At 47.5% G+C, this 115,343-nt stretch carries 85 protein-coding genes (2 of these 85 running past the window's edge); 18 read left to right on the top strand and 67 right to left on the bottom strand.

Annotation, left to right across the window (positions count from 1 at the left end):
• From GC101_RS34525 to GC101_RS34515, 3 genes are all read right to left on the bottom strand, one after another.
• A protein-coding gene (locus GC101_RS34525) for a UvrD-helicase domain-containing protein (RefSeq protein WP_171720985.1) crosses the window boundary here: on the bottom strand, positions 1–3,414 show its 5' portion. The gene continues 777 nt to the left of window position 1, outside the view; the window shows 3,414 of its 4,191 coding nt (coding positions 1–3,414); its start codon is at positions 3,412–3,414; the stop codon falls past the left edge of the window.
• Positions 3,411–6,995: a helicase-exonuclease AddAB subunit AddB gene (gene addB / locus GC101_RS34520; protein WP_171720984.1), complete on the bottom strand. Its 3,585-nt coding sequence runs from the start codon at positions 6,993–6,995 to the stop codon at positions 3,411–3,413. The genes GC101_RS34525 and addB overlap by 4 nt, the downstream gene beginning before the upstream one ends.
• Positions 6,996–7,768: 773 nt before the next feature.
• Entirely contained in the window at positions 7,769–9,169 is a 1,401-nt protein-coding gene (locus tag GC101_RS34515; RefSeq protein WP_171720983.1) for a class I SAM-dependent rRNA methyltransferase, read from the bottom strand.
• Between the two features lie 102 nt (positions 9,170–9,271).
• Here GC101_RS34515 and GC101_RS34510 point away from each other — a divergent pair, with 102 nt between their 5' ends.
• Entirely contained in the window at positions 9,272–10,261 is a 990-nt protein-coding gene (locus GC101_RS34510; RefSeq protein ID WP_171721048.1) for a Na/Pi cotransporter family protein, read from the top strand.
• 88 nt (positions 10,262–10,349) lie between these two features.
• Here GC101_RS34510 and GC101_RS34505 read toward each other — a convergent pair whose 3' ends face one another.
• From GC101_RS34505 to GC101_RS34490, 4 genes are all read right to left on the bottom strand, one after another.
• Positions 10,350–11,177 (bottom strand): energy-coupling factor transporter transmembrane component T family protein, encoded by an 828-nt coding sequence (locus tag GC101_RS34505; RefSeq protein WP_171720982.1) that lies wholly within the window; start codon positions 11,175–11,177, stop codon positions 10,350–10,352.
• Entirely contained in the window at positions 11,167–12,879 is a 1,713-nt protein-coding gene (locus tag GC101_RS34500) for an ABC transporter ATP-binding protein (protein WP_171720981.1), read from the bottom strand. The genes GC101_RS34505 and GC101_RS34500 overlap by 11 nt, the downstream gene beginning before the upstream one ends.
• A gap of 97 nt (positions 12,880–12,976) precedes the next feature.
• A complete protein-coding gene (locus tag GC101_RS34495) occupies positions 12,977–13,546 on the bottom strand; it encodes an ECF-type riboflavin transporter substrate-binding protein (protein WP_171720980.1) in 570 nt (189 codons plus the stop codon).
• Between the two features lie 176 nt (positions 13,547–13,722).
• Positions 13,723–15,975 carry an Ig-like domain-containing protein gene (locus GC101_RS34490; protein WP_171720979.1) on the bottom strand — a complete coding sequence of 751 codons (2,253 nt, stop codon included), beginning with the start codon at positions 15,973–15,975 and terminating at the stop codon, positions 13,723–13,725.
• Positions 15,976–16,187: 212 nt separating this feature from the next.
• Here GC101_RS34490 and GC101_RS34485 point away from each other — a divergent pair, with 212 nt between their 5' ends.
• Positions 16,188–16,385 carry a hypothetical protein gene (locus GC101_RS34485; protein WP_171720978.1) on the top strand — a complete coding sequence of 66 codons (198 nt, stop codon included), beginning with the start codon at positions 16,188–16,190 and terminating at the stop codon, positions 16,383–16,385.
• Positions 16,386–16,533: 148 nt separating this feature from the next.
• Here GC101_RS34485 and mtaB read toward each other — a convergent pair whose 3' ends face one another.
• The 12 genes from mtaB to GC101_RS34425 all read right to left on the bottom strand — a co-directional run bounded on the left by mtaB (position 16,534) and on the right by GC101_RS34425 (position 31,084).
• Positions 16,534–17,877, bottom strand: a complete 1,344-nt coding sequence (gene mtaB, locus GC101_RS34480; RefSeq protein ID WP_171720977.1) for a tRNA (N(6)-L-threonylcarbamoyladenosine(37)-C(2))-methylthiotransferase MtaB — start codon at positions 17,875–17,877, stop codon at positions 16,534–16,536.
• Positions 17,878–17,880: 3 nt separating this feature from the next.
• Entirely contained in the window at positions 17,881–18,645 is a 765-nt protein-coding gene (locus GC101_RS34475) for an RsmE family RNA methyltransferase (RefSeq protein WP_171720976.1), read from the bottom strand.
• A gap of 157 nt (positions 18,646–18,802) precedes the next feature.
• Positions 18,803–19,486: a site-2 protease family protein gene (locus tag GC101_RS34470; RefSeq protein ID WP_171720975.1), complete on the bottom strand. Its 684-nt coding sequence runs from the start codon at positions 19,484–19,486 to the stop codon at positions 18,803–18,805.
• 2 nt (positions 19,487–19,488) lie between these two features.
• Complete coding sequence (gene prmA, locus GC101_RS34465; RefSeq protein ID WP_171720974.1) at positions 19,489–20,556, bottom strand: 50S ribosomal protein L11 methyltransferase; 1,068 nt, start codon at positions 20,554–20,556, stop codon at positions 19,489–19,491.
• Between the two features lie 215 nt (positions 20,557–20,771).
• Positions 20,772–21,335 (bottom strand): DNA-3-methyladenine glycosylase I, encoded by a 564-nt coding sequence (locus GC101_RS34460; RefSeq protein ID WP_425497174.1) that lies wholly within the window; start codon positions 21,333–21,335, stop codon positions 20,772–20,774.
• Positions 21,336–21,741: 406 nt separating this feature from the next.
• Positions 21,742–26,280 carry an S-layer homology domain-containing protein gene (locus GC101_RS36840; RefSeq protein WP_171720972.1) on the bottom strand — a complete coding sequence of 1,513 codons (4,539 nt, stop codon included), beginning with the start codon at positions 26,278–26,280 and terminating at the stop codon, positions 21,742–21,744.
• Between the two features lie 181 nt (positions 26,281–26,461).
• Complete coding sequence (locus GC101_RS34450) at positions 26,462–28,120, bottom strand: DUF4179 domain-containing protein (RefSeq protein WP_171720971.1); 1,659 nt, start codon at positions 28,118–28,120, stop codon at positions 26,462–26,464.
• Positions 28,080–28,577: an RNA polymerase sigma factor gene (locus GC101_RS34445; protein WP_246354647.1), complete on the bottom strand. Its 498-nt coding sequence runs from the start codon at positions 28,575–28,577 to the stop codon at positions 28,080–28,082. Before GC101_RS34445 ends, GC101_RS34450 begins: the two co-directional genes overlap by 41 nt.
• 234 nt (positions 28,578–28,811) lie before the next feature.
• Positions 28,812–29,723 (bottom strand): methyl-accepting chemotaxis protein, encoded by a 912-nt coding sequence (locus GC101_RS34440; RefSeq protein ID WP_171720969.1) that lies wholly within the window; start codon positions 29,721–29,723, stop codon positions 28,812–28,814.
• 294 nt (positions 29,724–30,017) lie between these two features.
• Complete coding sequence (locus tag GC101_RS34435; RefSeq protein ID WP_171720968.1) at positions 30,018–30,392, bottom strand: hypothetical protein; 375 nt, start codon at positions 30,390–30,392, stop codon at positions 30,018–30,020.
• A 120-nt stretch (positions 30,393–30,512) separates the two neighbouring features.
• Positions 30,513–30,692: a YfhD family protein gene (locus GC101_RS34430; RefSeq protein ID WP_039300782.1), complete on the bottom strand. Its 180-nt coding sequence runs from the start codon at positions 30,690–30,692 to the stop codon at positions 30,513–30,515.
• A gap of 35 nt (positions 30,693–30,727) precedes the next feature.
• Entirely contained in the window at positions 30,728–31,084 is a 357-nt protein-coding gene (locus GC101_RS34425) for a hypothetical protein (RefSeq protein ID WP_171720967.1), read from the bottom strand.
• 303 nt (positions 31,085–31,387) lie between these two features.
• Here GC101_RS34425 and GC101_RS34420 point away from each other — a divergent pair, with 303 nt between their 5' ends.
• Positions 31,388–35,926, top strand: a complete 4,539-nt coding sequence (locus tag GC101_RS34420) for a S8 family serine peptidase (RefSeq protein WP_171720966.1) — start codon at positions 31,388–31,390, stop codon at positions 35,924–35,926.
• 498 nt (positions 35,927–36,424) lie between these two features.
• Here the strand turns inward: GC101_RS34420 and dnaJ are convergent, their stop codons facing one another.
• The 4 genes from dnaJ to hrcA form a co-directional block, all read right to left on the bottom strand.
• A complete protein-coding gene (gene dnaJ / locus GC101_RS34415; protein WP_042139464.1) occupies positions 36,425–37,549 on the bottom strand; it encodes a molecular chaperone DnaJ in 1,125 nt (374 codons plus the stop codon).
• Positions 37,550–37,767: 218 nt separating this feature from the next.
• Positions 37,768–39,615, bottom strand: a complete 1,848-nt coding sequence (gene dnaK, locus GC101_RS34410; RefSeq protein ID WP_171720965.1) for a molecular chaperone DnaK — start codon at positions 39,613–39,615, stop codon at positions 37,768–37,770.
• Positions 39,616–39,725: 110 nt separating this feature from the next.
• Entirely contained in the window at positions 39,726–40,292 is a 567-nt protein-coding gene (gene grpE / locus GC101_RS34405; RefSeq protein ID WP_144026116.1) for a nucleotide exchange factor GrpE, read from the bottom strand.
• A 73-nt stretch (positions 40,293–40,365) separates the two neighbouring features.
• Complete coding sequence (hrcA, locus tag GC101_RS34400) at positions 40,366–41,397, bottom strand: heat-inducible transcriptional repressor HrcA (RefSeq protein ID WP_039309603.1); 1,032 nt, start codon at positions 41,395–41,397, stop codon at positions 40,366–40,368.
• A 230-nt stretch (positions 41,398–41,627) separates the two neighbouring features.
• On the opposite strand from hrcA, the gene GC101_RS34395 reads away from it, so the two are divergent.
• Complete coding sequence (locus tag GC101_RS34395; protein WP_171720964.1) at positions 41,628–42,335, top strand: hypothetical protein; 708 nt, start codon at positions 41,628–41,630, stop codon at positions 42,333–42,335.
• A 218-nt stretch (positions 42,336–42,553) separates the two neighbouring features.
• Here GC101_RS34395 and GC101_RS34390 read toward each other — a convergent pair whose 3' ends face one another.
• From GC101_RS34390 to gpr, 6 genes are all read right to left on the bottom strand, one after another.
• Positions 42,554–43,045: an N-acetyltransferase gene (locus tag GC101_RS34390; RefSeq protein WP_171721047.1), complete on the bottom strand. Its 492-nt coding sequence runs from the start codon at positions 43,043–43,045 to the stop codon at positions 42,554–42,556.
• A gap of 92 nt (positions 43,046–43,137) precedes the next feature.
• A complete protein-coding gene (gene hemW / locus GC101_RS34385; protein ID WP_171720963.1) occupies positions 43,138–44,310 on the bottom strand; it encodes a radical SAM family heme chaperone HemW in 1,173 nt (390 codons plus the stop codon).
• A gap of 239 nt (positions 44,311–44,549) precedes the next feature.
• A complete protein-coding gene (gene lepA / locus GC101_RS34380) occupies positions 44,550–46,361 on the bottom strand; it encodes a translation elongation factor 4 (RefSeq protein WP_042216867.1) in 1,812 nt (603 codons plus the stop codon).
• Positions 46,362–46,586: 225 nt separating this feature from the next.
• Entirely contained in the window at positions 46,587–47,105 is a 519-nt protein-coding gene (locus tag GC101_RS34375) for a hypothetical protein (RefSeq protein WP_171720843.1), read from the bottom strand.
• A gap of 30 nt (positions 47,106–47,135) precedes the next feature.
• Positions 47,136–48,548, bottom strand: a complete 1,413-nt coding sequence (locus tag GC101_RS34370) for a stage II sporulation protein P (protein WP_171720962.1) — start codon at positions 48,546–48,548, stop codon at positions 47,136–47,138.
• Positions 48,549–48,708: 160 nt separating this feature from the next.
• A complete protein-coding gene (gene gpr / locus GC101_RS34365; RefSeq protein WP_042139471.1) occupies positions 48,709–49,719 on the bottom strand; it encodes a GPR endopeptidase in 1,011 nt (336 codons plus the stop codon).
• Positions 49,720–49,899: 180 nt separating this feature from the next.
• Between gpr and rpsT the strand changes: the two genes are divergently transcribed.
• Positions 49,900–50,172, top strand: coding sequence for a 30S ribosomal protein S20 (rpsT, locus tag GC101_RS34360; RefSeq protein ID WP_039309591.1), 273 nt, complete (start codon positions 49,900–49,902; stop codon positions 50,170–50,172).
• A 164-nt stretch (positions 50,173–50,336) separates the two neighbouring features.
• Here the strand turns inward: rpsT and holA are convergent, their stop codons facing one another.
• The 4 genes from holA to GC101_RS34340 all read right to left on the bottom strand — a co-directional run bounded on the left by holA (position 50,337) and on the right by GC101_RS34340 (position 54,819).
• A complete protein-coding gene (gene holA / locus GC101_RS34355) occupies positions 50,337–51,356 on the bottom strand; it encodes a DNA polymerase III subunit delta (protein ID WP_171720961.1) in 1,020 nt (339 codons plus the stop codon).
• 287 nt (positions 51,357–51,643) lie between these two features.
• Positions 51,644–52,909 (bottom strand): anti-sigma factor family protein, encoded by a 1,266-nt coding sequence (locus GC101_RS34350; protein ID WP_171720960.1) that lies wholly within the window; start codon positions 52,907–52,909, stop codon positions 51,644–51,646.
• Entirely contained in the window at positions 52,906–53,457 is a 552-nt protein-coding gene (locus GC101_RS34345; protein WP_039309588.1) for an RNA polymerase sigma factor, read from the bottom strand. The genes GC101_RS34350 and GC101_RS34345 overlap by 4 nt, the downstream gene beginning before the upstream one ends.
• A 720-nt stretch (positions 53,458–54,177) precedes the next feature.
• A complete protein-coding gene (locus GC101_RS34340; protein ID WP_042238620.1) occupies positions 54,178–54,819 on the bottom strand; it encodes a bifunctional 2-keto-4-hydroxyglutarate aldolase/2-keto-3-deoxy-6-phosphogluconate aldolase in 642 nt (213 codons plus the stop codon).
• Between the two features lie 558 nt (positions 54,820–55,377).
• Between GC101_RS34340 and GC101_RS34335 the strand changes: the two genes are divergently transcribed.
• Complete coding sequence (locus tag GC101_RS34335) at positions 55,378–56,331, top strand: sugar kinase (RefSeq protein ID WP_171720959.1); 954 nt, start codon at positions 55,378–55,380, stop codon at positions 56,329–56,331.
• A gap of 154 nt (positions 56,332–56,485) precedes the next feature.
• On the opposite strand, the gene GC101_RS34330 is transcribed toward GC101_RS34335, so the two are convergent.
• From GC101_RS34330 to GC101_RS34320, 3 genes are all read right to left on the bottom strand, one after another.
• Positions 56,486–57,511 (bottom strand): LacI family DNA-binding transcriptional regulator, encoded by a 1,026-nt coding sequence (locus GC101_RS34330; protein ID WP_171720958.1) that lies wholly within the window; start codon positions 57,509–57,511, stop codon positions 56,486–56,488.
• A gap of 761 nt (positions 57,512–58,272) precedes the next feature.
• Positions 58,273–59,382, bottom strand: coding sequence for a hypothetical protein (locus GC101_RS34325; protein WP_171720957.1), 1,110 nt, complete (start codon positions 59,380–59,382; stop codon positions 58,273–58,275).
• Positions 59,379–59,918, bottom strand: a complete 540-nt coding sequence (locus tag GC101_RS34320) for an RNA polymerase sigma factor (RefSeq protein ID WP_171720956.1) — start codon at positions 59,916–59,918, stop codon at positions 59,379–59,381. Before GC101_RS34320 ends, GC101_RS34325 begins: the two co-directional genes overlap by 4 nt.
• 248 nt (positions 59,919–60,166) lie before the next feature.
• On the opposite strand from GC101_RS34320, the gene GC101_RS34315 reads away from it, so the two are divergent.
• The 7 genes from GC101_RS34315 (at position 60,167) to GC101_RS34285 (ending at position 70,022) form a co-directional block, all read left to right on the top strand.
• Entirely contained in the window at positions 60,167–61,156 is a 990-nt protein-coding gene (locus GC101_RS34315) for a LacI family DNA-binding transcriptional regulator (RefSeq protein ID WP_171720955.1), read from the top strand.
• A 72-nt stretch (positions 61,157–61,228) separates the two neighbouring features.
• Complete coding sequence (locus GC101_RS34310; protein ID WP_171720954.1) at positions 61,229–62,965, top strand: ABC transporter ATP-binding protein; 1,737 nt, start codon at positions 61,229–61,231, stop codon at positions 62,963–62,965.
• Positions 62,922–64,724 (top strand): ABC transporter ATP-binding protein, encoded by a 1,803-nt coding sequence (locus GC101_RS34305; protein WP_171720953.1) that lies wholly within the window; start codon positions 62,922–62,924, stop codon positions 64,722–64,724. The genes GC101_RS34310 and GC101_RS34305 overlap by 44 nt, the downstream gene beginning before the upstream one ends.
• A gap of 753 nt (positions 64,725–65,477) precedes the next feature.
• Positions 65,478–65,837, top strand: coding sequence for a class Ib ribonucleoside-diphosphate reductase assembly flavoprotein NrdI (gene nrdI, locus GC101_RS34300; RefSeq protein WP_042139483.1), 360 nt, complete (start codon positions 65,478–65,480; stop codon positions 65,835–65,837).
• Complete coding sequence (gene nrdE, locus GC101_RS34295; RefSeq protein ID WP_171720952.1) at positions 65,824–67,908, top strand: class 1b ribonucleoside-diphosphate reductase subunit alpha; 2,085 nt, start codon at positions 65,824–65,826, stop codon at positions 67,906–67,908. The genes nrdI and nrdE overlap by 14 nt, the downstream gene beginning before the upstream one ends.
• A 37-nt stretch (positions 67,909–67,945) precedes the next feature.
• The gene (gene nrdF, locus GC101_RS34290; RefSeq protein ID WP_171720951.1) at positions 67,946–68,905 is read left to right on the top strand and encodes a class 1b ribonucleoside-diphosphate reductase subunit beta; all 960 of its coding nucleotides are present in this window, start codon (positions 67,946–67,948) and stop codon (positions 68,903–68,905) included.
• Between the two features lie 337 nt (positions 68,906–69,242).
• The gene (locus GC101_RS34285; RefSeq protein WP_171720950.1) at positions 69,243–70,022 is read left to right on the top strand and encodes an alpha/beta fold hydrolase; all 780 of its coding nucleotides are present in this window, start codon (positions 69,243–69,245) and stop codon (positions 70,020–70,022) included.
• 27 nt (positions 70,023–70,049) lie between these two features.
• On the opposite strand, the gene GC101_RS34280 is transcribed toward GC101_RS34285, so the two are convergent.
• Positions 70,050–71,840: a ComEC/Rec2 family competence protein gene (locus tag GC101_RS34280; RefSeq protein WP_171720949.1), complete on the bottom strand. Its 1,791-nt coding sequence runs from the start codon at positions 71,838–71,840 to the stop codon at positions 70,050–70,052.
• Positions 71,841–72,019: 179 nt separating this feature from the next.
• Positions 72,020–72,811, bottom strand: coding sequence for a DUF429 domain-containing protein (locus GC101_RS34275; RefSeq protein WP_171720948.1), 792 nt, complete (start codon positions 72,809–72,811; stop codon positions 72,020–72,022).
• A 199-nt stretch (positions 72,812–73,010) separates the two neighbouring features.
• On the opposite strand from GC101_RS34275, the gene GC101_RS34270 reads away from it, so the two are divergent.
• Positions 73,011–73,244 carry a hypothetical protein gene (locus tag GC101_RS34270; protein ID WP_171720947.1) on the top strand — a complete coding sequence of 78 codons (234 nt, stop codon included), beginning with the start codon at positions 73,011–73,013 and terminating at the stop codon, positions 73,242–73,244.
• Between the two features lie 220 nt (positions 73,245–73,464).
• Here the strand turns inward: GC101_RS34270 and GC101_RS34265 are convergent, their stop codons facing one another.
• The 3 genes from GC101_RS34265 to GC101_RS34255 form a co-directional block, all read right to left on the bottom strand.
• A complete protein-coding gene (locus tag GC101_RS34265; RefSeq protein ID WP_171720946.1) occupies positions 73,465–76,071 on the bottom strand; it encodes a sacsin N-terminal ATP-binding-like domain-containing protein in 2,607 nt (868 codons plus the stop codon).
• A 310-nt stretch (positions 76,072–76,381) separates the two neighbouring features.
• Positions 76,382–77,287 carry an HNH endonuclease gene (locus GC101_RS34260; protein ID WP_171720945.1) on the bottom strand — a complete coding sequence of 302 codons (906 nt, stop codon included), beginning with the start codon at positions 77,285–77,287 and terminating at the stop codon, positions 76,382–76,384.
• Between the two features lie 142 nt (positions 77,288–77,429).
• On the bottom strand, positions 77,430–77,639 hold the full coding sequence (locus GC101_RS34255) for a hypothetical protein (RefSeq protein WP_171720944.1): 210 nt from the start codon (positions 77,637–77,639) through the stop codon (positions 77,430–77,432).
• Positions 77,640–77,676: 37 nt separating this feature from the next.
• Between GC101_RS34255 and GC101_RS34250 the strand changes: the two genes are divergently transcribed.
• Positions 77,677–78,312, top strand: a complete 636-nt coding sequence (locus GC101_RS34250; protein WP_171720943.1) for a hypothetical protein — start codon at positions 77,677–77,679, stop codon at positions 78,310–78,312.
• Positions 78,313–78,322: 10 nt separating this feature from the next.
• On the opposite strand, the gene GC101_RS34245 is transcribed toward GC101_RS34250, so the two are convergent.
• From GC101_RS34245 to GC101_RS34180, 14 genes are all read right to left on the bottom strand, one after another.
• On the bottom strand, positions 78,323–80,134 hold the full coding sequence (locus GC101_RS34245) for an ATP-dependent helicase (RefSeq protein ID WP_171720942.1): 1,812 nt from the start codon (positions 80,132–80,134) through the stop codon (positions 78,323–78,325).
• Positions 80,131–82,131: an ATP-dependent nuclease gene (locus GC101_RS34240; RefSeq protein ID WP_171720941.1), complete on the bottom strand. Its 2,001-nt coding sequence runs from the start codon at positions 82,129–82,131 to the stop codon at positions 80,131–80,133. Before GC101_RS34240 ends, GC101_RS34245 begins: the two co-directional genes overlap by 4 nt.
• A gap of 477 nt (positions 82,132–82,608) precedes the next feature.
• The gene (locus GC101_RS34235; protein WP_171720940.1) at positions 82,609–83,691 is read right to left on the bottom strand and encodes a PIN domain-containing protein; all 1,083 of its coding nucleotides are present in this window, start codon (positions 83,689–83,691) and stop codon (positions 82,609–82,611) included.
• A 23-nt stretch (positions 83,692–83,714) separates the two neighbouring features.
• On the bottom strand, positions 83,715–86,726 hold the full coding sequence (locus tag GC101_RS34230; RefSeq protein ID WP_171720939.1) for a UvrD-helicase domain-containing protein: 3,012 nt from the start codon (positions 86,724–86,726) through the stop codon (positions 83,715–83,717).
• A gap of 142 nt (positions 86,727–86,868) precedes the next feature.
• On the bottom strand, positions 86,869–87,777 hold the full coding sequence (locus GC101_RS34225) for an HNH endonuclease (RefSeq protein ID WP_171720938.1): 909 nt from the start codon (positions 87,775–87,777) through the stop codon (positions 86,869–86,871).
• A gap of 88 nt (positions 87,778–87,865) precedes the next feature.
• Positions 87,866–89,485, bottom strand: coding sequence for an ADP-ribosylglycohydrolase family protein (locus GC101_RS34220; protein WP_171720937.1), 1,620 nt, complete (start codon positions 89,483–89,485; stop codon positions 87,866–87,868).
• 5 nt (positions 89,486–89,490) lie between these two features.
• Entirely contained in the window at positions 89,491–90,171 is a 681-nt protein-coding gene (locus GC101_RS34215; RefSeq protein ID WP_171720936.1) for a DarT ssDNA thymidine ADP-ribosyltransferase family protein, read from the bottom strand.
• 11 nt (positions 90,172–90,182) lie between these two features.
• Complete coding sequence (locus GC101_RS34210; protein WP_171720935.1) at positions 90,183–91,580, bottom strand: 3'-5' exonuclease; 1,398 nt, start codon at positions 91,578–91,580, stop codon at positions 90,183–90,185.
• A 105-nt stretch (positions 91,581–91,685) separates the two neighbouring features.
• Entirely contained in the window at positions 91,686–92,198 is a 513-nt protein-coding gene (locus GC101_RS34205; protein WP_171720934.1) for a hypothetical protein, read from the bottom strand.
• 14 nt (positions 92,199–92,212) lie between these two features.
• Positions 92,213–94,153: a DUF3732 domain-containing protein gene (locus GC101_RS34200; RefSeq protein WP_171720933.1), complete on the bottom strand. Its 1,941-nt coding sequence runs from the start codon at positions 94,151–94,153 to the stop codon at positions 92,213–92,215.
• Positions 94,150–94,644, bottom strand: coding sequence for a three component ABC system middle component (locus GC101_RS34195; RefSeq protein WP_171720932.1), 495 nt, complete (start codon positions 94,642–94,644; stop codon positions 94,150–94,152). Before GC101_RS34195 ends, GC101_RS34200 begins: the two co-directional genes overlap by 4 nt.
• On the bottom strand, positions 94,626–95,744 hold the full coding sequence (locus GC101_RS34190) for a hypothetical protein (RefSeq protein WP_171720931.1): 1,119 nt from the start codon (positions 95,742–95,744) through the stop codon (positions 94,626–94,628). The genes GC101_RS34195 and GC101_RS34190 overlap by 19 nt, the downstream gene beginning before the upstream one ends.
• A 249-nt stretch (positions 95,745–95,993) precedes the next feature.
• On the bottom strand, positions 95,994–97,433 hold the full coding sequence (locus GC101_RS34185) for a hypothetical protein (protein ID WP_171720930.1): 1,440 nt from the start codon (positions 97,431–97,433) through the stop codon (positions 95,994–95,996).
• Positions 97,434–97,571: 138 nt separating this feature from the next.
• A complete protein-coding gene (locus tag GC101_RS34180; protein WP_343049851.1) occupies positions 97,572–97,919 on the bottom strand; it encodes a helix-turn-helix domain-containing protein in 348 nt (115 codons plus the stop codon).
• Positions 97,920–98,360: 441 nt separating this feature from the next.
• On the opposite strand from GC101_RS34180, the gene GC101_RS34175 reads away from it, so the two are divergent.
• Entirely contained in the window at positions 98,361–99,689 is a 1,329-nt protein-coding gene (locus tag GC101_RS34175) for a hypothetical protein (protein ID WP_171720929.1), read from the top strand.
• A 648-nt stretch (positions 99,690–100,337) separates the two neighbouring features.
• Positions 100,338–101,015 (top strand): GNAT family N-acetyltransferase, encoded by a 678-nt coding sequence (locus GC101_RS34170; RefSeq protein ID WP_171720928.1) that lies wholly within the window; start codon positions 100,338–100,340, stop codon positions 101,013–101,015.
• A gap of 143 nt (positions 101,016–101,158) precedes the next feature.
• Here the strand turns inward: GC101_RS34170 and GC101_RS34165 are convergent, their stop codons facing one another.
• The 12 genes from GC101_RS34165 to GC101_RS34110 form a co-directional block, all read right to left on the bottom strand.
• On the bottom strand, positions 101,159–101,755 hold the full coding sequence (locus GC101_RS34165) for a hypothetical protein (RefSeq protein WP_171720927.1): 597 nt from the start codon (positions 101,753–101,755) through the stop codon (positions 101,159–101,161).
• A gap of 373 nt (positions 101,756–102,128) precedes the next feature.
• Positions 102,129–103,052, bottom strand: a complete 924-nt coding sequence (locus GC101_RS34160; RefSeq protein ID WP_171720926.1) for a TniB family NTP-binding protein — start codon at positions 103,050–103,052, stop codon at positions 102,129–102,131.
• Positions 103,042–105,003 carry a DDE-type integrase/transposase/recombinase gene (locus GC101_RS34155; RefSeq protein ID WP_171720925.1) on the bottom strand — a complete coding sequence of 654 codons (1,962 nt, stop codon included), beginning with the start codon at positions 105,001–105,003 and terminating at the stop codon, positions 103,042–103,044. The genes GC101_RS34160 and GC101_RS34155 overlap by 11 nt, the downstream gene beginning before the upstream one ends.
• Positions 105,003–106,187 (bottom strand): hypothetical protein, encoded by a 1,185-nt coding sequence (locus tag GC101_RS34150; RefSeq protein ID WP_246354639.1) that lies wholly within the window; start codon positions 106,185–106,187, stop codon positions 105,003–105,005. Before GC101_RS34150 ends, GC101_RS34155 begins: the two co-directional genes overlap by 1 nt.
• A gap of 74 nt (positions 106,188–106,261) precedes the next feature.
• A complete protein-coding gene (locus tag GC101_RS34145) occupies positions 106,262–106,597 on the bottom strand; it encodes a hypothetical protein (protein WP_171720924.1) in 336 nt (111 codons plus the stop codon).
• 190 nt (positions 106,598–106,787) lie between these two features.
• The gene (locus GC101_RS34140; RefSeq protein ID WP_171720923.1) at positions 106,788–107,666 is read right to left on the bottom strand and encodes a helix-turn-helix domain-containing protein; all 879 of its coding nucleotides are present in this window, start codon (positions 107,664–107,666) and stop codon (positions 106,788–106,790) included.
• A gap of 79 nt (positions 107,667–107,745) precedes the next feature.
• Positions 107,746–109,500, bottom strand: coding sequence for a TniQ family protein (locus GC101_RS34135; protein ID WP_171720922.1), 1,755 nt, complete (start codon positions 109,498–109,500; stop codon positions 107,746–107,748).
• A 183-nt stretch (positions 109,501–109,683) separates the two neighbouring features.
• Entirely contained in the window at positions 109,684–110,169 is a 486-nt protein-coding gene (locus GC101_RS34130; protein ID WP_171720921.1) for a hypothetical protein, read from the bottom strand.
• A complete protein-coding gene (locus GC101_RS34125; RefSeq protein ID WP_171720920.1) occupies positions 110,156–110,770 on the bottom strand; it encodes a deaminase domain-containing protein in 615 nt (204 codons plus the stop codon). The genes GC101_RS34130 and GC101_RS34125 overlap by 14 nt, the downstream gene beginning before the upstream one ends.
• Before the next feature lie 435 nt (positions 110,771–111,205).
• A complete protein-coding gene (locus GC101_RS34120; RefSeq protein ID WP_171720919.1) occupies positions 111,206–112,465 on the bottom strand; it encodes a ComEC/Rec2 family competence protein in 1,260 nt (419 codons plus the stop codon).
• Positions 112,466–112,655: 190 nt separating this feature from the next.
• The gene (locus GC101_RS34115) at positions 112,656–113,174 is read right to left on the bottom strand and encodes a deoxycytidylate deaminase (protein WP_039300969.1); all 519 of its coding nucleotides are present in this window, start codon (positions 113,172–113,174) and stop codon (positions 112,656–112,658) included.
• Between the two features lie 564 nt (positions 113,175–113,738).
• Complete coding sequence (locus tag GC101_RS34110) at positions 113,739–114,524, bottom strand: ComEA family DNA-binding protein (protein ID WP_246354638.1); 786 nt, start codon at positions 114,522–114,524, stop codon at positions 113,739–113,741.
• Between the two features lie 147 nt (positions 114,525–114,671).
• Between GC101_RS34110 and comER the strand changes: the two genes are divergently transcribed.
• On the top strand, positions 114,672–115,343 hold the 5' portion of the coding sequence (gene comER / locus GC101_RS34105) for a late competence protein ComER (RefSeq protein ID WP_042139487.1). Its footprint extends 180 nt past the window's final position; 672 of the gene's 852 nt are visible here — the first part of the coding sequence; the start codon lies at positions 114,672–114,674; its stop codon lies beyond the right edge, outside the window.

Here is a 115,343-nt window from a genome sequence, read left to right as displayed (position 1 = left end):
CTGTAGCCTGTCCGCAACCTGCCCTGCTGAGGCAGTTCCCAGCGAAGGCACAGTCCTGCCCTGACGGAGCGCCTCAAGCGCTATACGGCGTTCTTCGTTCTTGTCACTGTCACCGTCTGCTGCCAGAAAAGATCCGGAGCCAAGCTCCGCAGCGCCGAGCACCGATATGCTCCAGTTGGACTCATCGCCGTGAAGCACCGTAGACACCGTGCCTTCACTACCCGCAAGCTTGCGCAGAATAGCGGCTGCGGGATGGCGGATCAGCGCCGGTCCCACCCAGTCCAGATAGCTGCGGCCCCGGGCCAGCAGATGGTCTGCCAGGAGCAGCTCCTCCCGGCCCTGCATAGCAGTCCAGCCGGATACTGTGCGCGGCAAATCGCGGACCGTGCCTACCAGGATCATTTTGTCGCGCGGACGGGTCAGTCCGACATAGAGCACGCGCATCTCCTCAGCCAGCAGCTCCAGCCGTGAACGGCGGTTGATGGCCAGGTAAGGCAGCGTCGGATAGCTGACCCGTGTCTCCCTCTCCACGAAGCGGGGGCCGAAGCCGAGTTCCTTATGCATCAGGAACGGGGAATGCAGATCCTGGCGATTGAACATTTTGGCCATGCCTGCCAGGAATACAACCGGGAACTCCAGACCCTTGGACTTGTGGATCGTCATAATCCGGACGCCGCCAGCCTCCTCACTGCTGCCTCCGGCCACCCCCAGATCCCCGCCGTTCTCTCTCAGCCGTGAGATAAACACGAGGAAGCGGAACAAGCCTCTGGCTGAGGTCTCATTCTCGAACTGAACAGCCCGGTCATACAATGCCTTCAAATTGTTCTGGCGCTGAAATCCGCCGGGAAGTCCGCCAACCCATTCCAGATATCCGCTTTCCCGGTAAATACGCCAGATTAGTTCGCTTAAGCTTCCCTGCCGGGCGGCGTTTCTCCAGTCCTCCAGCATGTCCCGGAAGGTCTTCAGCTTCATCCGCAGCTGCGGATGAATAGCCGTCAGCGCCGCAGAGGCTTCTGTCTCGGCAGCCTTGTCTTCAAGCAGAGTCTCTTGCTCTGATGTTGTAAAAAGATCATACGCGGCAGCAGTCTCTGCCGTTAAATCACCGCCTGCATAGCCGCCTTGCCCCACCCGCAGGGCAGCACCCGCTGAACCCATCGCCGGAGGATTGTCCCCCGGGATATTCCCAGCTTCGGATGCCGCAACCAGCGCGTCATAGAACGTTCCGGTGCTGCATAGGCGCACCTTGGCCAGTTCCTCCTCGCGCAGATTCACCACCGGCGAGCGCAGTACACCGGCCAGCGGAATATCCTGGCGGGGATTATCGACAATCTGCAGCAGCGAGAGGGCGATCTCCACCTCGGTAGCCTGGAAGTACCCCTTGTTCTGGTCGCCGTATGCCGGAATGCCTTCATTCCGCAGCTCTTCAATCATCAGCGGCGTCCACACACGGGCGGAACGCAGCAGGATGACGATATCACCGTATACTACCGGACGCATGATCCGCAGTGCCTTATCATAGATCAGCAGCGGTTCCCCGCCGGTCATTCCTGTCATCTGCGAGATGCGCCGGGCAATGGCCCGTGCTTCCAGCTGTGCAGTCTCACTCTCTACTGCCTCATTCTCCTGCTGGGGCAGCTCATCGTCCTCCCCGGGTTCCTCCGGCTGACCGGATGCAGAGGTCCCCTTATCAATCAGCAGCAGCTCCGGCGCAAAATAAGTATCCGGCCCTTTCTCCGCCGCTCCCGGGAAGTTGGCTCCATAGACCAGCTCTGCGCGCTCGTCATAGCTTATCTCCGCGACATTGCTGTCCATGATCTGCCGGAAAACCATATTTACGGCATTCACAACCTCCAGCCGGCTGCGGAAATTGCGGGCCAGATCGATGACCGAACCGCCGCCATTATCGTTCTGCCCGGGACTGGCTTCAGTCCGGGGATCCGTTTCACCGGCAAGCAGGCTACTGCCGTTACCGCCAGCAGACGGCTCAGCGCTGAACCTGCGGTATTTGTCCAGGAATAACCCCGGCTCAGCCAGGCGGAAGCGGTAGATACTCTGCTTCATATCCCCGACCATAAAGCGGTTGCCGGGGAACTCACGGGAGATCAGCCGGACGATCTCCTCCTGTACGCTGTTGGTATCCTGATATTCATCCAGCAGCACCTCATCGAACTGGCTGCGGTATTCCATCGCCGCATCCGAAGGCAGGGAATGCCCCGGAAGCGAGTCCGGATGCCTCAGGATCTGCAGGCAGTAATGCTCCAGATCACTGAAATCCACCAGCCCCCGGCCCGCCTTCTCCAGCCGGTAACGTTCACCGAATCCGATCACCGTCTCTGCCAGCTCGCGCATCAGCGGTGCCGCTTCATGGAGTTCACCCAGGAATGCTTCCGCCGGGCGCCCGAACAAGGATTTCTGCAGCTCCAGCAAGCTCTTCTTCACTTGATCCCGGATTGCCTTAACACTCTCCTGCAGGCCGGGATCGGTTGCATCCTTCTTGCAGGGCTTCAGCTTGCCGAAAGAGATTTCCATGAAAATATCATAGAGTTCAGCCCATGGCTGCGATTCTACCGCATCCCGTAATCCCTGCGCCATATCCAGATCGGCCGTCAGGTTATCCGCATAAGGAGCAGGTCCGCCGGGTTGAAGCGCGATCTCGCGGGCCTGCAGCAGCTGGCTGATGGCACCATCCAGCGTCAGCCTGGCTTCGGCGAGAATGCTCTGTACCCAAGGGGTATGGCTCAAAGACTCTGCATCCGGCAGTGAGAAATCAGCAGCCGTATCCCGCAGCCACTGTGCCGGCCAGGGATGACTTCGCGCGAAATCATGCAGCCGCTGAATCAGCGAATGCACGGCGTCATCACTGCGCTCCCCACTGAACCAGTCCACAAGCCGGACAAATACGCTATCTTCCCCGTCTTCAGTGACCTCACCGTATTTCTCCTCCATCAGCTCTTCCAGCAGCTCCTGGCGCATCATTTCCGCTTCATGCTCATTGAGTATACGGAAGCCCGGATCAATCGGAATCAGCTGATAATACCGGCGGATCACTTCAAGACAGAAGGAATGCAGCGTAGTAATAGAGGCTCTGCCCAGCAGAGCAAGCTGGCGGCGCAGATATTCGTTCTCACCGCTTGTGTCCTCTTCCAGCTTGCGCTCCAGCGCCTCCCGGATCCGCTGCCGCATCTCGGAGGCTGCAGCCTTGGTGAATGTCGCTACCAGCAGCCGGTCCACGCTGAAGCCTGCTTCCTCATTGCTGATTTTGCGGATAATGCGCTCTACGAGTACCGCAGTTTTACCGGAACCCGCTGCTGCCGCGACGAGAATATCGCTGCCGCTCTCGGCAATGGCGCGCCACTGGTCGTCACTCCACAGACTCCCTTCCGGCTTCGCTTCCGTTACAGGATGTATGCTCACAATTTTTCTCCTCCTTTGCGGGACAGCAGATCCCAGATTACGTCTTTGCCAGGCTTACTCAGATTATTGTAGCCATTGCCCTCCACAGCCTCGTCGAACTGGCAGACCGGGCGGAAGGAGCAGAAGGTACAGGCAGTCTCCTGCTGGATGCGGTAAGGCTGAATAGCCACATCGCCTTCCGTAATACGCGTACCGATATCCGAAATCGTGCTCCGCACTGAAGACAGCAGCTGACCCCATTGCTCCGGGGTAGCTACAGACGCGCTGCTGTAGAAGCTGCCGTCGCTCTTCAGCGCTACCGGAACAATAGAGGAATAGCCTTTGTCGAGTGTGGTATCCATCAGTGAGACCACTTCACGGTCAGCCGTCAGCAGACCCTTCATTTTGAAGCGCTTCATCAGCTCCTGCTCCGCCTGCTCCCGGTTCATTCCGTTGGCTGAGGTCAGCAGCGGATCATGAACATGGAAATAGAGCGCGCCTGCCGGGAGTGCAGCCTGGCCAAGCCATTGCTCGGAATAGGTGAGCAGCACATCAAGATAGGTCAGCATTTGCAGCGACAATCCATAGTAGACCTCGTGCAGCTTGAGATCCTTCTGGCTTGATTTGTAGTCAATGACCCGCAGCAGAATACCCTGCTCGCCTTCAGCCATATCCACACGGTCAATCCGGCCGACCACCTCCATTACGCAGCCGTTCGGCAGTGTAATTCTCAGCGGAGGCAGATCCTTCCCGGGACCGAAATCCAGCTCCAGCCCGACCGGCTCGAAGCTCCCTCTGCGCGAATGCTCGCCGAGGATCACTGAAGCGCGGCCGACAATATTCTTCAGCTTGCGTGAGATATAGCTGTAACGTTTGCTGCTCATCAGAATTTCGCCCTGCAGCAGCGGGGACAGACGGTCTACCGTCTCACCCGCCTCACGGCGGCATTCCTCGGCCGTCATACTGCCCCAGCTGCGGCCCTCCTTCTGCAGCCGCTGCGCCATTTGGCTTAGAGCCGCATGGAACAGCTGCCCGATATCCGGGGCCTGGAGCTTATAGAGCTGGCGTTCCTTCAGCCTTAGCCCGTAAGAAGCGAAATGAGAGAAGGAGCAGGCGACAAATTTCTCCATGCGCGACACGCTGCCGCGCAGTGTGGAGCCGCCGTACAGCCGCAGGCTGGTCTCCCGCTTCAGCCTGATCCCTTCGTTGCGGTAGAACAGCGAGCCCAGCAGCCGTTCAAGCTGCAGCTTCATTGAGACTTCCGCCTGCCCATCTGCCGCTGCCTGTGTGTTCACCGGTTTGTCCGCATGTCCATCGGCCGCAAACCAGTTATAGACATCCCACCACAAGCGGGGAATCTCTACCCCCTGGCGCCACTGCCGGAGCTGAAGCATCAGCATGCGGAGGGTTTGCTCAGGATGGCCGATAAAATTCATGTGGACCGCTTCCGTTTGTGCAGACATGCTGTCTTCAGCTGCTTCCCCTCCCTGGGGGAATCCTGACAGATACTTCTCATCCAGCCCTTCAGGGAACATGCCCTGCAGCTGGCGGATAATCTCTGAGGGCAGCAGCGCTTTGCCTTCATCATCAGCCGTTGCGTAACTAATCCACAGCTTCCTGCTGGCAGTTGTAAGCGCATTGTAGATTAGGAAGCGCTCATCCAGCAGCTTGCGGGATGAACCGGGGGCGAGCTCCATACCGGCATTCTCCAGCAGCAGACGCTCTCCCTCGGACAAGATCCCGTCTTCCTTGAACTGTGCCGGAACCACACCTTCATTGAAGCCCAGCAGGAAGGCATACTTCACGCCCGACACCCGCGTACGGTCCATCGTTCCGACCAGCACCTGATCAAGGGCAGGCGGGACAAGCCCCATCTTGAGCTCAGCCAGCCCTGTTTCCAGCACGCCGGTGAACAGCTCAAATTCCATTCTTTCCTTGCCCATCATCTCGGCAATCTGATCGAGCAGATCCAGCACAGCACCCCACAGCTGGTTATGCTCACGGGCAGCTTCCGGGCGTCCCTGCTCCAGAGACTCCGCCCCCATCCGTTCCAGCTTGCGCGCCGCCTCTGTGTCCTCAAGCAGCAGATATACCGCTCTGCACAGCTCCAGGGCGCTGCGGCTGGCTTTGACCCTCTGCTCAAAAGCCTGCAGCGGTCCTGTGATCGCGCTCCGGCAGGCTTCCATTCTGGCCAGCATGGCTTCATCTACGGCCTCACTCCCCTCCAGCGAGAGGCGGGGAATGCCTTTCCAGGAACGGCCGTCAGTCCACCGGTACCCGTGAATACCGCAGGCCAGCACGTAATTCTCCAGTTCATCCATATTGGCGCGCGTAATGCTTCCGTCCAGCGGAAGCAGCAGCTCGGTCTTCACGCAGCGGAACACATCCTCATAGCGCCAGCGGCGGCGGACTACATCCAGAGCCGAACGGATGAATTCCACCAGCGGATGATGCAGCTCATTCAGCTTCTGGTCCAGGAAGAACGGAACGCCGAAGTCCTGGAACAGCGGAGCAATCAGCGGCTCATAATCACTCATATTCCGCATGAATACAGCCATCTCACCATACTTGGCCCCTGAATCTCTGGCCAGGCTCAGCATCTCGCGCAGCACGCCTTCGACCTCGGTCCGGCGGGAGGCCGCAGCCCGGATACTGACTGCCTCCTCCGCTTGCCCGGCTGCTCCGTTCCAGCGCAGCCGGCGCTGGAATCCGCGCTCCAGATGGGCGAGAGCCGGACTGTCCTTGAACCTTGGAAGTACTGGCGGCGCCAGAAGCTGATCCCAGACTGTAAGGCCCATCTCCTCGGCCATTCCCCGCAGCTTGATATACGTAACCGCAGCCGGGTGAAACAGCTCCAGCTCATGCGGTGCCTGGCCCTCCGGATAGATCCGGTCCAGCGTCAGGGCAATGGTGACCCCCGAGGCATATTGCATAAGCTCACGCAGTACGATGAATTCCTGATTGGTAAACCCGTGGAACCCGTCTACCCAAATCTCGGCTCCCCGGATATAGCCGGAATCCTGAATATGCTCAGCCAGCTCAGCCAGCCTGTCCTCCTGATCCATGTAGAGCTGTGACATTTCCTGCTCCAGCTCAGTGAAGACCAGGTGCAGATCTTCCAGCTTGCCGGCCAGAATCGGACTTCCTCCCAGGGCATCCCGCATTCTGCCGAGCTGTTCTTCGAGGTCACCCGCTCCAAGGCAGCAGCGCTTGAGCTCCGTATGCAGGTCGCTGAGCCGTTCCACGAGTCCTGGCCGGTCCGAGGAGGCGCCGAACAGCTTCAGTTCCTCCTTGCGCCGGTTGACGATCTTATAGATCAGCATCTTCTTGCCTTCCTCGCTGATTGGCAGACTCGCGCTGCCGCCGGTCTCCTGCTTCACCCGGTAGGCCAGCCGCGAGAAGCTGAGTGTCTGGGCGCGGATGCTGCCCTTCACGTTGCCCGCAGCCAACAGCCCGCGCTCCGCACCGAATGATCCCTGTTCAGGGACAAGTATAATTATCGGCGCTCCAAGCGGCTCTGTCTTCAGCCGTGAGGATACCGTCTCCCATATTGTAGTTGTCTTGCCGCTGCCCGAGCGTCCGATCAAAAAGTTAACCGTCATATCAGCAGACTCCTTCCGTGGCGGAGAATTAGAATGCAGGCCGCCCTGCTGCTGCACACACAGAAGCGGATTGCCTGATGAATATCAGAATCTATGAATAATCTCGTCCCAATAGTATAGCATACCTCCACCGCGCGCTCCAGAACGTACGTTTGCCATTGTTTGCAAATACCTGCCGCTTTTTTCAGGCCACGGCAACCAAGGGCAACAGCAAAGAAGACTCTCCCGGAGCCATGGATCAGCTGGTCGGGAGGGCCTGGATGGAGTGTATTAATTAGCCGGATCGGATATATAACCGGGATAGCCGCAGAATTAAGTGTCATAAATCCATCTAGCATCAATCCGGAAGTAGAAACCGGTTCATTAGATGGAGAAAATCCAATTAAATCAGCAGAGTCACTCCTCTGCTGATTCCGGCTCAAGCGCAGGGCAGCACCCAGCGCGATTCCGCTGCGTAATTCATGATCCCCAGCCGGGAAGCGGACTGAAATTCCGTTATATAAGCAGATCAGGCGGATTCGCCGGGCAAACGGACTCAGATTCCGCTAAGGGACCAGTCAGAGCTCCTAATGGAATCCAGCCGGCAACATAACGGAATCTCAGTCCGCTTAGGCCCCATTCTGAGGTTTTTTGGAGAAATAGGAGCTGCTCAGTCCGCTTCGCTCTGCTGACGGTTCCCCGCTACAGTGCACAGCAACTTCCCTGTAAGAAAAAAAGAGAGCCTCAGTAGCTGAGACTCTCCCGGACAAGCCTTCCGGCTTGAACTAACATCATTATTTGCTGCGCACTTCAAAGATGGCAAACTTCAGATAATGCCCTTCGTCCACGCCGAGGATCTGCGGGTGATCCTTGCCTGCGGCCCGCCACTCGATCAGCCGGAGCACTTTGCCGGCATCCTTGGCCGCTTCCTGAATGGTCTCCAGGAACAGCTGCGGCTGCATATGGTACGAGCAGCTGGCCGTAACCAGATATCCGCCTTCGTTAACGAGCTTCATCCCGTGCAGATTAATGTCCTTGTATCCGCGGACAGCGCCTGCTACAGCACTTTTGGTCTTGGCAAAAGCGGGCGGATCAAGAATAACGACATCCCAGGTACGTCCGCCGCCTGCCGTCATCGGCTTCGCGGTATCCGCCTTGGCAGCCGGCTTAGCGCCGGGTTTGCTCTCTGCCGCCGGACCTGTCGCCCGCTCAGAGCGTTCTTCCAGCCCCTTAACCTGATTGCGCAGGAAGGCAAACGCATCATCCACTACAAATTCCACCCGGTCGGTGAATCCGTTGATCTCCACATTGGCTTTTGCACTCTCAATCGCATGCGCAGACACATCAAGGCAGGTTACCTTCTTGGCGCCGTATTTGCAGGCATGCAGGGTGAAGCTGCCGGTGTGCGCGAAGCATTCCAGCACGGTTGCGCCGTCCCAGAACGGGAAGGTGACCGGCTTGCCGCTTTTGTTGACCGGCAGCATCTGGAGCGATCCGTCCTCTGCCGCTACCTCCTGCAGCGTAATTCCGCTGCGCCCGCCCCAGCCCTTCATGAGCGGAGCGATGGAGGCTCTGTTCTCGCGCTGATCGAAGAAGTAGCCTGTCTTCTGGCCTTCTTCAATATCGACGATGACCTTCAATCCATTCTCGCTTACCGTAATGTGGCGCGGGCATTCCCCGTAGAGTACGCCTGTGGTCTGCTCAAGGCCTTCCAGCTCGCGGACGCTGACATCACTGCGCTCATAAATACCGCGCGGCGACATGACCTGCACCAGCGCTTCCACAATCTCGGAGCGGTGCTGATCCATCGCCAGCGTCAGCAGCTGCACGACAAGAACCTCACCGAAGCGGTCGATGATCAGCCCCGGCAGGAAATCCGCTTCCCCATACACCAGGCGGTAAGCATCCGCACCCGGCAGGAAACGCTCCCTGTGCTGCAGAGCGCTTGTGAACCGGCCGGCAAAAAATGCCGTGTCCATCGCCGCAAGCTTACTCTGCGACAGAATTCTTACCCGGATCTGCGAGGCCGGATTGTAATACCCCGTGGCCAGATAACGTCCCTGGTGATTCAGCACATCCACAAGTCCCCCTGCCTGCGGCTCCCCGTCTACCGAGGCCACTTCGCTGGCGTAGACCCACGGATGTCCCTGTTCCAGTCTTTTCTTACGGTTTCGTTCCAGAATTACCGATGCCAATGACTTCAACTCCCTGTTCTTGTTGCTGGATTTGTATACATGTCCCATGCAATGCCTTCATATATTGGTGTACAACCCCCGTCCAAAAAGGAGCCTGTCCTTATGATCCGTGACCTGCTGTTCCCTGTCATTTATGGCCTTGTCATCTTTCTCGCCGGCATGAAGGTGATGGAAGCCTCATTGTCGAGGCTCGCCGGCCCGCTGCTAACCCGGAGTCTGCATAAGGCAACCTCTACGCCGGCCAAAGGCCTGATTGCCAGCAGCCTGCTGTCCGCACTGCTGCAGAGCAGCACGGCCGTAACCGTGCTGACCATCGGCATGGTCAATGCCGGGCTGCTGACCTATGCCCGGACGCTGGGCATTATCCTCGGCAGCAACATCGGCACCTGCCTGACTACAGAGCTGATCAGCCTGCAGATCAGCACAATGGCGGCGCCGCTGCTAGCCGCCGCGCTATGCCTCTGGGCGGCCGCGGTGATGGCCGGCGAGCTATCCCCGCAGGCATGGCGGCTGGTTGAAGCCTGCCGCCGGATCTCGGGGCCGCTGCAGTTCATCTGCCTCGCGGTGGCCGGCTTCGCCCTGGTCCTGTGGGGCATCGCGGTCATGCAGTCGGTCGGCCCCGCCCTTGAAGGCAGCGAATTGTTCCGCTGGTTCCTCGGGCATGCCGCCACAAGCGCACTGTGGGGACTGGCAGCTGGTGCCGTGCTGACCGCGATGGTGCACAGCAGCGCGGCGGTAATTGGCATGGCGATGGGCCTCGCGACCAGCGGCGTCATGCCGCCGGAGCTGGGGATCGCCATCGTGCTGGGCGCGAATATCGGCACCTGCGTCACGGCCGTAATCGCCGCCATCGGCAGCACGCCGTCCGGCGTGTTCGTTGCCTGGTCGCATGTGGCGCTCAATGTCGGCGGCGCCCTGCTCTTCCTGCCCTTCATCGGACCGCTGCAGTCACTCTCTGCCTGGATCGGCGGCGGACCTGCCGCACAGCTCGCCCATGCCCAGACCATCTTTAATGTTGTGTGCTCGCTCGGGGTACTGCCGCTGTGCTACCTGCCCGTATGGACCAGGCTGGAGCAGCGGCTTCAGCGCTAATCCACACCGTCCGGCCAGGATTACAACTGTCTTATTATACTTCAATCCGCCCCGCAGTTCTACGGAAGCTCCACTTCCAGCATCCCCCTCAAAAAATACTATAAAACCGCGAGCCGTCATAAAAAGTAATAATCGTCGCGGCTGCGGATATCCCCACCATCAGACACAGCGCAGCATAGTCGCTGCGGGTAAACGGCCGGGCCCGGTACCAGGTCCGGGTGCGGCCAGTTCCGAAGCCGCGCAGCTCCATCGCGGTGCTGATCTTCTCGATCCGCTCGATACTGGTCAGAATCAGCGGCAGCAGAATGGATACGATGTTCTTCAGCCGCTTAGGCAGCTTCTCCTTGCGGGAGATATCAATGCCCCGCGCCTGTGCCGAGAATGAGATGTTCTCGTAATCCTGCTGGATGTCAGGAATATAGCGCAAGGCCAGCGAAACGGAATAAGCGATCTTGTAATTGACCCCGACCCGGTTCAGCGAGGCGGCGAATTCACTCGGATCTGTCGTCAGCAGGAACAGCAGGGCCATCGGAATGACCACGGCATACTTCAGAGCGATATTAAATTGGTAGAAAAGCTGCTCCGCCGTCAGCGTATAACGTCCGGCGAGATGCAGCAGATCATGCCGGGTGCCGTAGATGCGTGTACCTTCCAGCGGTGAGAAGGCAAAGATCGCGATGTGATTCAGCAGGAAGAAGAGCAGAATGAAGTAGAGCACAAAGGCATAGTCCTGAAACCGGACCCGTGAAATGCGGAATACGGCCAGGCTGAAGAGCAGCATCAGCAGCAGGCAGCGGGTATCGTAGGTAATCATGGCAGAGACCGACCACACGGCGAATATAATCAGCTTCGTCGCCCCCGTCAGCCGGTGCACGGGTGAATCCTGCCTGGTATAGGTTAGCATCTTAGCTTTCATCCGCGCGGTTCCCCCTGTCATATTCGATAAACCGCCGGACAAATTCCACAGGCTGGTTAAGTCCCGCCTTCACTGCCAGAGCAAACAGTGATGTCTCCTTCAGGTTGGCGCTGCCCACAATATCCCGGTCCGTCAGAATCACCTCCGGCCGGGCATCCGCCAGCTTCCTGCCCTCCGCCAGCACAATTGTCCGCTCTGCATACTCCAGCATCAGGTGCATGTCATGCGTAATCATGATCACCGTAATCCCGGTGCTGCCGAGTCCGCGCAGAAACTCCATAATCTCGTTATAGTGCCGGTAATCCTGTCCGGCGGTGGGTTCATCCAGAAGGAGCACCTCCGGCTCCAGCACCAGGATGGAGGCAATGGTCACCCGTTTCTTCTGCCCGTAGCTGAGCGCTGAAACCGGCCATTCGCGGAACTCATACAGTCCGCAAATTTGGAGCACCTTATGTACCCGCCCGCGTATCTCTTCTTCCGCGAAGCCCCGCAGCTTAAGTCCCAGGGCAACCTCGTCATAGATCAGCGTCATGGAGATCATATGATTCGGATTCTGCATCACGAAGCCGATATGCTCTGCCCGCTCCTTGATCGTATCCGCTGCCAGATCCCGCCCGTTCAGCAGAATACTTCCCGCTGACGGCCGGTAGAACCCGCAAATCAGCTTCGACACCGTTGATTTGCCCGCACCGTTCCTCCCGGCAATGCAGAGCATCTCGCCGCGGCGGACGCTGAAAGACAGTCCCTGCAGCACCGGAGCCTGCTTGTCATAGCCAAAAGTAAGATCCCGCAGCTCAAGCAGCACAGGTGCCGCTTCCGCCTCCTGCGGTACTTCACTGGCCTCATACCAGGCGCGGAGCCTGGCAGCTCCGGTCTCCAGCCTGATCCCGTCCAGATGCTGCGGGTTCATCTCCGGCGTAATTTCACAGCCGGCATATTTGAGCGCAGTAAGGTAGAGCGGCTCCCGAAGGCCTGACTCTGCAAGCAGCGGTGAACTCAGCAGCTGCGCAGCCGGCAGGTCCGCCGCAATCACTCCTTCATTCATGACAATGATCCGGTCCACCGGCCGGTGCAGCACTTCCTCCAGCCGGTGCTCGATAATAATGACCGTATTTCCGGTCTCACGCTGCACCCGGTCGATCAGCTCAATCGCCCCGGTTCCCGTATAGGGATCAAGGCTGGCCAGCGGCTCATCGAACAGCAGGACGTCCACATTACTGACCAGTACCCCGGCCAGCATGGTCTTCTGCTTCTGTCCGCCGGACAGCTCCTGCGGAGAAGCTGTCAACAGCTCCTGAATATCGACCGCTCTTGCCGCAGCTTCTACCCGCTCATGCATCTCCCGCACCGGAACCGCTGCATTCTCCAGGCTGAAGGCAATATCCTCGCCTACGGTCAGGCCGACAAACTGCCCGTCCGGGTCCTGCAGTACAGTCCCCACCACCTCCGACAGGCCGGCAATCCCCAGCTCCTTCGTGTCTGTCCCTTTAACGGTAAGAGTACCGCTTATTTCGCCCGGATACGCAAAAGGAATCAGGCCATTGATGCAATGGGCCAAGGTGCTTTTGCCTGACCCGGAGGGCCCGACAATCAGAATCTTCTCGCCTTCATGAATCTTCAGGTTAATCTTATGCAGTGTAGGTTCCTGCTGGGCCCGGTATTTAAAGGTGAAATCGGTGAATTCTATAACCGTTTTGCTCATGGGTAACCTTCCTCATATGCTGATTTACGTATCCTAACTGACCCGCTCAAACAGAAAGGCCGGTGACGGGCACCGGCCTTTCTGTTTGAATTATATATTATTGCAGTCTTTTCAGGCTACCCTGTTTCGTTCTCGTCTTGGAGTAGGCTATAGCGAGCAGTGTTCCGATGACCGCCACCGTTACGATGTTGGACGCTCCGGCGATCAGCCCCTGGGTGAAGACCTTGTTAGCCGGTTCCGCGTAGATGAGAATGTCCAGCACCGGCGCTACCAGGAACCAGGCAATGGCGTTGGCAACAATCTGCGCGAGATTGAAGGCAATGATCTCCTTCCTGCCGAACTCCCCATCCCTGATCGCTATTCTGGCTGCCAGCAGCCCTATAATCAGTCCGACCAGTCCCGAGGAGATGACCCAGCTGAACCAAGGGGAGCCATAGAATATCGCATCCTTCAGTGTGTGCCCGATCAGTCCGATGAAGAGCCCCGCAACCGGTCCGTATAGAAGCGCAAACAGTGCCAGAAGTGCATATGTAGTCTCAATGTTGGTATTCGGAATACCTGAAGGAATGGAGCCGAACCTCCCCAGTATTACGAACAACGGCGAACCGATGCCGATTGCCACAATCGTTTGAATGGATAATGCCTTGTGCTTAGCCACCTGCTTCATCTCCCTTAATGGACTTTATAGTACGCTTTTTCCGAATTATACATCGGTTTACTTGGGATTACTATAGGGGAGAGCAAATTTATATCCGTAGCGTTTATACATAAAAAACCTGAACACCGCCGCAGAGGCAATGTCCAGGTCTAATGATCTTACTGATAGCAGCATCCAGTACAGTACTATTTCACTGAAACAGATACCGTCACTGTCTTGGTGCCCAGCTTGCCTTTAACCGAAGTGTTTCCTTTGCTTACCGCTGTAATCTGCCCGGAAGAATTCACTTTAGCCACAGAAGGTTTGGAACTGGTCCAGACTACGTTTCCTGTGACAATAGCGCTCTTGCCTGTATCATACAATGCGGTTACAACTACGCTTTTGCCTGCACCCGGAGCAAGGCTCAGCTTATTCTCACTGACCGTAATCTTCATTAGCTTCGGCACCACTGAGATTTTGACGGTGGCAGGAATCCCCTGATAGGAACCGCTCAAGGTTACTGTACCTTCCGTAATCGCTTTGACCGACGTTCCCTTCACAGAAGCCACATCCGGATTAGACGATACCCAGTTCATTCCGCCCGAGAAGTTCGCAGTTTTGCCGTTTGAGAAGTATCCGGTGACCTTAATCGTTTTGGAGCCTTTGATATTCATCTCAAGCACAGCCGGTTCTACGACAAGCTTCACAACCTTCTGCTCAATCGTTACCGGAACACTGATCGTCTTATTGGAATACGTACCTTTGAGTGTTGCCGAGCCTTTGACCAGACCTTTAATGGTCTTGGCAGCTGCCGATTGCTTGAGAACCGCGTTGCTTCCGCCCAGTTCCCAGACAATGGTGTCTGTCACATCGAGCTCATCACCGTTCTCCAGTACGGCCTGAACCGCCGGGAGCGGCGTTTCTTCACCGATGACCAGCCCCAGTGCATCTTCCGGTCCAATCAGAACAAGCACTTTATTCTTAACTGTAACTTTGAGCTCAACCGTCTTGGAGCGGATCGCGGTCGCAGAACCTGCAGTTACTGCACCTGCTTTGATCTTGCCTGTCAGGGTAGCCGTACCTGCCTTGCCACCGGTAAGCTTGCCGTCCTTAATCGAGACAATCTCTTCATTCGCCGAGGTCCACTCGATTTCATCGCTGATATCCAGCTTGGTTCCGTCATATTTCGTTCCGCTTACCTTCGGCAGGCTGACGGAGTCTGCTGTGTATATTTCCTGTTCTGTCTTCTCCAGGGTCAGCTCAGTCAGGGTTGGATAGACCGTTACCTTGAAGGTTTTGCTGATTCCGAGGTGATCTGCTTTGATGACAGAAGACCCTACCGCTTTGCCTGTTACTGTAGCAAAAGCATTGGTGGCATCGCTAACATTGGCAGCTACCGTAGCCGCCATCAGGTTGTCGGAGGTCCAGGTAGCTGCTGCCGTTTCATTGGTGGTCGAATTCACTGCATTACGCATGGAAGCCGTCACGTTGAGGCTTTCGCCCAGGAACAGGGATTGATCCCCTGTAGGATTCAGCAGCAGCGCTTCATAAGGTGCACGCACATACACATCCACCGACTGGGTAACTCCGAGGTAACTGGCGGTGATTACCGCTTTGCCGACTCCGAGTATAGTAATCTTACCTTCATCTACTGTAGCAACACTTTCAGCCGAGCTGCTCCAGTCCACATCAGCATTGGCTATGGTGGATTCCGTACTCTCCGCAGTCGCTTTCGTCTTGGCGGTCAGTTGCACCGGGTTGTCTCCAACCAGCATTTCCAGCTCTTTGACAACCGTTCCGTTATTGTCTTTCAGTTCAATTGCCGAATAAGGAAGCTCCACAACCGCCTTGAAAGTCTCGGTTAATCCCTTGTACTTGGCAGTAACTGTCGCCGTTCCTTCGCCAACCAGCGTAATCTTACCCTCTGTAATTGTCAGTACGCCTGAATTCGAGCTGCTCCAGTCGGCGTCCTTCGTCACATTTTTCTCTTCAGTGGCTGATTCGCCGCCCTTGGCCGTTGCGGTAACCAGGAGTGAGGCTTCTTTGTCTCCTAGTTTATAGCTGCCCTCCGTGCTGCGTTTCAGTGTCAGATCTTTATACGGATACGTAACAGATACCTCAACAGTATCTACCGCATTATTACTATAAGTAGCTGTAATCATTGCCGTCCCGTAAGTAAGCGGCTTGATCTGACCGTTAATTACGCTGACAACTTCATTCTTGGAGGAGGTCCATGTGGCGGATGCCGTCACATCCCTCTTGGAGGAAGAGCCTTCTACATTGGCATATACCTTAAGCTGCTTCGGTGTCTGGCCAACGGTTAGCTCTATTTTGTCAGAGCTGTCGATTTCAATAGAGTTGATGTCTCCAGCAGCGGCAAAGACGTTTACCGGAAAAGCTGCAGCAACGAGCAATATCATAATGAGGAGCGTTTTTGTCATTTTCCTGTACACGGTCATCTGTTCTCTCCTTAGACGGTCTTATTATCGGTGGGCTTTTACCACACTCTTCCACTATATCGACAAATAGAGCCCAAGTCTTTACCCCATTTTCAGTTAATTTTCAGTTTCTGCTGAATTCAGGTCTTTATAACTATAAAAATTGTGCTCTATATCTATACATTTAGTTCTTCATCCTCGGCGCCTTGCTGGCCAAGCACAGAACTGAACTGATGAGCCTCTGCCGGCGTGCCGGACAGCTGTGCAAAGCGGCCGGCCTGGCCGCAGCGATCCTGCTCTATGCCTACTCCCGTCTCCTCTCCGACAAAATCCATCTGCCGTTCAACCGTGTTATCGATGACTATGGAATTACTCTAGCCATGGCGTTCTTCATCATCCTTGCACTTACTTCAGCGCAGCTGAGGCTGTGACGCAGCAGATCTGATTTCTTGATACCGGCAGGCGGTTTGGGTCAGTAGACTAGTCAGCTATCGATCAGGAAGCAAAAAAAGGGGAGCCCTTAGAGCCGTTACCGGCTCTTGGAGGCATCCCCTGAGTGTTGTTCATACTTGCGTACGCTTACGCGCGGCGCGGTTCGGCTGTGGCTCTGCTCACACTGACAAGCTCACCGCGGCATTCATTTACACCAGCTTCTGTCACCTTCACCTCGCAGAGCTCGCCCTGCAGCGAATCATCACCGCTGAACAGAATCTGCAGATAGTTGTCGCTGAAGCCGTGCTGAATGCTGCGTCCCGGTGATCCCTTGGCTGCACGCTCAGGAATGACTGACAGTGTTCTGCCGACGAATTTCCGGGCATAAGCCAGCTGCATCTCCTCAGAGAGGTCAATCAGCTGCTGGACACGCGCATTCTTGATCTCTTCATCCACTTGGTTCAGCATCCGTGCTGCAGGCGTACCGGTCCGCTTGGAATACGGGAACACATGCATCTCGGAATAGTTGACCGCCTTCATGAAGTCATAACCGGCGCGGAACATCTCCTCGGTCTCGCCCGGGAAGCCGACGATAACATCGGTTGTAATGCCAACATCCGGCATCGCCTGGCGGATCAGCTGCATTTTGGCATAATACTCTTCGGTCGTATATTTACGGCGCATAGCCTTCAGCACGTCGTTATGACCGGCCTGCAGCGGAATATGCAGATGGCGGCACATCTTGGAGCTGCGGTTCAGCACCTCAAGCAGCTTGTCATCAATCTGGCTGGCTTCAATCGAGCTGATGCGGACCCGCTCCAGGCCATCCACCTGATCCAGCTCCCACAAGAGATCGGCCAGACGGTAATTCTCCAGATCATCGCCGTAGCCCCCGGTATGAATCCCGGTCAGGACAAACTCCTTATATCCCGCCTCCACAAGCTGACGTGCCTGGGCGACAATCGATTTCGGATCACGGCTGCGCGACAGCCCGCGCGACCAGGGAATGATGCAGAAGGTGCAGAAGTTATTGCAGCCGTCCTGAATCTTCATGAATGCACGCGTCCGGTCAGCGAATCCGGGAACGTCCAGCTCCTCGAACTCCCGGGTCTTCATAATGTTGCGAACCGCATTCACAGGCTGGCGCGATTCCTGGATATTCTTCACATGGGTCATGATCTGCTCGCGGTCCTGGTTGCCGATGACCAGATCGACACCGGGAATGTCGAGAATCTCTCCGGGCGAGGTCTGCGCGTAGCAGCCGGTTACAGCGACGATGGCTTCAGGATTGCGGCGCACCGCGCGGCGGATCATCTGCCGGCTTTTTTTGTCGCCCGTATTGGTCACCGTACAGGTGTTGATGAGGTAGACATCGGCGGAACCTTCGAAATCCACCTGTTCGTACCCTTCATTTTTGAACAGCTGCCAGATGGCTTCTGTATCGTAGAAATTGACTTTACAGCCTAATGTATAAAATGCTACGGATGGCATTGTTTAAGCTCCCCCCATTTCTCCGGATTCATATAGAATGCAGGCGGCGGCGACCATACCTGCGGTTTCACAGCGCAGAATGCGCGCTCCCAGCCCTACGGAGACCGCACCGGCCTCTTCGGCCGCGCGGCATTCCTCCGGACTGAAGCCGCCTTCCGGTCCGACAACAATCATTACCTTCGCAGTAGAATCCTGCGGCAGCGAGGACAGCCAAGGCGCGGCTGCGCTGCGGAGCTGCAGCCCTTCTTCTTTTTCATAACAGAAATAGACAGCGTCATACTCACTGAAGCTCTTCAGCAGCAGCTTCCAGCTAAGCGGCGAATGTACTTCCGGAACAATATTCCGGTGGGCCTGTTCAGCGGCTTCCTTGCAGATCTTGCGCCAGCGCTCTACCCGCTTGCTCTCCTTGCGCTCATCATACTGCACAATCGTCCGCTCGGAGAGGAACGGGGTGAAGGCAACCGCACCGATCTCGGTACATTTCTGGATCACCGTCTCCAGCTTGTCCCCCTTCGGCAGGCTCTGGGCTACAGTAATCTTAATCCGCGGCTCGTGGGTCATGGCCAGATTCTCCAGTATGCTCACGGTTACGAGACCAATCTCTATTTCAGCGATCTCAGCCAATGCCTCGCGGGACACGCCGTCGCTGACGATCAGCTTATCCCCTGCCTTGCCGCGCATCACCTTGGCAATATGCCGGGCATCTTCACCGTCAATGCTTACCTTGTCTTGGCCGAACTGCGCCGGTGTTACGAAATAACGCTGCATCTTTTATCATCATCCTGTCTCTTATTCAGCGTAAAAGCGGCGGCGTTCCCGTCAAATCAGGTCCCGGCCGCCGCTTCACTCACATGATTAAACCTCGAAAATACCACGTTATATTGTACAACGTTTAGAGCAACATGAACATCCCTCAATCTGGATTCTAGCCGCCGAATAATCCGAAAAAGAATTTCACGGCTCCGGCGCTCATTTGATTGGCCCAGTTATCCAGCGGTGTAATCGTGTAGGCACGCAGACCCGGGATAAACAGAATCAGCAAAAAGATGAAGACCGCCCACTGCTCATACTGCTGCAGTCTCCCGCGGATCGGACGCGGAGCCAGATCCTCCACGATCCGGTAACCATCCAGCGGCGGCAGGGGAATCAGGTTGAACAGGAACAGGAAGAAATTAAGTTGAATGAAAATGCCGAAGAACCAGTAAATAGCCTGAAGCACGCGGTCATTGCTGATAGATTCCAGCACTCCGGTTGCCGCCAGAGCCGAATAAATCATTGCTCCGAGGAACCCGAGCAGCAGATTGCTGATCGGACCGACAGCAGATACGATAACGCCCATCAGACGGGGGCGGCTGAAATTGTCACGGTTGACCGGAACCGGCCGCGCCCAGCCGAATCCGGCGACCACGAGCAGGATAATTCCGAAGAAATCGAAATGTACCGCCGGGTTCAGGGTCATACGGCCGAGCAGGCGGGCTGTCGGGTCACCGAACTTATTCGCAAAGTAAGCATGGCTAAACTCATGTACTGTAAAGGCGATCAGCAGGGTAATAAGCAGGAACGGAAGCTGTTCCAGCGGCATTCGTATAAAGCTTTGCAGAAATTCCATCTCTACCTCTTTCCGGCTGTGAACGCCACCCAATCTTCTTCACGGGTTACTTCTATAATCTCGAAACCGGAAGACTTCAGCGCTTCCGCCACAAGTCCTTCCTTATCCTTGTAAATACCGGAGGTGATGTAGATTCCTTCCGGCTGAAGTGCACGGTACACATCATCCGTGAACAGCACAATGATCTCGGCCAAAATATTCGCCACGACAACCCGCACCGGCAAGGTAACGGCCAGTCCGTCAGCAGCCGGAGCAGCGGAAGGAACTGCTTCCTGTCCAGCCTGTTCAGCAGTATAGCCCGGTCTGGCTGAAGGCCACATATCACCGGCTGTGGTATCTGCCGCCCGTTCACCGCCGAGCAGGGAGAGCAGATCGCTCTCCTTAACCGTGATCGCAGCCTCAAGCCGGTTCAGCGCCACATTCTCACGGGCGCTCTCCACCGCCACAGGGTCGAGATCCAAGGCGAGAACGGATTTCGCGCCCAGCAGCACAGCGCCTACGGCAAGAATGCCGGAGCCTGTGCCGACATCGATCACTTCATCGCCGCTGGCGATATGCTTCTCAAGCGCGCGCAGACACAGCGCCGTCGTCGGGTGCGTCCCCGTTCCGAAGGCCATGCCGGGGTCGAGCTCGATAATCTTTTCGTCCGGGGAGGCCGGGGTATATTCTTCCCATGTAGGCTTAATGGTCAGCCGTTCCGAAACGCGCAGCGGCTTGAAGTACTGCTTCCAGGCATGGGCCCATTCATCCTCATCCACCGTCTTCCAGGAGATCAGCGCTTTGCCGGGATCGATCCCGAACCCTCTCAGCTCTTCCACCCTTGGCGTTACCTCCGCCACAATCTCGTCCATTGCCACCGTTTCGGCATAATAGCCCTTAATTACCGCTTCCCCCTCGGGGATGTCATTCAGCGGCTCATCGTATAATTCACCATAACGGGTATCCCGTACTTTATTCAGCGTTCCGGATTCCTCAATGGAAACTCCGCCCGCACCGGCCTCATACAGCAGATTGGATATCATCTCCTGCGCTTCCTCCGTTGTATGTACCGTCAGTTCGTGCCATAGCATGTTAGTAAATCCTCCTGAAAGTTTGGTAGCATATGCTCCGTTGGTTCTGCTTCGCAAAACTTGCTTCGAAAGCATAAGCTTAGTTATGAGAGCCCAGTCTCCCTGAAATCACTCCGCGTAACTGGATTCGAAAACGCGGGCTTAGTTGTGTGAAGCATATCTAGGATAGTATAGCATTTCTTACCCGTGCAGCGCCAAACTGCGGGTCAGATCCCTTAATCCGTCACACGGGTGCGGCAAAAGCAATCCAGTACATGATCGTCCACCATCCCCGAGGACTGCATGAATGCATAACAAATGGTTGAACCGACAAACTTCATTCCCTTGCGCTTCAGCGCCTTGCTCATGCTGTCAGACTGCGGAGTGGTAGCGGGAACCTCCGCTCTGCTCTTCCATTGATTCACCACCGGCGTTCCGCCTATGAAGCTCCAGAGATATTCTTTGAAGCTGCCTTCCTCCCGGCCAATCTGCAGATAGGCCTCCGCATTGCGGATGACCGCATTAACCTTCAGCCAGTTGCGGATAATCCCCTCATTCTGCATCAGCTCGGCGATCTTGTCCTCCCCGTACAGCACAATCTTCTGCGGATCAAAGCCGTCGAAGGCTTCGCGGAAATTCTCCCGCTTCTTCAGTACCGTATACCAGCTCAGTCCGGCCTGCATGCCCTCCAGCATAAGCAGCTCGAACAGCTTCAGATCATCATATAGCGGCTTGCCCCATTCCTCATCATGATAGGCAATATAAACAGGGTCCTCATTTACCCAGGCGCAGCGTGTTATCGTCAAGTATAGTTCTCTCCTTATGCACTGAAATGGAAATTCAGGGATAGTTGTATTATGTACAATTAAAAACAGCGAAAATGTATGCTCGCAACTTATAAGTGTAGTCTGTACAACTAAATCTGCCCAATGGGCGATAATCCGTCTACATAGAGCTGTTTAATTGTATGAAATACAACTAAACGGATAATCGGTGGAAAATCAGACGTTTTAGTTGTACAAAGTGCAATTAAGTATACCGCATATCCCGTAATCGGGTCACGGCCAACCCTTTATATTTATCTACTGCGAGATCCGTCCGCCAGATGACGCCCGCTAGCTTACGGCATAAAAAGAGCAGCCCCGGCCGGGCTGCTCTTCCTAATTGGACTTGTTTATTCCTATACTCGCTACAAAATGCTGCCTATTACTCCATGAGCTTATCCATAAGGCGGAGGATCATCACTACCGATTCGGCGCGGGAAGCCGGTTCCTCCGGCTTGAACTGTCCTTTGCCTTTTCCCGTTATGATACCTGCTCCCGCAAAGGCATTGATAGGCCCTGCTGCCCAGCCCGCAGTAACGTCAGAGAATGGAACACTATCGCTGCTCACATAATTCGTCAGACGGGACAGCATCGTCACCATCTCCGCCCGGGTGATCTCCTGCTTGGGATGGAAGGAGCCATCGGCGTACCCGGTGATCACTCCATTGTCTTGAAGTGCACTAATGGCTTCCGCGGCCCAATGCCCCCGCGTATCCGAGAAGCCGGTGCCGCCTGAAGGGCTCAGGCCAAAGGCCTTGAACAGCATCGCAGCAAACTCAGCGCGGGTTACTCTGGCGTCAGGACGGAAGGAACCATCCGCATAGCCGGTTATAATCCCCATCCGGGCCGCACGTTCAATGAATGCGGTACTCCACAGAGCAGCAGGAGTATCCGGGAATGTAACTGCAGGAGCGGATTGCCCTTTTGCCATGATCGCTTTTACCTTATCAAGATCTACTCTGTCGTTGAACACAGGCTTCGTTACGGTTGGCAGCGTTGGCCCCGTAGTTACAGCCGGTGTCGGATTTACTGTTGCAGCTGGTGTCGGCGTTACCGTTGCCGCCGGAGTTGGCGTTGATGTTGGCCTTGGAGTTGCTGCAGGTACCGTGCCTCCGTCATTGTTGCCTGTAGCCGCCGTTACGGAGACCTGAATCTCCTTGCTTACTCCCCCGTAAGAAACCGTGATCTTTGCCGTTCCCGTACCCACTGCTGTAACTACGCCCGCTTCGCTCACAGCAGCAACCGAAGGATTGCCAGTGGCATATTTCGCTTCCAGGGTCTTGAGGGCGCTAGAAAGGTCGGAATATTTCGCCGTGACCGCCAGGCTTTGCGTCTGACCTGCTGTCAGGGAGACTGAAGCTGGCGTCACCTCCAAATCAACCACTGCCGGTGCGGAAACCTCCGTAATCACAATCGGTATCGCAACGGACTTGCCTCCGAACGAAGCCGTGACCGTTGCTTCACCTGCCGCAACGCCCGTGATAAGCCCCTTGTCTGAGACGGAAGCAATAGCAGGGTCAGAAGATAGCCAAATGACTTGATCCGTGACCACCAGGTTCTCTGCATGATCATATACTGCCGTTATTACAGAAGCTGCGGTCTGGCCCACATGCAGCGTATGTTTACCCGGATCAGCTGTCAGTTTCAGCAGAACAGGAGCCGTGCTTTCCGCCTGAACCGTTACAGCAATGCTGACTGCCGGCAAGTTTCCGTATTGTGCTTCGATTGTAGCACCGCCTGCTGCTACCGCGTGAATCACGCCTGCGGCATCTACCGTAGCCACATTGTCATTGGAGGAAGTCCAAATCGCTTCATTCGTGACATCTGCTGTGGACTTATCGCTATACGTAGCGGTGAGAACTGTCGCGCGTTCCTCCCCGGCCTGCAATGTCAGCTCCGTAGGCGATACCGCCACGGAAGTCACCGTAAGCTCATCCTTCTTTTCAATAGTATAATTGTCTATTAATGCATCGCTTTCCGTAGTACGGGCCTGGATGGTGATTTTGTCATGGCTGACTTGAATGGCAGAATACACCGGAACGTCCTCGTCAAACATGAAGTTGAGATACTCATACTGCTTACCATCATAGAATTTCCAGCCGGAGGCGCCCCCGTCCAGATAGACCGTTCCGCGCTCGCCGTTTAGCAGCGGCTTTCCTCCATTCATCGGATAGGTGCGCGCATACACATGGTCATGGCCTTCCAGCACCAGATCTACTTTCAGTTCCTCCAGAACAGGTGCAAAATACGTTTGCGTGTATTCAATTACATTCCCGCGCCCATCTTCGGTATGATAAGCAGGCTTATGGAACATTACAATTTTCCATTTTTTATCACTGGCCTGAACATCCCCACGCAGCCATTCGGCTTGCTTAGCCATGGTTACTTCGTCTGCCTCGGAGTTCAGCACAATGAAATGCACCTCGCCTGAATCGAAGGAATAGGCGTAATCCTTCTGAATATCCGGGCCGTTCTCCGGCAAATCTAGTCCCTTGGCAAAAATCTCCTTGCCTTCACCCTTCACATCATGATTCCCCATCGTGTAGCCTGAAGGAAGGGAGGCGGCATAGACCGAAGAAGCTTCCCAGAACTGGTTCCACTCATTCAGGATTCCTCCATCGTCAACCATATCGCCGCCGTGCATCACAAATTGGGTATCCGGATAACGGGATAGAGCATCGCTAATCAGCTGCTGATAGATTTCAAGCCCATTATCTCCTTTGGTATGCGAATCAGTTACGAATACGAAAGAAACGGGAGTTTCCGGTGCTGCATCCAGCGTCTTGTATTCGTACCAGGCACTCCAATGGCCTTCATAGCCCACCCGGTAATGATAAGCCGTACCCGGCTCCAGGCTGGTAACCAATGTTTTGTGGAACTTAATTTCGCCCAGCGGCCCGCCCTCCACTTCATGGATGACCTCCACTTCAGTAAGCGCAGACTGCTCTACCGCCTTTGGCTGAGCACTGTCCGACCCATTGTCCGCCCAATCGCTGTTCTTCACATATTGAATCGAAGTTGCTTGAACTCTGGGGGCCGTCTGCCAGCCCACGCTCAGCATCGTACTCATATCTTCGGTAACAAAGGTCTGGACATATTTCGGATCCTCTCCGCCGAACTGGGTCACAACGTTCATACTGAAGCTCTCACTGGTGCCGCCATCCTTGGCCGCCTGCACTTTCCAGGTGCCGATCGCAAGATTGGCCAGCGAAGTATGAATTTCACCCTTGGCATCCGTCAGTCCCAATCCTTCGGTAAGACTCTTCTGCTGTACATCGGCAGAGGCAATATAACCTGTCTTCGTTCCATCCGGCAGATATACTTTGACGAATTCGGAAGTGCTTCCTGCCGTAGCAAAGAATTGCCCGTTGTTCTCTGCTGTAAGCAGCACGGCGGACGAATGATCAGCGCTTGTATATATACTCGAATTGGCGGCTGTTACCGTCACATAGGTCTGAGGTCCGCTGGCATCGGTAAAATCGATCTCCGCCCCTTCTACCGGAGCTCCCGCATGGGTAGTTACGGTAATGATATTCTTCGTTTGCAGGCCCGATCCCTTGACGGTTAAGGCATACGGGAAACCAATCTTATATTTAACCGGAGAAGCAAAAGAGCTTACGGCAGTCCCGCTATGATACCCAAAGCTGCCTTCCGCCATGGTGAACTGCTTGTAGGTCTCGCCACGTTCCATTTTTGCGGACCGGCTCACGGCGAAATCGATGCTGGCCAAAGCATCCGCAGAATCTCCCTGCAGTCCTTCTGCGCTAAATTCAACATAACCGCCTGTATTGTCGATGGTGCTCTGGACGTTGCTTAATCCGTCACGAGCGTGCACAGCCTCCGCCTGCAGCGTCTGCGGGTCGAACTTGATCTTGGCCAGCACGCTGCTCGCTCCGCCAGTGTTCTTCGCCGCCAGCTCCAACCGGTAAGGCTCGTTGCTGACCGCTTCCTCCGGCCCTTCCAAGGTGAGCATCGCTCCATGCTCAATTGTAAAAGCATACTCCACTGAAGCCGGATTGCCCGCCAGATCCTTCACTTCAGCAACCACTTGATGATAACCGCCATCCAGCGGCACCTCCGGGTGATATGTAATGGCCTTAGTGTTCAGATCGTAATCATAACCGGCAGGTGCAACCGGCTGGCCATCCACAGTTAATTGGATCGAGTCTGAATCAATGCCTGATTCCGCATCATCCGCCGACAGGATAATATCGGCTACGGGAGCATTCAAGATTTGATCCGGTGCGGGTGAAAGCGGAGCCAGCACGGGAACATCCATATCTTCATCCGCCGGCTCATCATAAATAAGTCTGACGTCATCGATCCAGATGGAGCCTTTGTTCTTTTTGCTCATTTGCCGTTCTTTCATCTGGAAGTAGAACGCCACGGTACCGGGCAGCGTCAGATCACTCCCTATCTCGGCCTCGACATATTTCCAGCCGCTCCAGTCTATCCCTGTTTCTTCACTTCTCATCTCATACGTTTTGGACTTCCCGGTGGCTGATACATAGAACTTGGAGGTTAGGCCATGCCCTTCGTTATTGGCGTAAATCCACATGCCGATTTTGTGGGGCGTTCTGCCTGTCAAGGCTAACTGCGTTGCAGGCCCGACTGCAACCTGGGAGGGATTATCGGTTATGCCGATAAAGTCATAATCAATCCGTAAGGATTTTGCCCCGTCACGGACGTATTTCGGATCACTTTCAAGCGCCATATTGCCGCTGTAGATGCGCGCACTGTCAAACGTCAAGTCTGCCAGGCTCACCTGTTCAAAATCCTCCAGCATAACGACACCGTTAGGCTCAGCCGGATCCGCATACACGGTCGATGATGAGAAGGAGGGTGGAATGAACGGGATCAACACCGACATTGCCAATATCCCGGTTAATACTCTCTTTACAAGCGGATGCTGCTTACTCACTGCCTGCCACGCTCCTCGTTGTCTGTTCTTGTTCACCTGGGACAAGTTATTCCAGCATAACGCGGCAACGTATTCGTGAGATCATCGCAATGTAAGCACAATAAATATTCAGCCCAATGAATTCCCAGGCGTCTCCCAAGAAAAAAAAGGCGTCCGCCCCCATTCAGGTTTGGACTGCCTTTTAAGGCTGCAATTGCACCCGCGTCTCTTTATTCGGCTCGTTGGTGGAATAGAAGAACATGTATATAGCAGCTTCTGTTCCCTTGAAGTCCTTATATACATCAATGCTGTGGTTATTTCCTTCTCCGCGGAAGTTCACTGTCACTATTTTACCTAAGATCCGGTCTTTCCCTGTGCCGATATGAGTCTGATTCACGCCGCCAAAATGGGGATCATCGCTCTTCGTCTCTACATAGAGATCCGCACCCTGCATATAGTAGGTCCACTGTACCGGAATACCGCCGGTTTCCCGGATCAGTGTCTGCTTCTCGCTGGAAATGTTGGTCAATTGGAGTGGTGTCTTATCATCCTCATGCCGGGTAACTTTATATTTCCCTATAAGCGTCATTGACGTCGTCTTTGTAATCTCAAGATCTGCCGGCCGTTCGAAACGCAAGGTTGTCAGATCCCTGTCCCCGGTTGTCGAATACCATGCTCCGCCTTCCAGCTTCCGGCCATCCACCTCAAGTGCATACTTAACATACGGCAATTCAGCAAATTTAGCTTTGCTCCGGACGGACACACGGATTTGCGTAGGCGTTACTACCATTTGCTCAATCCTGTTATCGGTGTCTCCCGCTTCCAGCGGCAGATCCAGCGCCGTCTTGATTGTGGCGTCTGCCATCTTCTTCTTGCTCAGTTCCAGATCAAACGTCCAAGGGCCGTCTATATTGCGTTCAAGCTTGGTGTAGCCGAGCTTATATACTGTATCAGCCTTGGGGACGTCATCCGGCTTATAATACTGAAGCGAGGTGTACTCCCCGTTGTCTCCCGGCTTGCCAAAAGCACCTGCCTGAGAATTACTGACAAGCTCTCCGTCTCTATAAGCTATGATTTGCGGGAAAGCTAAGCTCTTCGCTTCGGAATTACTAAAGACTGCAGCCGTGGACAGCATCAGACGTTCATTCCCCTCCTTAAAGGGCTGAACACTGAAGGATTCCAGTCCATCCCGGTTCACTGGGAAGCTCTGCTGCTGCGGTGAATCGGTATCCAGGTTCAGATCGACCTCCTGCTGTGAATACGACTCGATTCTCTTTGCCGTCAGGCTCACCTTGACCGTCTCCTGGTCCGGCGTCCAATTCGACTCGAAATATCCGTTATACCGCTGATTCTTCTCGTCCCATTGCTGATAATTGTATTCCATTTCATCGCCGTTCCCCTTCGCATCCTTAAGGGACATGCCTTGAATATTCCACATTCCGCTTTCCCTGTCTGCACCGACATCCAGACTGTACAGAATCACCGTCCGGTTCTCATCAGTGAGCGCCGTATGCAGCGTAAGGGTTACTCCATCCTTGGTGATCGTCTGTCCAAGCGGCTGACCCAGATTCTGCGCCAGTGCGGCCTGTACACCGCCTCTATATCTGAGCAGGATGCCCCAGTCATATTGCACAGCAGCATATACGGGTACAGCCACCAGCAGAGCGCTGAGAGAGGCAGCGATGGTGAACTTGCGCCAGCTGCGGTGACGGTGCGGAGCGGGAGCCCCTGCATCGGTTCTGCTTACTGTACCTGCATGTCCGGCCTGCTCCATCCGGCCCCACATCTCCTCAAAATCAGGATACAGAATCTCGTTATCGTCATTTAAGCGACGCTTTAGCAGTGCTTCGGTTCTGTCCATATGGCTCTTCCTCCTTAGCTATAATCTGAACTCCCGTTTCCTCAAGAATCTTCTTCATCAGGCGCAGCCCCTTGTGCTGCCTGGATTTGACCGTTCCCAGCGGAATAGCCAGCATACCGGAAATTTCATCCATACTGAAATCATGCATATACCGCAGTGTCAGCACAGCCCTGATCTTCACCGGAAGACGGGACATATATCCGGCCCATTCCAGCTTCGTTTCCTTTTGCTCCGCCAGCTTCTCTACCGGGGGCTCCGGACTCCCCTTGAACAAATGCAGATTAGCCATCAGCTTCTGCTGCAGGCTGTTCCTGCGTTTCAAGTGATTCAGGCAGGTATTAACCGTGACCTTCATAATCCAAGCCTTCAAATGATCTATGTTCTGCCACTGGCTGCGGAAAAGGGTAATGAATACCTCCTGGCATAGATCCTCAGCATCGGCAGCATCGTGCACCATATAGTAGCAGGTCCGGTAGACCTCTTTACTGTAGGTTTGGAACAATTCCCTATTGCCCACCTGAGCATGCCTCCTTTCTTGTTTGGACTACCCTATATAACAACCGGGGGCTTCAAAAGGTTCATTTTCTACTCACAATAAGCAAAAAAGCATGTCTCCACGTAAATGCCCGGGATACATGCTGTAAAAGGAAATTCTATGCGGAACTGGAACAGTATCCGGAGAAAGCAACCGTCAGACGATGTTCATTACTTCACGCGCCTGATTGTCCAGTTCCTGCGCAGAGGAAGCAATCAAAGTGAATTCATTCAGGGCTACCTGAATCTGCTGCTGGCTCACACCCACATTCTCCTGAACCAGGTTAAGTCCGTTAGATATTCTTCCCACTTCCTCTGTGATGGCCTGGACGCTGTCGCGGACTTCCGTGATCTGATCCTGAACCATTGCGGACAGCTTGCGTACTTCCTTGGCCACTACGTCGAATCCCCGGCCGAACTCACCGGCATGAGCAGCCTCAATAGCCGCATTAAGCGCAAGCAGGTGGGTCTGTGACGCAATATTACGGATCGTCTGCACCACGCCGTGAATGGCCGCTGCCTGCGTCTGCAAATTCAACAGCGTATCCGTATTTTCGCTCGAGACTTCGGCAATTTTATCAATACTCACCAGCAGATCCTGACTGCGCTCAATTCCTTTTTCCGCACGCTGATTCAGGCTGTCAGCCATTTCCTGCATCTGTTCCACTACACGGTTCATATTATTCTGTCTGCCCGTGATATTGGTCGCCACCTTCGACACCCCAATGACATGCGTATCCGTCTCATCAAACACCGGCATATACGTGGCTTCAAGCCAGACCGATTCCCCGTCCGCGTCCATCCGTTCGATTTTATCCTGGAAACTCCGGCCCGCAAACAGGTTCTCCCAGAATATCTCATAGCCGGGACTGTTCACGAAAGATGGGAAACACAGCTCCTTGTGCTGCATTCCATACATGTCCTCAACCCTGTATTTCATCGAACCGGCAAACACCTCATTTACATACGCTACCCGGCGGTCCAGATCAAATCGGATCAATGCGAGATTCTTTTCCAAAGCTTTGACAACCAGTTCGTCTGTAACTACTTGGGCTGATAGATTCTCCATTATGACTACTCCCTATAAATCTCAATTTTTATCCGGCTTTTTGTTGGTTTTGGTATTCTTCGCTTTACTCATATTAACGGATATCCGGGCAGTTTGGATTATATTAATGAATTAAAAAAATCAGCGTAAATGAAGCAGCTGCACAAGGAAGGCTTCCCGATGCCAGTCACGGTCCATCTATACAGAAAGCCCCACCCCCGGCTGGCGGAGAATGGGACTATCTTTCTTAGAATGGGGTTATGCGTCTGGTGAGAAATCACCGATGTGGCCTACCTCATATGTACAGATTCCGTACTACTTTCTGGGTCCGTAATCCCCGATCTTAATTCCCCATACACTATCCTTCTGGTACGCAGCCGCTTCCTGCAGATCCGGGAGCCTGGCATCCTGGGGATAATGGCGCTCCAGATACTGGACGAAAGCCCGGCGCAGACCGATCTCATTCTCCAGCTTATTGAACTCATTAGGGTGCTTCTCCATTTCGGCAAGTGAAGTCTCCCAGCCTTCTAGATCAGCAGCCTCCGATTGTCCGGTGCGGACCTTCGCGGTAAGCTCCCGAAGCTCGCGGTAAGCCTTTTTTACTTTGGAAGAATAGACTTGCTTCTGGTTCAGGAAGGTTAACAGCGCAACCAGCAACGCCAGTCCAACCCATAAAATAACAGTATCCACTTCAGTACCCTCCCGGTTTGGCATGTCCCTTCATTATACACGGCTGCGCACAAAAACACCCCACTTCTGTGGGGCATCCTTTGCAACAGTATCAAACTCACATTATAAGGATGGTTTCCGCTATTCCTTCTTCAGAATCTCCTCCAGCTGTCTTTTATCAGCCTCCCGGGAGCGATCCATTGCCTCTATATCATCGTGGTCCGCTTCAGCCGCTGAGAATTCAACATCCTCTGCCTTTGCCTCATAGAGCATCTTCAACTTTTCCGTCTTGGAGAAAATTTTCGAGTTTTCTCTGTCCACCTTTAATCAGCCTCCCAAGTAGTGTTATCTGACAATCAAATCATCCCGCCGGCTTCCTCAATGAGTGACAGCGCCTGATCGTAAATAGCCGAATCTACAATTACAGTCAGCAGAATATTTCTGCCTGTCGGTCCGCCATCCCCGCCGTGACTCATCCCGCTGCCGCTCGTATGCGATGCAGAGAGGATGCCCGTATGCTCGCTGACTGCGGTCATGGAATCCATACTTGCCAAATTGCCGGTGACCGGATTCACTCCGGACTGCAGCCCGCTTCCGCCAAATCTGCTGAATCTGTCAATGGAAACCTCTTCTACCCGCAGCGCCTGAAGCTTGCGTGAGACCCCTTCCGCTTCCTCCGGAGCCCTAAAGTACGCCAGTATATATCGTTCCAAGACCGTATCCCCGCTCTCTTGAGATTCAAGCTCTTAGTTGTACATGTTTATGTTGTCTTGGCAACGCCATTTTTATGCTTTTTTTTCAATAGCCCAGTATATTAATCGGATTTCGACAATTTATTCAGCACATTACCGTAATATGGTACTAAAGTAGTATATTCCAATCTGTAAATTGACTGTAAAATAAATGTAATTTTCACAATTTATTTTTCTTCGAAGCAGTTAAGCCACTCGGAAGGGAGAGAACCGGTTTATAAGGTTGCTGTAATGAAAATCAAATACTACTGGGGAGGATATTAAATGTTCAAACGCTCCATTCGCAAATTTGGCATAGCCACTGCAAGTTTTAGTCTAGCGGTTTCCATTCTGCTTCCTTCCGCATCTTTCGCAAGCAGCACTTCGTTTTTACCGGCAGCACCGGATCTCAAGAATCATATCTCTCTGCTTAACTCCAGGTTAGGCAACACCCCGGACTCCTTAAAATCATCCATCCAGAACTACACTTCAGCATTAACCTCCAAACCGCAGAATTATGCGGGCAACATCACCACTTCAGCGCCTGTAACTTTCATTGTCCAATTGCAGAACGACCCGGTCAAAGTAGCTGAGAACCAGGGCGCCAAGAGTAAGGCACCTGCTTTGCAGCGCAATATTCTCCGCACAGAGCATAACAGCTTCGCTGCCGCTGCCGCCGCACTCGGTGCAACCACCGGCCATGAATACACGGAGGTATTCAACGGCTACTCTGTGACTCTGCCGGGTAATCAAGTGGACAAGCTGCTGACCTTACCTGGTGTGAAGGCGGTCTTCCCTAACCAGAAGGTTCAAGCGCTGGAAACTGCAACAGATGCCTCTACTCTTACCGAAACCATTAAGGATGCCGGGGCTGCCGAAAAGGTTGGAAACGGGGATATCTTCGGTTCCGATGAACTGAATGAGGATGGCATCACAGGTGAAGGAATCCAGGTTGCCGTAATCGATACCGGTATCGACCGTACGCATCCGTACCTTGAGAAAATTTATAAAGGCGGGTATGATGTCGTCGACGGTGACGACGATCCGTCAGAGACAGCGCCTGATTCCGATTATGCGCCAATCAACGGCAATCCTTATGAGACGGCTCACGGCTCACACGTCTCTGGTATTATCAAGAGCGTAGCACCGGATGTTGAGCTTTATGTGTACCGCGTGCTCGGTCCATATGGAAGCGGCACTACGGACGACGTTATTGACGGTATCGAAAGAGCCGTAGCCGACGGTGCCGATGTTATTAACCTCTCGCTTGGTTCAGATGTGAACCAGCAGTATTCGCCTGATGCCATCGCAGTGGATAACGCTGCTGCTGCCGGTGTCACCGTTGTACTGGCCGCAGGTAACGCCGGTCCCGAAGCGGAAACCGTCGGTACACCAGGCGGTGCGCACCGCACCATTTCCGTTGCCGCTTCTACGACCCCTGCCGAAATTACTTTCATTAAGGTGGGTGTTACCCAGACGGTCTATGGTATCCAGGCTTCCGAAGAAGGACTTCCCGGAGAAGCCAACGGCTTGGAAGTTGTCTATGCCGGACTCGGGCTAACTGTAGATGATTATAAGAACGCAGATGTTGAAGGTAAAATTGCAATTGTTGACCGCGGAACAAATACCTTCGTGAACAAGTCGGCAAATGCCCGTGCAGCAGGTGCTGTCGGCTTGCTGATTGCTAACAACAGAGCAGGTGATCTCAATGCTGCTACTGATGCTACCGGAGTCCCTACTTACGGCATCACCCAGGACGAAGGCAAAGCGATCAAAGCGGAACTGGCTGAAGGCCGTAATACGCTGTCATTCGAAGTTGGTCCAGATAAGGACAACCTTATTGCCGGTTTCAGTTCGCGCGGACCTGCACTTCCGGACTTCACCATCAAGCCGGATGTAACGGCTCCGGGTGTCGGGGTGAATTCATCCGTACCGGATTGGGAAAGCTCCACCGGATATACCAAGCTCAACGGAACCAGTATGGCCAGCCCGCATGTGGCCGGGGCAGCTGCGCTGCTGCTGAGCGCAAGCATTCCTGATAACGGGGAAGAGCCATCCCTGACTCCGGACCAGGTTAAAATCCTGTTAGCCAATAATGCCACGACTCTTTCCGACCGGAATAATAAATATTACAGTGTATACGAGCAGGGTGCCGGGCTGATTGATCTGCCAAAAGCACTTAGTGCTACTGCCATCGCCCGTGTTCCGGAGGTGCTTGATACCAAACGTCCGGAAACCGAAATACCTAAGGTTAACTATGACACAAGCTCCTTGTCCTTCGGACTGGTGACTTCGCCGTCCACTGTGACTAAGACCGTGTATGTAGACTCCCTGACTGGGGAACCTGACACTTTCAATATTGATGTGGAATGGCGTACTTCATCCCATGAAGGTATTGAGTTCGCAAATCTTGAAACCTCTGTTGAAGCAGATGATTACTTCCAGGTACCGCTAACGGTAGATGCGGAGGCTCTAAGCGGAAAGTACGAAGGTGTACTGACGCTAACTTCAGGTACAGAGACTCTGACACTGCCATTCAGCGTGGTAGTAGGTGCGCAGTACAAACCTGATACCATCACGAATTTCGAAGTCGGTGCAGAGAATTTCGAGTTCATTTCACCTAACGGTGATGGACTTCTGGAGAGCACCTACCTGACCTTCTCTGTAAATGAAACGGTAGAAAACCTTGCGCTGGAAGTTGTCTCACTGGATGGTTCTACAACCGTTGTCGGAGATGTGTATGCCACAGGGCAGAAATTCTACCCGGGCCTCTATGAAGAACCGGAATGGACTGGCATCGTTGATGTTCAGGGTGAGTCTTATGTATTGCCTGACGGCATATATTCCATAACCCCTGTCCTAGACGGCGGAACGACCCGGTTCGATGACCTGTCTGCTATTGTTATTATTGACCGGGAAGCACCGGAAGTCAGCGGTGCAACCATAACGGAGCACGCCCGGACGAACGAGCAGGAACCGCGAAGTGCAACCATTAGCGGTGTCATTGCTTACGATCTGATGTTCGAGCTTATCGATGAACAGACGGATCCGAATGAACTGCTTGCAGTATCTGCAGCCTATGAAGAACCAGATGGTACTGTAAAAGAAGCGGATGGCTATATTGATTCCAACGGTTACTTTGAAATTGAGGTTCCTTTGACCGAGGGCTTGAATCAGTTCTATCTGTACGCTTACGATTACGCATCAAACGGTTGGCTCGATTATGCTCAGCTTCTGCGCTACAACACAAATCAGACAGTTGCAACGGTCTCACCTACAGCTTCCAGTGCAACTGTTGAGCTGGGCACTTCAATCACCATTGATGCCGGCTTCTCCGTAACTGAGAATGTGTACGGTATCTACGGAGCCACTTTCAATTTGCTCTACAGCAATAGCCTGGCTCAGCCAAATATCAAGTCAAGCGTACAACTGGCAACCTATCAGGAAACTCATTTCCCTGGTGTACCGTTGCCTGAGTATACGAACCTGATTCATTTGGAGGACGGACGCGATGTCCAGCAGTATGGCGTGCATGTAACAGACGGAGCTTACGATGGAATTGGTACCGGATCCTTAGGACAGTTCACATTTACTCCGACTAAAGCCGGAACTTATACCTTTGAATTATCGGATATCAAGCTTTGGAGCGACAATTACTCGGCGACAATTCCGGCAGGTTCATCCACTGTGAGTGTTGTCGTGAAAGAACCATCATCAAGTTCAAGTAATCCATCACCATCTCCAACTACACCAACAGCAGCTTCAGGCACTACTGCGACTTCCGGACAGCTTACTGTAACAGCTGATCCTGCAGGTGGTAAGCCTACAGCGAGCCTGGCTGTTTCCGACTCCATTCTGGATGCTGCATTGAAGAGTGCGGTGAATAACAATGTCGTACTGAGCATCACTGATGTAGACTTCTCCAAATACGGACAAGTAAGCATTGTGCTCACATCTGCCCAGGCGGACAAGCTGAAGAGTTCCGCAAGTGCACTCAGTCTGAACGGCAAGGGATTCTCCCTAACTATTCCGGCTGGCACACTTCCGGACTTCATTACCGCCAGTGGCCTAACCGTCACACTCGGTTTGCATGAGGAAGCAGATACCGCTCCGCTAAGCGGCAGTACCGGAAGTATTGATATCGGCTCCTCCTCACTGACCCTCAAGAACGGCTGGACCACAAGCAAGCCTGTATTTGTACAGCTTGCCCTGAACCCTGACGGCTTGAAGGATGTCCGCAAGACAGGGGCTTATAAAGAGTCTGCAGAAAACTCATGGAGTTATCTGCAGCCAGGCACCATTCCTGCAGACGGCCTTCTGCAGTTCAGCATTACCGGTGACGGCACCTACACTGCTGCCGCCCGTAATACCAGCTTCTCCGATATCGGTACACACTGGGCCAAGGATGCTGTCGAAGTTCTTGCCGCTCACGGTATCGTAGCCGGTAAAGGAACTACCGCCAGCTTCAAGCCTGCAGACAGCCTGAATCAGGCCGAGTTGTTGACCCTGTTCGACCGTTTGCTCGGCAAAGGTGACACCTGGACAACACACATCAAGGAAAGCGGCTCCCGCGATGTCCTGACCCGCGAAGAAGCAGCGGTAATTCTGGCTGAGGCACTCGGTGCCGATGTCACTTCCTCTGCGCTGACCTTTAAGGATGCAGGTTATATCTCGGCTAACGCCAAGAACGCAATCGCTTATGCAGTAAGCAAAGGTTACCTCCAAGGTGTAGGCAACAACACCTTTAACCCGAAAGGTACCCTGACCCGTGCCCAGGCTGCTGTCATCCTGGAGCGTGTGCTCGAAGATCTGCGTAAACAGTAAGACAAGTAATCTGTATCGTAACTAATATGCTTTACTAAAGCGGCGGCAGCATCCTGATTTGGGGATGCTGCCGCCGTTTATTGTGCACAGACAGTACATCAATTTGTTATACTTGGTGCCCGTAGATCTTACTTCCCACTAGCGGAGACCATTATAACCCCATCAGCCGCTGTTTCGGACTGAGATTCCGCTAATTCAGCAATTCAGGCCGATTCACAGGCCAAACGGACTGAGATTCCGTTATATGACCAGCTACCCCTGATTTCGGACTCCAATGAACAAGATAACGGAATCTCAGTCCGATTCAGCCTCAATACCGGGGTATTTCGGAAAATAAGCGATTCTCAGTCCGCCTCAGTCCGCCTCAGTCCGCCCCACTCTGCTGACAGCCCGGTCTGTTTGCGCCAGCCAAATATAAAACGCCCGCCTCCAATTTCCATGGAGGCGGGCGTTGCTATGCGGCTCCGTAGGGCCGCAGGATTAATACTCTTATGAAGATCAGTCCCCGCGGAACGCACGCTTCACGCGGTCAAAGAAAGACTGCTCCTGCTCATGAGTGTTCTCTCCATTGTGGGAGGCGAACTGGCGGAGCAGGTCCTTCTGCTCATCACTAAGCTTGCTAGGCGTGACCACAATGACGCGGACATGCTGATCGCCGACTCCGCTGCCGCGCAGATGCGGAACACCTTTGCCTTTGAGGCGGAAGAAGGTTCCGGTCTGTGTGCCTGCAGGAATCTTAAGCTTCACTTTTTCGGTAAGGGTAGGGATTTCGATCTCGTCACCAAGCGCCGCCTGAGCGAACGTCAATGGAACCTCGCACATAATATCATCGTTCTCGCGCTCGAAGAAATCGTGATTCTTGACGCGGAACACAATGTACAGATCTCCGGCAGGGCCGCCGCGTGTGCCGCCTTCGCCTTCACCGGTCATGCGCAGCTGTGCGCCGTCATCGACACCGGCAGGAATGCGCACATGAATCTTGCGCTGTTTCTTAACCTTGCCCTGGCCTGCACATGTTGTACATTTTTCTTTGATGATCTTGCCTGTGCCGCTGCAATGGGAGCAGGGACGGCGGTTACGCATCTGTCCAAGCGGTGTATTCTGCACGAATTCCTGCTGGCCGCTGCCGTGGCATACGGAACAGGTCTCCGGCTTCGTTCCAGGTTTGGCACCGGAGCCAAAGCAGGTATCACAGGTCTCCGTACGCGGAATGGTAATATCGGTTTCTTTACCGAATACCGCTTCCTTGAATTCAATGGTCATCGTATACTGCAAATCGCCGCCGCGCTGCGGTGCATTCGGATCACGCCGTCCGCCACCGCCGAAGAACATGTCAAAGATATCGCCAAGACCGCCGAAATCTCCGCCGCCTCCGCCAAAGCCGCCGCCCATGCCCTGGTTAGGATCAATATGTCCATATTGGTCATAACGAGCCCGCTGCTGCCCGTCACTGAGGACGTCGTAAGCTTCCTTAACCTCTTTGAACTTGGCTTCTGCATCGCCCGCTTTATTCACATCCGGATGATACTGGCGCGCCAGCTTACGGTACGCTTTCTTCACATCTTCGTCTGAAGCATCTCTTCCGAGGCCCAGAACCTCATAATAATCGCGTTTATCTGCCACTGCTTTCACCTCCGTACATCGTTATTCTTCTGCCCTTAACATGGCAAGTAGAAACGGCTACGCCGTCCCGCGGGGACGGCACCGTTTCTTCGAGAAATGTAAGAAGAAATTTATGACGGGAAACCCATAAACCCTTACATTTTAAAGGGAAAGCCAAAACACGGGATGCCCCGGTTTTGACCTTCCCCTCTCACCAAATAGAAACTTATCGTTTAAGGTTACCCTTGATTCTTCTCATCGTCAACCACTTCATAATCGGCGTCTACCACGTTGTCTTTCTTGGCATTGCCTTCAGAAGCTCCCTGGCCGCCTTCAGCGCCTTGCTCAGCTTGTGCAGCCTGTTCATACAGCTTCACAGACAACTGCTGTACGATCTCATTCAGCGCCTCTGTAGCAGCAGTGATTTCTTCCAGGTTGTCGGTTTCCAGTGCAGCCTTCACTTTGTCTTTGGCTTCATTGGCTTTCTCGATTTCGGAAGCGTCGACTTTGTCAGCAAGGTCCTTGATGACTTTGTCCGTGGAGTATACGAGCTGGTCAGCGTTGTTCTTCGCTTCTACCAGTTCTTTACGCTTGCGGTCTTCCTCAGCGTGCAGCTCGGCATCCTTCATCATCTGTTCTACTTCAGCATCGCTCAAGCCGCTGGAAGAAGTGATAGTGATCTTCTGGCTCTTGTTGGTGCCTTTATCCGTAGCAGATACGTTAACGATACCGTTGGCATCGATGTCGAAGGTTACTTCGATCTGCGGTACACCGCGCGGTGCCGGTGGAATCTCGTTCAGCATGAAGCGTCCCAGTGTCTTGTTGCCGTTCGCCATCTGGCGCTCACCCTGCAGTACGTGGATTTCCACGCTCGGCTGGCTGTCAGCGAAGGTCGAGAACACCTGCGATTTACTTGTAGGGATCGTAGTGTTGCGCTCGATCATCTTCGTGAATACGCCGCCTGCAGTTTCAATCCCCAGGGACAGCGGAGTTACGTCAAGCAAGACCACGTCTTTAACATCACCAGTCAGCACGCCCGCTTGAACAGCAGCACCAAGGGCTACTACTTCATCCGGGTTAACGCCTTTGTGAGGCTCTTTGCCTGTAAGCTTCTTGATCGCATCCTGTACGGCAGGAATACGTGTGGAACCGCCGACAAGCACGATTCTGTCCAGATCAGCAGGCGTCATGCCGGCATCGCTCAGCGCCTGACGGGTTGGTCCCAGCGTACGCTCTACCAGGCTTGCAGTCAGTTCGTCGAACTTGGCACGGGTCAGGTTGACCTCCAAGTGCTGTGGTACTCCGTCAACAACCGTGATGAACGGCAGCGATACAGTAGTTGTCAGTACGCCGGACAGCTCTTTTTTCGCTTTTTCTGCAGCGTCCTTCAGACGTTGTACAGCCGCTTTGTCTTTGCTCAGGTCAATGCCTTGCTCTTTCTTGAATTCAGCCACGAGATAATCCATAACCAGCTGGTCAAAATCATCCCCGCCCAGACGGTTGTCACCGCTGGTAGCTTTTACTTCGAAGAAGCCGTCGCCCAGTTCAAGGATCGATACGTCGAATGTACCGCCGCCAAGGTCATAGACAAGGATCGTCTGGTCTTCGGATTTCTCCAGACCGTAAGCAAGTGCTGCTGCCGTTGGCTCGTTGACAATACGCAGAACTTCAAGACCGGCAATTTTGCCCGCATCCTTCGTAGCTTGACGCTGGCTGTCATTAAAATATGCAGGAACCGTAATAACGGCCTGGGTTACTGTCTGGCCCAGATAGGCTTCAGCATCGGATTTCAGCTTCTGGAGAATCATCGCCGAAATTTCCTGTGCGGAGTAGTCTTTGCCGTCAATGCTTTCTTTGTGGTTCGTACCCATGTGGCGCTTAATGGAAGCGATGGTACGGTCCGGGTTCGTGATGGCCTGGCGTTTAGCTGTCTCGCCGACGATACGCTCGCCGTCTTTCTTGAAGCCTACCACCGACGGGGTTGTACGCGCGCCTTCCGGATTCGGGATAACGACGGCTTCGCCGCCTTCCATAACGGCAACGCAAGAGTTGGTGGTTCCTAAGTCAATACCGATAACTTTACTCACTGTAATTTGCCTCCTCAGACATAAGGTGAAGCCCGGGGCTTCAACCATTCATATTATTATTGTGGTGTAACGTTGCCTTCATAGAATAATGCTCACTTATATAGACAGAACTACATGCTGACTTTGACCATGGCCGGACGAAGAACTTTATCTTTCAGGAGATAGCCCTTCTGGACTTCTTCTGTCACGATGCCTTCCTCGTGCTCCTCGCTCTCCACCTGCATGATCGCCTGATGATATTCAGGGTTAAAAGGCTGTCCTACCGTTTCCATAGCTGTAAGTCCTTCAGACCTCAGCACTCCATCCAGCTGCCGGAAAATCATATTGATGCCTTTGGTGAACGCTTCGGAATCCGCGCCTGCCGGAGATGTAGCCAGTGCACGCTCGAAATTGTCGAGTACCGGAAGCAATTCAGTTACGAGCTTGGAAGTCGCATATTGCGCCAGCTCTTCCTTTTCCTTCTGTGTGCGGCGGCGGAAGTTATCGAAATCAGCCTGTACACGCAGTGCGCGCGCCTGATGTTCATTTGCAAGCTCCTGCAGCCGTCCGAAATCCTCTCCACTGCCTGAAGCCGCCTCGCCGGCCTCTTCAGCCGTAAATGTGCCAGTGCCTTCTGCAGCTTCCGCCTCATCAGCAGCCTGGTTTTCATTTATGGAGGGATCATTCTGTTCATTCATTTCCTGAACCTCTTCCTCTTTCAAGTTGTCTTCACCTCCTTATCATCATTCACCGTAATCAATTACGCTCTGTTCACTTATACCAGTGTGCCAGCATCGCTGTCAAATCCCGGGACAGAATCCCCAGAATGCCCATTACGCGCGCATACTCCATCCGGGTCGGACCCAGGATACCGATGCTCCCCAGCGCCTTGCCATCCAGCGAATAGGTAGCGGTAATCAGACTGCAGTTCGCAAAAGCATCATGCTTATTCTCTGTACCAATGCGCACTTGCATCCCAGTTCCGCCGCTTGCCGGGGTCAGCATTTTGAGCAGGGTTGGCGTCTCTTCCAGCAGGTCCAGAATATTCTTCACCTTGTCGACGTCCTTGAACTCCGGCTGGGTCAGCATATTCGTTGCACCGCTGAGATAGATGCGCTGTTCATGGTCGCTTTCGAGCGCCGTGTCCAGCACCTGCATTAATTCTTCATAGTGGGAGATGTGACGCTGCATTTCCTCACCCAGCTCGGAATAGAGCTGGCTCTTCAGCTTATAGAGCGGTACATTCACCAGCTTGCTGTTCAGCAGATTGACGACCTTCTCCATCTCGGATACAGAAATATCCGGAGGAAGGTTGACGATCTTGTTCTCCACCTGTCCCGTGCTGGTAACGATAATCGCCACCGCAGTGTTGTCATCGAGCGGAAGCAGCTGAAAGTGGCGCAATGAAGTATGAAAAACCTCCGGTCCCAGCAGGATGGAAGTATAATTCGTCATATTGGAAAGAATCATTGCCGCATGTTGGATAACCTGCTCTGTCGCATTCAGCTTCTCGGCGAAAAAAGCGCGGATCGTGCCCAGTTCGGCCGTTTCGGCGGAATTCCACGGTACCAGATGGTCCACATAATAGCGGTAGCCCTTATGAGAAGGGATTCTCCCTGCCGAAGTATGAGGTTGCTCCAGGTACCCCAGGTCCTCAAGATCAGCCATTTCGTTGCGGATCGTTGCAGGACTGTAGCCTACATCGCCGCGTTTCGAGATACTGCGCGAGCCTACCGGCTCAGCGGAAAGAATATAATCATCTACGATTGCATTCAGTATCATTCTCTGGCGTTCAGTTAACATGTTATTCCCTCCTATCGGCTGTGGCTCCGATTCGTTAGCACTCTAGTCAGATGAGTGCTAACCACTAATACAAAAATACCAAACTGACCTTGGCATTGTCAAGTCAGTTTCACAAATCACAAAGCACTGGCGGATGCATTTTTTTCAAGATAAAACCATTATTTCGGATATGCCCCCGCAACCATTCATCCGCTTCATCGTCAGATAGAACAAGGGGTGATGAAATGCGCTTGATGAAACCATGGTTATTTGCCTTATCCGCCGTGATCCTATGTGTGCTGTTGCTTACGGCCTATACAGTGAAAACAACTCAGAACAAGTGTTACTTTGACGATGTGGATTATGCATCCGTCCTGCAATGGAATGGTGTCCTCTATGGCGGTGATACGGATAGTGATCTCAGCGGACTGAGCAAAGGAAAGGCTATCGGCAAGATTACCTACAGCAAAACCGAGCATAGATGTCCCCGTAAGAAGATGCAGGATGGAGATGCCACGAATCTGAAGACAGGTACTCAGCTCTATGAAGTGAATGGATATGAACCTTCGGCGAGAATCTGGGCGGGTGACCAGCTCTATGAGGCGTACAGCAACCCTGCAGCCAGAACCCTTAACGATCTGCTGGATGCCGTGGGCAAAATACAAACCGTCCGTTTCATCAGCGGCAATGACGGTTCAGAGCTGATGGACTTTACTCCGGAGGCCAACGCCATATTCATCCGTGAATTCCCCAAGCTGGAGTACATCCCGCAAGAGGAGCTGTCCAAACAGACCAAGAGCTGGGTGGGCAATCTGTACTGGATGGAAATCGAAATGAAAGACGGGTCCACCAGAAGGATTGCCTATAATACAATGTTCCCTTCATTTCACTCTGCATATGCCACTCCGGAGCTGGCCGAGCTGATAGAGCAGCAGCGCAAGCTTATTTATGCCAGGTAACCGGTCAACCGCATCTGTGTGCGAAGCGGAATTGTTGTACGTTATACAACTTGAATGCTTAGAAGCGACAACAGCAGCACAGATCCAAATATTCACTATATAGAGTGAAGTGTAACATCCACATATCCGCGCAAAAAAACCACTCCCCCGGAGCTTCCGATCCGTAGGGCAGTGGTTTCTTATTATATAGGTTGCCGCAGAACCTGTGGCCCCCCGGTTTAATCCAATCTCTTCAGCACAGCGATTTCATCGCAGGCATGCTGCTTCTTGCAGTGCACACAATCAGTCCAGACCTTCTCCGGGAAAATCTCCTTCTCCACCACATCGAAGCCGTTTCTGAGGAAGAAATCCACGGCATAGGTCAAAGCCATAATCTTCGGGATTTTCTGGCGTCTGGCTTCTTCCGTCAGCTTCTCCAGAATCATCGAGCCTACGCCTTTGCCCTTGCCTTCATCGCGCAGACCGATCGAACGCACCTCTACGAGGTCGCTTCCGAGTCTGAACAAGGATCCGCAGCCGACAAATCTGCCGCCGATTTCGGCAATCACGAACTGATCGATCTGGCGGGTCAGTGCTTGCCTGGAACGGGGCAGCATAATTCCGCGCTGAGCGTATTCCTCTATCATCAGATACAGCGGCTCTACATCCTCCACTGTAGCATTTCTGCATATCACTTGTTGATCTCCCGCAGGAGAAGACTGGCGGAACATATCCGTTTTGACAAGCACTTTGACTCACCCCTCGTTGTTAATATGAATAAATATACAACAGAGTGAATTACAATTCAAGGGGTATTTTAAAATTAAACTTCTGTCAAAGCACCGACAAATTCTCCAAATACATCGTTGCCGAACAGGATTCCCTGCTTGCTCAGACGATAGGTGTCCCCCGTCTGCTCCAGCAGCCCTGCCTTAAGCATTTTATGCAGCGATCCCGCAAAAATATCCTCCAGCGACTTCCCGAATTGTGAGCGGAATGCCGTATCCGACACCCCTTCGCGCATCCGCAGGCCGACCATCATGAAATCCTCCATCGCCTCCTGCTCGGAGATAGGGAAGCTGTCCAGACGGGGCAGCCCGCTGCGCGTAGCTTCATTATACGGATTAACGCCCTTGATATTCATATGCCGCTGGCGGCCTACATATCCGTGCGCCCCGGCACCGAGGCCATAATAATCCTCGTTACGCCAGTAGGTAATATTGTGGCGGCTCTCCATCCCCGGCTTGGCAAAATTGCTGATCTCATATTGCGTATAACCCGCAGCTTCCATGGTGGACATAAGCAGCAGATACATCGCCAGCTCATCCTCTTCATTCGGCAGGGGAAGTTTGTTCTTATTAAATAGGGTGTGGAATAGCGTGTTCTCCTCAACCTTGAGACTATAGATAGAATAGTGGGGAAGATCCAGCGCCAGCGCCTTGTCGATGCTCTCTCTCAGCATATCCACCGTCTGGTTCGGCAGGCCGAACATCAGATCCAGCGAAAGATTATCCAGCCCGGCCGCGCGGGCATTCTCCAGACTGCGGTAGACATCATCCACATCATGAATGCGGCCGATTCCGCTCAGCAGCTCGTTCTGGAACGCCTGAACGCCGAAGCTGACCCGGTTGACGCCGCCTTCCTTCATTACTCTGAGCTTATCTATATCGGTAGTGCCGGGATTAGCTTCCATAGAGAACTCGATATTCTCATCCCACTGCGGGAAGTGTCTGCGGACCGATTGCAGGAAATATGCCATCTCATCCGGTTTAAGCACTGTAGGCGTACCGCCGCCGACAAAAATAGTCTTGATTACACCGGGAGGCGTGTTCTTCACGGTCAGCTCCATCTCACGGTCAAGGGCATACAGATACTCCATGACCGGCTGATCCTTCAGGACATAGGAATTGAAATCACAGTAGAAGCACTTATTGGTGCAAAACGGGATATGAATATATACGGCCTCAGGGGGACGGCCATTGCGTGCTGTGTTCATAGCTGTCTCCTTTGTTCTATTTAATGTAAAAGCTATTTGCAGCCTCTGCTGCTGAAAAGTAAGAAGAAACGGCTGCGCCGCCCTGCTTAGGACGGCACCCGTTTCTGCGAGAAATAAGCGATGATTATTATCTTAATCCTGTTTCTCCGGGAAAAATAATATTTCCAGAAAAGGGAAGCCCTACGGCTTCCCTTGCAGGTCTATAATCCAGCTGTCAGCTCCAGGGAGCCTGCACGCTGCTACTCAATCTGAAGCACAGCCATGAACGCTTCCTGCGGCACCTCTACGCTGCCCACTTGCTTCATGCGCTTCTTACCTTCCTTCTGCTTCTCCAGCAGCTTCCGCTTACGCGAAATGTCACCGCCGTAGCATTTGGCCAGTACGTTCTTACGCATCGCCTTAACGGTCTCGCGCGCAACCACCTTCGTGCCGACGGATGCCTGGATCGGCACCTCGAACATCTGGCGCGGGATAATGCCGCGCAGCTTCTCACAGATGACCCGGCCGCGGTTATAAGCGCGGTCGCGGTGAACGATGAAGGACAACGCATCGACCTGCTCATTGTTGAGCAGGATATCCATCTTCACCAGATTCGACTGGCGGTATCCGGAGATCTCATAATCGTAGGAAGCATAACCCTTTGTTCCCGATTTCAGCTGATCGAAGAAGTCATAGACAATCTCGGACAGCGGAATCTCATACGTTATGGTTACACGGTTCGTATCCAGATATTCCATGTTAACGAATTCGCCGCGTTTGTTCTGGCAAAGCTCCATAACTGTACCTACGAAGTCATTCGGTACAATAATTCCTGCCTTCACATATGGCTCTTCAATGAAGTCAATCGTCCCGATCTCCGGATAATGCGACGGATTGTCGATCTGAATGGTCTCACCGTTAGTCAGCTTGATGCGGTAAATAACGCTTGGTGCTGTAGTAATCAGCGGCAGATTGAACTCGCGCTCAATCCGCTCCTGAATGATCTCCATGTGCAGCAGTCCAAGGAAGCCGCAACGGAAGCCGAAGCCCAGGGCACTGGAGCTTTCCGGCTCGAAGCTAAGTGAAGCATCGTTCAGCTGCAGCTTCTCCAGCGCTTCACGCAGATCATTATAATCAGAGGTCTCAATCGGATACAGACCACAGTAGACCATCGGATTGATCTTGCGGTAGCCCGGCAGCGGTTCAGGCGTCGGATTCTTGGCATCCGTCACGGTGTCACCGACACGCGTGTCTCCTACATGCTTAATCCCGGCCACAATAAACCCTACATCGCCGATGTTCAGCTCAGGCACAATGGTCATACGCGGCATGAATGCCCCGACTTCGATAACTTCAAAGGTTTTGTCGGTTGCCATCATCTTAATCTTGGAACCGGCACGGATACTTCCGTCCATAACGCGGACATAGACGATAACGCCTTTGTACGGGTCATAGTGGGAATCGAAGATCAGAGCCTTGAGCGGTTCTTCGGAGTTGCCTGTCGGCGCCGGAACCTGCTTAACGACCTGCTCCAGAATCTCCTTAATGCCGATGCCGGCTTTGGCCGAAGCCAGAACCGCTTCGCTCGTATCCAGCCCGATTACATCCTCAATCTCCTGCTTCACCCGGTCAGGATCGGCATTCGGAAGGTCAATCTTGTTGAGCACCGGAAGAATCTCCAGATTGTTATCAAGTGCCAGATACACGTTAGCCAGGGTCTGGGCTTCAATCCCCTGTGCTGCATCCACTACCAGCAGTGCGCCTTCGCAGGCGGCAAGACTTCGGGATACCTCATAGGTGAAATCGACATGCCCCGGTGTATCAATCAGATTCAGATAATAATCCTGTCCATCGTCGGCACGATAAGTCAGGCGTACAGCCTGCAGCTTAATGGTGATACCGCGTTCGCGCTCCAGGTCCATTTGATCGAGTACCTGCTCCTGCATTTCACGCGAAGTGAGCGCACCTGTATACTCCAGAATACGGTCAGCCAGTGTCGATTTGCCATGGTCTATATGTGCAATAATCGAGAAATTGCGGATTTGTTGTTGTCGTTTCTGAACGTCAGTCATTCCTTACCCCCACAGACAGCCTAATGTTAATCCTCTTATTATAACAGTACGGGCTTCACCCATCAATCCCGCCAGCTGCGGGAAAATAAAGAAACACCCGGGGCAGCCACAAATTACAGGAGAATCCGTGAAAAAGGAACGGCTGCGCGCTCCAATTTAAGCGGCAACCGTTGCATTATGGCATATTAACCTTCGAAGTCTGTCCGGCTGCACACGGACACTCCTTCACTCCTCCGATGAATCGAAGAGGGAGACTACCCAGCGTATGCTTTTCTGCGAAGCCTGCTGCAGCAGGCCGGCCGTCTTGTCCGCGAGCACATCTACGGTCGGCTTCTGTTCCCCGGGAATCAGAATCTGTTCAGGACTGAGGGTAGTGTAGTCCTTCACTTCCTGCTGCGGAAGGCTCCCCGTGCCGGCTGCTGTATCCGTACCAGCTGCAACCGGCTGCTGCACAGGCAGCACCTTATAGGCCCCGGTATCCGGATCAATGACAACCGGCACATATACATAGGCTTGCCCGCCCTGAGCCCTACCCGCGGCCGGAAGAGACGCAGCTCCCGCTGTGCCGCTCTGCCCAGCCTGGAGCTGTCCACCGGCCGAAGAAGTATTCCCGGCCATAGTGTTCCAGCCCGGCAGCACGCCGGAGACTCCTGAACCGCTGCCGCCGCCGAATTGCAGACCCACCAGAAGCCCGACTCCCGCCCATATCCCGACCATGACCAGCTTTTTACCGAACCGCGTCATATTCCCCGCTCCTTTTTCAAGTGAATTAGCTTAGGAAGCACCGCCTGCGGATGTCTTCGCGCTCGTGCCCTCCAGTTTGACATCGCCCTCTTCAGGCGCCGCCGCTTTCTCTGCATCCCGGCTGGCCCAGTACACATCCGCGATGGCATCTGCCAGAATATCTGCTGTCCGCTTCAGCTCTTCGGCAGAATTATCGATTCCGCCTACCTCAATCAGCACGCTGTTCGGGGATAGTGTCTGGTTATACTCCCCATTATTCCCGTTTCCCGAGGATTTCCCCCATATGCCGCGGGATACTCCCGGATAATTTTTCTCCAGCAGCTGATGAATCTGATTGGCGAAGGCCTCATTTTGCTTCCAATTCTTATTCGCATGCCCGAGGATGAAGTACACCTGCGCATAATTTTTACCGTTGATTTCTGCTGTGGTTTTGCCATGCCGCTGCGAGTCGCGGTGGATATCGATCAGCTCACTCATTTCCTGATTGGCGGCCATCGCCGATTTCACAGTCATGCGTGAATATTTATAGGAGAAGTTCCAGTTATAATCCGGCACCTCCGTGGCGTAATCCTCCTGTGCATGGACAGTTCCTATCCCGCGGGCTTCCAGCCGCTTGGCAATATATGATCCTACCAGCATTACATTCTTGGAAGGAACCGCAGAGCTTGGATTATCGCTCGCTGCGCCAAGCAGAGGATTATAGGCCTCGCGGGGATGGGAATGATAGATTAGGATACGTTTGATCGAGGTATCCCCGGTACCGTTCTCCGCATCTCCGCTCCCGGAATAACCTTCGCTCTGACCAGGGTCTGTAGCCGTACCGCTTGAATCCGGTGCAGGCGTAGCCTCCGGCTGCACAACTTCTCCGCCCGGGTTGTCCGTTTCGCCGCCGGCAGGCGGATCATTGGTCCCCGCCTCTGTGCCCGTGCCCAGATCCGTTCCCGGATCAGCACCGGTTCCCGGTTCTCCACCAGCCGCTAACTCATCGACACCGGGATGATAATCCGCAGGCGCCCCTGCCGTACCTGTCCCCCCGGAGCCTTCCCGCAGCAGAAAGGGATCATCTGCCGCAAGGCCGGGCATCTCACGCGATACCAGACTTTTGGGATCGCCCGGGTCGACGCTGGTGAGCAGCCGGAATACGAAGGAGGTAACCTTGTCGCCCGAGAATGCTGAAGGCTCCTCACCCTGCGGCAAATGCGGAACCTCCATGCCCAGCAGCTCCATGAAGAATCCGCTGGAGAGTGAAGCAGCCAAGCCCTTCATAGAGGGAATGGGTGAAGAGTTCAGCTTCTGTCCGGCCAATCCGCCGGCTCCAAGCAGCATGAAAAATACAAGTGAACCTCCGGCCAGCAGCAGCATCGTTCTCCCCAGCGACAGAACATCCAGCAGCCTTCCCCGCAGCCGGCCAATATTCCATAGCTGAAACCATTTTCTGTTCATGATTGTTATGTCCTCCTCTAAGCCCTCTGTAATCTCTCATACTCCAAATCTATGAGCGGAAGAGTAATGCTAGAACCTTAGAATGAGAGGACATAGAGAAGACCCGCAGGGCAGTGCTGCCTTACGGCAGACTGTGCGGGCCTGTGAAGAATGGTGCAGATTAGTGAGTATAGGCTCCAACATTGCCCGGATCTACCGCTTCATGCAGTGCAGCGTTGAGTCCGCTGGCGACAATATTGGCGATCTCTTCAATAAACTCGTCAATTTCCTTGGGGGTGACGATGAGGTCATGCCCCAGCGGTTCAAGCACTTCCTTAACCAGCGCCAGCCGCTCCTGCTCGGAGATATCATCCAGCAAGCCCATAATCTCTTTGGTATGGGCACCGCCGCCTTCCATCTTCCCGAAATGATTGCTCATCATCTCCAGCACGTTGTTGACGATCGTTGAGGCGTAGCAGACAGTAGGGACGCCGATGGCGATGCAGGGAACACCCAGCACCTCTTTGGTAAGACCCCGCCGTTTGTTGCCGATGCCTGAACCCGGATGGATGCCGATATCGGCAATCTGGATCGTTGTATTGATTCTTTCCAGCGAACGCGAGGCCAGGGCATCAATGGCTATTATCACATCCGGCTTCGTACGGTCTACAATCCCCTGCACAACCTCACTGGACTCAATGCCGGTCAGGCCGAGCACACCAGGGGCAATTGCACTCACATTCCGGTAGCCGGGCGAGACCTGATCAGGAACCAGCTCATAGAACTGCCGGGTAATCAGCGAATTCTCCACGACCAGCGGCCCAAGAGAGTCCGGAGTTACATTCCAGTTGCCAAGCCCTACAATAAGTACGGAGGAGTTACGGTTAATGCCGATCCTGTCCAGAAAATGCTCAAATTCACGGGCAAACACTGTGGAAACCTTCTGCTGCAGGCCGGTATCCCCTCCGCGCAGTGCCGGAACCTCCAGCGTCACGTAGTTGCCGATGGCCCGTCCGATCGCCTGGGAACCGGCATTGTCTGCTACAGCAAGCCGGGTAACCTTGATGCCATCTGCTTCCTGCACCTCTTCATTGACGCCGGGAATGGGCGCATTGGACCGCGCCTGAGCCATTTCTTTTGCTTCCACTGCCAAATCCGTACGTACCGAATACAGCTGAAGATCCAGTTCCATTATTAGTTCAGCCTCCTTAAGCATATTGCCGATAGTGTGCGAGAGAAAGCCGCTGTTTATACAATCCCCGGTGCTATAATTCAAAAGCTTTTAGTGTTGCTTTTTGCTACCCTTCATGCTAAACTATTTTAAGTTGTGAATCATATGATGATTTCGAATGTCTTCCAGGAGGTGAATGCAATGCCAAATATCAAATCCGCGGTTAAACGCGTCAAGACGATCGAGAAACGCCGTGCACTGAACGCTTCCCAGAAGTCCGCGCTTCGTACAGCTGTGAAAACTGCTGATGTAGCACTGACAGGTACGGAAGTGGAAACTGCTCACGCTGCTTTCCAAGCTGCTTCCAAAAAGCTGGACAAGGCTGTAACTAAAGGCCTGGTTCATAAAAATGCGGCTGCCCGCAAAAAATCCCGCTTGGCTAAGAAATTGAACGCTCTGAAGGCTCAAGCTTAAGCCACGGGCGACAATCATAACGAGCACTTGAAGAACCTGACCGCTATGCTGCATACGGTTAGGTTTTTTTGTGCTCTTTTTTTATACCGGAACAGTCCAAGAGCCTGCCCACCCGCATGGATGCGGAGCGGACAGGCTCTTAGGCTACCCTAACCTGTACCTGATTACACGCCAAGGCGAAGCATAAACATCTCCAGCCCCAGCACTTTATCAATTGCGCCTGTCTTCATCTGATAGTCAAGATCGGCCAGTATGCTGAGAATCTGCCGCAGACGCTGGCTGCCGAACTTATGGGCCTGCTCTCCCGCAAGCTTGACGGCATATGGATGCAGCCCGAGCTGGGAGGCAATCTGCCCTTGCGAATAGCTCAGACCGGACAGATCCTTGACCTGCAGGATGATCCTGAACTGCCGCGCAATCAGTGCAGCGATCTTGATCGGCTCCTCCCGCTGCTTCAGCAGCTCATAGAGTGTATTCAGCGCCTTATCGAGGCGCAGATTCGCGATATCCTCCACCAGCGTAAATATGTTCTGCTCCGTGCCGCGGTGGACCAGACTCTCTACTGCCGCAGCATCCACCTTACCGCCAGTACCGGCGAACAGACACAGCTTGTCCATCTCTGCCGACAGGCCCTGCAGCCCGGTTCCAGCACTTGCAATGAGCACCTCGGCCGTGCCCGGAGCAGTCGTACAGCCCCGGTCGCGGAAGCCCTTTTCCACCCAGCGCAGCAGCTCCTCCGCACCCAGCGGATTGAAGGCTAAGACGGTGCCGGAGGCCTTGGCAGTCTTGACGATTTTTTTGCGTTCATCCAGCTTATCGTTGTTCACCATGAATACAATCACGCTGAATTCAGCAGGATGCTGCATATAATCGCTCAGCAGCTCTACACGGTGTTCAATCTTAGCGTTCTCCTTGCCTGCCGTGAACAGGGCGGCATCCCGCACCAGCAGCAGCTTGCGCTCTACCATAAAGGGAACCGTCTCTGCTTCTTCTATGACGGCCTGCACCGGCGTCTCGGAGAGATCGAAGGGAATCACCGCGAAGTCACGGTCCTCTTTGGCTATCAGGTGTTCCTCCAGCATGGCCGTGAATTCATTCATCCGGAATTTCTCGCTGCCATACAGCACATACAGCGGTGAAATTTTCCCCTGTTTGATGTCTTTGGCCGCCGTTTTGGCATCCATCCCGCCACTTCCTTTTCCATTTCATTGCCTGGTTGCGTACAACGTACAACACATACATTCATACATTTTAACAAAAAAACGCCTGCAAACATAGGCAAAAACGGAGCAACCTCGGCAGCCAGGGCCAAAGTTGCTCCGTTTCAGCGGCGCATCTATATAAACGACGGAGAGGGAAGCTCTAGAAACTTACCATCCGGCGGTCATACCGATGATACTCGCAAATCCTGTAATTCCTGTCCTCATACCCTAGCATATTCCGCAGGTGCTTAAAAAGTTCCAGTTCGCGATTATTTATTGGACGTTGCCGCGTCCGGAGTAATCACCGGGCTGGACTGGGGGGAAGCGGGAGCCGATGGAGCAATAGAAGGAACCGGTGCTGATGTCTCTCCCGGAACCGTGTATGTCTTCGTTGCCTGCGTACCATCCTGCAGCTGTGTTACATAGGTGAACTGGCTGCTATCCTCCGACCACACGCCGGAGACCCAGGCCCCTTCCATGGGCAGAGAATTCAGCGCAACCCGTTCTCCCTCTGCACTGCCTGCCGGAGCGCTGTAGATTACAACCTGCTGTCCGGCCAGCTCAGCCGTATAACGGCCGTCGGGGGATGGCCATGAAGGCTGTGAAGCTACCAGAGCAGGCAACAGACCCATTACTCCAGGCTCCGGTGCTGCGGGAGGCTGCAATGCTCCCTCCTCGGGAGCTGCCATATCAGCCGCCGCATCCTCCTGGGCCGTGCCCATGAATATCTGGGTCTGGCCTGCGGGATCAGCGGCACGGTCAGCATTCCCGTTGCTGCCCTTCCGGGAACTCTCTACCGGCGGTGCTGTGGCATTGCGTTTGGCGGAAGGAGCTTGTGTTGCCGGAGGCTCCTTGGCCGGAGCCGGACCGGAGTCTGCTGCTGCAGGAGTGTCAGCACCCTTCACACTATCCTCCGTGGCAGGTATTGCACTATTCAGATTAGTACCATTAGTACCTTCAACATCAGGCTCCGCTGTGGCTTGCTCTACGAAGAAGATCTCGCCGCTGCCGTCAGTACTGTTGTTCTGTCCTGCATCCGCCGTGGCTGCATTGTCTGCGGATTCTGTCATCATCTTAGAGGAAGCTTCACTTCCTGCTGCATTATACGCCTGATCCATATCCGCACCCGGCATACTCTCCGGCATGTTGAAGACGGCGAATAACAGAATTACCGCTGCCGCAGCAGCACCGATGCCTGTCCGTGTTGCTATTGAAGCGCCCTTGGACTTCTTGCCGCGGGTGCTTTGGCGTGTAAAGGGAACAATCTTGGGATCTTCAGATCCCACCATAACAGGCTCCTCCCGGACGCCGCGGTCCAGCTGTTCAAGCTGCGGCAGGATAGAGTCGACCAGACTGAAGGGCGGCTTCACGTCCGGCAGCTCTTCCAGTTGCCGGGAGAGCATCGTCAGCCGGTCAAAGACTTCCGCGCAGGAAGGACAATCATCGATATGACGGAACATTTCAAGCATTTCTTCCTGACTGAGATCATGATCTAAATAGCGGTGCATCCATTCCATCACCTCCGCGCACTTCATCCTGACACACCACCTTTCTGATACTCCTGAAGTCTATTCTGCAGCTGTGCCCGGGCCCTGAACAGGTAGGATTTCACCGTGTTCAAAGGCAGATCCAGACAGTCTGCAATCTCGTTGTAAGAAAAATCCTGTAAATACCGGAGTACAATCACCGTCCGGTGATGCTCAGGAAGCTGATCGATCGCCTCGCGGATATCCTCCGCCAGGTAACCCGACATCACTTCTCGCTCTACGTTATGCTTATTATCCTGGAACACCATTTCGTGCTCATCGATAGAAACAGTAGGCTTCGTTCTCCGGAACTTGTCAATACAGATGTTCGTCACGATCCGCTGAACCCATGTTTTGAACTGGGCCTTCTCCTCATAGGAGCCGATCTTGGTATACACCCTGATTAATGCCTCCTGGGATGCATCCAGAGCATCCTGTTCATTATGCAGAATGTAGAAGGCCGTCTTATACACATGTCCTTCAATTTCTCGCAATAGGGTGATTAGAGCGTCGCGATCGCCCGCTTGAGCGGCTCTGATGAGTCCCTGCTCCACCACGAAGGTTCCCCCTCTCTATGCAATCTTACTGACGCGCAAGACTGCGAATTTGTTGCAAGCCTGTAATCAATATTTTTAGAATACCAAACTTGGATAATAACGCCATAATGAAGAACCTGGTTCCCGATTCTGCGGCTGCCGCAGACCGGTCCATAATCCTTACTAAGCATACAGGGGATGCTTCAATCATTCAAATACTCTTTTATAGAAGTTTGTTACAAAAATGACATGAAAAGCAGGCAGCCCCGCATGGTAACCCCCTGCGAATGAAGACTGCCTTATAATTTATAAAGTGTAGCTGCGCACAGCAGGAGGACGGCATAATTCTCTCTGGAATCATCATCTAGCACATATACTTCACCCTGCGTAAAAAGTTGCGGATGGTTATAGTTCCGGTGAAGCTTATAAAAAGCCCCTATAGTCACCCTGCAGCCGTGTACAGCGGAGCGGATTTCTATATACTCCGCCTCTTCCATATTCAAAGTGGGATACAGCTTGCTGCGAATATCATCGCCCGGCATGGCATCACCTTTCAGGAAAGCTCATCAATTTCGGCAGGCGCTTCAGCACCCCAGTCCTAGTTGTAAGTATTGCCCTGATCGGCCTTTTTCCATCATTTACACAACCGGGAAATCAGGCAGACAAAAAAATGCCCTGCCTAATAGAGGCAAGACATTTCACATGGTATAAAGCTTCAGATCCGCGAACGGCTCTGCCAGCTTACAGACCTTGGATCTCTTTGAATTTCGCTACATACTGTGCAGCCAGTTCTGTGATCTGGTCATAACGGCCTTCTTTGGCCGGTGCAGTCAGGTTGCCTCCGATGCCGACAGCGATACAGCCGTTCTTGATCCACTTCTCCATATTGTTCAGATCCACGCCGCCGGTAGGCATAATGTTCACATGCGGCATCGGGCCCTTAACAGCCTTGACATAATCCGGTCCGAACGCACTGCCAGGGAACAGCTTCAGCACATCCACGCCCAGCTTCAGGGCTTCCTTCATTTCATTCAGCGTCATGCAGCCCGGCATATAAGGAATGCCGTAAAGATTACACATCTTAGCGGTATCTTCTTCAAAAGAAGGGCTGACCACAAATTCCGAACCGGCCAGAATAGCGATTCTTGCGGTAAGCGGGTCGAGCACTGTACCTGCACCGATCACAGCGCGGCTTCCATATTCGGCAACGAGGCGCTTGATCGCCACATCCGCATCCGGAGTCGTGAAGGTGACTTCAATGTTGTTCAGTCCGCCTTCAATACAGGCTGCCGACATTTTATAAGCATCATCGGCATTATCCGCGCGGATAACGGCTACAACGCCAACAGACGTGATGTTCTGCAATACTTTGATTTTCTTCATTTAGAAACTTCCTCTCTGGGTACATTCTGATAAGAATATTTATTTAGATAAACTAATTTATCTAATTTACTAACAACAGGCTTTATCCTTCTAAGAAAATAGTAATAATATTGTTGCCATCAGTCAATATATATTTATGTGAACAACGGAAATACACTTTAAAGAAATGCATAAAAACCTTATATATCAAGGAATTACGGCCTGAGTTACGCAACTTCCCAATAAAATAAGACCGCTGAATGAGCAATGCCATATTGTACAAAACCGTTTTATGTGATAATTTCAATTTATATTCGATCCCACAGCTTTATACGGGGTTCATGCTGAACCTTAGCTTATGCTTACCAAACCCTTAGAGTACGCTTCCGTAGCGAGTTTTGCGAAGTGAATTCAGGAAGTCGATGCTATCAAAACTTAAGCGTATGCTTTCGTAGCGAGTTTTGCGAAGTGAATTCAGGAAGTCGATGCTATCAAAACTTAAGCGTATGCTTTCGTAGCGAGTTTTGCGAAGTGAATTCAGGAAGTCGATGCTATCAAAACTTTTAGGAGGAACTATTAATGAGTAAACAGCTGGATGCAGTCACATTCGGGGAGCCTATGGCCATGTTCTACGCCAATGAAGCCGGCCCCTTGCATGAGGTTACTTCTTTCTCGAAAGCGCTGGCAGGGGCAGAGAGCAATGTGGCCACCGGATTGTCGCGCCTGGAGCACCTGACCGGTTATGTGACCAAGCTTGGCGAGGACAACTTCGGCCAATTCATCGTCGGTGCGCTGAATAAAGAGAAAATTGATACGGACAGCATTACAACAACCAAGGAGTTCTCCACCGGCATGCTGATCAAATCCAAAGTGCTGACCGGAGATCCCAAGGTTGAATATTTCCGCAAAAATTCCGCCGCCTCCAAGCTGATCCTGGCTGACTTCAATGAGGATTATTTCGCTTCTGCAGGTCATTTGCATGTGACCAGTATCTCTTCCGCCCTCTCGGCTTCCTGCCATGAGTTCTCGCTGCATGCCATGGAATTCATGAAGCAGCGCGGCAAAACCGTCTCGCTCGACCCGAATCTGCGCCCGACCCTCTGGCCGGACACAGAAACCATGGTCAATACAATCAATGACCTGGCGACCCGCTGCGACTGGTTCCTGCCGGGACACGGTGAAGGCAAAATTCTGACCGGCCTTGATACTCCGGAAGAGATTGCCGGGTACTATCTGGAACGCGGCGTATCCCTGGTTGTCATCAAGCTCGGTCCTGAAGGCGCTTATTACAAAACGTCCACCAGTGAAGAAGGTTATGTGGACGGCTTCAAGGTGGAGCAGGTTGTGGATACAGTCGGCGCCGGAGACGGCTTCGCCGTTGGCGTAATCAGCGCGATGCTGGAGAAGCTGAGCGTAGCCGAAGCTGTGAAGCGCGGCAATGCGATCGGCGCGCTCGCCGTAATGTCGCCTGGCGATATGGATGGGCTTCCAACCCGTGACGGGCTGGAGAAATTCATGAACGCTGGCGTGTAAACGGCTTCCCGCAGCTGCCGGGAACGTCTGATCCAAAAAAGTGCGATTCAGCAAACAGCATATAAAATCTTATAATTTGAAATAAGGAGCGTCATAATAAGCCACCCGGCTTATTATGACGCTCCTTATTGTGCAGAATTTTATATAAACCGTTTTATTTCTTCAGCACCGGCGGCCTGACCGACTGGCCCTGCTGCAGCGAAGGCGGAAAACGGTAGGTAATTGGCACGGAGCCGTCCGCGTCGTTGATCAGGGAGAGCATAATCTTCGCAGCCTGCATGCCCATCTCATAAGCCGGCTGGCGGATCGTAGTGATGTCCGGATTATAGATCCGGGCGAATTCGGCATCGTCAATCCCAATGACGGACAACTGGCCGGGAATGGCAATGGCATTACGGTTCGCGTACTTAAGGATCTCCCCCAGTACAAGATCATTGGCGGCAATCAGCGCCGTCGGCGGCTGGGGAAGCCGTAGCAGCTCATCCAGCGCAATGGCGATTTCTTCCCGCGGCACACTGCGCATATAGGCATCCTGCAGCGGCAGGCCAGCTTCCTCCATCGCTTTTTTGTAACCGCTCATCCGCTCTTTGCGCGGGGTAATAGCATTCAGGCCAAGCGGCAGTGACAATATGGCGATCGCCTCATGCCCGTGTTTGGTCAGCTCCTTGACCGCAGTCTTCACCGCCATCTCGTTATCAAGCAGCAGGCTCTGGGTCGAGATCCCGTCTACCAGCCGGTCCATGAAGACCAGCGGGTATTCCGCTTCAATCAGCCTGATGTATGGCGCGGCCTGATCACCGGTCGGGAAAATAATCAGACCGTCCACCTGGCGGGCGACCAGGGTCTCCACATAAGTATTCTCCTTGTCCGCATTCTCGTCAGCGTTGCAGATAATGACCTGAATTCCGTGGCGCTGCAGCTCATTCTCAATCGCCCGGATACACTGGATGGACAACGAATAATCAATATTGGCCACAATAATACCCACCATATGCGTACGGTTCTGCTTCAGGCTGCGGGCCAGTCCATTCGGCTGGTAGTTCAGCTCATCAATAACCTCAGCAATACGCTGTCTGGTCGCTTCACTCATATATTTGAACCGTTTATTCAAAAATTGCGAAACCGTGCTTTTCGATACGCCCGCTTTCTGGGCCACATCTTCTATGGTCAGCTTTTTCATTTACCCCGCCCCACTCTTCTATATAGAACCAAACCTGTTCATTACGTTACCTCTAAGATTACTAGTGATAAACGGAGAAAAACTTTACTTTCTGATATTACCAAAAAGTATAGCTTTTTTTTAGTAAATTATCTAGAGGGATGGAGCTAAGGGCGTGAAAATTGGAAATATGAGGTGTCGAAGGTTAGGGAAAGCAATTCGGAATTGGGCGGATAGTGCCGGGGCATTAGCGGTGGGCAGGCGATAGTAGAGGGTACTAAGAAGCGCTGCCAGCACGATAGGATCGGACTGAGATGCGCTTATTTTCTTAAAAAGCATCATTTCGCCGTGCTTGCGGACTCCAGTGCTCTTATTCACTGTAAGTCACCCGAAAACTGCACGATTGGGAAACAATAAGCGCACTCCAGTCCGCAAGAGTGGTCAAATGTGCCAAATAGAGATAATAAGCGCTTTACAGTCCGTAAGGGGCAGGAGTTTGGCAGGAAACCGCAGAATGTGAGAAGTTGGGGATTTGGGAGCAGAAAGAAGAGGTCCCCCGTAATCTCACCGGGTTTCCTCCTGCATCTCCTCGCATGCGTCAGCTCCGGAGCCTCGGGCAGCATCAGCCGACATCTAAGGCAGCACCAAGCTCCAACTCGCGCAATCCGGAACACCTGCTACGATAGCAAAGCAATGTAACATGAATCTGTTCATCACTCAGCATCGTTGAGTTTTATCATTATTAAACCCTGATGCTCAATTTCCTTTTTTGGCTGTGTAACTCACTGTCCTTTCAACATACTCAGCCATTCGGAATCGGAATACCACTTCCGGCCGAGGAGGAACACTACTTCCGCTTTACGTTTTGTCCCGTTCACTTCATAAGTAGCCGTCTGCTGCTGCCCCTGAATGTCCATGCCGATCTTGCTGTCCACGTCCTGAATTCCTCCTGTTGCCATGTCGTATAGCCGGCCATGGACGTCGTAACCGTTATGACTATTATCGCTATAATAGACGAGCAACATATCATCATTCACGTTATCGATCGCAAGATAAGATCTGTATTCGAAGTGTTCATTCTTCAAAGTAAACAGATCAACCGGCGTAACGGTCTCACCGGCTGCGGCCGCAGTTACGTTAACGGCTGAGAGTTTTACCGGGGTTCTGATTCCGCCCTTGCCTAACGTATATGTGCTGCTGGTCATAACCACATGATCGCCGCCGGCAAAGATTATGCCCAATTCATAATAGGCCTGCGAACCTCCCGCATACAGCGGAAAGGAATAGATCCGCTTAGACGTAGCCTCCGATAGCTCCGGCTGCCCTTTTGGAGACAGATACAAGGTGTACGGCTCAGTAGGATGTGTGTATTTAGGCTTACTGTAATTCACCATCGGGGGTGGAGGCGACCATACAATCCCGGCATTCGTTTCTACGGCACGCGCAAGTCCTTTGTTTCTGTTTAACGGAAGGGGCATGTAGTACTTCATCCCGCCTATCTCAAATTCAGCAGAGCCAATCGGCGGATTGTAAGATTGCGGCGATGCGGAAGAAGTAGCTGCAGGTGATGCCGAAGGCTGAACTGCCGCTGCACCAGAACTTTGGTTGAAGATCGCCGCCAGCTGCCCCAGCGGATTGCTGTTCCCCCATTGTCCGAACGGCCAGAGCAGCACGCCGAACAGCAGCACCGCTGCCAGTCCACCCAAGCCTGCTATACGCCCGAACCGCAGACTGCGTTTTCCCGAAGAACGCTCCTCGGCAGCCTGTTCAATCCGGGCCATCAGCTGCGGTGTAAAGCCCGGCTCGGCCAGTGGGTTGCGTCCTGCTTTGTCATACCAATCCTGCGTGCCGCTCATCACTTGTATTTGTTCGTTTCCGTCCTCTCTCTTCACAGGTCTTCCTCCTTTATCGCCGTTCTCACTTTATTTCTGGCCCGGCCGAGCCGGGATTTGACGGTCCCCTGCGCGATGCCGAGCAGAGCGGACATCTCGGCCACCGATAAGTCCTGCTGAATATCCAGCACCAGCACCTCTCTGTACTTATCCGGCAGCTCCATAATGATCTCCCAGATGCGGTTCGCATATTGATTGCCGATGGCTTCCTTCTCTGCGGACAAGGCCGCTTCTCCGGTATCCTCCCGGTCGCCAAGCGGAGCGAATCTGCGCCAGAAGCTGTTCCGCCTCCAGCTGAACGCGGTGTTGCGCGTGATGGTCAGCAGCCAGGTTTTCAAAGTGGCCTGGCCCCGGTACTTGCCGACACTCTTATATGCCTTAAGGAATACCTCCTGGCTGATATCACTTGCCTGCTCCCGGCTGCGGGTTAAGAAAAAAGCATAGTTCCACACATCCGAACCGTAAGTCTCCATCATTTCCCGCAGGGTTATGGAAGGAGCGACGGTCACGCTATAAGGCATCTCTCTACTTTGCATGCTTCACTCTCCCCTCTCGCCCAATAAGACTCAGCAAATCCGAAATGGTTCCCAGTAAACCCCATATTCATGTAAAAAATTATTTGCGAATAAGAGATGCACACGATTGTCCTTAAATTTACGTTAAAAAAATTTATTTTTTACGTTGTTTTTTACGTTTTTTATCGTAGATTCCTATGGAATGGATGATTATAATAACAGTGCCGGAAGCGATATACTGCGGCAGCACGATAAAGCGGGGGATTCTTTTGAAGACTAAAAAAGTAACGATCACACATATCGCCCAGGCCATGGGCCTCTCACCTGTATCAATCAGCCGGGCGCTCAGCAATCAACCCGGAATCAGCGACGAGCTGAAGGCAGCCATTGTACGGAAAGCAGCGGAAATGGGCTATATTAAGCCCAAAAAGCATACGCCTGCCCGAATTCTGGTGCTGCACCAGAAGCCCTATTCGCATGATAACAGCAATTTCAGCTACATGGTACAAGGGATTGAGCTCGCTTTGCAGAAGGCGGAGACCGATTACAGCATCGAGTTTCTGGATAAGGAGAATCAGAATAAGCTGATTCTGCCTTACCGCCTGAGCCGGGGGTTCAAGTTCGACGGGGTTATCCTGATCGGCCGGTTTAACCTGGAATACGCCTCGTTTATCCATGAGCAGATTCCGAATCTGATTTTCTATACCGGTTATTCGCCGGCCTATGATTACGACAGTGTATGGTTCAGTTTTCTGGGCGCGGGCTATAAGCAGTGCAAATATCTGCTGGACCGCGGGCACCGCCGGATTGGTTTCATTGGAGATCCCAGTGCTTACCGCAACAAGGAAAAGAAAACCGGCATCACCTCTGCTTTGGAAGAGCACGGGGTGCCTGTGGATGAGAAGCTTTTTCTGGGGCGGGATGAGACTCTTCCCCTGAGACTGTCCGGCCTTATTGCGGACGGCCTGCTGCCCAGCGCATTCATCTGTGATCATGATTTCACTGCGGTTGAACTGCTTCGCGAGCTGCAGGAGCATGGTATCAAGGTGCCCGGAGAGGTGTCGGTGCTCAGCAGCGGCAATACCGAGGTCTCGGCCTTCTCGCTGCCCGCTTTGACCACGATGGATCTGAATATCGAATATTCATGCCGCACAGTTGTTGCCACACTGCTGAAACGGATCGCTGAGCCCGGCAAGCCTGCCGAGAACATCGCCATTCTCAGTACACTGGTGGAGCGGGACTCTGTGCGGGAGCTGTGATTTTGTAAACCCGGGCTCTTTATTTAACATGCGCACTATCTATAACAAGGGTATTGTAAAGGTGGGAAACCGATGAATTCATCTGTATTACTGCGGTTCTTCAAGTCCCGCAAGCTAAGCTACATTATAGGCTTCGCCTTCATGTTCGCCGCCTCCTTCATTCAAACGCTGTTCCCCAAGGTGCTTGGCAGTGCGGTCGATCTGATGAAGAATAACGGTTTTGAGCCGGGGCAGGTGCTGACCCAGGTCTTCTGGATGGTGCTGATTGCCGCTATCGTCTTCCTCTGTACCTTCCTCTGGAGAAACATTATTATCGCGAACGGGCGGAACCTGGAATGCTACATCCGCGAGGAGCTGTACCGGCACTTCCTGAAGCTCTCTCCCGGATTCTTCAGCAGCCGCAAGACCGGCGACCTGATCGCTTATGCCATCAACGACATTTCAGCGGTGCGCATGACCTTCGGTCCGGCTACGGCGATGTCTTTTAACGGAATTGTTATCTGTATCTCCTCGGTCTATTTCATGTTCGCGTCAGTCAGCCCCAGCCTCACTCTACTCACATTGTCCCCGCTCCCCTTCATCATCCTCCTGATGCTCTTCAGCGGCCGCAAGGTTCAGACCCGGTTCAGAATCGTACAGAATCAGTTCGGCGCGGTCTCGGACAGGGTTCAGGAGAACATTTCGGGCATCCGCGTCATTAAGGCATATGTGCAGGAACGCTCTGAAATGGAGAAATTCAGTGAGTTGAGCAGCCGTATGAAGCAAGCCAACCTGGATCTGATCAAAGTGTCCGCCGCCCTTCCTGCGATGATTGAATTCGGCTTCGCCGTCTGTTTCGTCATGAATCTGATGTTTGGCGGCCGGATGGTGCTGCGGGGGGAGATCAGTATTGGTGACTTTGTCGCTTTTAACGGCTACCTCAGTCTGATTGTAAGTCCCATTGTGTCGATCGGACGGATCGTGACGATATTCCAGCGCGGGTTGGCTTCACTCGGAAGATTAAATGATATTCTGCGGGTTCAGCCTGAAATCACGGATCTCCCCAACGCTGTCCCTATTCAGCCGGAAGGAGCTATGGAGCTGCGCCAGCTGACTTTCTATTACGAAGGTTCCGATGTTCCGGCACTGCATGAGATCTCGCTCGTTCTGCCAAAAGGACACACGCTGGGAATCATCGGCAGGACCGGCTCCGGCAAAAGCACCCTGGCCTCCCTTCTCTTCCGCTTCTTCAACGTGAAGCCTGGGCACATTCTGCTCGACGGGCGGGATATCAACGATTATGCCCTGGACCCGCTGCGGGAGGGGCTTGGGGTTGTGCCGCAGGATACCTTCGTATTCGCCGCCTCCGTGAAGGACAATATTGTCCTGTTCAAAGACGGCTATACGGACGAGGATGTGCAGCATGCCGCAGCGCTCAGCCAAATTGCCGGAAGTATCGAGGCGTTCCCGGACGGCTATGACACTCTGCTGGGTGAACGCGGTGTGAACCTGTCCGGCGGACAGAAGCAGCGGCTCGCAATCGCGCGGGCACTGATCCGGAAACCGGCGATCCTGATTCTGGACGATGCGCTGTCAGCGGTGGATGCCGTAACGGAAGGGCAAATTCTGAACAGCCTGCGGCAGACCCGCAAGGGGAAGAGCAATATCCTGATCTCGCACCGGGTATCGGGCATCATGGAAGCCGACGAGATCATCGTACTGGAAAAAGGGCGCATTGCCGAACGGGGCACCCACGAGCAGCTGCTGAAGAAAGGAGGCATGTATTATGACATCTATACCGAACAGCTTGAAGAAGGAGAGGTCTGCTAGACGGGACAAATCCGAAGCTGGTGCAGTAAGGCTCCTGCTGCGGTTATCTGCCCCTTACAAGTTCCAGCTTCTGCTTGCCTGTCTGTGCGTGGTGATTGTAAATGGCGCTTTTCTGATCCAGCCGCTGATTCTGCAGCGCGTGATCGACCACTTCCTGATCGGAGGCGCTGCTCAGAGCGGACTGAATTCGATTGGGGGCTTAGCCCTGCTGTATGTGACCGTAGCCGCGGCTGGCGGGATCTTCTCGTATCTTCAGGCGCTGATTGCCGGCAAAGCGGGACAGAGCCTGATCCATGAGCTGCGGGTGAGAGTGTTCTCCATCATTGAACGGCTACCGCTTCCCTATCTGGACCGGACCTCCTCCGGACGGCTGATTACCCGGGCCACCAACGACACCGCTGAGATCAGCGAGCTATACACCGATGTGGTTATCTCGCTGGTCAAGGATGTCCTGCTGCTGCTGGGGATCATCTACGCCATGCTGCTGCTCAGCCCGTCCTTAACACTGGTTTCTTTTACCGTGATTCCGGTGATGGCCTTCCTGGTTCTCTTCATTAAGAACCGGATCAAAAAGAACTTCTTCCATATGAAGCACTTTATTGGACAGATCAACGGGTTCATTGCTGAGAGTATCTCCGGGATGCGGGTTATTCAAAGCTTCCGCGCAGAAAAGGAAAAAGAGGATCAATTCCTGAAGCTGAACGGGGAATATTTCAAAACCACCCTGATTCAGGTCCGGCTCAACAGTGTGCTGAAGCCCGCCTCGGATATGTTCCAGAGTCTGGCCGTAGCCATCCTGGTCTGGTACAGCATCAGCCGGATCTCCGGCGGCAACCTGCAGATCGGCGTGCTGTTTGCGTTCACGACGTACATCAAGCAGTTCTTTGGCCCCATCTCCGACCTGGCCGACAAGTACACCTCCATACAGTCTGCCCTCGTATCCACAGAGCGTATCTATGAGCTGATCCGTGAGGAGGACCGCCTGGAGCAGCCGGATCGCGGCTTATCGATGGACCGCCTGCACGGAACCATTGAGTTCCGCCATGTCTGGTTCGCCTATAACGACGCCGACTGGGTGCTGAAGGATGTAAGCTTCGTGATTGCTAAAGGGCAGACCGCCGCCTTCATCGGCGAGACCGGTGCAGGCAAAACTACAATTATCAGTCTGATCAACGGCTTCTACCGCGTGCAGAAAGGCGAGATTCTGATTGACGGTGTCAATGTGAACGATATCCGGCTGGATGATCTGCGGCGGAATATTTCCGTCGTGCTTCAGGATGTCTTCCTGTTCTCCGGCACGATCCGCGACAACATCACCCTTGGCGATGATATTGCCGAGGAGAACGTGCTGGAAGCGCTGCAGGCCTCCTGCGCGGAAGAGTTCGTGCTGGGCTCCCCTGGCGGGATGGAGGGCCCGGTCACTGAGCGGGGCGGCACCCTGTCTGCCGGCCAGCGGCAGCTGATCTCCTTCGCCCGGGCCATCGCCCATGATCCGGCAATCTTCGTGCTCGATGAAGCCACCGCTAACATCGACACACATACAGAAAAGCTGATCCAGAAGGCGATCGATAACGTCGCCAGCGGCAGAACAACGCTGATCATCGCCCACCGGCTGTCTACGATTGCCGGTGCGGACCTTATCATTGCGATGAAGGAAGGCCGGATCGCCGAATCCGGACATCCCCGTGAGCTGCGGCAGCGGGGAGGATATTATGCCGAGCTGCTGGAGGAGAGCCGGAGTCATATTATGAGTTCGTGACGGCGCTGCTCACACGGGGAATAATATAGTGCTTGGCGGGGCTTATCTTAGCCCCATAGCCCATCGGGGAACCTAAGCCAGTCAGGCGGACTGAAAATCCGCTATTCGCCCAAATGGGGCAGATTTGCCGGCTAAGCGGACTCAGATTCCGCTAATTGGCCTGCGACAGCCTGTTTCAGGCTCAAATGAGCAAGATAGCTGATTCTCAGTCCGCTTAAGTCCCGGAAAAGGGTTTTTCAGGGAAATAAGAGCTTTTGAGTCCGCTTCACTCTGCTGACGGTGCGCTCCCCTGCGTACGCTCACCTGGTCCAGCACCTAACATGCTGCAGCTTATCCTCGCCAGCCTCTGTCCTGCAAAAAAACAACAACCCCCAGGCGGCTTATCGCTTGGGGGTTTGGTCTGCACATTTGTCCGGGTACCAGTTGGCTGAGCGTCAGCGGCTGCAAAGGGCAACTTCCCATTCTACAGGACTCAATTCTCACCCGACACCGGCCCACAAAAAAGCTTAAAAAAAATACTAATAAATTATAAGAGAATAGAATGCAGGCGGGGCGTGGTTTTCTCCCTTTTTCATAGGCAAATCAGGGGGTTAGAAGGACCAGTTGGTCTATTGACTTTTCAATATATGGTAGTAAAATGATTAAACGTTACTAAATATAGTGTATATAATAGAAAAGCCAATAAATCTAGTGAAATTGCCCGTCATCATTTGTCAAGTAGAAATAGCTACATGTTATAGGAGGTTAGGAACCATGTTGATTGCTTACGATTCCAAGACCGGCAACGTTAGAAGGTTCATTAATAAGCTGAAGCTTCCCGCTGTTCAAATCGAAGAGCATATGACGATCGACGAGCCTTACGTGCTTGTTACATACACCACCGGATTTGGACAGATTCCAGAGAAGGTAGCTTCTTTCTTAGAGAAGAACCATTCCAGGCTCAAAGGCATCGCCGCGAGCGGCAACAAAAACTGGGGTGAGCTATACGCACACAGCGCAGATTTAATTGCACAGCGTTACAACGTACCGGTGGTCGGCAAGTTTGAGTTGTCGGGAACATTTGGTGATGTACAGCGCATAAAACAGGAGGTGGACCGGGTTGCGGCATATTGAACTGAACAACATGTTGATGAAGAGAGACGAAAGCGGCTTTTTCCAATTGGATAAGGACCAGGAAGCAGTAGCCGAGTTCATGCGGGATGTGGAGCGGCGCAGCCTGACTTTCACAACTACCAAAGCGAAGATCGATTATATGATTGCCAATGATTACTACGAGGACCTGTATGACCGTTATTCCGCAGCTGAGATGGAGGACGTCTACCGGATTGCCCACGAATATAACTTCCAGTTCCCTTCCTATATGGCGGCTTCCAAGTTCTACACAGACTATGCCGTCAAAAGCAATGACCGTAAGCAATATCTTGAGCATTACCCGGACCGCGTAGCTGTGGTGGCCCTGCATCTGGGACGCGGCAACGTGGAGACAGCCCGCACGCTGGCCCGCTCGATGATGGAGCAGCGCCTGCAGCCGGCTACCCCGACCTTCCTCAATGCCGGCAAAAGCCGCCGCGGTGAGATGGTCTCCTGCTTCCTGCTGGAGATGGATGACTCGCTCAACTCGATCAACTATGTGCTGAACACCTGCATGCAGCTGTCCAAGATCGGCGGCGGTGTGGCGGTTAATCTGTCCAAGCTGCGTTCGCGCGGCGAGACCATCAAGGGCGTCGAGGATGCGGCCAAAGGCATCATGCCTGTCCTGAAGCTCATGGAAGACGGCTTCTCCTACGCGGACCAGATGGGTCAGCGCAAGGGTTCGGGCGCGGCTTATTATAATATTTTCGGCTGGGATGTACTCGAATTCCTGGACAGCAAAAAAATCAACGCCGACGAACGGACACGCCTGAAGACGTTGTCTATCGGCCTGATCGTGCCTAACCGCTTCTACAAGCTCGCACAGGATAATCAGCCGCTGCATGTATTCGCTCCTTATACTGTGTATCAGGCGTATGGAACGCATCTGGATGATATGGATCTGGACGTGATGTACGATACCCTGCTTGCTGATTCGCGCGTGAAGAAGAAGGTTGCCATGAGCGCACGCGACATGCTGACCAAAATTGCCATGATCCAGCTCGAATCGGGCTATCCGTATATTATGAACAAGAGCAATGCCAATGCCGCTCACGCCCTGCGTAATGTGGGTCAGATCAAGATGTCGAACCTGTGCACCGAGATTTTCCAATTGCAGGAGACTTCCGAGATTAACAACTACGGAGAGCAGGACGCGATCCGCCGTGATATCAGCTGCAACCTGGCTTCCCTCAACATTGTGAATGTGATGGAGCATGGCAAGATTCGTGAATCCGTTCATGAAGGCATGCTCGCACTGACTGCAGTCAGCGATATGACTACCGTCTCCAATGCTCCGGGTGTGGCTAAAGCGAACAAAGAGATGCACTCCGTCGGCCTGGGTGTGATGAATCTGCACGGTTACTTTGCCAAGAACAAGATTGCTTATGAGAGTGAGCAGGCCCGCGATTTCGCCCGGACCTTCTTCATGACGATGAACTTCCATTCGATTGAAAAGAGTATGCAGATCGCAGCTGAGACTGGTGAGACCTTCCATGGCTTCGCAGCATCGGATTATGCGTCCGGCGTGTATTTCGACCGCTACCTGACCACGGACTACCGTCCGGTTACTGCAAGAGCGCAGGAGCTGTTCCAGGGCATCTATATTCCTACAACTGAGGACTGGAAGCAGCTGCGTGATGACGTCATGAAGAACGGCCTGTACCATGCCTACCGTCTGGCGATTGCGCCGACTGCGAGCATCTCTTACATCCAGAATGCCACGTCCAGCGTAATGCCGATTGTAGAACAGATCGAGACCCGCACGTATGCCAACTCGACCACCTACTATCCGATGCCTTACCTGCGTCCGGACAATGTATTCTTCTATAAATCTGCATACCAGATGGACCAGTTCAAGGTGATTGACCTGATTGCGGAAATTCAGCCTCATATCGACCAGGGTATCTCGACGGTCCTGCATGTGAACAGTGATGTAACGACCCGTGAGCTGGCCCGCTCTTACCTGTATGCGGCACACAAAGGGCTGAAATCCCTGTACTACACCCGGACCAATAAACTGTCTGTCGAGGAATGCCTGTCCTGCTCCATCTAAGAGCGGGCACAGGTACAGAAAGGGAGAATAGATCATTATGAGCGCAATCAAAGCCGTGAACTGGAACCGTCCCGACGACGACTACTCGCTGATGTTCTGGAATCAGAATATTATGCAGTTCTGGACCGACGACGAAATTCCATTATCCGATGACAAAATGTCCTGGCTCACGCTGAGCGAGATCGAAAAGGACTCTTATATGAAGGTGCTGGGCGGACTGACCCTGCTCGATACCATCCAGGGCGGCGTCGGCATGCCGCAGATTATGGAGCATGTGGACGGCTTGCAGCGCAAGGCGGTCCTCGGCTTCATGGGGATGATGGAGCAGATCCATGCCAAGTCTTACAGCAGTATTTTCACAACACTGGCTTCGACCGAGGAGATCGACGGCATCTTCCGCTGGGTGGAGGACAATACGTTCCTGCAATTCAAGGCAGAGACCATCTCGGAATATTACAAGAAGATCGAGTCGCCCAAAGACCTCTATCTGGCAATGGCTGCCTCTGTTCTGCTGGAAAGCTACTTGTTCTACAGCGGCTTCTTCTACCCGCTCTATCTGGCCGGCCAGGGCAAAATGACCTGCAGCGGCGAGATCATCGACCTGATCCTGCGGGATGAGAGCATCCACGGCGTCTACGTCGGCGTACTCGCCCAGGAGATCTTCGAAGAGCTGTCCGAAGACGATCAGCGCGATGTCTACCAGACTCTGGTCGGACTGCTGCGTCTGCTGCATGCCAACGAGGAGCAATACACCGAGCAAATCTACGCCCAGATCGGGCTTGTAGATGAAGTGAAGTCCTTCCTGCGCTACAACGCCAACAAGGCGATGATGAACCTGGGGCTGGACCCGCTGTTCGAAGAGGAAGAGATCAACCCGATCGTCCAGAACGGGATCAGCACCCACACCAAGCAGCATGACTTTTTCTCCAAAAAAGGCAACGGCTACGTCCGTGCGATGAACGTGGAGCCTTTGCGGGATGAGGATTTCAGCTTCTGAAATAGAAGCTGAATCTAAGAACCTAACTTAAAGCTCAGCCGTCACTACCGAGAATATTTGGACTTCCGGCCGCTGCCCGTATACAGATTTCTTGATTGAACCCGCTGTTCGCGGTGGAAATCCGTATACAAAGGCGAACGCTAACGCTCCTACAGTTCCAAAATTCCCTTCCGGTCCTTCCCGCTTTTGGTTATATTCTTTTATTCAGCTTATATAGTTTTAATTAATAAGGCACCCGCCAGCTGAGAGACAAGCTGACGGGTGCTTTTTTTGAGACTAACTCCATGCAGGAACGTACCAGTAGGAGTGGATTTTTTCCAATGAGGAGTGAGCTTGCTTGGTTATGCATTATCAGGAGTATGGAGATCAAAGCGCATCTTATCTGATGGTATTCTTGCACGGTGGCGGAGTGAGCGGCTGGATGTGGGATAGACAAGTGGAATATTTCGCCCATTATCATTGCATGGTTCCAGACTTGCCTGGACACGGGTTAAGTAATGATGACGTTATATTTTCAATTCAAAGCAGTGCAGAACAATTAATCCAAATAATCGGAGAAAAGGCAGGCGGAAAGAAAGTCGTCCTGGTCGGATTCTCTTTAGGTGCACAGGTTGCTGTCCAGATGGTAAGCCTGAGACCTGCGCTCATTGATTTTGCCATAATAAACAGTGCTCTGGTCAGACCCATGTCGTACGCTAAAAGGTGGATTGGACCGGCAGTCAGACTAACCTTCCCTTTAATTAAACAGAGATGGTTCTCCAGGCTTCAAGCTAAGACACTATATCTGGGCAATGAATACTTTGAACGATATTATGCAGAAAGCTGCCGGATGCAGCCTGACGCCCTGATCGCAGTGCTGGAAGAGAATATGACGTTCACTATTCCAACCGGTTTCAGTGAGGCCACAGGCAAGATACTGTTTACAGTAGGTGAGAAAGAAAAAGCTGTGATGAAGCAATCCGCTAAGGATCTTGTTGCTGCCAGCTCCAATTGTAATGGCGTGATCATCCCTGGCATTGGACATGGGGTCTCTCTGGCGAGGCCAGACTTCTTTAATCAAATGGTCGACATGTGGGTGCATAAAGGTGACGTACCCAAGGAATGCAAAAGGGTTTGATGTATTTTTTTGTTCATCGTAAATAGTTTATTCCGTATCCTTCATATTAAGCTTATGTCTCATTATTATCGCTTTCTTACCCACCCTGAGCTGAACCTCGCCATGCTGGTCGGTCCGGTATACCTCTGTATTTGCGTCCTCCAGCCGCGCTAGTACATCTCCATTCGGATGCCCGTACAAGTTGTTCACACCCGCAGAGATTACCGCCGCGGCCGGATGCCAGAAGGTCAGCCAGTCTGCGCTGGTTGCGGTTTTGCTGCCGTGGTGGGCGACCTTGAGGATGTCGATGGGTTTACCTGCCTGTATTCCGGCCTGCTGTGCGGATTGCAATATCGCTTCCTCCGCTGCCTGGTCCATATCGCCTGTGAAAAGAAAGCTGCGGCCGTTCATCTCCATCCGAAACACTACCGATTCGTGGTTCTGATCCTCTACCTCTTTTAGCAGAGTCTGCCCGTCCGCAGGCGGCTCCGGCCAGAGAAAATGCAGCTGCGCCGCCTCACCCGGAGCCAGGACCATGCCCTGCTGTACCGGATACAGCCGGACTCCTGCGGCAAGCGCTGTAGTCATCAGCTTGGTGTACGGCTCCGTATCCGCCAGCATGCCGTTGAACATCAGCGCCGACACTGGCATACCCTCCAGCACCGCCTGCAGCCCTCCGGCATGGTCCTGATCGCCATGCGTCAGGATCACCGCATCCAGCCGGTGGATGCCCCGCTGCTTCAGCAGCGGCAGCAGCGTCTTTGCCCCGACCTCGAACGGGCTGCGGCGGATTCGCCAGGCTTCCTTCTTCCCGAAACTTACCGTTCCGCCGCCGTCCACCAGAATATGGGCTCCGCCCGGCGTGGTAATCAGGATGCTGTCTCCCTGCCCCACATCCAGGTAGCTGATCGCTCCCGCACCGTTCAGGTCCTCCGCATTGTAGCCTCTGTACAGCAGAAGCGTCAGACCGGCAGCGCACAGCACAGCGGCAAGGCTGCCCCAGCGCGTAGCGTCTGGCTGCGGAAAGGCCTGGAAGGCCAGCGCGGCTCTTCTGCTGTTCCAAGCTGCCGCTGGGACCGCCTTGTTACTGCTGGTATTTCCGGCCTTACCACGGCTGTTTCCCGGTAGCTCCAGCTCGGTCAGCGGCCGGGTCTCATCCTCCATATACTGTGGAGCAAGCGTAATCTCTGTCCGTCTCTTCAACGCATACAACAAGCCGTAAAGTAGCCCGTAGTATAGGCAAATCCACAGTAATGAAGGTGAAGCCCAGATCAGCACACCTGCCGTAAACCCGTTTACCCACTCTACCGCCGCAAACGTAGCATTATTCAGCAGCTCTGCAAGCTGCACAGTTAAGAGGGCTGCAGTATTCCAGAACCGTCCAATTATCAGCGCCAGCGTACCAAGCGGCAGCACCAGGAACGTGATGAAAGGCACAAGCAGCAGATTGGCGGCAAAGGACAGCAGCGAAAATTGGTTAAAGTAATAAATAGTCAGCGGGAAAGAGACCAGCTGTGCGATAAAAGTAACCGAAAGCGCACCCGCCAGCCAGGGAGGTAAATGTCTGAATAATGGCGCGGCCAGCGGCGTATACACCATGAGACCTGCTGTCACCAGAAAGGACAGCTGAAAGCTGACGCTGAGCAGCAGATACGGGTTCCAGACCAGCATCATCAGCGCGGCAGCGGCCAGAATGTTCATTCCATCCTTAAGGATACCGAGCCTTGCGGCAAGCAGAGCAATCATGCTCATTATCCCGGCGCGAACCACTGACGGTCCGGCACCGGTGTAGGTCACCAGAATTAATGATAATTTGACCTCGGAAAAACCGCGCCACATCAACACCGTTTCCATAGAACGTGATAAGACATTCCCACTCCTTATGATAAGTAGCGTACAAATTACCAATCACTTTGATAAACGCCGACAGTTTCCAAAATTCATGATAAATAGCCGCATTTGTTGCCATAATTACTGATAAAGCCGTTATCATTCCCATGAGAATGATAACGGCTTTATCAGTAATACAATGAGGTTAATGTTTTTATCTCTTTTCGTACGCCACGTTGTGTTCTAAACTTGTTTATTGCAGATGGAGTGAAGGGATAATTAAGGACATGTACTCCTTCCACAAATCCTCGAATTGGTTCAATATTATTTACATGGCGCTCCAAATGAACAGCTTTAGGATTATTAGCTATCAGATAGCCTATAGTGGCACAAACAAAAGCATCAATTACTCCATCACTTTTTTTATGAGTTAATGATGGCTTAAGAATGCTTGATTTCCAAAAATGACTCAAACGCCAAAATTTCCAAAGAATTTCTCGATGTTGTATTACATTAACTGATTTTTTCTTATACCGGTTCACAGCATCTGTTACTGCTTTCTTCCCAACGAACGAAGCAATTTGAGCTAAACAGTATCGAGGTATCGTTTCAATAATTTCACCGCTGAATCCTCGCTCACGTAATTCCTCGGCAAGTTGCCTTCCTCGACTAGTCACACCCATAAGCGAATTACTTGACAATATAAAATTGCTATTAAATCCAGCTTTACGAAGGTTTTTCCGAAGACTAGTTTCACAATTACGGTAACCCTTTTCTTCATTCAATGCATAGGACAATGGAGCGTCGATGACAATGATCTTGACTTTATTTTTGGGATTTAAGCAATATTCCACTATCTCTCGTAAAGAAATCAGTTGGGGGACAATAGCCATGGGTGAAGGATGCGAAGGAGTCAAATGTAGCGAACACATCCAAGTATTCTCTGATCCAGCGACATCAATTCCAACTACTTTGGTCAAATAAACACCCCTTAAAAGGTCATATTAAATTTCAAATGATGAGTCCCCTCTAATTAATGACTTTCATTCTTAGATTTCAACCGCAAAAATCCTTACCCCATCGTCCACTTAAAGAAAACGTTAATAAAGAATATCTGTGCAAATATGTGGATATAATAACCTCATAAATTTGCAACTAAGAAGGAGGTCCTTAATAATTATGGGCGAACAGATTATTAATTTTGATGACGATGACATCAGTCTACTTGAGAAAGAAAATATTCTACTCCGTCAAAATGTCGAGTCGCTAAATCGACGTAACAGGGATTTGGAAGCAATAAATAATGGTTTTATGAAGGTAACTAAACAGCAACGTGAGTTTCAAAATAAACTATCACGCGAAACACAGGTACTTAGTGGGGCAATTACGGGAAAGCATAACAAAAAAATCTAATAAGAGCCCTATGTGATACGTTGTCGCATAGGGCTCTTATTTAGGTAATTATTTGTTTATACGTCTATTTTGTTCGGCTATTTAAATCGTTTATAAACTTATCAACATACTCACGAGCCATACAATTAATAGACTTAGTGAAAGATATTTTGAGTACTACAATATCTATTGTTACTAAAACTACAGCATGCTCAAGTGCAAAAGAGCACCAGATAAAATATTATACTTGTCCATTCTGATTATTAATAATTATTTTTAAAATTTCCGAATTTATTATAGCTAGCTCGTCGGAACTTCTATTTTTCAATAAAGATAAAATATCTTGTATATCTTTACTATACTCACCTTTATCAATTCCAATCAAATCGCAAATCGAAAACAATAATTGCTCACTATATCCAAATGGCAGGTAATCATTTTTTTCTAAAATCTTCAATGTGATTTGTTTTGGTTTAAGGCGTTTATTATCAATAACTATCCATGAATAATCCTTAAGCATTGTTATAAAATCAAGTTCCGATAAATATGAAATATCAGTCTTATTATAAAAATACTCAATGTATCCCTTTAAGTGTTTAACTTCATCAAAAAATTTAAAAACTAACTTCATAAATGTGCGCGTTGCTTCCATCCCACCATATTGACTCAAGTACTCAAGGATTTTTTGTGTTTCTTTAATCATTGGATTATAAACAGTAAAAATATTAGTATATTGTTTAGGCTTCGGAATATTATAGTAAATTTGCATATTTTCTTTACTGTAAAATTGGTAACTAGGTACTTCTATTTTTTTAACATCGAACATTCTTTTTCTAACTTTCGATTCAATGAAAAATGTTTTCAATTCATCATTTAGTTCAATTGGCACATGCTTTTTATAAAGATCATTATCTACAAAATCATTAAGCTTCAACACACCAGCATTCATATATAACGATTTGATATCTTCGTCTTCAATAAAATATACAGTTTTTTGATTTTCCTTGAAGTAGCCCCCTTTGTCATTTTTAACAATAATCGGGACATTTTTAAGTTCTATTTTTTCCTGCGAGATTTTCATTAATTTTAAAATTAAATTAAACCCACCAAAATATTGAGCAATATTTTTTATTTCAGAATTTCCTGTAACAAAAAATTCTTGTTCTATATATCTTAGTACAGAAGAATAGCTCAGTTTTTCTAACTTAAGAATTGACCCAACTTTCCCTCCCAATTCTTTATCTATGAAAATCGGATAAAAAGTTAGGCTGGTCTTTTTATTTATTTCATCTTTTATTTCCTCAAAATTTGTAATTTGATTTTCCAAAAATATCTTCTGCTTAATTGTGACATAATTCCCGCCATTCGTCTTTATGAATTCAAGATTTTCTATTTTATTTTTTCTTTTAAAATTTAATAAATATCTATAAAGATTCTCAATATTAGTTTTCTCAATAATATCTTTATCTGTATTTATTCGTTCAATAACCTTTTCAAGATTTAATAATTTAAGACCTTTTATTTTGGAGAAAAATGAAAAAAATTCAATATAATGATCTTCAACCCAATAACAATCCTCATAAAGATCCTTAGCTTTAAAAATGGTCTTCAGCTCTTCTTCATCAACGAATATAACTTTTTCAATTTCGCTACAATTTTCAGAAAGCAAAATTTTATTGTGATTTGAGAAATAATCAATAAAAGTGTCTTCCAATTTAATCTTTAATGAATCAGGCGCACCATTCCAATTCAAAACCACTTTCAAAAAGCTTTTGTTAATAATTTTATTTAAAGCAAATAAATCAATGGTACGAGTTAATATCTGTGAAGTGATATTAATAATTTCACTATTATTTTTATCGCCTAAAAAGTCTTGACTAGCATTGTTAAGTTCTTTTCTACTCATTCCAACTGTGTAATTTCCTTGGATTAAATAGCCAAGACCTGTTGGCGTATTAGTTGGAAAGAATACGTTAAAATTCGAGTTACGAGCATATCGGAAGTTAATTGTTCCATCTAGATTTTTGGACACTTCAAAAGCAATTTTAATATTTTTATAATAATTATCCGTTTCTTTTTGATCTCCAATTATTCTTCCGTCAATAACTAAATAAACTTGATTTGCAATTTCGAAAACAGTAACAATACCTGCATCTACTAGATGCTTAAATTCTTCATTAAATTGATCCATATCAAAGAAGGTAGTAGTAATTTCTTCTTTGCACAGGTTTATTTCTTGATCTTCAAAATTAACTTTCAAATTAATAATATGATTCAGAAAAAGCAAATATCGTCCAGAAATGTACTCTAATTTATCCTTTACTTTATCAAAAACAGTGAAATCAGAGTACGGAAGGTTAATACTTGTATCTAAATTCTCACCATATGTAAGATCGCTAGTATCGCCATCAATATTGGGAACAATAAAGTTAGGGATTATATAATCTTGAATTTCGAATTGATACTTTCCCGAAGTTATTTGAGGTTTATCCGTAATATTAAATACCGACTTAAATCCAATGCCAAACTTTCCAATCCGACTATCGTCATTAGCTTTTCTATTTTTTTCTTGGCTCGCTTTTGTTATCTGCTCTATATCATCTAACTCAAAACATTTTCCATTATGGTTGAGCATAAAACTACTATTATTTAACCAAATTTCAACCTTACTTGCAGCACAATCATCAGCATTTTGCAGTAATTCTGATACAAATGCAGAGTCATCACTATACATCATTCGTGATGCTTCATACATCGATTTAATTTCTTGAGTGTTTTGGTAGAGCTTATTTCTAGAATCCACTAACTCATTAATTTTTTTTATTTCACTTAGAGTAAATTGACCCACAAAGATGCCCCTTTGTCACTAAATTTGAAAGCACTTCATTCCTTCAATAAATGATAAATACCATTTATTTCATTCTATCAATTAACCATAAGCGTAATTATATTAATTATCTATGACAAATGGTCCATATCTAGTATTTATTGCTTAAGTCGTTAATACCATACAGCTATCTCGGGTAAGACTCAAACACATTATTAGGGGTAATAGCAGAGGTGTACGTACACAGGTGTGGACTTAGAACAAGACAAACATGTAAAAATAATAAAACAGAGGGAACAATCAGTTGTTCCCTCTGTTTTATTTCCTATAGTTAAGTAACCTTTTCATTATCCCCTTTTGTTCGATAGCGCCAAGTGTAATTTTGTTTACCTGGCTTTAATCTTTCATTATTTAGAATTTTCATCCCGTCTACGTTTATGTCGATCCCTTCAGGAATTTGAAAATAACTTTCATTTCTGACTAAAGGAGCATCGGCTTCAGGGTTACCAGGTAAGTAAAATGTTAATATTTTTAACCCAAACGTAAATCTGATAGCTATTGGATAGTTTGCTTGCTCATCGACAGATTCCCATAATTCCAAAATCACATTTGAATAACCATTCCCCGGTACAAAAGCAATATCTAAATATAATGGAAAGAATTCAATCTTCCCGAGGAGCCATTCAGGTACATAAGCTATTTTTTTTCGCTTTTCTTCTGAAAGCAATGACCATCCCATATGCGTTAAACATTTGCAGACATCCGCGGGACAATAAGGTGGAACATCGTTTATTGTAAGAACCATTTTGTTTTCATTTTCAAAATCCTCAATTTCAAAAGAATCTTCCCCCTCTAACATACTTAGATGAACGTGATTGGAGCCGGTTTTTCCTTCAATAAAGGACTCTCCTTTTGAAGGTTTATATTTAGGAGAGCCGCTTCTTTTTCGAGCTCTAATAAATATACGGTCCATCATTAAAAAATTTACTAATTCATTTTCATGTATGCTAAAGTAGTCCTCGTTACATCTATCACATTCATCTAAATTAAATAAAGTTCGATTACCTAAGGCAGCTGGAATTACATGAGCCTCTTTCTTGAATGTGACCTCTTGTTCTGTTTTCCCACAAAATATACACTTTTTATCGTGAGCATTTCCCAGAAAAGTTTTATTTCCCGTGGAATTCAAAGGATATGAATAGGGTTCCATTATTTGGCGATATGATTCAGTTTCCATTTTTGTTCTTGCCTCCTGTTAGTATTTACACATCATAGATTACATTAATCCTTAAATAGAAAGGACGGTTTTCACCGTCCTGATACCTATAAAATATTATATTCAAAGGATTTTTAATTTATTCTCTTAATATTTTTATAGATCAATAACGTTCATTATAACGATTACCTTTACCGTCTTTTTTATTTTGTTCGTCTATTACTTTTTGTTTATGGTCTTCTTCTTGTTTTATTTCTGTTGCTGTTTTCGGTCTTTTAACCTGAGCATTATATTCGTCAATCGGGAAAATAGGCTTAACAGTTTCAATTGTTTTTATTTTTCTAATAGGTGTTATTTTGTCATCTTCGCTCATTTTGTACCTCCAAAAATATATAAGGAGTTGTGGTATTTTGTATAAATTAAATTTGGCATGCGGTCCCATAATATATAAAAGATTATCAGGATGTATAGATACTTTCAGAAAAGAAAACACTAGATTCAGCAAAGCTATAGAAAAAGATCTGGGGATAAGTGAACCAATCAATTTAGTGGAAGATCTAAATTTACCACCCACCTCCTATCAATTTTCAGCAGTAAATTCAAATCAAGAATATACGTTTATAAAGGAAATCACTAGTTGCTACTTAGATCCGCAATACCATTATTATAAATTGGTTAATGAAATGTTGTTTCGACAGTTTGAAGATTATATTCGAAAACAGTTAATAATGGGTCCCTTTCTTTGGAAGGAGCAAATCGAAGCCCATGAGATCACATTAGAAATGGACGCCTCAATTTTTAATGAATTAGGTGCAGAGAACGTAAATAAATTTAAAAAAGAAATACAAAAGATTTCTTTAGAATATAACAAGCAAATACATATTTTTAGTAGTGTATTTCTTAGCCTCAATAGATACCAAGTCTGGAACTATGGAAACCCTATTCTAGGATCTTGGTTTGATGCTGACGAATGCATTGCTAAAATCATACATGAAGATATAATTACAGCTACAATAGATAGTTTAAAGATTATTGTTTCAAATTAAAAAAATGCTCCTAATGCTTATTACCATATACCGAATGTAATAAGACCCAAAACCGAGAAGGAACATGATCAAAGGTTCTCAAGCCCCATTTAGTTTTTTTCGTGTACCTCTGACTCCTGAGCAAGTAACATACCCTTTTCGCTCTACTGATGCACACGAAAAAAAGGCGGTAATCTTCTCTCAATTTATTGGCGTCATTAATTGAAAAATAATTAGGAAAATTATTCTCTTCCATTCCTAATAAAATCACCACTTCGAACTCCAAACCCTTTGAACTATGTCTAGTCGAGATGGTAATTTGATCATCAGGTTTACCTAACTGGGCGAACCGACTAATATCGAAGTTTTCAAAATTCCCCGAAGATGCGATCTCCAGAATTTTCTCTAAATTTTCGTTTTCATTTTGATGAGCTCTGGAATTTTCAAGTAACTCAAATAACGGAAGATAACTGAAGACGTACTTTAGCCATTCCGACAATTTACTAGCATAATCTATACTGTCCTGCAAAATCATCATGAACTTTATTTTTTCCAAGGCTATGGATCTGGAGTCCAAAGATGCTTCATTTTCTTTAAGTAAACGAAGCCAGAAATCAAACAATGCACTAAACGATTGACTTCCATGATTTAAAACCCACGTTGCACATTGTTCTAACCATATAACCACTTCACTTCTATCATATTCCAATTTATTCAGGTAATAGGGTATATCATTGTTTTTAAATATTTCCGCCAATTCCTTAGCACTTGTATTGTTTGCTACAAGTACTGCGATGTCATTATACGGTATTCCATGCTCTACACACTCTGGTATAATCGAATGCGCAACTTTTTCATATTGTTCCAATAATTCCGATTCGCACTGAATAAAGTGGAATTCTGTATCTTTATCGATTATAGCCCTTGCTTCTCTCTTCTCTTGGTTTCCCAAAACTAGTTCAGTAGCATCAACAATTTGTTGTGTGCTCCTATAATTTGAAGACAATTTTATTGTGCTGAATTCTGGTTTGTTCCCTAATTCTTTAAGATAGTCTGGCATCGCTCCATTGAAACCATAAATTGATTGATCCGGATCTCCCACCACAAAAAAATTAATGCTAGTTCTGTTGAATAAAGATAAGATCATTTCATGTAATGGTTTTCCTAAATCTTGATATTCATCAACGAATATCCATGGAAATCTAGCTTCTAAACATAGTCTTACGTAACGTTCCTTTTGTATCAATAATGTGGCGAATTTGACTATATCCATAAAATCTATTTTGCCCATTTCTTTAATTGTGCGTTCGTAATGTTGTGCAACATTTAGAGCAAGTTCATAAGTTTCTATATGAATTTCACTTAAACCTTCAATGTTCAGGCTTCGTTCCTTATCCATTTCTTCAATAGTTAGGTATTCATTACCATACCCTAGCTCTTCTTTTATCTTTGCAAATAAAGCCTTTTTTTCACCTTCAGATATAATGTCTAAAGTTTCCGGAATTTCGTACGTAGGATACAAATGTGAAAATGGCTTTATTATCTCTGCAATACAAAAAGAATGGACGGTTCCAACAAAAACGTTCTGTCTCGACTGGCTGCAGCCCAATTTCTTTAATCTAGATTTCAATTCAGCAGCAGCAGCTCGACTGTAAGTTATACATGCGAGCCCTCTTGGTTGACTTATGGCTTGGAGTGCTTTCATAATTTTCAATGTTAATACTGTAGTTTTGCCACTGCCAGGTCCGGCAATCACGACAGTATTCTTTTCAGACATATACGCTTCTGCTTGCTTATCATCGCTAAAAAGTTCATCCAATTTTCGTTGATAATAGGTACTCAATTTTCATCAACCTCAACTTTGGAAAGAATTGCAGTAATTGCGTTTGCCACGAATACTGGAACATGTGCTTCGCTGCACATTACAGAAAGTCGTTGAGCAAATCTCCCCTTCCCGACACCCTTTCCTTCGATTTTAGCGAGACACTTCCAATATTCATTATTGTCCAGTTCGTTTGCAAAGTTTCTTTTTTGCGTTTCTTTACCTAATGTAAGTTCGTTATATATGTCAGTAATTACTTCCTTAAGTTCAGCGTTACCTAAACAGGCTCTCATAATCTCTATCTCGAGTGTATATTCGCCTGCATATATCCCAAATTCTTCAAGTTTTTCTTTTTGTAATTCAGGGCTCACTGGTATTCCTCGCTCTGCCAGCTTCCCTATCTCTACTAATGTTTCAAAAGCTAATTCATAACCCAAATAACCATAACTTGTATGGGTAGATTCTTTTCCGAGATGGTACTGTCTAACAACCTCATTCTTGTCATTAGTGGTATTAATATAATAATCTCCATCTGTGACAATTACATAGGGAATACCAAGTGCATCCAAAAATTTAATGTATGGTTTGAAGTTAGTTGAGTTAATATTACATACGATAACACCTTTAGAATCCAATGAAGCGTTCATTTTTTCAGCAAAACTTGGAATTAGATATTCTTCAGCGATACCTTCAACTAAAATGATACCTTTTCCGAAATAAAGTTCTCCACGTTTGATATCAATGTATCTTTCAATGTCTCTTTTCTCTTTTAAAGATATTTGTACTTCTGCAGTCGCCTTTATTTTTGTCCCGGTTGTTGTTCTCAATAAATGCACAATTGAATCCACAGGTGCTACTGAAGTAATGTGCGTGGAATGCGTTGTTAGCAAAATCGATGTTGAACCACGCATGACATCCTGATATAAAATGCGTTGAAGTGTCGGATGAAGATGTGCTTCCGGTTCTTCAATTGCCAAGAATGTGAAGCCTCTTAGCGGAGGATTATGGAGATCTAAAAAGTTATACAAATTACTTAAAACGTCAACAGCAAGATCATCTCTAAGTATATACTTTCCATTTGCATTAATTTCATAGCATCGATTAATAATTTCGCTTCTTTCTTTTGTTAAAAGCTCTTCATATACGGTTCGTTTCATAACTTTTGGTATAGTTTTATCTTCAATAAGTAACAACATAAGAGTAATATAAAGAATATTGTTAAGTCCCAAACTGCTTTCGCTTATTGGACGTCTGAAACGCTCCTGCCCCACCATCGTTTTAATAATATTTAACAGGCGTTGTGTATTAACATCAATAGTTGCAAGCTTTATCTCCGTAGATTTATCTATTTTCACAATATCATCAAAGCGCTTATTTATCCTTCTTTCTAAATCATTCACTTCATCGATTTGTAACAGTAGATCGCTATTTTCTTTTATGCTTTCGGCTATATTATCAAGTTCTTCTTTCTCAATTTCATATTGACGAAGTAATTGAAGAAGCGGAGAACGCTTTGAATTTTTCATTTCCGCTTCCACATCTCGTAAGGCTTTAATGACTTTAATATTTAGGTATTTTCTATGTTGACTTGAGAACCATTGATTTTCATCCAAACCCTGAAATATTATAAATTGATATGTATTAGTACCATCTGGTTTGGGAACTGGATAATATTTATAGGTCAATCTTAAAGTATGGGGACTCTCCGAAACAGTTGCATCTCTCAACTCCGCTAAAACATTTCTATTATGCTCATAACCTTGAATTTCAATTGCAATTTCAATTTCTTCTCCATTTCCCATAGGATCATCAAGAGATTCATTGAAATCAGATTCTTGTAGAGATCGGTCAACGTCAGACAATTGCGGATCCAAGATTAATTGAAGCGCTCTTATGAAATTTGTCTTACCTACATTATTTTCGCCAATAATTACTTGCTTGTGAGTTAACACAACTTCTTCATCAATAAAATTCCTGAAATTTTTTATTCTAACTTTCGAAATAAACGGCGAGTTCATTTTTTAGACCTCCACATAATGTACATTCAATTACCATATTCTAATCTTAACTATACGACATTATTTTCACAAACAATGTCGAACGATGTTGTCGATTAAAATAACCTATAATTGATGAAATTATTATTTTGGCATCGTATTAGAACATTCTGAGGTCTCAACAATCAGAGTCAGTATTTGAAAAAATTTTTTTCTTTCCAATGAACAAAATACAGTTCTCGCGTAGAAAATACTCGTTTTGAAAACAGATGGATGTTTTTGTGTAACTGGTTATTTTATCTTTTGAGTAAAATTCCCCCATAAAATGAACTTCAATAGGCAGTTCATTTAATACACATAAAGTTAGCTCACCGTCTGATTGTATAATCCTTCTTTTTTTCATACGCTCTCTCCTTGAAAATTCAATTAAAAATATAAAAGCACCGATAGCCTATTCGTACAGGCAACGGTGCTTCCGTCAATTTCTATTAAGCGTTGTTATTCAATATCAATATCGACTACTTCATTCCACTCCATTACTTCTTGATCAAATGTAACTCCAACAGTTGCGATAACTTTAGGATAAAAAACTTTGGACGTTTCTCTTACCCGAGTACGTCGAACCAATTTAGGCAGAGGTGAGAAAAGATCATTATCGTAATCATATTCATAATCGATTTCCTCATCCTCGTATTCAATTTCTATATTTGCTCTCAACTCAAGCTCCCCTGATAATTCTAATTCGATGTACAAGGCACCATCAGTTCTTTCATAAATAAAAAATTCACCCAAAAGCAGCTCACTTGTAAATTTTGAAGCATGACATTCAGAAGGTTGATAATCCTTATATTCAACATAATCAATTAATTGATCATCGTACCAATCATTCAGGTAATCGATTAGATTATTAGCATAATATTTCAGATGAATTTTAGACAAAATCATTTCTTTCGTAATGGTCTGTATATTTTGTGCATGCTGTTTAATAAATTCTTGTAGTGAATTGTAATAATATACCGTTATGTTTGCGTCAGTTACATCTTTTTGTAGCATGGGATGCAAAATCATTTTGTTATCTGATGAGAATTCGTTGGTATTATTTGAAATAAATCCGATTGGTGCATCTGCATGAACCTTCGCAATATCTAAAACCGATAACCACAAAATAGTGTCTCTGAATTCTTCACCCCTATCCGAACAAGGTTTTATATGCTTTACAGCGCGCCGCAGAACTTCTTTTAAGTATTCATCCTTTGTCGCAAAAATCGCTTCTGGATCTAACTTTAATTTGGTTTTAAAGAAATCCATAAAAGAGGCAACAGCTTCTTCCACAAGAGGGACATCATTCTCACTGTATTCCGAAGTAAACAACCAATTTCGTAATGACCTTGATGCTTTTTTATAGCCTTCAAGTCTTTTCAGCAGTTCTCTTTCGAAAAGTGATTCCACTTCCAGTAAAACTATTTCAGGAACAATTATTTTAGAATTCGTTTTCACCAGGTAATCAAATAAGTTTTGAAAATGAATCGAATCCATCTTGAAATTTTCTCTGAAAATATTGGTATCGAGTACAAGATCCATGTTCCTGCTCCTTTTTAAACTAATTAAAGTGCTATCTGCTGGTTCATCGTATGAGCGCAATGTGGGAAATTGCTGCAAGCATAAAATAGTTTTCCTGTTTTATTGTTCTTTTTAATTACCATATACCCCTTACATTTGGCACAGTAGATCTGTTCTTTAATCAGTTTAAGGTCACTGTACTTACGCCGGCAGCCTGGAAAGTTACTGCACCCTACAAAGGCTTCACCCTTCTTAGACTTCCGCTCCACCAATACTCCTGTTTTACACGTTAAGCATTTGGGATTATTGGAGATGGAGCCCTTTACTCCAATTGCATTTAGAGGTACTCCATATTGTTCAATTAATTCAGTCACAAAAACGGACTTATCCTTATCAGGAACCACAATGTAAAGTTCATTTTTGGTACGTGTCAACGCTACATAGAACAATCGCCGCTCTTCAGCAAACTCCATGTAATCCGGTGTAGTTAACACCCACTGGAGAATTGGATCATCTGTTATGCGGTTAGGAAAACCTAAGGTGGCATTTTTCCCATTGATTAAAATTACATTGTCTGCTTCCAGCCCTTTGGATTTGTGTACAGACATAAATATTAAGTCTAGGGATGGATATTTCACAGACCTAATGGTCAGTTCTTTGGTATCAACCACAAAACCCGGGTAATCTTCGAGCTGGGCTAGATCCAAATTATTTCTTCCGAGTAACATGACTGAGCGCTTTTCATCTCCATTTTCAAGCCCATATTTGCTGACCAAATTATCGACAATCATTTCGACTACTTGTCCCATATGTTCCGAAAACGCTTGAATCTTGATGGGCTGTGGAGTGGATCTTCCCGATGCCAAATCTTTGGTCAACTGATTGGGATTACGCATCACAAAACTTCCGGCAATATCAATCAATTCTTGAGAATTTCTATAGGTACGCTCAATTTTCATAGTTTCATAGGCGCCAAAGTAATCACCAAAACGCGTAAATAAATCTAGATCGCTGCCCGCAAATCGGTAAATGGATTGCCAGTCATCTCCTACGCACATGACCTTTGCTCCGCTTTTTTCTTTGATTGCTTGAATTAGACCAAAACGGCTTCGGGATATATCTTGATATTCGTCGATAATAATGTACTTATATTGGAAGTGGGATTCTGGTAAACGTGCGAGCTCTGTCGCATCATTAATCATATCGTTAAAATCAATTTTCCGTTCGCTTGCAATGCTTGTTTGATAATACAAATACGCTGGACGAGCTATTGCCAGGAATAGTTTAGTACGTTCCCGCAAGAAGAAATTACGTTCTTTCAACTCGTTCTCCCGCTCTAAACGTTCAAAGTCAAGCTCCCGGTATCCACACGATTTAAATAAACTAATAAAGCTGCCAATGAGTTTGATGAAATCATCGAATTGTTGGTTTTGTTCTCTTTTGCAGAGCAACTCGTATAGACCGCTTGCATCAATAGGGTTAATAGACACATTATGCTGCATTAAATGTTCTGCTAGCCTCTCTAACAAAACCCCTTTTTGATTGTAATACGAAAAGGACTCAATACAAGTCGTTTTCATTTGGTCATGGGTCTGACGCTTCCAGTGTATTCCCTTGATATATTTCTCTTCTTCAATTCCTTCTAACCAAGGTGCCCTCATATGTTCATTCACACCATAGTGTTCGATATATATACCGTATTTAGGCAAATAAAAATCAGGTTTGTACTGACGAAACTCTCGAGTTGCGGTTGGATACTCATAATCCGTTTCATACTCATAATCAATACCATTAAGAAATAAATAATTCGCGATAAGGATTTCTTCTAAGCTTTTCATTTTCTCGCCTTTTAAGCTATCAAACTTTTCATTTAACCGTTCCAGTTTACTTTTTAGTGACTCAAAATCTAAGGACTTCTGGGATTCGTGATACTCACCTAACGTTTTAAAGTTGGCACGATCATGTGGAATATTGAAATACACTCCAAAAAAGAAAACTAACTGTTGCAGAAGGTGCGGCTTCGTTAATACTGCTGTTTCAAAAAACGAATGGATATAGGAACCCGGCTCATTAACCACGCTAAGCTTAAAATCACTATGTTGAGCAATAATTCCGGTTCCTAATTTGTGAAAAGTTTTGACTATAACGGGAACATTTAATTTATCATTAATTCGTTCTTGCATTTCTTTTGCGGATTTGTTGGTAAACGATATAAGTAGAATCTCTTCAGGTTGCACTTTTTTGATTTGGGTTAAAAATTTGACCTTTCCTGCTATCGTTAGCGTTTTTCCACTTCCCGCTCCGGCAAGAACTAAATTGTTATCTTCATCGGTTAAGACCGAAATTCGTTGCTGTTCATCCAGAGACTTTCCATCAATATCATCAAAAAGAGATTTTTGCATAACTAATTGGAGTTCTATATATCCCTGGTTTGCCAACCTGACATGGAGATCAATGTTGGAGTATATGGATACAAACCACGCTTGCGGCTGACTTAACTCTTGTACATCCGCATGTTTGAAAAATTGGAAGACTTCTTGATAAGAAGAACAATAGCGCTGTTTATCGGATGTGGAGATGTACTCTTTTTTTATTTGTTCAAAGCACAAATTTGCTTCAAGAACCTTCTCATCAAACTGCTGATTATGCTTTTGATGAATGATTAGTTGTTCTTCAATTTGGCTTTTCAAGTTCTTTGCTTCCTGGTGTAACTGTGCATACGTTTGACAAAGGACTCGATATTCGTCCGATTGAAACAGCCACTGTTTTAATCGTTTATTTTTGCTTTCAAATTTCAGGTGAACAGACGGTTCTACAGTAAACGGTGATTTTGCGTTGAGTACCGGTAGAAGAGTTTCTACTCGACGCAGTAAATCCGGTTTGGAATCTGAGTTTAAAGATATGTATTGGGGAGTTGAAGAAAAGAGCTGAAGCGTTGTAGAGAATTCTGAAAGTTTAGTTCCAACGGCATCTAACTTTATTGTTGTGGGACGAATAATTTTCATCGCCTGTGGTTTGTAGATTAGTTTTTGAAAAAAAGAAAGAAGAGCACTCATAAGCCATAATCCTTTCAAAAATACATAATGCCCATATTACCATAATTTTCACAATGCAAAAAGGACAGCTATCATACTCATACTGTCCTTTTTGCATTGTGAAGTGAAAGGATCTCGCTCGAAAATTCTGTTGTACTTTACCTTAATCATAAAACGATAAAAGATCTGACAACTCAATCGGAAGTCCACATAGTTTAAGTCTGTGAACACGATTAGTGTAAAGCCTTTCTATAATGCTATTTCTTTCATTTGGAAAAGCTTTGTGTATTTTGTTGTGGCATACTACACATAACGAGACAATATTGGCTTCGACATCCAAGCTATTTTTAAATTTTTCTTGTTGTTTCATCGGAATGAGATGATGTGCTTCAACGTAACTTTTACCACTAGCACGAGATATGAAATGTTCGTGAGCAGTATTGATTTCACAACTGTAGCCGGCATGATCTAAGGCTTTTAATTTCGTTAATATGTTTCGTCCCCAAACCCATTTTTGATTAGTATTAAGAAACTTGAACGGGGTGCGCGGCTCATCTTTAATTTCGTCTAAACGCACTAAGTTTTCAACGTCACTTGGTAGTTGATGATCTTCCTCATTATCTGAAGTATCCATTATATCAACAATGGATAGTTTATTTCGATTAGATATGAATTGAAGAAATAGATCCAGATTAATCAAATCAAGTCTTTGTATAGTTTGACCAAACTTCTTAAATTCATTCCAGATAGAACGAATATCGTTCACATTAAGTGGATCTTTAAATATGGTAATGGAAGTAGGCTCAAAATAATATGCGCCACTATAGTCTTCTTCTTTCTTTTTAATATTATCTTTTAAAATCGCATATGCAATTATCTGCGCTTTAAATTGAAATAAAAATAAAGAATTCGATTTTTCATTAGCACTTTTCTTGTAACGAAACTTCCCATATGGGAGAAATGTAAGAAAATAATTAGTTTGCACTTCCGAAATAGTCTTACCAATAAACGAAATGTCATTAAGTGACATAGGAATAATACGTATAGATTCGACCTTTTCGAAAACCAGCACTCATCCCACCCCAATATAGGTTATCAATTTCATTTGCTACTAAAAAATAAAACAGCAAGTAGCTCTCTTCTACTTGCTGTTCTTGGGCTTAGTTTGAAGATATATTTTTCACTATGAAATTGACTAGGTTATTCATTTGTTCTTTATCAATACTTTTGCTAACGTGTCTTTTTACGATTTCATCAATATTAATGGTTTCTTGTGATAGTTCATTTAATAATTTTGAAATCAACTTCAGCGCTGTAGCTAATTTGATGTTCGGAGGAAGTACGTTTAGTAAGTTTTCAATAGTCTCAACATTTAGAGAAAGTGAATGGTTTTTAACTTGATTTTCTTTTTTCTTAGCTTCATATGTAGTTGTCTTATCTTCCGTCGCACTTTTAAAAAACGTTTTAATAAATATGGTTTGACCTTCTGTAGCAAGTAGTTTATAAGTTGTAACATTTAAATTTTTAATATTCGTTCTATTTTTCTTTACGTCAATAAGAGTTACTGATTTAAAGGGTCCAAACTGAATATCTTGCTTTAATTTGATTTTCGCTAATTGCTCACGGAACCTTTTGTTATTTGAGGATGACCATAATGGTTCAGTATTTTCTTCCTTTGTATTGTATCCAAGTGCAGTAGTTAATTTTCTTGCATAATCATAATCTTGCACCAATAGCCAATCCGTAGGAATCCATTCCGTTCCGTGAATAGTGCCTAAAATCCCTCCTGCCATTGAAGCAATTGTGTCTGTATCGGCATTCTTTAATCCAGCCAGTTCCAATATTCCGTTTGCTGGGTCGGCTGCATACTTGGAAGCCATATATAGAGAGACTAAAGTTGCAACTGTACCTGCCCCACGGACTGATTTATCGAAGCATTTTAAATTGTTTAATGTTTCCCAACTTTTATCTAACAAACCTCTTCTAACTGCCGTATAAGCGATTTCGAGTCCTTCTTGAATTTCTAATACAACCTCTGACCAACATTCTAAATATTTACCACCAAAATTTTGATCAGCACTTTCCCGCCATTCCTTATTATTTTGAACCTCAGGAAGTTTTGACCATCTATCTTTTGTTTGAAGTAGGTATGCAATCAATTCCCCATACCCTAATGCTTCTTCCTTACTTCTAACATAGTCTATAGCCCACGCATAAACGATTGCACTTAACAAAGCTCTTGGATGTCCATGTGTGGATATACCATTTAAGAAAACCTGTTTGGATAACTCCTCCAGATCTCCATCGCAATAAAAAACATGAGGTAATATTCTCATAGCAACGCCATTACCACCAGCATCAAAATAGCGCTTAATATTCTCTTTACTTTGTTTATCTTGTCTCCATGGCTGGTTTCCATTACTCCACGATTCAGCAGCTCTCTTTGTGGCACCACCTCCACCACGTTCATAAATAATCCAAGCAGGGAGTTCAATTCTCACAAAATGAGAGTACCAATTTTTATACTGTAAGCTCCTAGCAGTTGCAAAAATTAATTGCGTATCATCGCTATAAGATCCCGCAGTAATTTCTTCTTCATGCAAATAAAATTTTCCGCCACTTTTCCGCGTCCAATTTAAAAATGAACGCTGAATTTGTGCATTTCTCGAAACATTATTACTTCGATCCTCGAAAGCCCAGCCTAACGCATCTCCAATCATTGCACCTAGTAAAGACCCAAAGTATTTATCTTTTATATTAACTATACTTTCATTATTCATCTTCCTCACTCCTCTCTATAAAGCGTTTCTTCAGGCATCTGACCATTTCTTATCATTCCACTCCAACTGATATCGAATAAACCAGGGGCAATGATAAACCGAATATTATTGGGAACTTCATGAATGAAACTTAATCTTGATTTTTCTCTTCGTGCTTGCTCCCAATCTTTAACTACAACAGCTAATATGTCACTTCGTGAAATATTCTTATATATTAGCACTTCTGCTTGATCATCGGTAGGACAACAAGGTAACATTTTGGCAGTACGATACCTTTTTGTTTTTCCCTGCACCATTTGATTAAATAAACCCGAAAAACCTTCAGTACCACCTTGTATAAGGGTCCCTCTCTCAGCAGCCGCATTTCTGTGACAAAACAACGAGGTAGATAAAGTAGCTAGAAACGGATTTATAAGTAATATAACCCATTCATGGAACAAAGGATCTTCTTTAATTTGTCTTAAGTACCACGTATTCGGATATTGAACCGAACAGCAGACGTAGTCTTCCTTCCCATCTAAACGCAAAGGATCGTTTTTAGATAGTAATTCGATCTGATTGTCCATCTCTGTATTTGCAATTATTCCCGATTCATTTCTTAAAATACTAGGCAAGTTGAACGATTTAGTGAAGTGGCATAATCTTGTGATGTTTCGTATATCGATTATATTCTTAACCGTTGTCATAAATCTACCACCTACATTTGATAAAGTTCTGGATCTGTGGGGAGGAGCACTGTTACCTCACCAGTATATGAAATATACAGCTCACTTTTGGCTCTGGTCACCCCAACGTAAAGTAACTTTACTTCTTCATTAAGAGCTTCTTCAAAGTTATCCAATGCAGTTACGCGTTCGGGGGATGGCAATCGATTAGCTGTACAGAAAGGTAATATTACCGTATCAAATTCCAGACCTTTTGCTGAATGATATGTTCCGACAGAGACTCCAGGTCTAGAATTCCACACGCTCATTTCTTTTGAAAGTTTTTGGGGAGTGATACGCTTTTGCCTAATTTTATTAATAATATAATCTACCGTTTCTACGCTTCGTACAAGTATTACGATTGTTCTGGTACGGTTAGGAATAATTACATTTGCAATGTAATAATCGAGTTCTTCTTCCTCCGAAGAAAAGGAAATAAGCGCCGGTTTAGGACCTGATGCACGAGGAAAACTCGGTTCGACTAAATCTGTGTCTTCAGGAAAAAAGGGTTGTTCCGAGATGGCAAGACCTAGAGCAGCAATTTCTTTGGTATTTCGATAGTTTTGCGCAAACCGATATATTTGCGGATTGTTTAATCCAGCTGTTCGCCAGGACACACGGCTTCCATATATTTGTTGAGCAACATCACCAAAATAGGTGATACTGCCATCTGTCGGTATTGCTTTTGCCAGGGAGCGTAACATTGCTGGAGAAAAATCTTGTCCTTCATCAATAATAATATGGCGATAGTAACGAGGAGAAGTATCACTTTCAAATTCTTCATCCACATACCCCGCTAAATCTTCAAAATCATAACGTAAACCGGATTGTCCTCGAAGACGCATGTATTCATTAAAGACATAATAAAAGTATTTTCTGTTTGCTCTAGCAATCCAAGTACCAGCCCTTCCAATACGCTCCACCGCTTCATATTCTTTCAATGAAGTTATTCCGGTTTTTTGGAGCCAATGGATTTCCTCAACAAATACTTCTGCAGGTCTTTCTAAAGTTGAATTATCCGGATAAATTTTTCTAACATTCTCCAAGGCTTCATTTATGAATCTAATTTTCGCCCCTGAACTTGCAATTTCGTTCCATCCCATTTTATTTCGTCGACTTAAATAACCTCTTGCAAATTTATGATAGTTCCAAATATCGAGATTTCGAATCCCCTGCTCTCCTAGTGTTTGAAGATAGGTGACTAAAGTACGATTAAAGGTCACCAGCAATACTTTTTCATTACTACGACAATGCGTTTTAGCTAAATAAGCAGCTCTTAATATTGCCAGTGTCGTCTTTCCACTTCCTGCTGTACCGAGTATGACAAAATGCCCGATCTCCGGAAGGTACAAGACTCTTGTTTGAATGCCAATAGGATTAGGGATAGGCATTTTTATTACCTCCATAACTATTATCTGGTCAATTTCACTTCTGCACTCTAATAAAAAACGTTATTATACAAATAAAAACACTCAAACTGATTTAAATCTGTTCCGTTAATCATTTAACTCATCTTGTTCTACAGCCTTATCTTTCCCTAACTTTTGATCTGGTTCAAACAATAGTCTTTCAATAATTTTGAATTCTTTTATAGACTTCCAAAGTATAAGTTCATATAAAATTTCTAGTTCTTTATTTTTAGTGGAATCTGTTAAGATTTGAATTACGTCTTTGTTTTCACGATGAACAATCAAATAAATTTCTTTTTCTTTGCCTTCAACGTTACTAACCAAATAAATCACTGATAATCTAATGTATTTTTCATTTTCAGAATTTTTACTATAATTGAATCTACAATAAAAGCTATTATTAACAGAAACATGATGATATTCAACTAAGCCCTTTTCTTCTAGCTCCTCTGAAATTTTAAACTCTCTTTCAAGAGAACCCCCTAACATCGCCATTTTCTTTTCTTGATATGATGTCCACTCTATGTGATTTTCGCTTGTTTTAGTGAATAATTCAGCTAAAATTGCATTAACGGATTCGGAAATATTTTTAAAAGTCATTCTTTTTCTCCCCCTTATATAAACTTTTCTTCTCTCCACCGTCGGCGGACATACGTTTCAAAATCATATTTTTCCAAGTCTAAATGATCGACATGATCCGTAACAATAATTTGCGGACGATATCCGGCTGTGTCATGAATTAATTCAATTTCATCTAAAATTGTTGTATACATTTGTTCAACGTTCATTACATCTTTGTCTTTTCCCACCTGATCAAATTCGACTACTTCAAATTCATTTTTTAATGGTGGGAAATACACTTGGCTCGGCTGATCGATGAACAAAAAAGACGGCATTACAGAGTGGGGCTGAAGTGCGAAAAAATGAAGGAGCGATAAAAAAAGGCTCAGGTGACATGAAAGCCAATTCGCACCACTTCCCATTTCACTTAAATACACATTGGTTTTATTTTTTTGATCTTCATGGTATAAGTTGAACGTATTCAGTTCAAATTTTAATTTGGTCGGTCGATATTCTTCCTCGAAATCAAGGTTTCCAATGATCCGATTGATATTCGCATTTAGAAACGTCATGGCTTCCGCTTCCCGAACTCTTACATTGTAACCACTTAATTGACGTTTAACAGCCTCCATATCGCTGTCAAAATCACTTGCCGACAAATGAGCCAAACTGCTTCTTTGACTCTCGACAATGTCACAGTCTGAATCAATTTTAGCTTTGTAATAGATGATTTGCTCATCCAACCGTTTGTTTTCTTTTAAGTGCTTAAAGATTCCTTCGACTCTTTCAATTTCTCTACTGATTTCTTTAATTTCTTCCATCAGTATCCGCTTCTTTTTTTCCAGCTTTTTAATTTCATCCGTAAACGATTGGCTCTGCTCGCCAACGCCTAGAAGTTCTTCTTGCAGCCAATTCTTGGACCTTTGTAGATCCACCATCGTTTGATTGATGTGTTGATGAGGCTCCCCACATAGTGGGCAAAGATAGGCTTCCTTTTTGGGTTTTGAGAGCTCACCTTTCTGCTTTAACAAGTTAAGGCTATATTCATATCCCGTGCCATAATTTTGGCTGACTTCTAAATTTCTAATTTTAAGATCTAATTCGTGTTTTTCCTGGCGTTTGGATTCCAGCCTTTGTTTAAGTAAAAAATATCGTCTCTCAGCTTCCTCTGATAAATAACTTTCTCTCGTAAAATCGGGAAGATTTTTTCGTAGCTGCAAAAGCGTATGTACTGGGGTATCTTCATCCAACTGCAACCCTATTAAGGCATAATAATTCACAAAGCTTTTAATCAAACGCCCTCGGAGCTTCTCTACCGCCGTGGTGTAGCTTTGCCGATCCCGTTCATTTCGCTTTTTATCTTTTTCAAGTTCATCAAGTTGAAGCAACAACGAATAATATTTCTGATCTACCCAACCAGCAAAAATAGGAAATTGCTTAATGACATCTTCTTTTTTATAATAATCATCAAAGCGATAAAATAACGCAAACTTATTGGCGATAAGGTTTTGGTGCTGAAATAAGTATGAGGTCATACTTCGAACGGATGGGCGTCCTTCTTTCTTATTATTGTTATCCGACATATCCGAGACCTTCATTCCCAAGGCATCTTCCAGATCCATTTTTGCTTCTTCAACCGATACACTGATTTCATCAGTGAACAGATCCAGCGTAATATCGTTAATGTCAAACTCCTTGGTACTTCTTTGGACATACATCTGCTTACGACCATTGTCATCAAAGCTTTTTCTTCCGAGCACCAAATTCATTGAACCAATCTGAAAAACCGTAACAAAAATATAAGTGAAATTTGTGATGACTCCCTTAGGAATATACGATCTTGAACTCCCCATGCAGTAATCAATAATTTCTAGAAGGGCACTTTTCCCGCTTTTGGATTCGCCGGTGATGATGTTTAGTCCGGGTGTGAATTCAACTTCTCTACGTGTTCCTTCTTTATTTAACACGCAAATAGCTCTTACATATGCATTCAAAGATTGGTCACTCCTAACTTCCGAAAGATGTCAATACAAGAAGTTCTCGAAAAAATAACGCCTAAATAATGGGCTGCCCGATAATAAGATCGAAGGTCTGCTGCTTTCACTAATTTATAATCGACTTTATTCAGTAGCATTATCTGTTCACCAATGTCAATGTTTCCTTCATTGACAGCAACCACGATGGCTTGACTCGTCAATTCTTTGAAGTAAAAATAACGTTCCTGGATCCCCCCAAGTAAGATTCTGCTTTCGACATCATCTAAAAACATAGAAAAAATCGAACTTTTTTTATTAGCACGAAGTAAAAATTCTCGGGATGACTTATAAAAAATGACGGGGAAGACCAAATAAAGCAAATAAAATTCCGGTTGTTTCTTTCCATATCCGCTTAAGAAATGCTGCAAGATGGAACTCAGAAAAAACGGATTAAAGGACAGGGTTTGAATAGAGGTGAGATTTCTATCAACTATTTTTTCAGATTCCATGTTAATCCCCCATCATCGACAATAGAGTGTACGATTCCTTGCTGGAAAAAATCACGATTGGGATTAATGGATCCAAACGGCATCGCTTCTAACAACATAACCTCTTGAAAAAAATCTTGCGATTTTTCACAATGATCATCCGTACTACATTTTTTCTTAGAGAGTTTTCGCATTCGAAGTAGACGCGTATTTAAATCACTTTTGTACCCATAAATATCGTTCATGTAAATGGGATCATTATCGAAGTGCATCATACAAGTTTGATTCATTCGCCAATAACTGACAACCGCCTCTTCCACATCCTCCGTATCACATTCAATCTCCAGAATTTGCTTCACGAATTTTCTATTCATATAACCTTTTACATTCTTTGGCTTATCCTTAGAGAACGTGGAAGGCAATGGACGAGTTTGTTTCGAATGCTTATCTCGGATATCTGTCGCATGCTTTTTAAACTGATCATACGTGATCTCCCAGGTTCCATCATTTTCAGCTGGCTTCATTAATATGGAGCCAAGCAATTCATAAATGAAAGAATCTGCATGCTGATCTTCGATTAGTTTAAAGATAGAATGTTGCTTGATTTTAGCCTTACGCTTCATTACATTCACTTCGTTTAGTTGAAGTTCTACTTTGGCGATAATCTTCCGGACAATCTTTTCATCCTTTAAAAAAATGCCCGTATACCATTCTCTAAAGCCGCTTTCCTTTTTCTTAATCTGTTGTCCCTCATTTTTTAATAAAGTATATCGTTCATCTTCATTTAGCTCATTCCACGTATTAAAAATTGATTTTGAATCTGTAACAGAGGTTGAAACGAGAAGTAATTTTTTGTAATTGTCCATCTGTTCATGATAAGTCACCCAGTTTTTTAGCGAATTCCAAAAATCTCCATGGCGACTTGACAAATTATGTTTTTTTAGATGATTTTTAATCTCCATATTAACGGAAGAACCAGAGGATTCTATACTAATGTCACCGAATGTTTCGACATAAATTGTATCGCCAGGTTTTAAATCCAGACAGTGCTCCATGACAATTAAATAGTGAAATAAATCACCTAATTTGGTCTTCGTATCATCATTTTTCTGTCTTTCCAAATGCCATACCTCCGTTTGCAAATAGGAACCGGGACTATATTCTATCTAATCCTTCTGTTTCCAGTATAGGATAGATAGTTCATTTTTCCTAGTCCCGTTTTTCGACAAATGAAGGCTGTATTCACAATAAACACAAAAGCCGCAACGTTAAATCCGCTGCGGCTTTTGTGTTTATTAAATAGAAATAAGTTGCCATGCATGCCTTGCTGTATGATGATGTCTGCCATGTAATGGATTAAGCGAAACTCTTTAACTCTCCTTGGTACTTTGTATAATTTCATCTAAACTTATTATGTTTGGTTTTTCGGATTGCCTACTCCCGCTTACCTTGGAGTCTCCTAAATCAATTACATAAGGAATTATAGAAAACCTTTGAAATGGTATTTCTTTCGGAAAATCATATAATGGACCACCTGTTCGAAAGACTACATAATATGCTTTAGTAATTCGAAAATGACTGTTCTCAAAATTATTAAGATACGAATGCAGTTGGGCTATTCCTTTGATTAATATATCTCTACAGTTTTTCTGGTACACTTTACATTCAATCAAAATAGAGATATCTTTTGAAAAATCCATTAAATCCGTTTGCAGATTTTCTGTTTGGATTTTACTCAGAACTGGGTATCCGTTATCAAAAAGGTATAACGCCATTTCTTTCATTAGAATATCTTCATTTTTATTCCGGGTTGGTTCAGAGGAATCGATTAGACTCCTAATTCTGTCTTTGTCGTACCACATACATCTAATTTTAAATTTTTCTACGACTTGTTCAATAGATAAGTACTCATCAATTTGAATTTTCACTTTATGGAGAACATTTAAGATTTTCCCGCTGATAGTAATACAAATTTTTTTGAACTCAGGTTCACTTTGGAAAAACTTCTGACCAAATAATGCTGGAAGTAAATTAGAAGCCTCATCGTTAGAAAATGAATGAGGTTCATTAGCATCTTCATCACATGAAAATAATCTCAATTTTTTAGTTGGATTAAGACGTAAAATGAACCCTTCTATATAAATAAGATCAGCACCTAGAGATCTTCGGCTGAAGGCTAGATAGTTTCTATACCTCTGCATGCAAGTAATTTCAAAGTTATTAAGTTCCTCGATAAACGTATTTCCTTTCCCTTCAAACCACTCCTTACACTCATCCTTTTTCTTATATTCATCAAATTTGTTTCTAAGGAACCGAACTGCAATAATTATCGGATCTATCTCTAAAAATTTATCTCTATGAAACTTTTCATTCTTCAGCAAATTATCGAACCGATTAAATGAATATTCGTATTCATATTCGTATTTACTGGAAGTAATATCCTCAATGCCCGAGTAAATTTTTTTTTTCAAATACTCTTCTTTTGTTAATTTAAAAAATTGAGGAAATTGAGGAAGACGTAATTCAGTTGGAGAAGACGAAAGTTGATATAATTCATATAGAAAATCAATGGCTATTTCCTTTAATCCCTCAAGTTTTTGGACCTTTTTTTTCTTATATTGAACATATTTTCTATGTTCCATTCTAAATTCTTCAACAGCATTATTCATAATATTTTTTGTATATTGTTTTCCGATTAATGTTTTATGTACAGAAACTACTTCATACAAAAATTGTTCACCATCCAACTTCTCCAACTTCTTGTACATATCATCTATTTGGTTTACGATAATACTTGGTGATTGAAACATAATACATCCCCTGCCTACTCTATTTATTCTTTAATTCCTAATATAAATTGATTGATTGCTGATGTTCAATGATTTCTGTCTTATAAAAATTAAGTTCTCCGTTTGGTTATATACTAAAATGCCGCAGCGGCTTATCCGCTACGGCATTTTGTGTTTCTCCGCTTCCCATTGAAAGACTTGGCTCAAAAGGCTGAGCGCCATTTTACGGTCGCTTTCAGATCGTTCGTTTAATAACTCCACAAGGGTAGTCAACTCATCTTTTTGAAGCATCGGATCGATGTACCGAAATAACTCGTCCATCGTAATGCCTAATCCCAAGGAGACCTTCTCCAAGCTCTCCACCGTGACATTCTTTTCTCCGCGCTCGATAGCTCCTATGTAGTTGGTATGGAGACCTGAAACTTCTGCCAGTTGTTCTTGGCTTAGTCCCTTCTCCTTTCGAATCAACCGAATTCTGTTCCCCAGCTTCTCAACAAGCCTCATCATCTTCACCACCTCATAACCCAAGCTTATCGGAGTGGTGAACACTTATTAACACTCTATAAATGGTATTGACTTTAAAATCACACCTATAGATAATATGAAGTGATTGAAATATCCTGATTTAGGAAATGAGGATGCGGAGAAGAAGAGGAACACGGACAAAACTAAAATTCGTGTGCAGCGAAATGTATATTGGGGGGTGTTTTGATTCAGATTTGTCCTATGTAGCAAGTTCAAGCTCTATTGAGGTTAATTTTCTCAGTATGGCGTGAACAACATATGTCCCCATGCGCTCTTTAACAGAATCCTTGGGCGAACAAAAGGAATGAGAGGAATGACAAAATGACAAGACATTTTATAAGGAACATTATTTTTTTCATATCCATTCTAGCGTTGACTTGTTCCCTAGCCTTCGCAACATCCACTACGGTGAGGGCAGCGAGCGTGAAGGTAACGCCAAATGATTTTGAGAATTTAACGCTTATTGACCGGACGACGACCATGTTTCAAACGTACAATGCTAAACTGCGTTTTTTGGGTGAAGCCTATGTTGGAAAAAAAATAAAATTAGCCTTTTCAATCACTGGCGTTACTTCCAGGATCGGATTTGGATACAAGGCGATTCTTTCTGATGGGAGTTATGCTTCTAATGTATCCGCAAATATAAGTTACTTTGATCCCGGTGAAGTCCGGTACTATCCGGACAAAACGGTATACATTATAACAATTGATAATCCTAAGAACGCTAAACTGTTCAGACTTCAGTATGCGCTTGGTGTCGAACTGGAGTCTTCAGACAACGCCGATACGTTCAAAACCATTCCGATCACGACGACAACAAAGAAAATCTTCTTACCTGCAATTAAAGGCATCCCTTATTACAGCCTTAAAACGAATATGACGAAATCGAATGAAAAAAGCACCGTCACGATAACCAATGTGAGAATGGTGAAGTCGGAGAAACCATTAGCGGCTTCTCAATCCTTTTCACTTACGAATGGTCCAAGCAGTAATATAGCCTATGTTTTCACCATTCAGGCTAAAACAACCTTTAAACAAGATGAAGGCGCGTATGAACCCTGGGGCGCGGTCGAAATCCCAAATAAATGGAACGCTAGTTTTCAAGGAAGTAAAGAAAGCCTATTTCGTTCCGATTTTCCAATACGCACTTTCGCGGGATTATCTCGAAATGATACGTTTACATTTAATCTCCCGAAATCTCTGGTTCATACCACGTCTCCGGCAAATGTCAGTATTAATGGACATGAATTTCTTATCGACCTAAAGACGGGTAAAGCCATGGATAAACCAGCTCCTAAGTATCCGAATTTAACCATTAATCCCACGTTAGACATCAAAACGGGCATTGACGGAATTGGACGTGTGAATCGCTTCGATCTGGGCTTATCGTATGACCGTGATTATAACGATCCTGATAAATATTACTGTTATGATTTTCATTATGGTTTAGGGGGACTCTACAACACAGCGAAGTTCAATTTGAGTCGCAATTTTGATGAAACGATTTCACTGCATGATGGGGTTTTAAACTTCTATAGTAAAAATCCCGAAATTGACACGGATATCCATTCAATGACTTCAACCATTCCCCAAGCAAATTTGATTAAATCGATTGTCATCACAAAAGATATGCAGCCACAAGATATTGTCATTAATGTTAAGGGGGTTAAGACTTTATATTTTGCTTATTTTGGGAAATTAGATGCTAATGGGAGTGCCAATCTCGCTATGAATGATTTCCTTTTAGAGTAGACTTCATCTTACTTCCGTTAAAGTTTTACCGAAGTTTTCAATGGCTCTAAATCATAAAGGATGCTGCCGGTGACTGCACGTATGATGACAAAAACCAAACAATCATCGTAAAACTTAACACCCCGAGTGCGGGAAGAAATGTGTTAAATTGGCGAGTACTATATGGGGAGTACTCGCCTTTACTGTGGATGTCAAATGCGCCGATTACTATTTCCCTAGAGAATGGTTCCAGAAGAAGTCTGAAAACGCCGGAAAGAGGGTTATAGTAACCTACTCCGCAATAGCAGCTTACATGGCAATATCCCGTTACCCCTCGGGAATACATCATCGATATATCCACTTTTTTATCAGAATATCCTTAAAAAAGGCAGCCAGAATTCGAGTAACAGAACTGAGACAGTAATTTCTCATCAATTCTAGTCTTCTAGGGTTGTAATGCATTGGACAGAAGACACAACACACCGCAAGAACACTATTTAGTGAAATGTTGAAGAGCCAAGTGCATTAGCACCTGGTTCTTTTTGTAGCCTATTTAAGGCTCCATGTTTTATTACATATTAGACTTAGCTATATAAAATGATATAGTTTAATCGGGATGAAAATATTTACAATTCAACTAAGTGAACCATTAAATGAGGAGGAACTCCATTGTCTTATAGTTTTAAAAAGATTGAATCAATAACAGAAAAACAAAAAAGGGATATTCTTACACTCGCACGTAGTAACGCCGAATTTATTGGAGTGTATGTAGTCAATAGTGATTCTCCGTTTTATCCCTATATAAGTGCCCTTGAACATGCTAGAACACGCTATTACCTCGAGTGGTTAGAAAGTACGGGTGTAGAAAAAACTCATTTGATTATTGCAGAGAATGTAGAACAAGAGATCATTGGATATTTACTTTATAATTGCGATGCTTCACATACAAAAGACGTCTCTATTTGTAGTACAGTTGTGGCTGAACAGTATCGCAACAAAAAAGTGCTCACAGAAATGCTTGAATTACTCAAATCAGAGTCAGATAGTATAGTATTGACATGCTTTAAAGATAAGGTTGAACTTTATAAAAAATTTGGATTTAAGCTATTGAGCCATTCAGAAACACAGATTGCAATGATTTTTGGTAATTATAGCGGGAAAGGTGAGATTTACGGTGTAGATGATGAAGTGATTAAACGTGAGGTACGTTATATTAAGGATGATATTAAAAAAAAATTAGGACTCTCATTTAATCACCACGATGAAATATTTCGTTCCAAGCAAATGAATGAATGTAATAAGGCAGAGAAATACTTCAGCAACCAAAGAAAAAAAGGACGCCGATGACAGTCATTAGTAACGATTCATTCATTTGAAAAGAGCAAATTATATTCAAATTAAAAATCCCATAAGAAAAGACTCCACCTCAATTATTTAAATGAGTTTGGAGTCTTTTTCATTAGAGAATGACTTTGAATTTTCTTTATCTTTTAAATGTTCGTAGTTTCCCATTGTATTAAATATTCGGAAAGTTCAGCCGCTGAAACGTTATCGCTGTTCCCACTTAGTATTTGATTTACTCTTTGAGTTTCTAAACCTGTATATTGAATTAATAGTTCTTTAGCTACTCTAGCCGCTTCTATTTCAATATCCCTTTGATCGTAATTTAATTGGTTTTGCACTTCCATTATTTCTGCTGTAATTCTTCCTTGTTCGAATTGTTGTACATGTACATATTCATGCGCGATTGCATTGAACACAAAAATTCTAGCGATTAGTTCCATGGTATGAGGGTTGTGCATCCGATGAGAAAAAACAGCATTTAATCTTTCGACTATTGATTTTACGTATAATTCAATTCCTATTATTTCTCTATATGAGGGTGTAAATAACAACGCTCCAAAAGTGTCTTGTACTTTGTAATTATCGGCACCAATTTGATGATCCGCTGTTGTAATTGAATATTGCTCTCTTGTACCTCCAATATGTAATTCATTTCTTAAAAATCCAACAAGTTCATTAAAGCTTTCATGTTCAATAATTTCATTAATTAGCTGTTCATTTATTTCATCCCCAAATAATCCCATTAAAATCCCCCCTCCATGTATAATCTTATTTAGGATTATTATAGAATTTATTGGGCGAAATATCCAATCCGATTTCTATCCTGGCGAAATCGAAATGAAAATTCTCTCCTGTCTGTTCCAGAACGAAAAATATCGAAACATAGTTACATTTTGATATAATCTACGTCACCAGCATCTATTTCCTTTTATTTCAATTAGAAATGAGGCTGAATAAACGGATAGGAGAGGGATGTATCAGGAGGTACGCATGAGGGTTTGCAAAAGTGGGGTTAGCATTATGGGGATGAGTCATGAGTGAAAAAGATGTTGATATAAACCGGAGCCGAGACTTCATATGTAGAGAACCAAGCGCTAATACGCTTGGTTTGTTAATTTATACGGTTTGCCTAAGCGCGGAAGGATCGTGAATGGCAAATGGGTTTAAACTCTTGCCACGATTCACATAAGTGACCTTCTCATACGCCCTTGCCAGATCCACTAATTCGATTCGCTCCGCCTCTCGAGCTAGCGCATTTTTTGCGCCTTGACGAACCAACGACATGATGGAATTCATCGCACCGTTTGTGGCATACATAAACCGCTCGCAACAGGTTTCGTCCGCCAAATCCGATGTCGATTCGAATACTTTTGCCACTTGCTTATCAATTTCGAACATGAGGCGTTGAAATTCATTTTTTTCCCCACTTGAACCATATCCAAAAGGGGTGATTTCTTTGCGATTAACACGACGACTGAGTTGCGGATTCACATCCAGTACTTCGTTGGATGAATCAAGACCAAAGAGAATGAAGGGGATGTTGGTCTCGTTCATCAGTGACTTGAACCAATCGGATACTCCTAGCATAACCTTCCTACGGTCCCGATCCACAAAATGCTGAAACTCATCTAGCATAACAAGTTGAACCTGGTTTTGCTTGATTAAGGTCGTAAGCCGCTTATCTTTTTGCGCCACGGTCCCCTTATTCGGATACGGGTCGCCCAACTCGGTGAGCAGTCGCTCCGTTAAAATGGTATATCGAACAGGATACGGGATACTAATGTGAAGGATGTTTTTGGTTGAGCATTGGATCCCCTCAACAACTTTGCTCGAGACTTTGCTATGTTGCTCGATATACGTTTTAAACAATGTTGTTTTGCCGCTTCCTGTTTCACCTGTAATAAGAAGTGAAGCAGGGTTAGGTGAATAGAGCGAGGTTTGATGCACCTCTTCGATTAAATCCATCGTTTCCTTGAATCGCGGATAAATCACTCGGATACTGTCAACAAATCTGAGCTTTTCCAAATTTTCAATTTTCATTGGTAATGACCTCCCAGTCTCCATTCATCTCGTTTTCCAGTGCTTTAAAAGCCTTACTTTCTTGCAATGCAAGGTTATACTCTTTTTGCGCACCTTTCTTTGCTTCTTTCTCAATTACTTGAGCGGAAGACAACTGCGTTAAGGCAGCAGCTCGAGGTCCCTTTGTCAGCTTCATTTGCTTGGCAAGATCCTCCAAGAATTTTTCTTTCGCCTGTGCAAGTGCCAACATATTGATGTTACTTTTGGATTGTCGCAGTTGCTTCAGGATACATTCATGGCTGAATTCAGTCAGTCCTTTGGAGTAATCCTGATTTGTATTGGGCACTTCCAGATACCGTTTGTGTTCCTCATCATACACGTGTATTTTGGACATATCCAAAGGGTCATATTTAAATCTCACCGCCGATTCTCCTTTCTTGATTAATCTTAGCTTTAGGTCTTGAAGCTGCTCGGATGTGTAGGACATGTGCTTATACTGAATGCCGATTCGCTGAATGGTTGCCCCCTCTCTTAACTTTCCCAAGATAATATTCCAGTTTGGGATTGAACTCAGTAAAGGTGGAGCCCCCCAATCGATGATTCCTTGCCTCCACAACTCACTTGGAGCTCCTTTGGTACCACGATGAAACTGCAGTAGATATTGGTCAATAATCCACTGATGTAGGAGTTTAAGGAAGGCGTAATATCCTACAATCGCATTTTTTTGTGGGTTATAGTCTTTCTTGTCTACAACGTTAGAGAAGGTTGTTCCTGGTGTTTTGTGCAGAAGCTGCTGATTAATGGTTCTAAACGTTCGCTCCACTGAACCTTTGTACCACGGCTTGCGTGGAGGACAATAATCAGGAACGATCCCTAGCTGTGCACATGCATCTTTGAGCGAATGACTTTGAAATTCTTTACCGTTATCCATCCGGAGTACTTTAGGAACACCAAACATGTCCCAAGTACCCTGAATTTCCGGATAGAGCTCTTTCACGTATGTTTTAGGTGACATGGCGTGAAGGAGGCACTGCATGACCGATACGTAGGAAGGCGCATGAAATGCAACGTAAATGCCTACAATCGCGCCGGTTGCTTTATCAACCGCTTGGGTAAGGTACGGTCTCCCAAGTGGTAACCCCGTTTCGTCATCGACAACAAATAAATCCAGTTTTGTATGGTCAATTTCCAGAACATCGTAGGGCTGTTTGGGTCTTTGAAGAACCGCTGCTGCCCCCAATTTATCAAAAGCCTGCTTTTCACCTTCGCGTTTCACCATCATTTCGTAAGGGTCCTTCTCTTTAATACGCCTTGTAATGGTGTTGTACGATGGGATTTCAAGCCTATCTTCCACATCTCTAATGCGGTTTTTCTTCTCAATTTCCACCATGACCTTGGCATGAATATCTTTTGCCGATATTTTTTCACGCTTCGCATACACCGTTTCGATACAGTGATCAATAATCTCCTCTATCGTCGAAGATAGTCGAGTACCCACTCCTCGGTTTAAGGTATCAGGAACCAGCGACGTAATATCTTGTCCGCTATCCTGAAAGATGTTAAACCATCGCCTAAGGGTGACGGGCGTAATCTTTACTCCTTGTAACTTCAGCTCGGACACACGCTCTTCTAATTTGGGCTGCAGATGTTTTCGCCGAACGTCCAATAAGGGCTTAATGGCATCATAGCGTATTCGCGCAATGTTCTTATGCGTCTCAGAGAGCATCGAAAAGTCGATCACGCGATTTTCGCGAATCCCAAGATGGGTGAGGTCTGTTGAAGATCCTGTTACCTCAAAGGTAACAGTTCCTTTTTCATACAGCGCCATCAGATCTTTCTGATTCATTAGGACTTCATTATTTTGTGATAAGTCCTTAATGATAAACTCACCAGGTAGCTGCTCCTTCATAATTTCAAATACAGCACCCTCTTTTAAAAACCGCGTTCCTTTGATAAGGGAAATCACTTGCATTATTTTGCTCCTCTCTTTTTATGTTTTCCTCTAAAATTGTAAAACCGATCAAGGTCTCCAAGTAAAATGACGACATCTTGAAAAATGTTAATCGACTCTCTCGTCTTCCTTGATCGGATGGGTCCAGATAACACCGCTTGGACGACATCACTGAAGCTGGCATGATGGTATTGCCGATGGAGCTCATGCTGGGTTAAAGGAATCCATCCTTGATTTGGTTCAGGCTCATACTCACAAACGACGTTCAATTGGTTAATTAAGGAATCGACAGATTCGGGGAAAAATACGCGCCGCCCGAAACCATCTTTTTCAGGACCATGTTCCATGGGGATCAAACCTGCTAGAGTAAGTTTCACGACCATTTTGAGGTGGATACCGAGTCTTGACGCCACTTCTCCCGTTGTGATAAGCCTTGCCCTTTTTTCCGCCAGTTTCTCAACTTGCTCACGCTCGACGAGTGTAATTTTCTTCGTTCCATACCATCGTTCAGTACATTCTAGCCAACCCATTTTTAGAAAGTTTTCGATATGGCTATCATCACATTTTAGAATGTGCCTTCTAGCATATAGAACGGAACAGTACTTTCGCTCTTTATTCTTAAAAAGAGGTAGCATGCGAACATACTCATCGTTACTTTGATTATGAAGGTCAAAGTACAGTTTACGATGAACATGAAAATTTTCATCTGCAATCAGGCGGTCTAAAAGCTCTCGTTTGCTTCTCCTTGAATAATGTGAACGATGAGCCACTTTCTCAAGTTCAATCTGCTCAACAATATGTTGAAACTGAACAGATGGATTCGTGAGTAACTCATGTGCAATCGTCGACAATATCAAAAACATATCCCCGTTTCTCTTTCCTCCCTTCAAGTTGTAATGAAGACGCTCCTTACTCACATCAACATCAGGAGGATAAAGCTTTGCGAGCGGCACGTGGTCGAGTAGCTTCATAAACAAATGTAGCCCGATAAAGTACTCCTTGGCTGTAAGCGTAACGGCGCCTTCAATATCAACAAACCTTAGTTCTCCTATCAAGAGTCTTTGAATGACATTTTGCGCTGCTACAATACGCGAGTCAGGTTTCATGGTATTCATGACCTTGGCAAAATTACATCCACAATTACAACCACCTCCAATTAAACTATCGATTGAAATTTCACGTTGACAACAAGGACATCTTTCCATCAATTGCACCTCATGTTTGAGGCAAACGCCTACATAGCAAATATCCCAAGCTAAACGATGATACCCCTTCTCCTCTAAACAACGTGGGCAGTATTTGACTTGCTTTCGATAGTAATGCTGCTGTAGCTGGTAAAACGAAGGGGCACTACCAGCAAAGAGGAGTGAGTCAATTGATTTAACATGCGCCCTTCTAAATCCTCATAGCCGTTTTCGTTTAACAAATCGACTATTCTTTGCTGCCACTGTTTGTCCGGTTTGAAATAATTCATCGTCCCTCGATAATCAAAGTAATGCTTACCTTGATGAATTAGGGTTTGCAGGGTTTGATGACCATTGGCTTTGACCATACGCAGGGCTAGACTCATAAAGCTTTCATCCGGAAATGCAACTGGCAAATACTTAAGTGACATCCCAGCCCTCCTACTCTATTCTTTTGTCAGAATTTTATGACTGCTGTAGTTTTTTGTAGCTTGTCCCTTCTGACACTTTGATCATAGCTTGGAAACTCTTTTTTCTTAGAAAATTAAAAAAGCACCTTTTTTAAAGACAACAAAAAAAGGCGTCAGATCAACGCCTTTTTGATTTTGAATTAAGCTCTGCTTAATCGATTTGTTTATGTTTTTTGTTTCGACTGATAATCCGATTAAGTTCTTCTAAAATTTCACTTATTGTTTTGCCGACTCCATGGGGGTAAGCTACCATCGCTTTCCTAAGCTGCCTTATGACCTCCGCAAAATCCTCCATCAGCCCATCATCCACATCAAATCCTTTATCCGCGTCCTTCCTGTGAATATCCGCTTGCTTCGAAATTTGATACAACTCATCTAACACACTTTGGATGTGACCGATGTCTACCTCCTTTAAAATCTTTGCCAACGTTCGCAAGATTTTTTTTATATCAGCTTCATCTGCTTGGTCCTTTAAATCCTTGAGTCCCTTCCGATACGGACGAATATCAAATTCTGGCGAGCTAGGCGTAGGGGCGGGTGTCATTTGATTTTCGTCCCATTCCAAATCTTGCAATATATCCTCTACTCTAATGTTTAGTTTTTTCGCCATCATCAGCAGGGTTTCAAGGGTAAGCGAAACATCCCCATTGATAATCTGCGAGAGCGCAGATGAGGAAATCCCGAGTATTTCTGCAGCGTCTTTCTGCATCAATCCCTGTGCAGCCAACTGCTCTTTTACATTTTGACCGATCGCTTTTCGCAGCGAATCATACGTACCAAATAAATTCATCTGAGGAATGGAGGTATTCAAAAAAGAACAATCCGTATCATCTTTTTCCAAAAATTCTTCAAGAGGCACATCCGTCCGTAAGTAGTGCTCGATATGTATAATCTTCGTAGGCAGTTCATTGGCTATAGAAGGAGACTCGGGATCCAGAGTACTCGGATATTCCACATACCATCCCTTGTCTTTAAAATGCTTTATAAACTCTTCAAACGAAACCATTCTCCAAATTCGCCTTTGTCCCATGTTACCCCTCCCAATATTTTCTATGATTCTATCATTATCACTATTTTCGAGCAATTATAAACGCAAATAAAAAGACCTCTTAAGAGAGATCCTGATACGCTAAATGGATTTCAAGTTCATGGCTATCGATGATGTACTTTTTAGTTAATCCCTGAAAAGCATCGTGCAATTTACCTGCTTTAAACCAGCCTTGAATCATGGACTTTGAAAGATCATATTTTGAGCAAGCTTCATTTATGCTTAGGTAACGTTGCTTTACCTGTTCAACGGTAGCCGGATCATAGTAGGATATTCTTCGTTTACCGGAAGTGTAAAACAGCTCTTCGCTAGGTTGGAGAATCCCTGCATCCTCCAGCTTCAAGAGAGTATGATAATCCACATTCAAGATCCGCCTGGCTTCATCTTTGGTGTATCCCTTTTGATTGCGTCTTCGGCGAAGCAATAGCAAATGACATGTTTCCTGTTCTTCTTCGGAGAAGATAGCATCGGTAAACGTTCCTTCTTTATGGGGGCATTTGGGCTTGATTTCTCCTAAGACAATCCATTTTACCAGTTCCACAAGTTTAAGTTTGTAGGGCTTAAACTGTTTTAACATGTCATACATGTTCTTTCCTTTACAGCCTACCTCATAGGAACCTCGAATCGTCTCTAAAAATGTCTCAAATTCTTTTTCGCATAGATAGTACTGACTTTTATGAAACTGGTATAACGTTAAGAGCCCCTCATTTATAAAATCATTGAGATGGACTTTATCACTAATCCCTAAGCGATTTGCTGCTTCGGCACGTCGAATGTATCCAAGACTCGGAACTTCCCGATCGATGACTGTAAACAGCGAGGCTGCACATGCGACTTTTGATGCTGATTGTGGTTTTTCCGGCAATCGTTTTGCCGGTTGTTTAGATGCAGTGGGCACAGGACACCAGCGTTGCAATTGGAGCAATGGAATGAGTTGTTTAGCTACGGTTTCAAGCCCAGGTTCGTTTTCCATTTGCAAGCATGCGTTTAGTTTAGGCGCCCTTTGTTTAGGTGACAAAGCATTTAAACGATCTAGTGCATGTTGAAAATGGATCGGGAAATTCACAAACAATTGATACACATTCGTGTGCAAATGATGTGAATTCACATTATGATGCTGAAACTGTTTAATGGATTTAAAGGCTTGCAAGGTGTATCTGGAATCCAAGATACTTGGACATCCTTGTAAAAAATGATACATCCGATCGGTTAACGTGAGATAATCATTGAATTGGATTCCTTGCAAAATAGGTGTTTTTTCGGAGTCAGTTTTTCCAGTACCGATTAACGACTGCATCCACGCTTGAGCCTGTAAACTGAGTGTATCCGAAATCAATTGCCCCTTAGCCGATGAAAAACGTTCTCCACAATGCGGACATTTTCCAATAAGGAAAGTATCAATCGTTATTTTTTTCTGACATTGAAAACAGCAATGTGTCAAAAGCTCCTTGTGTTCTAAACAGAGCGTAACCGGTTCAAAGTTCCATAGCGATTGGTGATACAGCCCCTTCTCTTTAACGCAGGAGACACAATATTTCGTGGAGTTTCGCACCATTGCCTTTTGTATAAATACGGAGCCATATTTTCTTTTCCACGCATTACTTGAGCGACGTTCCAGTTCATCAACAGATTTCCCAGTCCAAGAACTGATGGTTTCCAGTGCACGCTTATGAAAGAGATTGTTACGAATGTCTGCACGACTAGCTTCCCAATCCTTTGCAAAACCATCAATATTGCCATAATAATTAGTATATAGGAGACGAAGCACATAGCTAATCAGACTCTCTCCTTCCTTTAAGTCAAACACGATGTTCATTTAATTTAATTTTGCCCCTCTTCTTATTGGATGTAATATTCTATGTATGTAAGCCCTTGTTCATCACTTCGCTCTTTATCTTTATTGGAACGCATAGAAGAGAAATTTAAAGCCAACTTTCAAGTTAGAAAGTTGGCTTCTCTAATTTAACACTTTTAATTGGGGAATTTTTCTGGTACAAAATCACTCCCCGACTCGTTTTAGTTTCTGAGAATTAATAGCTTTTAGAATAATGGTTGTATCCTTATTTACCAAATGTACTTCCTTAGGGGTAGTTATTACAGGACTACTTTTTTTTTCTGATTGGGTGATACTTGATAATTTAATCTTTGGTGGTTTTAAAGCAGTTCTGTTATCCAAATAGTCAATGATTTTTTTAGCGTTGGACTTTGTCTCTTCATCCAAATGAGCATTATCATTAATAAGATCTATAATTTTTCTAAGTGTTCTTCCGTTGGTTTCATGATGCTCGATTAAATACTCCGCTTTTGCATTGACGCTTAACAAAGAATGCAAGAACCAAAAAAACAACAAATCATCATATTTATAATCGCTGCAATAATCATCATAAATAACATTTGTAGCACCGGCTGGTGTATAGCTAGCTTCTGTTACGTAGCTTTTAAACTCACGGCGCACTAAATCATATATACCTTTATAATTCTTCATGTAATACACCTCCCGTTGAAACATAATATACAGTTAATCTAATATTAGAATAATTTGTAGCGAAATTATTAATGACGTCTGAACAACTTGGGCAGGGAAAAAGATCTGTATATATATCTATTTCACCAGAAATATTGAAATCTCCCCGAAAAAGCTTATGCAGATATTCAATTATTTTCGACTCACTATCGACATTACGGTTTGTATATCCAAATTCCTGGGCTTCTTTCTGTTCTTTAATTGTAGTTGTCTGACCAGAATATATTTGCCGTGCTTTATTAACAAATTGAGTGCTGTAATAAGGTTTTTCATTAATAGGACAGAACTTAAAATTGTATTTATTCAACTTATTCAATCCGCTGCTGTCAAGTCCTTGAATTTTACTATGTGACATTAAAATCATATTATTGAATTCTTCACGTCCATCAATTTTCATAATTGCAGCTCCAAAATTTCCTTTAGTAAAGGATTGCAATTCATCCGGTTTTAGTCCATAAGATTTACTTATTAAAGATAAAAGAAAACCCATGTAAGCTCGTTTAACCTCATAAAGCATGACCCCAGTTGATTTTGAATGAAACAGTTCCAAAGTATAGTTCATATTATTCACCATCAATTTATTTTTTATTATAATTCTACCATAATTCGGAAAGCTTATTTAGTGCACAATTACATTGATCCTTACAATATTTTTAACGCCTTGGCTACAACCATTATCAATATATCTGAGAATTTATGAAGCTATTTATCAGTAATTTTGGAAAAACGCTGTAGGATCAAGGGTTTTACACTCGCTACTTATCATTTATTTTGAGTTTTTTATCATTTCTTCTGGGAATAGGGACCTCAAATTGCCCGTTATCATCGCTGTGGGAATGAAAAATGCAAAAAACGCCCAAATTCGGCGTTTATCAAATGAAGTGGGAATTTTCTGTTTTTCATAATAAGAACAAAAGTTCGTAAAATGTCTTTTTATCATCACGTGTGGGAATAGCCCTTGATTTATAAGGGTTTGCGGGCATTTTTTTATCATTTCTTATGGAGCTATTATCAAAGTGTGTGGTGACCGACAACCGGACAGCAGTACGTAGGCTGGTACAAGCAGTAATGTTACCGTGAGTGCTGTTTCTCTCGTGAAGCGGCAGCGGCGCAGAAGAAATAAGATCACCCCGACATAAACCGCAACATGCATTCCCGAGATCGCCAGAATATGAGTCAGCCCCAGCTGTGAGAACTGCTTGAAGGTCTCCGGGTCCAGATCCTCCTGGATACCGATGACAAGTCCCTTCATATACCCGGCATGCGGCTCCTGGAATAAGCGCTCCATCTCTGCACCGAGGGTGGCGCGCATCCTATCATTCCAGCGCAGAATGCCGGATAGCTGCCACGATGCCGGAGGGGCAATCTTTACGCTGACTGTTCCGCTCCCTTTTAACAGCCAGTGGATTTTCTTCGTGAGCAGATAAGCCCGGTAATCGAATCCGCCGAAGTTACGCGCTATCTGCGGCTGTGCCAGTTCTCCTTCAATGACTACCCGGTCTCCCCGCTGCCATAGGGCAGCTACAGCGATTTCGCTTTCTTCCTGAAGCTTGATTTGAACGGCAACAAGCTCCCCTTTTGCTTCTGTTTCAGCTTCTGCTTCTGTTTCAGCTTCTGCTTCTGTTTCAGCTTCTGCTTCTGTTTCAGCTTCTGCTTCTGTTTCAGCCCCTACTTCTGCTTCTGCTTCAGCTTCAGCTTCAGCTTCTGCTTCTGCTTCCGAATCTGCTGCTTCTGAGTTTCCTAGTGTTTCTGCATCTGCATCTACTGCTGCCCCTGCCGCTACCACGACAGCTACTTTTTCTTTTGTAGCTACTTTAGCTCCCGTTTCTACATTCGCCGATGTTTCGGTCTCATGACTTCCCTGCCGCTCCACTCCGATCCGTGACAGCTTCACTGTAAAATCAACCCGGTCCCCGTCCCGCTCCACCGGGGAAGCAATAACGCCTGCGGCTGTAACGTTAGCCTCATTCAGTTCGTTTGCCGACCGCCCCAATTGCTCCGGCAGCAGGCTCACGTTACGCGCCTCACTCCACTCCCAATACAGGACTGCCGCAGCAATCGCCAGCCCGAACACAGCAGCCGTTCTCCAGCGTATGCCGCCGCTGACCGCCCAGATTGCAGGCAGCAGCAGTAGGCCTGCGAGGTAGAACAGCAAGCTGCGGCCGGAAAACATACAGCCTGCCGTACTTCCGGCAATCCAGCAGATCGTGAAGCTTAAGAGCGGCCTTCTGTTCATCAGCATTTCTCCTTTAATCATGGATCTATTCTCTTCTTCCCGTCAAAATGGAGCTCTTTTCCAGTCCCGCTGCCGCAGCAACGACAAAGAACCCCTGCAAACGCAAACACATGCGTAAGCAGAGGTTCTTCCCCTGAAGATCTGAAGCTATCCATAACACTAACCTGTCCCTATTCTGTGTGGTGACGCAAGTCCTCCGATATACTGCCGGTTATTCCGATACCGAGATCATCGTTTCCTTCGGCGGCTCATAGTTCTCCAATTGGCGGAACACAATTCCTTTGGAGGAGAGCATGGCCTCCACCTTCTCCATATCCTTGCGGTACGGACGCAGATAGACAATCTCTACAATCCCGCTGTTGGCCAGCATATTGGCACAGGTCCAGCAAGGTTCATCCGTGACGTAGACGGTACTGCCTTCCCGGTCACTCCGGTCTGTGAACAGCAGCAGATTCTGCTCAGCATGGATCGTACGGATACAGCGCTGCTTCTTCACCATGGTCTCTACGCCGTCAATGATCTCCCGCTCATATTGCTCGGAGACCATACAGCCTGCTTCCGAGCAGTCCGGAACACCCATCGGTGCGCCGTTATAGGCGGTGCCCAGCAGCTTCTTGCCCTGCACCAGCACAGCACCGACATGACGGCGGGGGCAGCGCGAACGGGTGGAGACCATGCAGGCAATATCCATGAAGTATGTATCCCAGTTCTTGCGGTAAGCCACAGTCATCAGCAATCTCCACTTCCTCTTAGATAGTTGTTCATTATTGTAACATAATGCAGCATTCTTTCACTATACAGCTTATCCTAACACTAGCCTGCCAGCCGTTCTCATTCAGCATCATGCTGCGTAAACCGCAATTGCTGATAGAAACGTCGATTCTGGCGTTAAGCTCAGTTTCCGGCAGGCTCAAGCTTGACCTGTTACTGTTCCTTTTCCTTCTCTGGACTTAACTGTATTCTGTACAACTAAAAAGACTGAAATTCGGATGAAAATCAGTTTAATTGTATTCCGTACACTTATATCACGATCTGCAGAGCTAAAATCGCCACACAACGTATTTTAGTTGTACGAAGTGCAACTAACTTTAAAAAATTAGTAGTTTTACAGTTTTTAGTTGTACCAAATACACTTATCTGACTGGCGGAGCATACGGTTGGGCATTGCGGGTAGACTCGAATCCATCAGATAACTTTGTGTAACAACAACCCGGTAATTCCCTGCCAATTGTAGTGTATACAAGCTTCAGTATGAATGCTGCCGCCCGTTCGAATCATCCAGCGGGTCCTGGACTCAAAATGCCACCAGCGGCTTCAGCTGCTCCAGCAGCTTCGGCCCGATCCCCTTGACCTTGCCCAGATCGGTCAGGCTGCGGAACGCTCCCTTGCTGCTGCGGTACTCGATAATCGCCTGCGCCTTCTTCTCCCCGATACCCGGCAGATCCATCAGGGCTGCGGTATCGGCAATGTTCACGTTGACCCTGCCATCAGCAGCTACTGCTGTAGCTACTGCTCCTGCGGCACCAGCTGCTTCAGCGCTCCCAACTACTCCAGCCGTCCCGCCACTTGCAGCGCCCTCGTTTCCGGATGCTCCTGCCATCCCACCACCTACGCCGCCACTTCCCTCTGCTCCAACATTCCCTCCATTAGCGGCTCCACTCCCAGCTACTCCTGCGATCCCGCCACCAACCGCCGCCCCGGCCTTACCGTTCGTATTCCCGTCATCCCCACCTGCCGCTGCCCCGGCTGTCCCCACCGGCACAGCACTTCCGGCCGCTGCGGCCTTTGCGTCTTTCCCGCCTGCACTCCCGCCCTCACCGCCAGCTGCTGCCAGGGCTTTGCCACTCCCGGCACCGCTACCACCAATAGCCGCTGCCCCTTCAGCACCACCGCCACCCTCTTCACCACTCTCCCCTGCCGTTCCCGCGCCGCCATCCGCCACCCCCAGCGCCTGCGCCATCCCGGCGTTCAGGGTCTCCCACCCGGCGATGCCGTTCTCTGCCCTGTGGTCTGCAGCCCAGACCAGGCCGCCGCCCAGCAGCGCAGCGGCAATGGCGCAGCCGATCATTCTTTTGCCCATGAAGCTGTCCTCCTTCAGTAAACTGGAATTTTATTCAAAAACAAGTTTAAAACCTGTCATTTGTCCAAGACTGCCGTGCATACATTGAACGAAGAGTATTCCTGTAAGCCCAGAACCCAGCAACATTAGAAAGGAGGTAACCACAGGATGAAAGTGGGATTTATCGGAACAGGCAGCATGGGCGGTCTGCTCATCGACACCTTTCTTCGTTCGGGAGCCCTTGATCCGTGTGATGTGCTGGCCAGCAACCGCAGCCCGGGCAAGCTGAGGGAGCTGAAGAAGCTTCATCCCGGAATCACTGTATGTTCGGGCAACATCGAAGCCGCGTCCGAGAGCGATATCGTGTTTCTGTGTGTCAAACCTTTGCAGTTCAAAATGTTAAGCGATGAGATTGCCCCTTACCTGCGCAGCGAGCAGATTGTCGTATCCATTACTAGTCCAGTTCAGCTGTACCATCTTGAATCCGTACTGCCCTCCAAAATTGCCAAGATTATTCCCAGCATCACCCATTCCGTCAAAAGCGGGACTTCTCTGTGCATCTTCGGAAGCAGATTAAATAAAAAAGACAGGCTGGTCCTGCTCCGGCTATTCTCATGTATTGGTGTTCCTGCGGAAATCCCGGAGAGTCATACGCGGATTGCCTCTGATTTCTCCAGCTGCGGCCCGGCGTTCATCAGCTATTTCCTGGAACGGTGGATCGAAGCGGCTGTAGAAGCAACCGGCATTGATGAGGCCCTGGTCAGCCGTCTGGCCGGTGAAATGCTGCTTGGTACAGGCAAGCTGCTGACAGAAGGCTCCTTCACCCCGCAGGGGTTGCAG

It is taken from the genome of Paenibacillus phytohabitans, assembly GCF_013141775.1.
Classification (GTDB): domain Bacteria; phylum Bacillota; class Bacilli; order Paenibacillales; family Paenibacillaceae; genus Paenibacillus_AQ; species Paenibacillus_AQ phytohabitans.
Note: the sequence above shows the minus strand (reverse complement) of the source record. Positions and strands in the feature narration are given on the sequence as shown.

What these genes read in the sequence shown, in the direction of transcription:
- addB (WP_171720984.1), bottom strand. Translation starts at nt 6,995, where the DNA reads ATGACGGTTAACTTTTTGATCGGACGCTCGGGCAGCGGCAAGACAACT.
- GC101_RS34510 (WP_171721048.1), top strand. Translation starts at nt 9,272, where the DNA reads ATGATCCGTGACCTGCTGTTCCCTGTCATTTATGGCCTTGTCATCTTT.
- GC101_RS34505 (WP_171720982.1), bottom strand. Translation starts at nt 11,177, where the DNA reads ATGAAAGCTAAGATGCTAACCTATACCAGGCAGGATTCACCCGTGCAC.
- GC101_RS34500 (WP_171720981.1), bottom strand. Translation starts at nt 12,879, where the DNA reads ATGAGCAAAACGGTTATAGAATTCACCGATTTCACCTTTAAATACCGG.
- GC101_RS34495 (WP_171720980.1), bottom strand. Translation starts at nt 13,546, where the DNA reads ATGAAGCAGGTGGCTAAGCACAAGGCATTATCCATTCAAACGATTGTG.
- GC101_RS34490 (WP_171720979.1), bottom strand. Translation starts at nt 15,975, where the DNA reads ATGACCGTGTACAGGAAAATGACAAAAACGCTCCTCATTATGATATTG.
- GC101_RS34485 (WP_171720978.1), top strand. Translation starts at nt 16,188, where the DNA reads ATGAGCCTCTGCCGGCGTGCCGGACAGCTGTGCAAAGCGGCCGGCCTG.
- mtaB (WP_171720977.1), bottom strand. Translation starts at nt 17,877, where the DNA reads ATGCCATCCGTAGCATTTTATACATTAGGCTGTAAAGTCAATTTCTAC.
- GC101_RS34475 (WP_171720976.1), bottom strand. Translation starts at nt 18,645, where the DNA reads ATGCAGCGTTATTTCGTAACACCGGCGCAGTTCGGCCAAGACAAGGTA.
- GC101_RS34470 (WP_171720975.1), bottom strand. Translation starts at nt 19,486, where the DNA reads ATGGAATTTCTGCAAAGCTTTATACGAATGCCGCTGGAACAGCTTCCG.
- prmA (WP_171720974.1), bottom strand. Translation starts at nt 20,556, where the DNA reads ATGCTATGGCACGAACTGACGGTACATACAACGGAGGAAGCGCAGGAG.
- GC101_RS34450 (WP_171720971.1), bottom strand. Translation starts at nt 28,120, where the DNA reads ATGGACAGAACCGAAGCACTGCTAAAGCGTCGCTTAAATGACGATAAC.
- GC101_RS34445 (WP_246354647.1), bottom strand. Translation starts at nt 28,577, where the DNA reads ATGGTGCACGATGCTGCCGATGCTGAGGATCTATGCCAGGAGGTATTC.
- GC101_RS34440 (WP_171720969.1), bottom strand. Translation starts at nt 29,723, where the DNA reads ATGGAGAATCTATCAGCCCAAGTAGTTACAGACGAACTGGTTGTCAAA.
- GC101_RS34420 (WP_171720966.1), top strand. Translation starts at nt 31,388, where the DNA reads ATGTTCAAACGCTCCATTCGCAAATTTGGCATAGCCACTGCAAGTTTT.
- grpE (WP_144026116.1), bottom strand. Translation starts at nt 40,292, where the DNA reads ATGAATGAACAGAATGATCCCTCCATAAATGAAAACCAGGCTGCTGAT.
- hrcA (WP_039309603.1), bottom strand. Translation starts at nt 41,397, where the DNA reads ATGTTAACTGAACGCCAGAGAATGATACTGAATGCAATCGTAGATGAT.
- GC101_RS34390 (WP_171721047.1), bottom strand. Translation starts at nt 43,045, where the DNA reads ATGTTCCGCCAGTCTTCTCCTGCGGGAGATCAACAAGTGATATGCAGA.
- hemW (WP_171720963.1), bottom strand. Translation starts at nt 44,310, where the DNA reads ATGAACACAGCACGCAATGGCCGTCCCCCTGAGGCCGTATATATTCAT.
- lepA (WP_042216867.1), bottom strand. Translation starts at nt 46,361, where the DNA reads ATGACTGACGTTCAGAAACGACAACAACAAATCCGCAATTTCTCGATT.
- GC101_RS34375 (WP_171720843.1), bottom strand. Translation starts at nt 47,105, where the DNA reads ATGACGCGGTTCGGTAAAAAGCTGGTCATGGTCGGGATATGGGCGGGA.
- GC101_RS34370 (WP_171720962.1), bottom strand. Translation starts at nt 48,548, where the DNA reads ATGAACAGAAAATGGTTTCAGCTATGGAATATTGGCCGGCTGCGGGGA.
- gpr (WP_042139471.1), bottom strand. Translation starts at nt 49,719, where the DNA reads ATGGAACTGGATCTTCAGCTGTATTCGGTACGTACGGATTTGGCAGTG.
- rpsT (WP_039309591.1), top strand. Translation starts at nt 49,900, where the DNA reads ATGCCAAATATCAAATCCGCGGTTAAACGCGTCAAGACGATCGAGAAA.
- holA (WP_171720961.1), bottom strand. Translation starts at nt 51,356, where the DNA reads ATGGATGCCAAAACGGCGGCCAAAGACATCAAACAGGGGAAAATTTCA.
- GC101_RS34350 (WP_171720960.1), bottom strand. Translation starts at nt 52,909, where the DNA reads ATGAAGTGCGCGGAGGTGATGGAATGGATGCACCGCTATTTAGATCAT.
- GC101_RS34340 (WP_042238620.1), bottom strand. Translation starts at nt 54,819, where the DNA reads ATGAAGAAAATCAAAGTATTGCAGAACATCACGTCTGTTGGCGTTGTA.
- GC101_RS34335 (WP_171720959.1), top strand. Translation starts at nt 55,378, where the DNA reads ATGAGTAAACAGCTGGATGCAGTCACATTCGGGGAGCCTATGGCCATG.
- GC101_RS34330 (WP_171720958.1), bottom strand. Translation starts at nt 57,511, where the DNA reads ATGAAAAAGCTGACCATAGAAGATGTGGCCCAGAAAGCGGGCGTATCG.
- GC101_RS34320 (WP_171720956.1), bottom strand. Translation starts at nt 59,918, where the DNA reads ATGCAAAGTAGAGAGATGCCTTATAGCGTGACCGTCGCTCCTTCCATA.
- GC101_RS34310 (WP_171720954.1), top strand. Translation starts at nt 61,229, where the DNA reads ATGAATTCATCTGTATTACTGCGGTTCTTCAAGTCCCGCAAGCTAAGC.
- GC101_RS34305 (WP_171720953.1), top strand. Translation starts at nt 62,922, where the DNA reads ATGACATCTATACCGAACAGCTTGAAGAAGGAGAGGTCTGCTAGACGG.
- nrdI (WP_042139483.1), top strand. Translation starts at nt 65,478, where the DNA reads ATGTTGATTGCTTACGATTCCAAGACCGGCAACGTTAGAAGGTTCATT.
- nrdF (WP_171720951.1), top strand. Translation starts at nt 67,946, where the DNA reads ATGAGCGCAATCAAAGCCGTGAACTGGAACCGTCCCGACGACGACTAC.
- GC101_RS34280 (WP_171720949.1), bottom strand. Translation starts at nt 71,840, where the DNA reads ATGTGGCGCGGTTTTTCCGAGGTCAAATTATCATTAATTCTGGTGACC.
- GC101_RS34270 (WP_171720947.1), top strand. Translation starts at nt 73,011, where the DNA reads ATGGGCGAACAGATTATTAATTTTGATGACGATGACATCAGTCTACTT.
- GC101_RS34260 (WP_171720945.1), bottom strand. Translation starts at nt 77,287, where the DNA reads ATGGAAACTGAATCATATCGCCAAATAATGGAACCCTATTCATATCCT.
- GC101_RS34255 (WP_171720944.1), bottom strand. Translation starts at nt 77,639, where the DNA reads ATGAGCGAAGATGACAAAATAACACCTATTAGAAAAATAAAAACAATT.
- GC101_RS34240 (WP_171720941.1), bottom strand. Translation starts at nt 82,131, where the DNA reads ATGAACTCGCCGTTTATTTCGAAAGTTAGAATAAAAAATTTCAGGAAT.
- GC101_RS34235 (WP_171720940.1), bottom strand. Translation starts at nt 83,691, where the DNA reads ATGGATCTTGTACTCGATACCAATATTTTCAGAGAAAATTTCAAGATG.
- GC101_RS34230 (WP_171720939.1), bottom strand. Translation starts at nt 86,726, where the DNA reads ATGAGTGCTCTTCTTTCTTTTTTTCAAAAACTAATCTACAAACCACAG.
- GC101_RS34220 (WP_171720937.1), bottom strand. Translation starts at nt 89,485, where the DNA reads ATGAATAATGAAAGTATAGTTAATATAAAAGATAAATACTTTGGGTCT.
- GC101_RS34215 (WP_171720936.1), bottom strand. Translation starts at nt 90,171, where the DNA reads ATGACAACGGTTAAGAATATAATCGATATACGAAACATCACAAGATTA.
- GC101_RS34210 (WP_171720935.1), bottom strand. Translation starts at nt 91,580, where the DNA reads ATGCCTATCCCTAATCCTATTGGCATTCAAACAAGAGTCTTGTACCTT.
- GC101_RS34205 (WP_171720934.1), bottom strand. Translation starts at nt 92,198, where the DNA reads ATGACTTTTAAAAATATTTCCGAATCCGTTAATGCAATTTTAGCTGAA.
- GC101_RS34195 (WP_171720932.1), bottom strand. Translation starts at nt 94,644, where the DNA reads ATGGAATCTGAAAAAATAGTTGATAGAAATCTCACCTCTATTCAAACC.
- GC101_RS34185 (WP_171720930.1), bottom strand. Translation starts at nt 97,433, where the DNA reads ATGTTTCAATCACCAAGTATTATCGTAAACCAAATAGATGATATGTAC.
- GC101_RS34180 (WP_343049851.1), bottom strand. Translation starts at nt 97,919, where the DNA reads ATGATGAGGCTTGTTGAGAAGCTGGGGAACAGAATTCGGTTGATTCGA.
- GC101_RS34165 (WP_171720927.1), bottom strand. Translation starts at nt 101,755, where the DNA reads ATGGGATTATTTGGGGATGAAATAAATGAACAGCTAATTAATGAAATT.
- GC101_RS34160 (WP_171720926.1), bottom strand. Translation starts at nt 103,052, where the DNA reads ATGAAAATTGAAAATTTGGAAAAGCTCAGATTTGTTGACAGTATCCGA.
- GC101_RS34155 (WP_171720925.1), bottom strand. Translation starts at nt 105,003, where the DNA reads ATGCAAGTGATTTCCCTTATCAAAGGAACGCGGTTTTTAAAAGAGGGT.
- GC101_RS34150 (WP_246354639.1), bottom strand. Translation starts at nt 106,187, where the DNA reads ATGGAAAGATGTCCTTGTTGTCAACGTGAAATTTCAATCGATAGTTTA.
- GC101_RS34145 (WP_171720924.1), bottom strand. Translation starts at nt 106,597, where the DNA reads ATGTCACTTAAGTATTTGCCAGTTGCATTTCCGGATGAAAGCTTTATG.
- GC101_RS34140 (WP_171720923.1), bottom strand. Translation starts at nt 107,666, where the DNA reads ATGGGACAAAGGCGAATTTGGAGAATGGTTTCGTTTGAAGAGTTTATA.
- GC101_RS34135 (WP_171720922.1), bottom strand. Translation starts at nt 109,500, where the DNA reads ATGAACATCGTGTTTGACTTAAAGGAAGGAGAGAGTCTGATTAGCTAT.
- GC101_RS34130 (WP_171720921.1), bottom strand. Translation starts at nt 110,169, where the DNA reads ATGAAGAATTATAAAGGTATATATGATTTAGTGCGCCGTGAGTTTAAA.
- GC101_RS34125 (WP_171720920.1), bottom strand. Translation starts at nt 110,770, where the DNA reads ATGAACTATACTTTGGAACTGTTTCATTCAAAATCAACTGGGGTCATG.
- GC101_RS34120 (WP_171720919.1), bottom strand. Translation starts at nt 112,465, where the DNA reads ATGATTAAAGGAGAAATGCTGATGAACAGAAGGCCGCTCTTAAGCTTC.
- GC101_RS34115 (WP_039300969.1), bottom strand. Translation starts at nt 113,174, where the DNA reads ATGACTGTGGCTTACCGCAAGAACTGGGATACATACTTCATGGATATT.
- GC101_RS34110 (WP_246354638.1), bottom strand. Translation starts at nt 114,524, where the DNA reads ATGGGCAAAAGAATGATCGGCTGCGCCATTGCCGCTGCGCTGCTGGGC.